The organism is Pseudarthrobacter sp. As-47 (genome assembly GCF_058215595.1).
Window position 1 is genome coordinate 4307114 of sequence record NZ_CM177088.1, and the last position, 112534, is coordinate 4419647.

The 112534-nt window shown below is 67.0% G+C and carries 109 protein-coding genes (2 of these 109 cut by a window edge); 45 read left to right on the forward strand and 64 right to left on the reverse strand.

The features are described from left to right. Positions 1–950 carry the 5' portion of a DUF3375 family protein gene (locus AC4BCK_RS19920; RefSeq protein ID WP_310112924.1) on the reverse strand. The gene continues 508 nt to the left of window position 1, outside the view, so 950 of the gene's 1458 nt are visible here — the first part of the coding sequence; its start codon is at positions 948–950; its stop codon lies beyond the left edge, outside the window. A gap of 239 nt (positions 951–1189) precedes the next feature. On the opposite strand from AC4BCK_RS19920, the gene AC4BCK_RS19925 reads away from it, so the two are divergent. The 3 genes from AC4BCK_RS19925 (at position 1190) to AC4BCK_RS19935 (ending at position 4497) form a co-directional block, all read left to right on the forward strand. After that, positions 1190–1492 (forward strand): hypothetical protein, encoded by a 303-nt coding sequence (locus tag AC4BCK_RS19925; RefSeq protein WP_174181787.1) that lies wholly within the window; start codon positions 1190–1192, stop codon positions 1490–1492. A 61-nt stretch (positions 1493–1553) separates the two neighbouring features. Next, the gene (locus tag AC4BCK_RS19930; RefSeq protein WP_217432776.1) at positions 1554–3596 is read left to right on the forward strand and encodes an acyl-CoA dehydrogenase family protein; all 2043 of its coding nucleotides are present in this window, start codon (positions 1554–1556) and stop codon (positions 3594–3596) included. Between the two features lie 64 nt (positions 3597–3660). Further along, entirely contained in the window at positions 3661–4497 is an 837-nt protein-coding gene (locus AC4BCK_RS19935) for a TIGR04086 family membrane protein (RefSeq protein ID WP_490566389.1), read from the forward strand. On the opposite strand, the gene AC4BCK_RS19940 is transcribed toward AC4BCK_RS19935, so the two are convergent. Beyond that, on the reverse strand, positions 4498–4896 hold the full coding sequence (locus AC4BCK_RS19940) for a YchJ family protein (RefSeq protein ID WP_364409874.1): 399 nt from the start codon (positions 4894–4896) through the stop codon (positions 4498–4500). 164 nt (positions 4897–5060) lie between these two features. Here AC4BCK_RS19940 and AC4BCK_RS19945 point away from each other — a divergent pair, with 164 nt between their 5' ends. The 6 genes from AC4BCK_RS19945 to AC4BCK_RS19970 all read left to right on the forward strand — a co-directional run bounded on the left by AC4BCK_RS19945 (position 5061) and on the right by AC4BCK_RS19970 (position 10897). Continuing rightward, a complete protein-coding gene (locus AC4BCK_RS19945; protein WP_174181781.1) occupies positions 5061–5846 on the forward strand; it encodes a hypothetical protein in 786 nt (261 codons plus the stop codon). 27 nt (positions 5847–5873) lie between these two features. After that, entirely contained in the window at positions 5874–6878 is a 1005-nt protein-coding gene (locus AC4BCK_RS19950) for an aldo/keto reductase family protein (protein ID WP_174181778.1), read from the forward strand. 79 nt (positions 6879–6957) lie between these two features. Further along, positions 6958–7755 (forward strand): SDR family oxidoreductase, encoded by a 798-nt coding sequence (locus tag AC4BCK_RS19955; RefSeq protein ID WP_490566936.1) that lies wholly within the window; start codon positions 6958–6960, stop codon positions 7753–7755. Positions 7756–7846: 91 nt separating this feature from the next. Continuing rightward, positions 7847–8974: a sulfite oxidase gene (locus AC4BCK_RS19960; protein ID WP_251424972.1), complete on the forward strand. Its 1128-nt coding sequence runs from the start codon at positions 7847–7849 to the stop codon at positions 8972–8974. A 79-nt stretch (positions 8975–9053) separates the two neighbouring features. Then, positions 9054–9437 carry an RNA-binding S4 domain-containing protein gene (locus AC4BCK_RS19965; RefSeq protein ID WP_174181774.1) on the forward strand — a complete coding sequence of 128 codons (384 nt, stop codon included), beginning with the start codon at positions 9054–9056 and terminating at the stop codon, positions 9435–9437. After that, complete coding sequence (locus AC4BCK_RS19970; RefSeq protein ID WP_472531161.1) at positions 9434–10897, forward strand: amidohydrolase; 1464 nt, start codon at positions 9434–9436, stop codon at positions 10895–10897. Before AC4BCK_RS19965 ends, AC4BCK_RS19970 begins: the two co-directional genes overlap by 4 nt. 14 nt (positions 10898–10911) lie before the next feature. On the opposite strand, the gene AC4BCK_RS19975 is transcribed toward AC4BCK_RS19970, so the two are convergent. Beyond that, on the reverse strand, positions 10912–11418 hold the full coding sequence (locus AC4BCK_RS19975; RefSeq protein ID WP_251424977.1) for a hypothetical protein: 507 nt from the start codon (positions 11416–11418) through the stop codon (positions 10912–10914). A 286-nt stretch (positions 11419–11704) separates the two neighbouring features. Between AC4BCK_RS19975 and AC4BCK_RS19980 the strand changes: the two genes are divergently transcribed. The 3 genes from AC4BCK_RS19980 (at position 11705) to AC4BCK_RS19990 (ending at position 14884) form a co-directional block, all read left to right on the forward strand. Beyond that, entirely contained in the window at positions 11705–13117 is a 1413-nt protein-coding gene (locus tag AC4BCK_RS19980) for an HNH endonuclease (RefSeq protein WP_490566937.1), read from the forward strand. Between the two features lie 198 nt (positions 13118–13315). Then, positions 13316–13933: a uracil-DNA glycosylase family protein gene (locus AC4BCK_RS19985; RefSeq protein ID WP_066272323.1), complete on the forward strand. Its 618-nt coding sequence runs from the start codon at positions 13316–13318 to the stop codon at positions 13931–13933. A gap of 15 nt (positions 13934–13948) precedes the next feature. After that, positions 13949–14884 carry a prenyltransferase/squalene oxidase repeat-containing protein gene (locus tag AC4BCK_RS19990; protein ID WP_363937293.1) on the forward strand — a complete coding sequence of 312 codons (936 nt, stop codon included), beginning with the start codon at positions 13949–13951 and terminating at the stop codon, positions 14882–14884. A gap of 20 nt (positions 14885–14904) precedes the next feature. On the opposite strand, the gene AC4BCK_RS19995 is transcribed toward AC4BCK_RS19990, so the two are convergent. The 3 genes from AC4BCK_RS19995 to AC4BCK_RS20005 all read right to left on the reverse strand — a co-directional run bounded on the left by AC4BCK_RS19995 (position 14905) and on the right by AC4BCK_RS20005 (position 17270). Then, positions 14905–16155, reverse strand: coding sequence for a type II toxin-antitoxin system HipA family toxin (locus AC4BCK_RS19995; RefSeq protein ID WP_490566390.1), 1251 nt, complete (start codon positions 16153–16155; stop codon positions 14905–14907). After that, complete coding sequence (locus tag AC4BCK_RS20000) at positions 16152–16415, reverse strand: helix-turn-helix transcriptional regulator (protein WP_174182197.1); 264 nt, start codon at positions 16413–16415, stop codon at positions 16152–16154. The genes AC4BCK_RS19995 and AC4BCK_RS20000 overlap by 4 nt, the downstream gene beginning before the upstream one ends. 261 nt (positions 16416–16676) lie before the next feature. After that, complete coding sequence (locus tag AC4BCK_RS20005) at positions 16677–17270, reverse strand: class I SAM-dependent methyltransferase (protein ID WP_490566391.1); 594 nt, start codon at positions 17268–17270, stop codon at positions 16677–16679. Between the two features lie 79 nt (positions 17271–17349). Between AC4BCK_RS20005 and AC4BCK_RS20010 the strand changes: the two genes are divergently transcribed. From AC4BCK_RS20010 to AC4BCK_RS20025, 4 genes are read left to right on the forward strand one after another with little or no spacing between them, the layout of a single operon-like run. Further along, entirely contained in the window at positions 17350–18051 is a 702-nt protein-coding gene (locus AC4BCK_RS20010) for a FadR/GntR family transcriptional regulator (RefSeq protein ID WP_251425017.1), read from the forward strand. Between the two features lie 26 nt (positions 18052–18077). After that, the gene (locus tag AC4BCK_RS20015; RefSeq protein ID WP_174182203.1) at positions 18078–19148 is read left to right on the forward strand and encodes an asparaginase; all 1071 of its coding nucleotides are present in this window, start codon (positions 18078–18080) and stop codon (positions 19146–19148) included. Positions 19149–19154: 6 nt separating this feature from the next. Further along, entirely contained in the window at positions 19155–20594 is a 1440-nt protein-coding gene (locus AC4BCK_RS20020) for an aspartate ammonia-lyase (RefSeq protein WP_490566392.1), read from the forward strand. A 33-nt stretch (positions 20595–20627) separates the two neighbouring features. Beyond that, positions 20628–22142, forward strand: a complete 1515-nt coding sequence (locus tag AC4BCK_RS20025) for an amino acid permease (RefSeq protein WP_310112942.1) — start codon at positions 20628–20630, stop codon at positions 22140–22142. A 94-nt stretch (positions 22143–22236) separates the two neighbouring features. Here the strand turns inward: AC4BCK_RS20025 and ggt are convergent, their stop codons facing one another. Next, positions 22237–24126, reverse strand: a complete 1890-nt coding sequence (ggt, locus tag AC4BCK_RS20030) for a gamma-glutamyltransferase (RefSeq protein WP_490566393.1) — start codon at positions 24124–24126, stop codon at positions 22237–22239. A gap of 166 nt (positions 24127–24292) precedes the next feature. On the opposite strand from ggt, the gene AC4BCK_RS20035 reads away from it, so the two are divergent. From AC4BCK_RS20035 to AC4BCK_RS20045, 3 genes are all read left to right on the forward strand, one after another. Then, positions 24293–25240 carry an L-lactate dehydrogenase gene (locus tag AC4BCK_RS20035; protein ID WP_490566394.1) on the forward strand — a complete coding sequence of 316 codons (948 nt, stop codon included), beginning with the start codon at positions 24293–24295 and terminating at the stop codon, positions 25238–25240. A gap of 138 nt (positions 25241–25378) precedes the next feature. After that, on the forward strand, positions 25379–26704 hold the full coding sequence (locus AC4BCK_RS20040) for an ATP-binding protein (RefSeq protein WP_104187045.1): 1326 nt from the start codon (positions 25379–25381) through the stop codon (positions 26702–26704). Between the two features lie 45 nt (positions 26705–26749). Further along, the gene (locus AC4BCK_RS20045; RefSeq protein WP_490566395.1) at positions 26750–28006 is read left to right on the forward strand and encodes a low temperature requirement protein A; all 1257 of its coding nucleotides are present in this window, start codon (positions 26750–26752) and stop codon (positions 28004–28006) included. Here AC4BCK_RS20045 and AC4BCK_RS20050 read toward each other — a convergent pair. Next, positions 27984–28658, reverse strand: coding sequence for an HD domain-containing protein (locus AC4BCK_RS20050; protein ID WP_490566396.1), 675 nt, complete (start codon positions 28656–28658; stop codon positions 27984–27986). The genes AC4BCK_RS20045 and AC4BCK_RS20050 overlap by 23 nt on opposite strands. A gap of 9 nt (positions 28659–28667) precedes the next feature. After that, entirely contained in the window at positions 28668–29549 is an 882-nt protein-coding gene (gluQRS, locus tag AC4BCK_RS20055) for a tRNA glutamyl-Q(34) synthetase GluQRS (protein WP_251425044.1), read from the reverse strand. A 339-nt stretch (positions 29550–29888) separates the two neighbouring features. Between gluQRS and AC4BCK_RS20060 the strand changes: the two genes are divergently transcribed. After that, on the forward strand, positions 29889–30347 hold the full coding sequence (locus tag AC4BCK_RS20060; RefSeq protein ID WP_174177824.1) for an Lrp/AsnC family transcriptional regulator: 459 nt from the start codon (positions 29889–29891) through the stop codon (positions 30345–30347). A 42-nt stretch (positions 30348–30389) separates the two neighbouring features. On the opposite strand, the gene AC4BCK_RS20065 is transcribed toward AC4BCK_RS20060, so the two are convergent. Beyond that, a complete protein-coding gene (locus AC4BCK_RS20065) occupies positions 30390–30845 on the reverse strand; it encodes an Lrp/AsnC family transcriptional regulator (protein WP_490566397.1) in 456 nt (151 codons plus the stop codon). A gap of 105 nt (positions 30846–30950) precedes the next feature. Between AC4BCK_RS20065 and AC4BCK_RS20070 the strand changes: the two genes are divergently transcribed. After that, the gene (locus AC4BCK_RS20070) at positions 30951–31607 is read left to right on the forward strand and encodes a LysE family translocator (protein WP_174177613.1); all 657 of its coding nucleotides are present in this window, start codon (positions 30951–30953) and stop codon (positions 31605–31607) included. 6 nt (positions 31608–31613) lie between these two features. Here the strand turns inward: AC4BCK_RS20070 and AC4BCK_RS20075 are convergent, their stop codons facing one another. The 6 genes from AC4BCK_RS20075 to AC4BCK_RS20100 all read right to left on the reverse strand — a co-directional run bounded on the left by AC4BCK_RS20075 (position 31614) and on the right by AC4BCK_RS20100 (position 37184). Continuing rightward, positions 31614–32591 carry a hypothetical protein gene (locus AC4BCK_RS20075; protein ID WP_174177615.1) on the reverse strand — a complete coding sequence of 326 codons (978 nt, stop codon included), beginning with the start codon at positions 32589–32591 and terminating at the stop codon, positions 31614–31616. Positions 32592–32662: 71 nt separating this feature from the next. Beyond that, positions 32663–33037, reverse strand: a complete 375-nt coding sequence (locus AC4BCK_RS20080) for a nuclear transport factor 2 family protein (RefSeq protein WP_364409102.1) — start codon at positions 33035–33037, stop codon at positions 32663–32665. A gap of 40 nt (positions 33038–33077) precedes the next feature. Beyond that, complete coding sequence (locus AC4BCK_RS20085) at positions 33078–33581, reverse strand: DUF456 domain-containing protein (protein ID WP_174177619.1); 504 nt, start codon at positions 33579–33581, stop codon at positions 33078–33080. 98 nt (positions 33582–33679) lie between these two features. Beyond that, entirely contained in the window at positions 33680–34879 is a 1200-nt protein-coding gene (locus AC4BCK_RS20090; RefSeq protein WP_174177621.1) for an NAD(P)-dependent malic enzyme, read from the reverse strand. 280 nt (positions 34880–35159) lie between these two features. After that, positions 35160–35768, reverse strand: coding sequence for a TetR/AcrR family transcriptional regulator (locus AC4BCK_RS20095; RefSeq protein ID WP_174177623.1), 609 nt, complete (start codon positions 35766–35768; stop codon positions 35160–35162). Between the two features lie 138 nt (positions 35769–35906). Then, positions 35907–37184, reverse strand: a complete 1278-nt coding sequence (locus AC4BCK_RS20100) for an MFS transporter (RefSeq protein ID WP_174177625.1) — start codon at positions 37182–37184, stop codon at positions 35907–35909. A gap of 120 nt (positions 37185–37304) precedes the next feature. Here AC4BCK_RS20100 and rraA point away from each other — a divergent pair, with 120 nt between their 5' ends. From rraA to AC4BCK_RS20115, 3 genes are all read left to right on the forward strand, one after another. Next, complete coding sequence (gene rraA, locus AC4BCK_RS20105; protein ID WP_310112972.1) at positions 37305–37805, forward strand: ribonuclease E activity regulator RraA; 501 nt, start codon at positions 37305–37307, stop codon at positions 37803–37805. 105 nt (positions 37806–37910) lie between these two features. Beyond that, on the forward strand, positions 37911–39563 hold the full coding sequence (locus AC4BCK_RS20110; RefSeq protein WP_364272505.1) for an MDR family MFS transporter: 1653 nt from the start codon (positions 37911–37913) through the stop codon (positions 39561–39563). A 211-nt stretch (positions 39564–39774) separates the two neighbouring features. Next, complete coding sequence (locus AC4BCK_RS20115; RefSeq protein WP_363937351.1) at positions 39775–41214, forward strand: sugar porter family MFS transporter; 1440 nt, start codon at positions 39775–39777, stop codon at positions 41212–41214. 81 nt (positions 41215–41295) lie between these two features. Here AC4BCK_RS20115 and AC4BCK_RS20120 read toward each other — a convergent pair whose 3' ends face one another. Beyond that, positions 41296–41784: a GNAT family N-acetyltransferase gene (locus tag AC4BCK_RS20120; RefSeq protein ID WP_436054625.1), complete on the reverse strand. Its 489-nt coding sequence runs from the start codon at positions 41782–41784 to the stop codon at positions 41296–41298. A 142-nt stretch (positions 41785–41926) separates the two neighbouring features. Here AC4BCK_RS20120 and AC4BCK_RS20125 point away from each other — a divergent pair, with 142 nt between their 5' ends. Continuing rightward, positions 41927–42211, forward strand: a complete 285-nt coding sequence (locus AC4BCK_RS20125; RefSeq protein ID WP_251425058.1) for a hypothetical protein — start codon at positions 41927–41929, stop codon at positions 42209–42211. Positions 42212–42323: 112 nt separating this feature from the next. On the opposite strand, the gene AC4BCK_RS20130 is transcribed toward AC4BCK_RS20125, so the two are convergent. From AC4BCK_RS20130 to AC4BCK_RS20140, 3 genes are all read right to left on the reverse strand, one after another. Beyond that, positions 42324–43487, reverse strand: a complete 1164-nt coding sequence (locus AC4BCK_RS20130; RefSeq protein WP_490566398.1) for a mannitol-1-phosphate 5-dehydrogenase — start codon at positions 43485–43487, stop codon at positions 42324–42326. After that, positions 43487–45595, reverse strand: coding sequence for a PTS mannitol transporter subunit IICBA (locus AC4BCK_RS20135; RefSeq protein ID WP_400511574.1), 2109 nt, complete (start codon positions 45593–45595; stop codon positions 43487–43489). The genes AC4BCK_RS20130 and AC4BCK_RS20135 overlap by 1 nt, the downstream gene beginning before the upstream one ends. Positions 45596–45674: 79 nt before the next feature. Then, the gene (locus AC4BCK_RS20140) at positions 45675–46403 is read right to left on the reverse strand and encodes a TetR/AcrR family transcriptional regulator (protein WP_174177640.1); all 729 of its coding nucleotides are present in this window, start codon (positions 46401–46403) and stop codon (positions 45675–45677) included. A gap of 161 nt (positions 46404–46564) precedes the next feature. Here AC4BCK_RS20140 and ptsP point away from each other — a divergent pair, with 161 nt between their 5' ends. Beyond that, on the forward strand, positions 46565–48250 hold the full coding sequence (gene ptsP / locus AC4BCK_RS20145) for a phosphoenolpyruvate--protein phosphotransferase (protein WP_174177642.1): 1686 nt from the start codon (positions 46565–46567) through the stop codon (positions 48248–48250). A 33-nt stretch (positions 48251–48283) separates the two neighbouring features. Here ptsP and AC4BCK_RS20150 read toward each other — a convergent pair whose 3' ends face one another. Beyond that, complete coding sequence (locus AC4BCK_RS20150) at positions 48284–49066, reverse strand: alpha/beta fold hydrolase (RefSeq protein WP_363937362.1); 783 nt, start codon at positions 49064–49066, stop codon at positions 48284–48286. A 48-nt stretch (positions 49067–49114) separates the two neighbouring features. Between AC4BCK_RS20150 and AC4BCK_RS20155 the strand changes: the two genes are divergently transcribed. Next, on the forward strand, positions 49115–49522 hold the full coding sequence (locus AC4BCK_RS20155; protein WP_174177646.1) for a helix-turn-helix domain-containing protein: 408 nt from the start codon (positions 49115–49117) through the stop codon (positions 49520–49522). On the opposite strand, the gene AC4BCK_RS20160 is transcribed toward AC4BCK_RS20155, so the two are convergent. Continuing rightward, positions 49519–50739, reverse strand: a complete 1221-nt coding sequence (locus AC4BCK_RS20160) for a PucR family transcriptional regulator (RefSeq protein WP_174177648.1) — start codon at positions 50737–50739, stop codon at positions 49519–49521. The genes AC4BCK_RS20155 and AC4BCK_RS20160 overlap by 4 nt on opposite strands. Before the next feature lie 233 nt (positions 50740–50972). Between AC4BCK_RS20160 and ald the strand changes: the two genes are divergently transcribed. Continuing rightward, positions 50973–52091: an alanine dehydrogenase gene (gene ald, locus AC4BCK_RS20165; RefSeq protein ID WP_400511568.1), complete on the forward strand. Its 1119-nt coding sequence runs from the start codon at positions 50973–50975 to the stop codon at positions 52089–52091. A 24-nt stretch (positions 52092–52115) separates the two neighbouring features. Here the strand turns inward: ald and AC4BCK_RS20170 are convergent, their stop codons facing one another. From AC4BCK_RS20170 to AC4BCK_RS20195, 6 genes are all read right to left on the reverse strand, one after another. Continuing rightward, positions 52116–53189 carry a Gfo/Idh/MocA family protein gene (locus AC4BCK_RS20170; RefSeq protein ID WP_363958717.1) on the reverse strand — a complete coding sequence of 358 codons (1074 nt, stop codon included), beginning with the start codon at positions 53187–53189 and terminating at the stop codon, positions 52116–52118. Positions 53190–53331: 142 nt separating this feature from the next. Further along, complete coding sequence (locus AC4BCK_RS20175) at positions 53332–55050, reverse strand: ABC transporter family substrate-binding protein (protein ID WP_490566399.1); 1719 nt, start codon at positions 55048–55050, stop codon at positions 53332–53334. A 52-nt stretch (positions 55051–55102) separates the two neighbouring features. Continuing rightward, positions 55103–57340 (reverse strand): ABC transporter ATP-binding protein, encoded by a 2238-nt coding sequence (locus AC4BCK_RS20180; RefSeq protein ID WP_251424382.1) that lies wholly within the window; start codon positions 57338–57340, stop codon positions 55103–55105. Beyond that, entirely contained in the window at positions 57337–58326 is a 990-nt protein-coding gene (locus tag AC4BCK_RS20185; RefSeq protein ID WP_188728257.1) for an ABC transporter permease, read from the reverse strand. Before AC4BCK_RS20185 ends, AC4BCK_RS20180 begins: the two co-directional genes overlap by 4 nt. Before the next feature lie 2 nt (positions 58327–58328). Continuing rightward, the gene (locus AC4BCK_RS20190; RefSeq protein ID WP_174177660.1) at positions 58329–59312 is read right to left on the reverse strand and encodes an ABC transporter permease; all 984 of its coding nucleotides are present in this window, start codon (positions 59310–59312) and stop codon (positions 58329–58331) included. Between the two features lie 360 nt (positions 59313–59672). After that, on the reverse strand, positions 59673–60287 hold the full coding sequence (locus AC4BCK_RS20195; RefSeq protein ID WP_435876342.1) for a TetR/AcrR family transcriptional regulator: 615 nt from the start codon (positions 60285–60287) through the stop codon (positions 59673–59675). A gap of 126 nt (positions 60288–60413) precedes the next feature. Here AC4BCK_RS20195 and AC4BCK_RS20200 point away from each other — a divergent pair, with 126 nt between their 5' ends. The 6 genes from AC4BCK_RS20200 (at position 60414) to AC4BCK_RS20225 (ending at position 65667) form a co-directional block, all read left to right on the forward strand. Beyond that, positions 60414–60971, forward strand: a complete 558-nt coding sequence (locus tag AC4BCK_RS20200; RefSeq protein WP_174177664.1) for an NAD(P)H-dependent oxidoreductase — start codon at positions 60414–60416, stop codon at positions 60969–60971. 136 nt (positions 60972–61107) lie between these two features. Next, entirely contained in the window at positions 61108–62352 is a 1245-nt protein-coding gene (gene ligD / locus AC4BCK_RS20205; RefSeq protein ID WP_363937382.1) for a non-homologous end-joining DNA ligase, read from the forward strand. A 150-nt stretch (positions 62353–62502) separates the two neighbouring features. Then, on the forward strand, positions 62503–63330 hold the full coding sequence (locus AC4BCK_RS20210; protein ID WP_246256128.1) for a hypothetical protein: 828 nt from the start codon (positions 62503–62505) through the stop codon (positions 63328–63330). An 84-nt stretch (positions 63331–63414) separates the two neighbouring features. Beyond that, a complete protein-coding gene (locus AC4BCK_RS20215) occupies positions 63415–64707 on the forward strand; it encodes an aminotransferase-like domain-containing protein (protein ID WP_490566400.1) in 1293 nt (430 codons plus the stop codon). A gap of 44 nt (positions 64708–64751) precedes the next feature. After that, positions 64752–65180 (forward strand): universal stress protein, encoded by a 429-nt coding sequence (locus tag AC4BCK_RS20220; RefSeq protein ID WP_104186955.1) that lies wholly within the window; start codon positions 64752–64754, stop codon positions 65178–65180. A gap of 151 nt (positions 65181–65331) precedes the next feature. Further along, on the forward strand, positions 65332–65667 hold the full coding sequence (locus AC4BCK_RS20225) for a hypothetical protein (protein WP_251424392.1): 336 nt from the start codon (positions 65332–65334) through the stop codon (positions 65665–65667). Positions 65668–65674: 7 nt separating this feature from the next. On the opposite strand, the gene AC4BCK_RS20230 is transcribed toward AC4BCK_RS20225, so the two are convergent. From AC4BCK_RS20230 to AC4BCK_RS20260, 7 genes are all read right to left on the reverse strand, one after another. After that, entirely contained in the window at positions 65675–66292 is a 618-nt protein-coding gene (locus AC4BCK_RS20230) for a phosphatase PAP2 family protein (protein WP_174177830.1), read from the reverse strand. Positions 66293–66301: 9 nt separating this feature from the next. Continuing rightward, positions 66302–67789 carry a dihydrolipoamide acetyltransferase family protein gene (locus AC4BCK_RS20235; protein ID WP_400583700.1) on the reverse strand — a complete coding sequence of 496 codons (1488 nt, stop codon included), beginning with the start codon at positions 67787–67789 and terminating at the stop codon, positions 66302–66304. Positions 67790–67810: 21 nt separating this feature from the next. Beyond that, complete coding sequence (locus AC4BCK_RS20240; protein WP_174177685.1) at positions 67811–68791, reverse strand: alpha-ketoacid dehydrogenase subunit beta; 981 nt, start codon at positions 68789–68791, stop codon at positions 67811–67813. Beyond that, positions 68788–70026 (reverse strand): pyruvate dehydrogenase (acetyl-transferring) E1 component subunit alpha, encoded by a 1239-nt coding sequence (pdhA, locus tag AC4BCK_RS20245; protein ID WP_310113001.1) that lies wholly within the window; start codon positions 70024–70026, stop codon positions 68788–68790. Before pdhA ends, AC4BCK_RS20240 begins: the two co-directional genes overlap by 4 nt. 149 nt (positions 70027–70175) lie before the next feature. Continuing rightward, positions 70176–71294, reverse strand: a complete 1119-nt coding sequence (locus AC4BCK_RS20250; protein ID WP_490566401.1) for a histidinol-phosphate transaminase — start codon at positions 71292–71294, stop codon at positions 70176–70178. A gap of 59 nt (positions 71295–71353) precedes the next feature. Then, complete coding sequence (locus AC4BCK_RS20255) at positions 71354–73240, reverse strand: pectinesterase family protein (protein WP_364409138.1); 1887 nt, start codon at positions 73238–73240, stop codon at positions 71354–71356. Next, positions 73240–74613, reverse strand: coding sequence for a pectate lyase family protein (locus AC4BCK_RS20260; protein WP_490566402.1), 1374 nt, complete (start codon positions 74611–74613; stop codon positions 73240–73242). The genes AC4BCK_RS20255 and AC4BCK_RS20260 overlap by 1 nt, the downstream gene beginning before the upstream one ends. A 273-nt stretch (positions 74614–74886) precedes the next feature. On the opposite strand from AC4BCK_RS20260, the gene AC4BCK_RS20265 reads away from it, so the two are divergent. Then, positions 74887–75312 carry a phage holin family protein gene (locus AC4BCK_RS20265; RefSeq protein WP_174177695.1) on the forward strand — a complete coding sequence of 142 codons (426 nt, stop codon included), beginning with the start codon at positions 74887–74889 and terminating at the stop codon, positions 75310–75312. Positions 75313–75321: 9 nt separating this feature from the next. Here AC4BCK_RS20265 and AC4BCK_RS20270 read toward each other — a convergent pair whose 3' ends face one another. Both AC4BCK_RS20270 and AC4BCK_RS20275 read right to left on the reverse strand, forming a co-directional pair. Next, on the reverse strand, positions 75322–76692 hold the full coding sequence (locus tag AC4BCK_RS20270; RefSeq protein WP_174177697.1) for an alpha/beta hydrolase family protein: 1371 nt from the start codon (positions 76690–76692) through the stop codon (positions 75322–75324). Next, positions 76693–76995 (reverse strand): hypothetical protein, encoded by a 303-nt coding sequence (locus tag AC4BCK_RS20275; RefSeq protein WP_490566403.1) that lies wholly within the window; start codon positions 76993–76995, stop codon positions 76693–76695. 239 nt (positions 76996–77234) lie between these two features. On the opposite strand from AC4BCK_RS20275, the gene purB reads away from it, so the two are divergent. Further along, positions 77235–78677, forward strand: a complete 1443-nt coding sequence (gene purB, locus AC4BCK_RS20280) for an adenylosuccinate lyase (protein WP_490566404.1) — start codon at positions 77235–77237, stop codon at positions 78675–78677. Between the two features lie 117 nt (positions 78678–78794). Next, a complete protein-coding gene (locus AC4BCK_RS20285; RefSeq protein ID WP_363937403.1) occupies positions 78795–79472 on the forward strand; it encodes a histidine phosphatase family protein in 678 nt (225 codons plus the stop codon). Here the strand turns inward: AC4BCK_RS20285 and AC4BCK_RS20290 are convergent. The 3 genes from AC4BCK_RS20290 to AC4BCK_RS20300 form a co-directional block, all read right to left on the reverse strand. Further along, positions 79469–80395: a serine/threonine-protein kinase gene (locus AC4BCK_RS20290; protein WP_174177705.1), complete on the reverse strand. Its 927-nt coding sequence runs from the start codon at positions 80393–80395 to the stop codon at positions 79469–79471. The genes AC4BCK_RS20285 and AC4BCK_RS20290 overlap by 4 nt on opposite strands. After that, positions 80392–80673: a hypothetical protein gene (locus AC4BCK_RS20295; protein ID WP_363958691.1), complete on the reverse strand. Its 282-nt coding sequence runs from the start codon at positions 80671–80673 to the stop codon at positions 80392–80394. Before AC4BCK_RS20295 ends, AC4BCK_RS20290 begins: the two co-directional genes overlap by 4 nt. A gap of 116 nt (positions 80674–80789) precedes the next feature. Continuing rightward, positions 80790–81302 (reverse strand): MarR family winged helix-turn-helix transcriptional regulator, encoded by a 513-nt coding sequence (locus tag AC4BCK_RS20300; RefSeq protein ID WP_174177707.1) that lies wholly within the window; start codon positions 81300–81302, stop codon positions 80790–80792. Between the two features lie 154 nt (positions 81303–81456). Between AC4BCK_RS20300 and AC4BCK_RS20305 the strand changes: the two genes are divergently transcribed. The 5 genes from AC4BCK_RS20305 (at position 81457) to AC4BCK_RS20325 (ending at position 86656) form a co-directional block, all read left to right on the forward strand. After that, positions 81457–81960: a GNAT family N-acetyltransferase gene (locus AC4BCK_RS20305; RefSeq protein ID WP_490566405.1), complete on the forward strand. Its 504-nt coding sequence runs from the start codon at positions 81457–81459 to the stop codon at positions 81958–81960. A gap of 73 nt (positions 81961–82033) precedes the next feature. Further along, positions 82034–82474, forward strand: a complete 441-nt coding sequence (locus tag AC4BCK_RS20310) for an acyl-CoA thioesterase (protein ID WP_174177711.1) — start codon at positions 82034–82036, stop codon at positions 82472–82474. A 176-nt stretch (positions 82475–82650) separates the two neighbouring features. After that, complete coding sequence (locus AC4BCK_RS20315) at positions 82651–83727, forward strand: extracellular solute-binding protein (protein WP_490566406.1); 1077 nt, start codon at positions 82651–82653, stop codon at positions 83725–83727. A gap of 44 nt (positions 83728–83771) precedes the next feature. Continuing rightward, positions 83772–84839, forward strand: coding sequence for an ABC transporter ATP-binding protein (locus tag AC4BCK_RS20320; protein ID WP_490566407.1), 1068 nt, complete (start codon positions 83772–83774; stop codon positions 84837–84839). Next, positions 84836–86656: an ABC transporter permease gene (locus AC4BCK_RS20325; RefSeq protein ID WP_490566408.1), complete on the forward strand. Its 1821-nt coding sequence runs from the start codon at positions 84836–84838 to the stop codon at positions 86654–86656. Before AC4BCK_RS20320 ends, AC4BCK_RS20325 begins: the two co-directional genes overlap by 4 nt. Here the strand turns inward: AC4BCK_RS20325 and AC4BCK_RS20330 are convergent, their stop codons facing one another. Continuing rightward, entirely contained in the window at positions 86657–87712 is a 1056-nt protein-coding gene (locus AC4BCK_RS20330; protein ID WP_251424416.1) for an FAD-dependent monooxygenase, read from the reverse strand. It abuts the gene before it with no gap. A gap of 56 nt (positions 87713–87768) precedes the next feature. Between AC4BCK_RS20330 and AC4BCK_RS20335 the strand changes: the two genes are divergently transcribed. Then, positions 87769–88308 carry a TetR/AcrR family transcriptional regulator gene (locus AC4BCK_RS20335; RefSeq protein ID WP_174177721.1) on the forward strand — a complete coding sequence of 180 codons (540 nt, stop codon included), beginning with the start codon at positions 87769–87771 and terminating at the stop codon, positions 88306–88308. A gap of 36 nt (positions 88309–88344) precedes the next feature. Here the strand turns inward: AC4BCK_RS20335 and AC4BCK_RS20340 are convergent, their stop codons facing one another. From AC4BCK_RS20340 to AC4BCK_RS20350, 3 genes are all read right to left on the reverse strand, one after another. Then, positions 88345–89532, reverse strand: coding sequence for a 4-hydroxybenzoate 3-monooxygenase (locus AC4BCK_RS20340; protein WP_366287082.1), 1188 nt, complete (start codon positions 89530–89532; stop codon positions 88345–88347). A gap of 132 nt (positions 89533–89664) precedes the next feature. Further along, on the reverse strand, positions 89665–90408 hold the full coding sequence (locus tag AC4BCK_RS20345) for an IclR family transcriptional regulator (protein ID WP_251424420.1): 744 nt from the start codon (positions 90406–90408) through the stop codon (positions 89665–89667). Positions 90409–90469: 61 nt separating this feature from the next. Then, positions 90470–91549, reverse strand: coding sequence for an FUSC family protein (locus AC4BCK_RS20350; protein WP_490566938.1), 1080 nt, complete (start codon positions 91547–91549; stop codon positions 90470–90472). A gap of 161 nt (positions 91550–91710) precedes the next feature. Between AC4BCK_RS20350 and AC4BCK_RS20355 the strand changes: the two genes are divergently transcribed. Further along, a complete protein-coding gene (locus AC4BCK_RS20355) occupies positions 91711–92553 on the forward strand; it encodes an ACT domain-containing protein (RefSeq protein ID WP_490566409.1) in 843 nt (280 codons plus the stop codon). A gap of 6 nt (positions 92554–92559) precedes the next feature. On the opposite strand, the gene AC4BCK_RS20360 is transcribed toward AC4BCK_RS20355, so the two are convergent. The 9 genes from AC4BCK_RS20360 to AC4BCK_RS20400 form a co-directional block, all read right to left on the reverse strand. Then, positions 92560–93480 carry a diacylglycerol/lipid kinase family protein gene (locus AC4BCK_RS20360; protein ID WP_251424493.1) on the reverse strand — a complete coding sequence of 307 codons (921 nt, stop codon included), beginning with the start codon at positions 93478–93480 and terminating at the stop codon, positions 92560–92562. A gap of 104 nt (positions 93481–93584) precedes the next feature. Next, positions 93585–94958, reverse strand: a complete 1374-nt coding sequence (locus AC4BCK_RS20365; RefSeq protein WP_363958676.1) for an NAD(P)(+) transhydrogenase (Re/Si-specific) subunit beta — start codon at positions 94956–94958, stop codon at positions 93585–93587. Next, the gene (locus AC4BCK_RS20370; protein ID WP_251424426.1) at positions 94955–95275 is read right to left on the reverse strand and encodes an NAD(P) transhydrogenase subunit alpha part 2; all 321 of its coding nucleotides are present in this window, start codon (positions 95273–95275) and stop codon (positions 94955–94957) included. Before AC4BCK_RS20370 ends, AC4BCK_RS20365 begins: the two co-directional genes overlap by 4 nt. Beyond that, a complete protein-coding gene (locus tag AC4BCK_RS20375) occupies positions 95275–96444 on the reverse strand; it encodes a Re/Si-specific NAD(P)(+) transhydrogenase subunit alpha (RefSeq protein ID WP_174177737.1) in 1170 nt (389 codons plus the stop codon). The genes AC4BCK_RS20370 and AC4BCK_RS20375 overlap by 1 nt, the downstream gene beginning before the upstream one ends. Positions 96445–96619: 175 nt before the next feature. Continuing rightward, complete coding sequence (locus AC4BCK_RS20380; RefSeq protein WP_251424495.1) at positions 96620–96943, reverse strand: MmcQ/YjbR family DNA-binding protein; 324 nt, start codon at positions 96941–96943, stop codon at positions 96620–96622. A 119-nt stretch (positions 96944–97062) separates the two neighbouring features. Further along, the gene (locus tag AC4BCK_RS20385) at positions 97063–97890 is read right to left on the reverse strand and encodes an IclR family transcriptional regulator domain-containing protein (RefSeq protein ID WP_251424428.1); all 828 of its coding nucleotides are present in this window, start codon (positions 97888–97890) and stop codon (positions 97063–97065) included. 72 nt (positions 97891–97962) lie between these two features. Further along, the gene (locus tag AC4BCK_RS20390) at positions 97963–99495 is read right to left on the reverse strand and encodes a tripartite tricarboxylate transporter permease (protein WP_490566410.1); all 1533 of its coding nucleotides are present in this window, start codon (positions 99493–99495) and stop codon (positions 97963–97965) included. Next, a complete protein-coding gene (locus tag AC4BCK_RS20395) occupies positions 99492–100046 on the reverse strand; it encodes a tripartite tricarboxylate transporter TctB family protein (RefSeq protein WP_363937432.1) in 555 nt (184 codons plus the stop codon). The genes AC4BCK_RS20390 and AC4BCK_RS20395 overlap by 4 nt, the downstream gene beginning before the upstream one ends. Before the next feature lie 71 nt (positions 100047–100117). Then, the gene (locus AC4BCK_RS20400) at positions 100118–101089 is read right to left on the reverse strand and encodes a Bug family tripartite tricarboxylate transporter substrate binding protein (RefSeq protein ID WP_174177745.1); all 972 of its coding nucleotides are present in this window, start codon (positions 101087–101089) and stop codon (positions 100118–100120) included. Positions 101090–101316: 227 nt separating this feature from the next. Between AC4BCK_RS20400 and AC4BCK_RS20405 the strand changes: the two genes are divergently transcribed. After that, positions 101317–102189, forward strand: coding sequence for a shikimate dehydrogenase (locus tag AC4BCK_RS20405; RefSeq protein ID WP_490566411.1), 873 nt, complete (start codon positions 101317–101319; stop codon positions 102187–102189). A gap of 29 nt (positions 102190–102218) precedes the next feature. Here AC4BCK_RS20405 and AC4BCK_RS20410 read toward each other — a convergent pair whose 3' ends face one another. The 11 genes from AC4BCK_RS20410 to AC4BCK_RS20460 all read right to left on the reverse strand — a co-directional run. Continuing rightward, positions 102219–103022, reverse strand: a complete 804-nt coding sequence (locus AC4BCK_RS20410; RefSeq protein ID WP_363958662.1) for an IclR family transcriptional regulator domain-containing protein — start codon at positions 103020–103022, stop codon at positions 102219–102221. Between the two features lie 22 nt (positions 103023–103044). Further along, positions 103045–103722 (reverse strand): 3-oxoacid CoA-transferase subunit B, encoded by a 678-nt coding sequence (locus AC4BCK_RS20415; protein WP_490566412.1) that lies wholly within the window; start codon positions 103720–103722, stop codon positions 103045–103047. A 1-nt stretch (position 103723) separates the two neighbouring features. Next, on the reverse strand, positions 103724–104425 hold the full coding sequence (locus AC4BCK_RS20420) for a 3-oxoacid CoA-transferase subunit A (RefSeq protein ID WP_490566413.1): 702 nt from the start codon (positions 104423–104425) through the stop codon (positions 103724–103726). Positions 104426–104428: 3 nt separating this feature from the next. Continuing rightward, a complete protein-coding gene (locus tag AC4BCK_RS20425; protein WP_490566414.1) occupies positions 104429–105643 on the reverse strand; it encodes a thiolase family protein in 1215 nt (404 codons plus the stop codon). An 87-nt stretch (positions 105644–105730) separates the two neighbouring features. After that, a complete protein-coding gene (gene pcaC / locus AC4BCK_RS20430; RefSeq protein WP_174177757.1) occupies positions 105731–106180 on the reverse strand; it encodes a 4-carboxymuconolactone decarboxylase in 450 nt (149 codons plus the stop codon). Further along, positions 106177–106995, reverse strand: a complete 819-nt coding sequence (locus AC4BCK_RS20435; protein WP_363937440.1) for an alpha/beta fold hydrolase — start codon at positions 106993–106995, stop codon at positions 106177–106179. The genes pcaC and AC4BCK_RS20435 overlap by 4 nt, the downstream gene beginning before the upstream one ends. After that, positions 106988–108478, reverse strand: coding sequence for a lyase family protein (locus AC4BCK_RS20440; protein WP_490566415.1), 1491 nt, complete (start codon positions 108476–108478; stop codon positions 106988–106990). Before AC4BCK_RS20440 ends, AC4BCK_RS20435 begins: the two co-directional genes overlap by 8 nt. Continuing rightward, a complete protein-coding gene (gene pcaG / locus AC4BCK_RS20445; protein ID WP_174177761.1) occupies positions 108475–109038 on the reverse strand; it encodes a protocatechuate 3,4-dioxygenase subunit alpha in 564 nt (187 codons plus the stop codon). The genes AC4BCK_RS20440 and pcaG overlap by 4 nt, the downstream gene beginning before the upstream one ends. A 16-nt stretch (positions 109039–109054) precedes the next feature. Beyond that, positions 109055–109927, reverse strand: a complete 873-nt coding sequence (pcaH, locus tag AC4BCK_RS20450; protein ID WP_174177763.1) for a protocatechuate 3,4-dioxygenase subunit beta — start codon at positions 109925–109927, stop codon at positions 109055–109057. 62 nt (positions 109928–109989) lie between these two features. After that, positions 109990–111873 carry a bifunctional sugar phosphate isomerase/epimerase/4-hydroxyphenylpyruvate dioxygenase family protein gene (locus tag AC4BCK_RS20455; protein WP_490566416.1) on the reverse strand — a complete coding sequence of 628 codons (1884 nt, stop codon included), beginning with the start codon at positions 111871–111873 and terminating at the stop codon, positions 109990–109992. Then, positions 111873–112534: the 3' portion of a shikimate dehydrogenase gene (locus AC4BCK_RS20460; RefSeq protein WP_174177767.1), read on the reverse strand. The gene runs 220 nt beyond the window's last position; the window shows 662 of its 882 coding nt (coding positions 221–882); its start codon lies off the right edge, out of view; its stop codon occupies positions 111873–111875. Before AC4BCK_RS20460 ends, AC4BCK_RS20455 begins: the two co-directional genes overlap by 1 nt.

Consider the following 112534-nt stretch of genomic DNA (forward strand, 5'->3'; position numbering starts at 1 on the left):
AGGCTCTCGCTGAGCTTGCCGTAGATCCGCTGGATCTGGCTGTGCTGGTGGCGAAGCTCCGCAACCAGGTTCTTCAGGGTTTCCCGGTCCTCCGGCGACAGGTCGTCGGCGAACTGCCGGCCCAGGACCTCCCCGATCGCGGACCGGAAGCGCAGTTGCTGCTGCGGATCCTCGAGGAAGGCGGTGAAGGACCGGAACGTCCTGCCCTCGGGACTTTGCCGGAGGCGTTTGTCCGCCTCCAGCACCTGGGCCATGGTGGCGCCCTTGGTCAGCGACTCCTCGATGATCTGGTTGCGCAGTTCGCCCACCAGTTCCTCGATCCGGTCACGCATCTTCTTGTAGTCGGCGGGCAGGCTTGCCGCCAGGTCCAGGATGTTTCCCGCGGCCTCTACCGCCTCGTCGTCATCCAGGAGGCCGTCGAATTCGCCGCTGCTGATGTCCTGGATCAGTTGCTGGCGTTCTTCGATCTCCTCTTCCAGGGACTCCAGCCGGGCGCTCTGGTCCGGGTTGGTCTCGTTGGCGAGCTTTTCCACGTCGCCCAGCAGCGTGCCCAGGCGGGACCCGTTGAGGGTGGACCGTTCGCTGGAGAGGCTGTCCAGGAAGGCAAGCACGCGCGCCGCGGGTTCCGTCACCTCATAGACGATCTGGCCGGACTGGTTGCGCCGCGTCAGGAACTGGCGGCGCGTCCACTCGTCGCCAAAGGACTTCCCGTTCGCCCCTCCACCCAGCCCGGGGTCCTGGCGGCGGAGCTCCTCAAGGAAGGAGTCGACGTCGGCATGGAACTCCTCCAGCGGCAGCTGCGGCCGGGTGCGGGTAAAGGACGCCTGCAGCACCGCGATCACCCAGGGCGCTGAGCGCGTCAGCGCCCAGGCGGGTCCTTTGGTGAGGAGTTCGAGGTCCCGAAGCCGGGCGCTGATGGCATCAGCGGATGACCTGGCGGAGCGGGGCACACACTCTCCTTGGACTGTTTGCGGGGCGGGGCGGCGGACTGGATCGGAAAACCGCCAACTACAAGGTTAACGCAGGCGCCGCGACCACTCCGTGACCTACCGGGCGGTAGTGTTTCGATCCCATATCAACAGGGGTTTGCGCCCGTTGCGGCTCTGGCTGGAAAGGGAGGCTCCCCCTACGCTCGTGCTACTGGTCTCAACCAACTCCTAACACACGCAACGACGCAGCAGGGGGACTCATGCCGTTCGATCTGACAGCAGTGGACAACGCCACTTTGGTGTTCGTGGGCACGCTGGTATTCGGGTTTATCCTGGCCGCTTTCGTCCTGGCCTCGGGACTGGTGGCACTGATCCTCCTGGGGGCCGGAAAGTTGGGCTGGACGCTAGCGTCCAAAACGCTCCTGGCTGTGGTGCACGGTATTAATACCGGCTGGGAAAGGCTGGTTCACCACGCCGCCACGGTGGACGTTGCAGGCGATTTCCAGGCCCAGGCTTCCCCTAGCACCGGAACCTACCCGCGGGTAATCTTGAGGGACAGCTGAAGGGTTCTCCAACCCGGCGGATCCATGGCTACACCGGCCAATCCGGCCAAGGAGATGACCCATGAGCTCCGCCACTGACAGCCCCGCAACAAGCCCTGCCACCGGCCTCCCCACCTCCACAGGACCGGCAACAGACTCCCCCGCAGAGGACACCCCCGTACCTGCCGGCAAAATCGGCGCCGGCGTCACGGCCGATGAGGCCCGCGCCGTGGCGGAAGCGGCACGGGAGTCCGGCTGGGAGCGGCCCAGCTTCGCCAAAGGCCTCTACCTGGGCAGCTTCGACCTCAGCCTGGTCCATCCCTGGCCCACCCCGGACCCGGCTTCCGTGGAGCGGGGCGAGGCATTCATGGCCCGGCTTCTGGAGTTCGCGGGCACCATGGACGGCCGGGTGATCGAGCGCGATGCCATGATTCCCGACGACTACATCCGGGGCCTGGCGGACCTGGGTGTTTTCGGGATGAAGATCCCCCGGGAATACGGCGGCCTGGGCCTGTCCCTGGTGTACTACGGCCGGGCCCTGGCGCTGCTGGGCAGCGTGCACCCAAGCCTCGGTGCACTCCTCTCGGCCCACCAGTCAATCGGGGTGCCGGAACCGGTGAAGGTTTTTGGCACCCCGGAACAAAAGCGCGAGTACCTGCCACGCTGCGCGGCCGGCGCCATTACTGCCTTCCTGCTGACGGAACCGGATGTGGGCAGCGATCCCGCCCGGCTGGGCAGCACTGCAACGCCCACGGACGACGGCGAGGCGTACCTTTTGGACGGCGTCAAGCTGTGGACCACCAACGGGGTGATTGCGGAACTGGTGGTGGTGATGGCCGTGGTGCCGGCCCACACGGATGCTGACGGCACCCGCCACAAGGGCGGCATCAGCGCCTTCGTGGTGGAAATGGACTCGCCGGGCATCACGGTGGAAAACCGGAATGCGTTCATGGGCCTGCGGGGCATCGAAAACGGCGTGACCCGGTTCCACCAGGTCCGGGTGCCGGCCGCCAACCGGCTGGGGCGCGAGGGGCAGGGACTGAAGATTGCGCTCACCACCCTGAACACTGGACGGCTTTCCATTCCGGCGCTGTGCGTGGCGTCGGGCCGCTGGAGCCTGAAGATCGCCCGGGAATGGTCCAACGCCCGGACCCAGTGGGGCAGGCCGGTGGGCGAGCACGAGGCCGTGGGCAAAAAAATCGCATTCATCGCCGCCTCCGCCTTCGCCCTGGACGCGGTTTTTGAGCTCTCCGCCGAACTCGCCGACGCCGGCCAGAAGGACGTGCGGATCGAGGCTGCCCTGGCCAAGCTCTGGGCCACGGAAATCAGCTGCCGGATTGCCGATGAACTGGTCCAGATCCGGGGCGGCCGCGGCTTTGAGACCGCGGATTCGCTGGCGGCACGCGGCGAGCGCGCCGTTCCTGCGGAGCAGCAGCTGAGGGACCTGAGGATCAACCGGATCTTCGAGGGCTCGTCGGAAATCATGCGGCTGCTGATCGCCCGGGAGGCGGTGGATGCGCACCTGGCCGCCGCCGGTGACCTTGCGTCGCTGGACGCGAGCCTGTCCGACAAGGCGAGGGCCGCCGTCGGGGCTTCCGGCTTCTACGCGCGGTGGCTCCCCAGGCTGGTGGCCGGCGCCGGCATGGACCCGCGCTCCTACAGTGAGTTCGGGCGGCTGGCCAAGCAGCTGCGCTTCGTGGAGCGTTCGTCTCGGCGGCTGGCCCGCCAGACGTTCTACGGGATGGGCCGCTGGCAGGCGAAGCTCGAACGGAAGCAGGCGTTCCTGGGCAGGGTGGTGGACATCGGCGCCGAGCTGTTCGCCATGACCGCGTGCTGCGCCCGGGCGGAGAACCTGTTGCACACCGCACCGGAAAAGGCCGCCAGTGCCTACGAGCTGGCGGAGGCCTACTGCGAGCAGGCCCGGGTTCGTGTGGACGAGTACTTTGACCAGCTGTGGCGGAACACGGACGACGCCGACCACTCCCTCACGCGGAAGGTCCTGGCCGGGGACTACACCTGGCTTGAGGAGGGCATCCTGGACCAGTCCGAAGGGACCGGCCCGTGGATCGCTGATGCCTCCCCCGGAGCCACCCGGCGGGAAAACCTGCACCGCAGGTACCGGTGACGCCACAGGTCACGAAATAGTAAGCATCCTTGCTATGACTGGTGGGTGATGCTTGAGTGGAGCCATGAGTAGCTCAACAGACCCAGAGAACCTGCCTCCGAGGCGTGCCCGCGAGGATGTTGACCGAACCGGGACCCGCGGCGACGATGCCGTTGGCGGCGAGCCCACCCGCTCCTACCCGCAGGTGCCGGCAAGCGATGCCGCGCCGACCTCCACCTTTGACCGGGTGCCGGACCGCACAGGGCCGGCCCGTGCCTCCGCCGAGCGGGAGTACGTTCCCACAGCTTCCGCGCCGGCTGCCGATCCCAACCTGACCGACCGGCAGACCGCCGTGGCCCGGGAAAAGGAACAGTTCGGCGGCATCAAGGTGGGCTCCGCGTTCTTCGGCTGGCTGACTGCCACCGGCATGGCCGTGCTGCTCACCGCCTTTGTGGCGGCGGCGGGAACGGCTGTTGGCCTGGCCACCAATACCGATGTGAATGAAGCTGTCAGCCAGGCAGCCCAGAACCAGGGCACGGTGGGCCTGGTGGGCATCATTGTCCTGCTGGTGATCCTGTTCCTGTCCTATTACTCCGGCGGTTACGTGGCAGGCAGGATGGCGCGCTTCAATGGTGCCAAACAGGGCCTCATGGTGTGGATCTGGGCGCTGATCGTGGCGATCCTTGTGTCCATCCTGGGCCTGGTGGCGGGGCAGCAGTTCAACGTGCTGGCCAACCTCAACAGCTTCCCGCGGATCCCCATTAACGAAGGGCAGCTGACCACCACCAGCATCATCGCCGCCGTCGTGGTGGCCGCTGTTGCCCTGGTTGGCGCCGTCCTCGGCGGACTTGCCGGCATGCGGTTCCACCGCAAGGTGGACCGGGCCGGCTTCACGCCGGACAGTGCCTACGACAACGAGTAGTCAGGCGTGGACGTCCCCGTCCACGTAGAGCCAGCGGCGGTTTTCCCGCACGAACCGGCTGGTCTCGTGGAGGACGCCGCGGCCGCTGCCGTGCCGGTAGTACGCCTTGAACTCCACCACCCCCTCGGTATCCAGCGGTCCGCCGCCGGATGTGGAGAGGATGTCCAGGCGCCGCCACTCCATGCCCGGATCCAGTTCCAGCTCCGCCGGCGCTGTCCGGGGGTGCCAGGTGCGCATCAGGTAGTCCGCGTCCAGCAATGCGAACGCACTGTAGCGGGAGCGCATGAGTTGCTCAGCGGTGGCAGCATCCGCCACTCCCCGGTGGAAGCGTCCGCAGCACTGTCCGTACTGCTCCCCGGACAGGCACAGGCAGTTTTCCTGGTCCATGGATACCGTCATGCAAAAGATGCTGTCACACGCGGTAACAGCTTTGCTACAACCCGGGGCGCGCCCCAGCGTCCGGCGGCACGGCACCCCAAAAATCCGTAAGGTGGAGAAGGAGCGGGCGCCCTGGCGGAGTAGGGCCGGGGTGCGTCCTGCTGCCGGCAGAGAGGAGAGATGACGTGGAGAATCCGGATACGCTCATCCTCAACCTGACGTTCCTGGGAACCGTGGGCGTTGCACTCCTGATGTTCCTGGTCCTCTTCCTGCTGGGGGTCATCACCCTGGTCCTTGCCGGGCTTGGCCGCTTGGCAGCCGCGCTGCTGATGGCCCTGTTCGGCCGGCGCTCCCGAAAAGAATCCCTTCCCCTTGTACGCTTCGCCGGACCTGCCGGGGGCCAGCAGCAGGCGTCCGACGGCGGCGCTGGCGCGGCGTCCGCAGCCGGACCGGCACACGCCGGGCTGCTTGCGCGCGCGTTCCGCAAGCGGGCCGGGAAGCCTCCCCGCGACTGGCGCGCCGCGCTGCAGCCCGCCCACCTGAAAACGACGCTGCGCACCGCCGTCGAACACCACCCCGCGCTGGCCGCCGCCCGCCGCGAGCCGCCGGTCCTCGCGGAGGACTGGGCCGCTGCCGTTGCGGACGCGGACGCCCGGGCAAAGGCCAAGGCACGCGCGGCTTCGCCGGACATCAAGCTTTCAGTGCGGGATTTACCCGATCCCCAGGTGCCGGCAGAAGAGGTTGCGGAAGTGGCCCCGCTGGTGGAATCCGCACTGGATAACAGCCGTCCCTCGCGGGAGCTGCCCCGGTCCTTCAAGAAGCCGCAGGTCCCCCACGTCCTGGCTCCGCTGGACACCGGATCACTGGTGTCCCTGTCCGGCCCGGCGCAGATCAGCAGGGCCGCGGCGGAGGCAGCCAAGGAAACGGGTTCCACAGGGACTGCGTCGAAGGGCAGACAGCCCTTACCCTGAGCAACCATCTGGGTTAGCGTGAAACCCATGGAATTCAGATACCTCGGAAACAGCGGATTCAAAGTCTCGGAAATCACGTTCGGCAACTGGCTGACGCACGGCTCGCAGGTGGAGAACGACGTCGCCACCCAGTGCGTACGCGCAGCGCTCGACGCCGGCATCAGCACATTCGATACAGCCGACGTCTACGCCAACACGGCAGCGGAAACGGTGCTCGGTGCTGCGCTGAAGAACGAACGGCGCGAATCCCTGGAAATCTTCACCAAGGTCTATGGGCCCACCGGCCCCAAGGGCAAGAACGATCTTGGCCTGTCCCGCAAGCACATCATGGAATCCATCAACGGTTCGCTGCGGCGCCTGCAGACGGACTACGTGGACCTCTACCAGGCCCACCGCTACGACTTCGAGACGCCGCTGGAAGAAACCATGCAGGCGTTCGCGGACATCGTCCGGCAGGGCAAGGCGCTGTACATCGGCGTCAGCGAGTGGACGGCCGAACAGCTGCGTGAAGGCCACGCACTGTCCAGGGAGCTCGGTTTCCAGCTGATCTCCAACCAGCCCCAGTACTCCATGCTGTGGCGGGTCATCGAGGCCGAGGTGGTGCCGGCGTCGGAGGAGCTGGGCGTGTCCCAGATTGTCTGGTCCCCCATGGCGCAGGGTGTGCTGAGCGGCAAGTACCTGCCCGGCCAGCCTGCCCCTGAAGGCAGCCGCGCCACGGATGAAAAGGGCGGCGCAAAGATGATCGAGCGCTGGATGCGCGACGACGTCCTGGCCGGCGTGCAGGAGCTCAAGCCCATTGCCGAGGAAGCGGGCCTCTCCATGCCCCAGCTGGCCGTGGCGTGGGTGCTGCAGAACCCGAACGTTGCCTCGGCCATCGTCGGCGCCTCGCGGCCGGAGCAGATCGCGGACAGCGTGGCGGCGGCAGGCGTGAAGCTTGAGCCGGAGGTCCTGAAGAAGATCGACGACGCCATCGGACCGCTGGCCGAGCGCGATCCCGCCCAGACCAAGTCCCCCGCCGCGCGCGAAGCCTAGGGCGCCCGTGACTTCCGCAGCGGAACTGCCTGACTTCCCCGGCCTCGGCGTCACGGGGTCCACCGGCGGGCTGGGCGGCATGGTGGCGCGGGAACTCGCCGCGCTGGGTTCCACCCAGCGCCGGCTGGTCCGCGATCCTGCGCGTGCGCCTGAGCTGGATGGTGCCACGCCCGCCGTGTGCAGCTACACAGACACCGCGGCTGCCCGGCAGGCCCTGGACGGCGTGAAAGTGCTGTTTATGGTGTCCGCCGCGGAAACGCAGGACCGGGTGCAGCAGCACACCGCCTTCATCGACGCCGCGGCAGGCGCCGGGGTGCAGCATGTGGTGTACACGTCCTTCTACGGCGCAGCTCCCGACGCCACCTTCACCCTGGCCCGGGACCATTACGCCACGGAGGAGCACATCCGGGCATCCGGCATGGACTTCACGTTCCTGCGGGACAACCTGTACCTGGACTTCCTGCCGCTCCTGGCCGGGGAGGACGGCGTGATCCGCGGACCCGCCGGCGACGGCGCCTTTTCGGGGGTGGCCCGCGAGGACGTTGCCCGCTGCGCCGTGGCCGTCCTGCGCGACCCCGCCATCCATAAGGGCGCCATCTACAACCTCACGGGCCCCGAGGAACTCACCCTGGCGCAGGCCGCGGACATCATCACGCAGAGTACGGGCCGCACCGTCTCCTACCAGCCGGAGACGCTGGAGGAGGCCTACGCGTCGCGGGCCTCCTATGGCGCACCTCCGTGGCAGGTGGACGCGTGGGTCAGCACGTATACCGCCATCGCGGCCGGGGACATGGCGGGGATATCACCGGATGTCCACGGGCTCACCGGTGAAGACCCCATCAGCCTGCGGGAATTCCTGGCCAGGCCTGTCCTCTGACTCCAACGGGAAGGCCGTTGACGTGCCGGCAGGGCGGGCGTAGACCTGTGGACAGGGGACGTTCAAGCCGGCCGGCAGGAGTGGCACCACCATGAAACAGATCTTCACGCACCAGCAGTCCGCGGGCCCAGCCGCAGCGGCGGAAAGCCCCGCTGCGCACACGGCCGGGCCCACCACCGGCCCGATCACCCGGGAGGAACTCCAGCTGGGGGCCCGCAACCACTCCATGCCGCTGGAGGCCCTCCGCCGTGACATCACCCCACCGGGGCTGCACTACGTCCTGACCCACTTCGACATCCCGGACATTGACGAGTCCTCCTGGCACCTGCGGATCAGCGGTGCGGTGGACATGGCCATGGAGCTGACCATGGCCGCCCTGCGCAGGGACCCCGTCATCACGGTGCCCGTCACCCTGGAGTGCGCCGGGAACGGACGGTCGCTCCTGGATCCGCGGCCGGTCAGCCAGCCGTGGATCCTGGAAGGCGTGGGCACCGCGCACTGGACGGGCGTACCCCTGGCCTACCTCCTGGGAAAGGCGGGCGTCCACCCGCACGCTGTCGAAGTGGTGTTCACCGGGGTGGACGAGGGCGTCCAGGGCGGCGTCCCCCACCGCTACGCACGCAGCCTGCCGATCCATGAGGCGCTGCGTCCCGACGTCGTCCTTGCCTATGCGATGAATGGCACTGAGCTGCCGCCCCAGCACGGCTACCCGCTGCGGCTGGTGGTGCCCGGCTGGTACGGCATGGCCAGCGTGAAATGGCTGCAATCCATCGAAGTGGTGACCACCCCGTTCAAAGGCTTCCAGCAGGAGGTCGCCTACCGCTACCAGGAATCAGCGGACGACGCCGGCACGCCGGTTTCGCGGATCAGGGTGCGTTCGCTGATGGTTCCGCCGGGCATCCCGGACTTCCTGACCCGCAACCGGATGCTGAAACCCGGGCCGGTGCTGCTGCAGGGCAGGGCGTGGTCCGGCGGGGGTGCCGTCACGTCGGTGGAGGTGGGCATCGACGGCGCGTGGCTGCCGGCCCAGCTCGACAAGCCTGCGGGCGGATACGCGTGGCGGAAGTGGACCATGCCGTGGGTGGCGGACCTGGGCGGGCACGTGCTGTCCTGCCGTGCCACGGACTCAACCGGAGCCACCCAGCCCCTGGAGCAGAACTGGAACTACCAGGGGATGGGCAACAACGTGGTGCAGCGCATCAGCGTAACGGTTGGTTAGCCGGGCGGCCCGGCTGGTGCTGGAGCCGCCGACAGGTCCGGCGCCGGGAAAGCGGGCCGGGCTATACTCGGTGCCAGCCATGACCAGCCTTCCTTCCTCCCCCGCCAGTGTCCGCATCGACGCGTGGCTGTGGGCCGTCCGCGCCTACAAGACCCGCTCCGCGGCGACGGCTGCCTGCCGGGCAGGCCACATCCGGCTCAACGGCAGCCCTGCAAAGGCATCCGCGACGCTGGTCACGGGCGACACAGTCACCGTTCGGATGTCCGGGTACGAACGCATCCTCGAGGTGCGCCGGCTGATCAACAAGCGCGTTGGGGCTGAACCGGCCTCGCACTGCTTCACCGACCACACACCTCCGCGCCCGGTCGCCCCCGCCCTCGGCCTGCCGCAGCGCGATCGGGGCGCCGGCCGGCCCACCAAGAAGGACCGCCGCGAGATGGAACGGCTCCGCGGTTCGGCGTGACGGGCCTGGTCCTTGCAAACGTGCGGATACCCGGGGACGCCGCACTGTACAGCGTGCACATCAGCGACGGCCGGGTGGCCGGGTTTGGCGCAGATGCTGACTCTCCGGTAGCCGCGCGCGTCATCGACGCCGGCGGGCGCTGCCTGCTACCTGGGCTCTGGGACGAGCACGTCCACATGACCCAGTGGGCGCTGCACGCCAACCGCATTGACCTCTCCGGTGCCGTCAGCGCCCAGGATGCGGCCGCCGTCGTACGTTCTTCGATGCCCGGCGCCGATCCGGCGGTGACCGCCGTCGGCGTCGGCTTCCGTGACGCCCTGTGGCCGGACACGCCCTCCCTGGCGCTGCTGGATGAGGCAACCGGCAGCCAGCCCACCGCACTGGTCAGCCACGACCTGCACAGCGTGTGGCTCAATACCGCTGCGGCCAGGCGGTATGCGGTACAGGTGGACGCCTCCGGGCTGCTGCGCGAGGACCCGGCCTTTGCCCTGACACGGGAGCTGGGCCGCCTGCCCGACGCCGTGGTGGATGCCTGGGTGGCCGGAGCCGCCAGGGCGGCTGCTGCCCGTGGCGTGGTGGGCGTGGTGGATTTCGAGATGACCTGGAACCGGGACCCGTGGCTTCGGCGCATTGCCGGCGGCTTCGATGCCCTCCGGGTGGACGCCGGTGTCTACCCTGCCGACCTTGAGCGCGCTGCGGCCGAAGGCATGAGGACCGGACAGGAGGTCGACGGCGGCAAGGGGCTGCTGCGGGTGGGACCGCTCAAGGTGCTTATTGATGGGGCGTTGAACACCCGCACCGCCTATTGCGTGGATCCCTACCCCTTTGGCGGGCGCGGGCTCCTGACGGTGGAGCCGGAGGAGCTCCTGGCCCTGCTGGAGCGGGCAAGGGCCACCGGATTCCTTCCCGCCGTCCACGCAATCGGGGATGCGGCCAACCAGGTGGCCCTCGACGCTTTCGAACGGGCGGGGATTGGCGGGCGGATCGAGCACGCCCAGTTTGTCCGCCGGGAGGACCTGGCGCGTTTCGGTTCGTTGGGCGTGCTGGCCAGCGTCCAGCCTGTCCATGCACTCGACGATCGCGATGCCGCGGAGACCAACTGGCCAGGGCGGACTGACCGCGCTTTCCCGCTGCGTTCCCTGCTCGACGCCGGGGCATCGCTGCTGCTGGGCTCGGATGCCCCGGTGGCCTCACTGGATCCTTGGGCTGCCATGGCGGCGGCCACGGCGCGGGCCCGCGATGACGGGCGCGGGCCGTGGCATCCCCAGGAAGCCATTACCCGCGGGCAGGCGCTCCTGGCGTCGAGCCGGGGGCGTTCGCAGGTGCGCGTGGGTGATCCCGCCGACCTGGTACTTCTTGATGCCGATCCGTTGGCTGCGCCGGACGCGGTGTTCGCGGCTATGCCGGTGGCCGCCACGCTCGTCGCCGGGCGTTTTACGTACGACGGCGGCCTGGCGTAGGTCAGGCTGCGGTCTCACCCCTTTGTGCGTGCCCTCACGAGGTTGGCAAACGGGAGCCTTCCGTGTTCCTCGACGAAGGCCGCGTGGTAGCCCGCTTCTGCCTTGGCGAGGTGTTCCGCCGGCAGTTCCTTCCAGGCGATCAGCAACTGGTCCGCATCCGCGAGCTGCCAGACCAGCCGGCCGTCCCAGTGCCCCGGCGGCTTGCCCTGGCCGAAATCCAGGAACTCCTGGACCTGCCGCCGGAGGCCGCGGTTGCCCTTGCTGCCCGGGCCTGCCTTGCCCAGGTAAAGAACGACGGTGGCGTCCACCCATTCGGCGGCGAGGGCGGGCTCGGGCAGGGACGGGTCCTTCTTCTTGAAGACGCCTGCGGTGCTTTTTTTGAGGAAGCGGGGCTGGAACCCTTCCGGTGCCAGGACGGCGAAGACGCCTGTACCCTGCGGGATCCGCATGGCCTCGAGCGAACCGATGGGACGGAAGCCCGCGAACCCCTCGGCTTTCAGGCCCTTTCTGGAGAACTGCATTCCCTCATTCAACAGCACGCCTCACGGCCACTTGGCTTATCCCGGTTTATCCACATACCGCCCTTAGCAGCCGGTTGTTGTCAGACCCTGCTGGAAGACTTTGTTTATGGAAGCGGTTCAGGTGCTGGGAGGGGCACTGCCACCAGCGCAGGTGGCGGGAAAACCCGCTGCGCCTGCGGACGCCACGCGCCTTGTCTCCTGGGTGGCGCCGGTTCCCGAGGTCCTGTCCGTTGCTGACATCTCGCGTTCCCTGTTGTCGGTTCCGGTCGCGGCTGACGGCCCCGGGATGATTGATCAGGTGCGGGAGCTTGAAGACCTGAAATCGCTGGCGGCTGCGAAACAGGCCCGGATCGCTGTGGCTTTCGATCTCTCCCAGCGGAGGGAGCAGGCCGCGGCCGGTGTCCCGGCCAAGGAACAGGGCGCCGGTGTTGCCGCGCAGGTCGCGTTGGCGCGCCGGGAGTCCCCGGCCCGCGGCGGCCGGCTCCTGGGCCTGGCCAAAGCCCTCACCACCGAGATGCCCCACACCCTGGCCGCCCTGCAGTCCGGGCAGCTGAACGAATGGCGCGCCACCCTCATCGTGAAGGAAACAGCATGCCTGTCCGCCGAAGACCGGTGCGCGGTGGATGAGGAACTCGCCGCCGACACCGGCACCCTCTCCGGTACAGGTTCACTGGCCGGCGCCGGGGACCGGGCCATCCTTGCCGCGGTCCGGGCCGCCGCGTACCGGCGCGACCCGCACTCCGTAGCCAGACGAGCCAATCAGGCGGTGAACGACCGGACCGTGACGCTCCGCCCGGCGCCGGACACCATGGCCCGCCTGAGCGCCCTGCTCCCGGTCGCGCAGGGCGTCGCCGTGTACGCCGCCCTCACCCGCCACGCCGACACCGCCCGATCAAACGGTGATGACCGTTCCAGGGGCGCGGCCATGGCCGATGAACTGGTGCAGCGCATCACTGGCACCCCGGCCGGGATCAGCAGCATCGAAGTCCAGCTCGTCATGACCGACCGCACCCTCTTCCAGGCCGACAGCGAACCCGCCCGCCTGGCAGGCTACGGCATCGTCCCCGCCCACTGGGCACGGCAAACCATCCTCGGGCAGCAAGAACGACCCGGCCCGGGACCAGCGGACAGCGCCGGTGCTCCGGAGACGGACGTCAGGGCTGGCAGCGGTACTGATGTTTGGCTCCGCCGGGTCTTCACAGCCCCCGGCACCGGCGAACTCCTCGCCATGGATTCGAAAGCCCGGCTCTTCCCTCCCGGGCTCCGCCGGTTCCTCCAGGTCCGCGACGACACCTGCCGCATCCCCTACTGCGATGCACCCATCCGCCACCACGACCACATCATCCCCTGGCACCAGGACGGGCCCACCACCAGCACCAACGGCCAAGGCCTCTGCGAAGCCTGCAACCACACCAAAGAAACACCCGGATTCTCAGCCAGACCGGTCCCTGGACCACGACACACGGTGGAACTGAAAACCCCCACCGGCCACGCCTACCACTCCACAGCGCCTCCACTACCCGGCACCGGTCTCGATGGCGCTGGAGCGGGCGCTCCAGCCGCTATTGCTGCTGTCCTCGCTACGGGTCCCCCATATGAGCTCGCTCCCCGGGCAGCGCGAGCCGCGCCGTCGCAGCGGGCCCGCCGTCCCGCCGTCGTGGGAAACGCCCAAAGCGCCTACAGCAGGCCAAAGCACTAAAACGCCCGCCTCCGGCATTCGCTCGCGGCCAAAGGACGGAACACGTTGTTCGAAGCACCGGCCGCCCGGGTTCCGGCTGACCCAATCAGCCGATCTCACAGAAGGGAGAGAGAACTTCACCTGCCCACCCATCAGCGTGGAAGCGTAGAGTGGCCTAAGACGCCTGATTCTGGACGCCTTGCTGCTGAGGGAGAAATCGTGACGATTGATTGGGACGAGAAAAAGGCCCTGCTACAGGAACCGAACATTGCGAAGGTAACCCAGCTTTGCGACGAACTGATGGAAAAGAAGCCAGGGTCCGTCGTCCCTTATATCGACCCTGTGCACGACGAGGATGAGTGCCGCATCGTCAGCCTGCAGGTCAGCCCCGGCAAGGGCACCGAGTCCGGCTTTGTCTCGCACTACAACGACGATGAGGCCGCCCGCCGCGCCACCCAGATCTACGAGTTGGCAGAACTTGATCCCCGCTATGTGATGCCGTGGCACGCCTACCCCTGGGTCCGCGATGCGGATATGCCGTCCGCCCTGAATGTGCAGGAGAAAACTGACGGCCTCCGCCCGTTCCGGCAGTTCCTGAAGATCAACTCCCGGGTGTCTGCGGTCATCGCCCACGGCACCGATGCCTCCACTTTCCTCACCCTCTTCGAGAAGACCTACCACCAGTCGCTGAAGAACAGCGGCATCAAGGTATACAAGGCCACCGCGCTCGGAGGCCGGGCCTTCGCCGTCTCGGAAGCGAAGCAGGAAGAGCTTCTGGCCAAGAACGTGGACATCTATAAGGACGCCATGCAACGGGCAGGAATCCAGCACCTCTAACATTCCGTCTAGGGCATGGATGTCATCGCCTGGCTGCTCGAGTCCGATCCAGCCCTCCGCTGGCAGGTCCTGCGCGACCTGACCGGCGCGGCGCCTGGGACAGTGATTGCCGAACGGAACCTGGTTGCCACCAGCGGCTGGGGCGCCCGCCTTCTAGCGCTGCAAGGAGCAGACGGACAATGGGACGGCGGCACCTACTGGCCGGACCATGACGACGACCCCCACGGCCAGCCCTGGACCGCGACCACCTACAGCCTGCTGCTCCTGCGCGATTTCGGCCTGAACCCCGCCGCCCAGGAAGCCAGGCATGCGGTCAGCTTGGTGAGGGACAACAGCCGTTGGGAGGAAGGCAACCAGCCTTTCTTCGACGGCGAAACCGAGCCCTGCATCAACGGCATGGTGGTGGGGCTGGGCGCCTACTTCGGGGAGAACGTCGACGCTGTGGTGGACCGGCTGGTCGGTGAACAGCTTCCGGACGGCGGATGGAACTGCGAAGCAGAACGGGGATCTGTCCGCTCTTCATTCCACACCACCATCTGCGTGCTGGAAGGGCTGCTGGAGTACGAACAGGCCACCGGGGGGACCGGCGCATCACGGCAGGCGCGGCACCGCGGCGGGGAATACCTGCTGGAACGCAGGCTGCACCGGCGGAAAAGCACGGGCGCCGAGGTCAGTCCCGAATGGCTGCAGTTCTCCTACCCCACGCGCTGGTTCTACGACGTTCTCCGCGGGCTGGACTACTTCCGCTCCGCCGGCGGCACGCCCGACGAACGGCTGGGAGAAGCCGTGGAGGCCGTCCGCTCCAGGCAGCAGCCGGACGGCTCGTGGCTGCTGGAGAACACCCATCCCGGCAAGGTGCACTTCACGCTGGAGGACGGCGACGGGCAACCCAGCCGGTGGAACACCCTCCGCGCCCTGCGGGTCCTCAGCTGGTACGGGGGACGCCAGTAGGGACCGGGCGCTGAACCGGCCTAGCCCTCAAGCAGCCGCCGCCGGTGCTTCAACTCCTTGACCCAAGCCCTGGTGACCATGTCCGGAAACGGGGAGCCGCCGTCGTCGTCAGTCCTTTGCCCGGACCCGCCCAGGCCGCGGAAGGCGGTCCCGGACTCCAGGTCCGCCAGCAGCGGGCCCGCCGCTTTCAGGGCAACATCCACCACCTGGGCGGCCGCGCGCTCCGGCAGCCCGAGCTCCGTGGCCCAGCCCAGGAAATGACGCCGTGAGACACCCGCCCGTTTGCCGTTCATGCTCAGCGCAAGCGTCTTGTCTCCGTACACCACTGTGGAGGGAATGTCGTAGACCGGCGCAATGGTCCACTCCCCGGAAGGCTGCTGGACCATGGACACATTCTTGGCGTGCAGATCCCCGTTGCCGGTAAGCCATGCGTACGCTCCCTGGATGGCCAGGTTCCTCAGTGCGGGAAGGGGTGCGGCGCAGTGGTCCGCCAGCGCATGGCAGACCTGCCCGTAACCCACGTTGTACTTGTCCGCCGGATACAGCTTCAGCACCTGCGCCCCGTCCTCGACCGCCAGCCGCCGCACCCCGCCCGGTTGGCCCGCAGGCCTGGGAACCCGGTCGAAACGCTCAACCAGCAACCCGGGCCTGCCGGCAACGTCCCGGATCAACCGGACCTTGCCCAGCGGGATCCTGAGCTTGGCCGCGTAACGGAACATCACCATCTCGTTCTCCACCACATGCGGAAATTCGGGCGCGTTGAGTTTGAGGATGAACTGCCGCCCGGCGCCTGTCACCGGGACAGAGATCATGCCGGCGGAGAGCTTGTCCTGCACGCCGGCCAGTGCCACCGGGTCGATCAGGTCGGGATCCCCCAGCAGCTGGTCGAAGTCCACTGGCTGTTTCGGATCGAGCCGGACCGCGTGGTCATCCGGGTCCAAGGGCTCCCCGTGGCCCACGATCTGCACGTCGCCCACAGGATTCGCGCCGGCGGCGATGAGCAGGGACAAGTCGTCATCAGCGCTGGTCTTGATGGAACGCCGCAGCGCATTAAGCCGGCGGCCCTCAGGCAGCAGCCCGGTGAAATAGGGCGGCGCGGCCCCCGCGGCGGACAGCACCGGTTCGCCGCTGAGCGGCAGGGAAGTCGCGACTGCCGGCCCGGCCGCCTGGAGGTAGGCGGGCAGGTAGCTGAAGCGGGTACCGCCGTCGTGCCGTTCCAACCGTGCTGCCAGAACACCCGCTTTGTAGATGTCCGCGATGCGGTGCCTCATTGTCCAGGGCTGTTCTCAGCTGCCGGTCCGGCCGCGCGGGCCGCCTGGCTGTTCCGGGCGGTGACCTTCAGTTCCAGACCCAGGGTTTCAAGGACGGCGACCAGGGAGTCCAGCTGGACGCTCGGCTTGCCCTGCTCGACGAAGCGGACAAAGCGCTCGGAGACGCCGGCCAGCTGGGCGAGATCGTGCTGCGTCAGGCGGAGGACTGCGCGGCGGGCGCGCACTTCTCCCGCTATCACCGCCGCAAAGCTCTGGGGCATGGGACTCCCATTAGGTACGATCGTTCCGCTCTAGCACTGCAAAGCCAGCCTACTGCTGACCGCGGTCAATCAAAAGAGGGAGATCGGCACGATCATGCCGGTCATTGAGTCAGGCCGAGTTGGCAGCGCTGCGGGCAGTTCCCTGATTCAGCTCCCGTGGAAGTTCAGGCAGTAGCCTCCGCCTTGCAGCATCAGCCAGACATTCCGCCAGTGCGGCGCAGCCGCGACTGAATCCTGCGCGCCATCGAAGACAACGAGCGTTTAGGCCGTACTCACAACCACATAGCGTTCGTCCGCGATCTCCCGGCCCCACAGTGCAGGGTCCGTCAACATTGTCACTGTGGCACTCTTGCGGTGTGCGCGGAGCATTTCGTGGCAGCGTTCCGCGGAAATTCCCGCACCAGTTCCCCAGAGCCCCTCCACCAGAATCATGGTGCCCGAACCACGCAGCAGTCCGGTCCATCGACCCAAAGCAGCATCAGGGTCCGGGAGAGCCCACAAGACATGGCGGACAAGGACAACATCAACAGAGCCACGAGCGCGCGGCGGTACCGACGCGTCACCCACGACGAACTCAGCGGACACGCCCGCATCAGCCACCTTCGTCCGAGCCCTTGCCACCATCTGCTCGGACAAGTCCACGCCCCAGACCCTGTGGCCAGCTTTACCCAGCAGTAAGGAAAGACTGCCGGTCCCGCAGCCAAGGTCCGCAACATCGCACTCTGGCATTGGCATTAGCGGCAGCAGCAACTCCGCCCATGCCTGTCGGATGGCAGGGTCAGCTAATCCATGGTCTGGCTCAACATCGAACTTTGCAGCCTGGCCGTTCCAGTACTCGCGCACTGCATCAGTCATGCGGGCCAGTCTGGCACATACCGCGCTCGCTAAGGAGAACAATATTGACACCGCGTGTGACCCCTGCCATATTTAAAGCGTGAACCTGTCAGACAGCCGGACAGCAGGACAGCCTGCACCCCTCGCCCGGCTCAGCGCCGCCGAAGCGGTCTTCAATGCGATCCGACAGGACATCGAGTCCGGCGCCGTTCCCGTTGGCAGCAAGCTCAGCTCCGAGTCCACGCTCTCCCAGCAGTACGGGGTAAGCCGCTCGGTGATCCGCGAGGCCCTCCGCTCCTGCACGGCCCTGGGCCTGACCGTCACCAAAACGGGCAAAGGCACGTTCGTCGTGGCGGATAAGGTGGCCAACGACCTCGCCCTCGGCCAGTACTCAGCACGGGACCTCACGGAAGCGCGGCCCCACATCGAGGTTCCCGCAGCCGGCCTGGCTGCGGAGCGGCGCAGTGACGGGGAGCTGGAAACTCTCCGCCACCTCGTTGCCGCCATGCGCACCGAAACCGATCCCGAATCCTGGGTTGCCCTGGATTCCAGCTTCCATGCAGCGATCGCCCGGGCCAGCGGCAACCGGGTGTTTGCCAGCGTGGTGGCGGACATCCGCGGCGCCCTGGCCCACCAGTCCGAAACCCTGAACATGGTGGCGGACAGGCAGCACGCCTCGGACACCGAACACCGGGACATCCTCGCCGCCATCGAGGCCGGCTCCCCCGAGGATGCGCGCGCCGCGATGGCCCACCACCTGCACGCCGTGGGCCTGGCCCTCGATTCCATCCTCAATACCTAGCCCGCCCCCACCCAGCCAAGGAACCCATGCTTTCCCCTGCCCTTTCGCCTGCCCTCAGCGCTGCCGCCCTCCCGCAGCACACGCCCCTGGTCGCCGCCACCCGCGACGGGGTTGTAGAAAGCATCCACTACGGGTCGGCCATCGCGCTGGATGCTGACGGCACCACAGTGGCCGCCGCGGGCGATCCGCTTGCACCGTTCTATCCCCGGTCCTCGCTCAAGCCGCTGCAGGCCGTGGCCATGGTCCGGGCCGGACTCGAACTTCCCGCGGACCTCCTGGCCCTGGCTGCCGCGAGCCACTCCGGCGGCGCAAAGCACCGCCAGGGAGCCCTGCGGATCCTGGAACTGCACGGACTCAGCGTCAGCGATTTCGAGAACAGCAGGGACCTCCCCTACGGCCCGGCCGAACAGGAGGAATGGCTGCGCAACGGGGGCCGTTCCACCCAGCTCACCCAGAACTGCTCGGGCAAACACGCCGCCATGGTTGCCACCTGCACCATCAACGGCTGGCCGGTCAAGGGCTACCTGGATCCCTCGCACCCGCTGCAGCGGCTCGTGGCCGCCACCGTCACCGAGCTCACCGGCGACGAACCCCTCGCCCTCAGCACCGACGGCTGCGGCACTCCCCTGTATGCCCTGACCCTGCCGGGCATGGCCCGCGCCTTCGGTGCGATTGCCCGCGCCGCCGCGGACAGCAGCGGCGGTAACGATGACGGCGGCCCGGCCCCGCTGGGTGCGGAAGCCGCCGTCGGCCTGGCCATGCAGCAGCACCCGGACATGGTGGCGGGGGAAGGCCGTGACGTCACCGAGCTGATGCGCCTGCTCCCGGGCGCGGTGGCGAAGGACGGCTTTGAAGGCGTCCAGCTGGTTGGTCTTGCGGACGGCCGCTCGGCAGCCGTGAAGATTTCCGACGGCGGCGACCGCGCCCGCATGCCCGCCACCGTCAAGCTGCTGGAGGCGCTGGGCGTGGACACCGCTCCGCTCGCCGGCATTGGAACGGCGCCCGTCCTGGGCGGCGGCCAGCACGTGGGCCTGCTGCAGGCCACCGATTTCCTGACCCACATTTTCCCGTCCGCACCCGTCAACGAAGCCCCGTAAGGACACATGACCATCATCGATACACCAGCCTCCGCAGCAGGAACCGCTCCTGCGCACACCCGGTCCGAGCACGACCTGCTCGGCGACCGCGACATCCCCGCCGGCGCCTACTGGGGCGTGCACACGCTCCGGGCCGTGGAAAACTTCCCCATCACCGGCCAGAAGCTGTCCTCCAACATGCACCTTGTCCGTGGCCTCGCTGCGGTCAAGCTGGCCGCCGCCCGCACCAACCGGGAACTGGGCCTGCTGGACGCGGAACGCTCGGACGCCATTGAGCAGGCCTGCCAGGACGTGCTGGACGGCCAACTCGCCGACCAGTTCGTGGTGGACGTCATCCAGGGCGGCGCCGGGACGTCGTCGAACATGAACGCCAACGAGGTCATTGCCAACCGCGCCCTCGAAATCCTTGGCCACCCCAAGGGCGACTACGCCCGCCTGCACCCCAACGACCATGTGAACCTCAGCCAGTCCACCAACGACGTCTACCCCACCGCGGTAAAGCTGGGCACCATCTTCGCCGCGCGTGAACTGCTGGATGCCCTGGCTGAACTGGAGGAAGCCTGCGCAGCCAAGGCGCTGGAATTCCGCACGGTGGTGAAGATGGGCCGCACCCAACTGCAGGACGCGGTGCCCATGACCCTGGGGCAGGAGTTCGGCAGCTACGCCATCACCATCGGCGAGGACCGCCTCCGCCTGGCTGAAGCCGATCTGCTCATCCACGAGATCAACCTCGGCGCCACCGCCATCGGCACCGGCCTGAACGCACCCGCAGGCTATGCGGAAGCTGCCTGCCGGCACCTCGCCGAAGTGTGCGGCCTGCCGCTGGTGACCGCGCCCGACCTGATCGAGGCCACCCAGGACGTTGGCGCCTTCGTGCACCTCTCCGGCGTGCTCAAGCGGGTGGCCGTGAAGCTCTCCAAGATCTGCAACGACCTGCGCCTGCTCTCCTCCGGACCGCGCGCCGGCTTCGGCGAAATCAACCTGCCGGCCGTCCAGTCCGGCTCGTCCATCATGCCCGGCAAGATCAACCCGGTGATCCCGGAAGTGGTCAGCCAGGTGGCCTACGAGGTCATCGGAAACGACGTCACCATCACCATGGCGGCCGAAGCCGGGCAGCTCCAGCTGAACGCGTTCGAGCCGGTCATCGTCCACAGCCTCCACAAGAGCATCTCCCACCTGGAAGCCGCCTGCCGCACCCTGACGGCGCGCTGCATCCGGGGCATCACCGCGAACACCGAGCACCTCCGCCGCACGGTGGAGCAGTCAATCGGCCTGGTCACAGCCCTCAATCCCCATCTGGGCTATGCCACCGCCACCGCCATCGCCAAGGAAGCACTGGCAACCGGCAAGGGCGTGGCCGAACTCGTCCTGGAACACGGACTCCTCACCAACACGCAGCTCCAGGAACTCCTCAGCCCTGAGCGCCTGGCCAACCTGAGCAAGTAATCCCCCATGCCAACGGATACCCCTAGGACCCCCATGTCTAATCCCACGCTCCCGGACCACGTTATTGACGGTGGTCATGCCCATGCTTCTGAGTCGGCGCTGCATGCCGAGGACAAGGGCTACCACAAGAATCTGAAGCCCCGGCAGATCCAGATGATCGCGATCGGCGGCGCGATCGGCACCGGCCTGTTCCTCGGCGCCGGCGGCCGGCTGAACGCCGCGGGCCCGTCCCTGGTGATCGCCTACGCCGTGTGCGGGTTCTTCGCGTTCCTGATCCTCCGCGCCCTGGGCGAACTGGTCCTGCACCGGCCCTCCTCAGGCTCGTTCGTCTCCTACGCCCGTGAATTCTTCGGAGAAAAAGCCGCGTTCGTCTCCGGCTGGTTCTACTGGATCAACTGGGCCACCACCACCATCGTGGACATCACCGCCGCCGCGCTCTACATGAACTTTTTCGGCAACTACATCCCCTGGATGGCAGCGGTCCCGCAATGGGCCTGGGCCCTGACCGCCCTCGTCGTCGTCCTCGCCCTGAACCTCGTCTCGGTCAAGGTCTTCGGCGAAATGGAATTCTGGTTCGCCCTGATCAAAGTCGCCGCCCTGGTCATCTTCCTCGTCGTCGGCACCTACTTCGTCATCTTCGGCACCCCCGTGGACGGCCAACAGGTCGGCCTGAGCCTGCTCTCAGACAACGGCGGGATCTTCCCCAACGGCCTGCTGCCCATGATCATCCTCATGCAGGGCGTCCTGTTCGCCTACGCCTCGATTGAACTCGTCGGCACCGCCGCGGGCGAAACCGAGAACCCGGAAAAGATCATGCCCAAAGCCATCAACTCCGTGGTGTTCCGCATCGCCGTGTTCTACGTCGGCTCCGTGATCCTCCTGGCCCTGCTGCTGCCCTACACCTCCTACGAAAAAGGCGTCAGCCCCTTCGTGACGTTCTTCGGCTCCATCGGCATCCAGGGCGTGGACGTCATCATGAACCTCGTCGTCCTCACCGCCGCCCTGTCCTCCCTCAACGCCGGGCTCTACTCCACCGGCCGGATCCTGCGCTCCATGTCCGTCAACGGCTCAGCCCCCAAGTTCGCCTCCCGCATGAACAAAGCCGGCGTCCCCTACGGCGGGATCGCCATCACCGCCGGAGTCTCCCTCCTCGGCGTCCCGCTGAACTACCTCGTCCCCGCCCAGGCCTTCGAAATCGTCCTCAACGTCGCCTCCGTGGGCATCATCATGACCTGGGCCACCATCGTCCTGTGCCAGCTCCAACTCAAACGCTGGGCAGACAAAGGCTGGCTGGAACGCCCCTCCTTCCGCATGATCGGCGCCCCCTACACCGGCTACCTCTCCCTGCTCTTCCTCGCCGGCGTCCTCACCATGGTCTTCATCGACTCCCCCCTCACCATGCTCGTCACCGCCATCGCCTCCGCCCTCATGATCGCCGGCTGGTACGCCTGCCGCACCCGCATCCGCGAAATCGCCCAAACCCGCGAAGGCCACACCGGACTCTCCCCCGTCATCGCCAACCCGCCCGCGGCAACCTTCAAGAAGTAACACCTCTCCCTAACGCCCGACGGCGGCACCGAAGGTTCTGAAGCTGCAGAACCCGGGTGCCGCCGTCGGGGTTTTACGAAAGATCCGGCGTTGGCTACTTGTGCGAAGGTTTGACCACCAGGGCCGAGCCCCCGCCGCGGCGCGTCGGTTCGGCCACGGCAGTGGCCTTCTTCCCGTCGTCGCTGAACTCGATGGCCGTAGCGGCGCCGATCTCAGACGCGGACGTACCGGGCGCACCTGCCGCGGAGAAGTTGTGGCCGTACCGTGTGGCAAGGTCCTTTCCATACGGCGTGTCAATGAACGCCTGCTCAGCGGTCACACTTGCCGTGTTGCGCTGCGAGGCACGCGGCGCGGCCAAGGCGTCCTGGATGTTCATGCCCAGGTCAATCCGATTAATGAGCATCTGCAGGACGGTGGTGATGATGGTGGAGCCGCCCGGAGAGCCAAGTGCCAGGAACGGTTCGCCGTCCTTGAGCACAATGGTGGGTGACATGGACGAGCGCGGCCGCTTCCCCGGCTCGATGCGGTTCGGGTCCGTAGCGCTGTAGACGGGCGAGAAGTCCGTAAGCTCGTTGTTCAGGATGAACCCGCGGCCGGGAACTGTTATACCGGAGCCGCCCGTCTGCTCGATGGTGAGGGTGTATTCGACCACGTTGCCCCACTTGTCCGAGACGGTGAGGTTGGTGGTGTTGATGTTCTCCGTATCCGGTGCGTCGTTCAGTGCCATCGGCTTGGCCGGGCACACGCCGTCGTACGACCCTACGTCCCCTGCAGCCACGGGCTTGGTGGCGGCACGATGGGGGTCAATGGCGCAGGACCTCTCCTTCCCGAATTTAGAGTCAAGGACTTCTTCGGTGGGGACATCCACAAAGGCAGGGTCCCCCACGTACTTTCCACGGTCGGCAAAAGCGAGCGCGCTGGCCTCGAGGTAGTAATGCAGAGCCCGCGCGGTATTGTCGTTGCCCCTGCCCTCGCCTTTGGCCAGATCGGCAAGGTTGAAAACGTCCAGGATGTTGAGGGCCTCACCCACGGTCGTACCACCACTGCTGGAAGGCGCCATGCCGTACACGTCGTAATCGCGGTACTCAACGTGAGTGGGGTCTTGGTCAAGGGCCTCGTAGTCATCCAGGTCTTCGGTTGTCATCACGCCTGCCGGACCAGGAACCGGAACTTTGGCGTCCACGGATGAGGGGGCGTTCCGGACAGTGGACACAATCTCTTCGGCAAGCGGGCCCTCATAGAACTCATCCACGCCCTTGTGTCCCAAAATCCGATAGGTCTCGGCAAGGTCCGGATTTGTAAAAACAGTTCCAACCGCGGGAGGAGCACCTCCAGGCAAGAACAGCTCCCTCGTAGCGGCAAACGGAGCAAAGCGGTCCTGGTTGTCCGCAGTCTGCAGCCGGAAGGTTTCGTCCACCACAAAACCATCTTCGGCAACGTCGATGGCAGGTTCCAGCGCTTCTGCAAGGTTCATGCTGCCCCAGCGATCCAGCGCGCGTTCCCAAGTTGCCGGAGTCCCTGGGACACCAACAGACATTCCACTTGTAGCCTGCTTGCGGAACGGGTAGGCAACAGGTTTGTCCGCGGGACTGGCTGGGTCGATGAACGCATCTCTGGGCATGGCGGCAGGCGCAGTCTCACGTCCGTCGATAGTGCTGATCTTTTCCTTCTCGGCGTCGTAGTACACGAAGTAGCCGCCGCCCCCGATCCCGGCGCTGTACGGCTCGGTAACGCCCAGCGTTGCCGCGGCGGCGACGGCTGCGTCCACGGCGTTGCCTCCCTTGCGCAGGATTTTGATGGCAGCCTCAGATGCGTCCAGGTCGACGGTACTGACGGCGCCGCCATAGCCGGTGGCTACAGGGGTCTTTTTGGATTTATCATCCTGCCCCGAATCGGCAGATGCCGGGCTGGTTAAGGCACCGGTTGTCACGCTCATCGCCAGCGCTGCAGTGACCGCAGCGAACCGGCGTCCCAGATATGGCATGGTTGCTCCTGAAAGGGGTGCGGGTGAGGTGGATCACACGCTACTCCTCCCGGAATGGACACTCAACGCTCCCGCCTACCCTTGCTGCCTCGGTAGCATGAAAGCCACTGCCGGGAGTTGCACCACCAACACGGGCCCCGTTCGGGCCGGGGAATCGAGGTACCTCATGTCAGGATCCAAACTCGCAGTTGTGGGAGCCGGGAGTGTGGGAAGTTCCCTTGCGTACGCTGCCCTGATCCGTGGTTCGGCCAGCAACATCGCCCTGTTCGACGTCAATGCCGCCAAGGCTGACGCCGAAGTGCTGGACCTCGCCCACGGCACCCAGTTCGCTGCCGCCGCTGCGTCCATGACCGGCGGCGGCGACATCGCCGTGACGGAGGGCGCCGACGTCGTGGTCATCACGGCCGGAGCCAAGCAGGCGCCCGGCCAGACCCGGCTGGACCTCGCCGGAACCAACGTGCGGATCCTGGAAGAGCTTATGCCCCGGCTCCTCAAGCACGCCCCGGACGCGGTCTACGTCCTGGTCACCAACCCCTGCGACGTGCTCACCGTGGCAGCGCAGAAGATCTCCGGGCTCCCGGCGGGGCGTATCTTTTCCTCCGGCACGGTCCTTGACACCTCCCGGCTGCGCTGGCTGCTGGCCCGCCGGGCGGGAGTGGCCGTGCCCAGCGTCCACGCCAGCATCGTGGGCGAGCACGGGGACACGGAGTTCCCCGTGTGGTCCACGGCAACCATCGGACCCATCCCGGTCCGCGACTGGAGGGTGGACGGGGAGCACGTCTTCACCCCCGAATACCTGGCCGAGACGGCACGCGAAGTGACGCAGGCGGCGTACAAAGTCATCGCCGGCAAGGGTGCAACCAATTACGCAATCGGCCTCTCCGGCGCGCGCACCGTGGAAGCCCTGCTCCGCGATGAAAAAGCGGTGCTGCCGGTGTCCACGGTGCTGGACGGACAGCACGGAATCGCCGGAGTGGCCCTGTCCCTGCCGAGCGTCGTGGGGCGCGGCGGCGTCCACACCGTCCTGGAAATGCCCATGGACGACGGCGAGCTGGCAGCCCTGCAGCATTCCGCCGACACCCTGCGGCACACGCTGGGCACCCTGGGCATCTGAGAGCCTTCGCCGGCGCGCGGCCGGCCGTCATGCAACGCCCCCGCAACCCCCGGGCCGCCGCGGTTCGCATATGCTCAGCAGAGCGCTGCACACCGCTGCTCTAACTGTTCAACGAAGAACCACCACAGGAGTAGACCCATGACCAACTGGCGCATCAGGGATTTCCACTCGGCGGACCTGGACGGCATCCTGCACCTCTGGGAAAGCCTCAAGGCAAGCAACGTGGAACCCGTCTACGCCCTCTCCGAAGTACTGGCTTCCTGCGAGAAGGACCACGCCGTGGTGGCGGTGCAGGGCGAGCAGGTGGTGGGGGCCGCCGTCGGACGCGCCGCCCACGACCAGGGCTGGATCGTCTTCCTGGCCACGCTGCCCGAATACCGTGGCCGCGGGATCGGCACCTCACTGCTCGCCGCCGTCGAAAACCGCATGGCACCCCACGGCCTCAACAAGCTCTCAGCCCTCATGCCGGAGTCCGAAACCCGCGTGGAGGCGTTCCTCAGCCGGGGATTCGCCCTGAAGAAGAACCTGCGCTACTTCGAGCGCACCATCCCCGTCCAGCGGCAGGAGCTCGGCGCGCTCGGACAGCTCGGCGGACGCGTCCTGGCCCGGGACCTCTGGGAAAACGTGGCAGGCATGCGCAAGGAAAAGGAACTGCTGGAACGCCGCCTGGTCCTTCCGCTCGCCGAAGCGGACCTCGCTGACGAGTTCGGCGTGGTGCCGCCGCGCGCCGTCGTCCTTTTCGGCCCGCCCGGCACCGGCAAGACCACCTTCGCCAAAGCCATCGCGTCCAGGCTGGAATGGCCGTTTGTGGAGGTATTCCCGTCCCGGCTCGCGGCCGACCCGCAGGGCCTGGCCGGGGCACTGCGGGAGACGTTCCTGGAGATCGCCGAACTTGAGCACGCCGTGGTGTTCATCGATGAGGTGGAGGAGATCGCGTCCCAGCGCTCCGGTGAGCCGCCGTCCCCGCTGCAGGGCGTCACCAACGAGCTGCTCAAGATCATCCCGGCCTTCCGCGAGCAGCCCGGCCGCCTGCTGGTCTGCGCCACCAACTTCATCCGCGCCCTGGACTCGGCCTTCCTGCGCCATGGCCGGTTCGACTACGTCATCCCGATCGGACTGCCGGACCGGCAGGCCCGCGAAGCCATGTGGCAGCGTTTCATTCCCGCGCCCGTGGTGGACACCGTGGACGTGGAACTGCTCGTGGAGCGGACCGAGGGATTTTCCCCGGCAGACATTGAGTATGCAGCCCGTAGTGCCTCCCAGCGGGCTCTGGAGAACGTGGTCTACGGCAAGGACGACGACGGCGGGCTGGGCTCCGGAGGCGCGCTTTCCGTCCGCGGGGCGGTGCGGAAGGGCCCGTCCACCGAGGACTACCTGGACGCCATCGCCGACACCCGGACAACCGTCAGTGCCGAAGTACACCAGGAGTTCCTGGAGGACATCGACGCCCTGGGCCGCGTCTAGGACATAACTTTCGGGGCGGGATCGGCGGGGCGTAATCTTTGACCCATGTCCTCCAATCCCCTCCGCCATGCCATGGCGCGCATGGGCGGCCGAGACCCGCACGAGGCACACCGGGCCGCCACTCCGCTTGAACTCTTCTTCGACCTGACCTTCGTCATCGCCTTTGGGGTTGCCGGCAGCCAGTTCGCCCACGAAATCGCGGAAGCCCACGTCCTGGCCGGGCTGCTGGGCTTCTCCTTCGCGATGTTCGCCGTGATCTGGGCATGGATCAACTTCACCTGGTTCGCCAGCGCCTATGACACGGACGACTGGATCTTCCGCGTGGTCACCATGATCCAGATCTTGGGGGTCCTGGTCCTGGCAATGGGGATTGAGCCCATGTTCCACTCGCTGGTGGAGGGCGACCATGTGGACAACGCGGTGATGGTGGGCGGCTACGTGGTGATGCGGCTCGCCCTGGTATCCCAGTGGCTCAGGGCAGCCCGGCAGGACCCGGCCCGCCGTGAAACGTGCCTCCGCTACGCGCGGTATCTCGCGCTGGTGCAGCTGGGGTGGATCGCGGTGGCTGTGATCGAGGCTGACGTGCCCACCACGCTCATCATGATTGCGCCGCTGATCGTCCTCGAAATGGCCACCCCCTTCGCCGCCGAACGGAAAACCAGGACACCATGGCACGCGCACCACATCGCTGAACGGTACGGCCTGCTGGCCATCATTGCCCTCGGTGAATGCCTGATCGGCGCCATCGAGACACTCCGGGCCATCGTGGCCAACCACGGCTGGAGCGTCGACGCGGCGCTGGTGGGTTTCGGCGGGACGGCTCTGGCATTTGCCATGTGGTGGATCTACTTCATGCTGCCGGCCGGACGGGCCCTGCACCTGCGCCGGCACCGGTCCTTCCTCTTTGGCTACGGCCATATCCCCATCTTCGCCGCCATTGCGGCCACCGGCGCGGGCCTGCACGTGGCCGCGTACTACATTGACCACGAAGCCCACATCAGCGCAGCCGCGGCGGTGGCCAGCATCGCCATTCCGGTAGCACTGTTCAAGGGCTCCGTGACGTGGCTGTACAGCATCATGGTGGGCCCGGACCGCACGGTGATCACGGTCGCCGGCGGCGTGCTGGCCGCCATGGCCGCTTCAGTCGGCCTGGCTGCGGCGGGCGCATCGGTCCCCGTCTGCCTTCTGGTCATTGTGCTGGCGCTCGGTGCCTCCATCGTGATCGATGAACGCCGCGGGTCCGGCCGGCTGCATCTTGCGCTGCAGAAGCTGGAAGCAGCTACCGCTCCCCGGACGAGGTAGCTCCGGGAGCCTCACGGCCGGCAGCATCCCCCTCCGGGGCGGCAGGAACGCCGTCGTCGTAGGACAGGTTCTCGTAGTCCGTGGTGTCCTCCTCGTCCAACCGGTCATCCAGTTCTTCCAGCAGCCACGGATTCACGCGGGCCAGGATCTTCCGGATCTCCTCAACCTCGACGGCGGCGTACAGCACCGGGCGGGCGTCCCGGTACTTGGTGACAGGCGGCCTGTCCGGCCACTTGTCCGCCAGAGCCTGGACGCGCTCAGGCAGCGAGTTGTGCGCGTTGTCCGCGATCTTGACCAGGGCGGCGTCATGGTCCTCGGCGATCTCGCGGATCCCTGCCGGGTAATCGTCCGGGTTGCTGTGCAGCCGGTTGGTGACCCGTTCGATGATTTCCACGGCCCGCTCCGATACACCCATGTCCAGCAGGGCCTGCCGGGTCATGGGGGTGTCCTCGGCAATGTCGTGCAGATAGCCGGCGATCCGGATGTCGTCGTCAAAGTCGGCCAGCGCGTCCCCCACGGCGAGGACGTGGTCCTTGTAGGGCCTTTTCAGCTTGTCCTTCTGGCGGTTGTGGGCCACCTCGGCAAGGACCTTTGCGGTCTCTACGGTGAATGAGGGCGCCGGGGTCTGCTCCGCAGCATGCTGGTCTGACATGCCCTAAGCCTACGGGCCGCCCCACACCCAGGGCTCCCTCGGCAGGGCATCCGGCTCGAACGCAGCCAGGGCGTTCCCTAGCGGCCCTGCCGGCAGCCCCAGCGATTCCAGCAGCCGGTCCCGTACGGCAGCGGGGGGACTCCCCGCGTCCGCGAGGTCCCGGAGCGTCACCGCTCCGTCGCGCTTTGCCAGGCGGGCGCCGTCGCTGTTCACCACCAGGGGAACATGCGCATATTCCGGAGAAGGAATACCCAGCAGGGATGCCAGGTAGGCCTGCCGCGGGGTGGACGGCAGGAGATCGTCGCCGCGCACCACCTGGTCGATGCCTTGCTCGGCGTCGTCAACGACCACTGCAAGGTTGTAGGCGGTGACACCGTCATTGCGGCGCAGCACGAAGTCGTCCACCACGCCGGTGAATCTTCCGTGCAGGAGGTCCCGCACGGTGTACTCGGCCGTGTCAGCGCGGAGCCGGATGGCGGCCGGCCTGGTGGAACGCTTGAACTCCAGTTCAGCGGTATCGAGGTTCCGGCACGTTCCGGGGTAGGCACCCTGCGGCGCGTGCGGGGCGGACGGAGCCTCCTGGATTTCGCGCCTGGTACAGAAGCACTCATAGGTGAGGCCTGCCGCCTCCAGCCGCGAGATCGCCCCGGCATACAGTGGACCGCGGGCGGTCTGGCGCACCACGTCGCCGTCCCAGGTGACCCCTACGGCCTGCAGGTCCCTCAGCTGCCCGGCCTCTGCGCCGGACCGGGCACGGTCAAGGTCCTCCACGCGGAGCAGGAACGTCCGGCCGGTGGAGCGGGCAAACAGCCACGCGAGGATTGCCGTGCGCAGGTTTCCTACATGGAGCTCCCCGGAAGGACTCGGGGCGAAGCGGCCGGCGGAATTCATGGTTCAACACTATGCGCGGGACGCGGCGCCCGGGGACAACACAAGGGCCCCTCAGCTACCGATGACTTCGGACATCCGACGCCGGTAGTTCAGGGGCCCTTGCCGTGTTTACAGAAAGACCATGGTGTGAACAAGAGTCAATCAGGGCAGCCTCCTTGCGGGAAGCGGTGTCCAGTTTCCGGGTGGTGTGCCGGTAGCCTGTGAGCCTGCGGGATCAGCGGTAGCTTTTCCCTCATTGCCAACATTTCACCAGTATCCGTACAGTTGGCGCAACAGGCGCAGCCGCCGTTGATCAGTCTGACTACTATCAGCGGCGCAGAACGGCAGGAAGTGATCAGATTGCAGGAACTGGACTCCACCGACAAGCGGATCCTCGGGGCGCTGGACGAGGATCCACGGGTTCCCATCATGGTGCTGGCCCAGCGGCTGGGCCTGGCCCGCGGCACGGTCCAGTCCCGGCTGGAACGCATGACGGCGTCGGGCGCCCTTCGCCCCAACAGCAGCAGGGTGCTGCCTGCCGCGCTCGGACGCGGGGTAGCCGCTTCGGTCAGCGCCGAACTAGACCAGAGCCACCTCAACGAGGCCATCGCCGCCCTCCGGGAGATCCCGGAGGTCCTGGAATGCCACGCCCCCGCCGGCGACACGGACCTGCTGATCCGCGTGGTGGCCACCAGCCCTGACGACCTCTACCGGGTGTCAGAGGAAATCAGGCTCTGCCCGGGCATCGTGCGCACCTCCACCAGCATGTTCCTGCGCGAGGTCATTCCGTACCGCACCACGGGACTGCTCAAGGAGTAGGGCGCAGGAGCATCAAGTGCCTGGCAGCATCCGGGCCAGGGCCTAGACGGGAGGTCCAGCATTGGACTTCAGGTTCTTCATCACCAGCGTGGACGTCAGCCGCTCCACGCCGGGCAGGGACGTAAGTTCGGCGTCGTAGAACCGCTGGTACGCGGGCAGGTCCTCGGCGATGACCTTCAGCAGGTAGTCGGGGGAACCGAAAAGCCGCTGGGCCTCCACAATGTTGGGGTTGTCCGCCACGCGGTTCTCGAAGATCTCCATGGTTGCCTGGTCCACCTGGCGGAGCGTGACAAAAACAATCGCCTCGAAGCCTAGGCCCACGGCAGCGGGGTCGATGTCCGCTTTGTAGCCCCGGATGACGCCTGCCCGTTCCAGGTCGCGCAGCCGCCGGTGGCAGGGAGCAACCGTCAGGCCCACTTTTCCGGCGAGCGCCGTGGCAGTCATGCGGCCGTCCTCTTTGAGGTGCCGCAATATATTCCTGTCCATATGATCAATCACGCAAGAATCTTACCGCTTACCTCTCTATGCCAGCGAAAAAGGACAGCACTTCCGCCCCCAAAGTATCTAGGGTTTCTCCTGTTGGATCACGCCGCAGGAGAAACCATGAACCCCGAGCTCTTTTTGGCCTTCGTACTGGTGGCCGCAGCCCTTGCCTGCACCCCCGGCGTGGACTGGGCCTACTCCATCGCCGCCGGCCTCAGGCAGCGCAGCTTTGTGCCCGCGGTGGCGGGACTCTGCGGCGGATACGTCCTTCATACCGTCCTGCTGGTGGCGGGTCTGGCGGCGGTCCTCACGGGCGCGCCGGGGGTTCTCGGCTGGATCACCCTCGCCGGCGCCGGGTACCTGATGTGGCTCGGTATCAGCACCCTCCGCTCCTGGCGGGCGGCGAGCTTCACGGCCGGGGACGGCAGCGGGGGCAGCACGGGGCTTCGCACCTTCCTGCAGGGAATGGGCACCAGCGGCATCAACCCCAAGGGGCTGCTGTTCTACGTGGCGCTCGTTCCCCAGTTCGTCAGCGCGGAGGCGTCCCTGCCGGTCCCGGTGCAGTCCGGCCTGCTGGGCCTGACGTTCGTGCTGCTCGCGGGACTCGTGTACACCGCCGTCGCCCTGCTGTCCCGCACCCTGCTGCAGACCCGCCCCGGCGCCGCCCGGACCGTGACCCTGGCCAGCGGCATCATCATGGTGGTCCTGGCGCTGGCGCTGCTGGCCGAGCAGCTGCTTCCGTTCCTGACGGCCGGCACCTTCGCCACGGCCGGGTAGGCCGCCCTAGTCGCCGCTGAGCTTCTTCCAGTCCTGTTCCCAGATCCGGCGCATCTCCTCGTCCTTGCGGATGGGCACCGGCGCGGCGATCTCCCTCTGCGGCACCGGGTCCTCGTGCCGCCGCCCCCAGTCCCGCGGGTTAAGCGACCTCCGGCTGGATTCAAGGAGCAGCAGCGCCCTGTCCGTGAGGGCGTCGTTACGCAGCGTCAGGTGCGTCTTCCGCCGGCGCAGGACCTCGGCAAGGGTCTGGTTCGCGGCCTCCAGGCGCCCTTCCCGCCGCAGTGCCCGGGCCCTGACCAGCAGCAGCGCGGCGGAGAGGTCATCAGCGTTGAGCAGCCCGTCTGTCCAGTCGATCACCGTCCGGCTCCTGCCCAAGGCCAGCGCCAGGGAACAGCGTGCCAGTGCCATGGGAAGCGACGGCGGCAGTCCCGAGAGGGCGTCCAGCGCAGCTTCCGTGCGCCCCGTCTCCCGCAGCGAGTGCGCCAGTGCCAGGAAGACCGACTCCTCGCTGAACAGGACCGGAACTTCAACCCGCTCGGCCAGCTCGATGCGGGTAACGATCCTGGTGAGGTACGTGGACGAGTAGCGGTTGGCTTCATCCTCATTCCTGGTGGTGAGGCCGCGCTGGAGAAGCTCCGACGCCCGCAGGTAGCCGCCCTGCTTGTAGACCAGCAGGCCGGACATGAGGTAGCAGAGGCCGGCCCATCCCGGGTAGGCCCTGGCGAGCGTGATCAGCTGTTCAGGCTGCCGGCTGGTGAACACGGCGTCGTGCACGGCCTTGGCCGGCTTGGGCGTCATGCGCTTCAGGCGGGGGATCTCGCCGTCCACCGAGAGCAGCGCCGGGTGGCGTCCGCCAAGCACGCCGGTGAGCAGTTCGCCCACTCCCCCGGCAAGGTCATGGACGGGGGTACGCAGCTGCGGCCGGCCGAAAGGTGTGAGGTCGCGGCTGTCCCAATAGATCGGTGCAGTGTCCCCGGCGGTCATCTTTCCATGCTAACCGTGCACCGCCGCCCACGCCGAGGCCCGGCTGCCGGTTGGACGGTACGGAGGCAGGCCTAGGCCCGTTCCATGAACCATTCAGTGAATGCGGCTGCACGGCCTGCCCCGTCGAACCGGATAACCCACAGGTTGTCGTAGGAAGGCCGCCCGGCGGAGTAGGTGGTCACGCCCTGGATGAAGGCGGTGTCCGCGTCCGCTCCGAGGAGCTTCCACGTGAAGGTCCAGTCGGCCGGTTCGTCCCGGGCCGCAAGCCAGCCGTCCACAATGCCGTCCCGGCCAAGCCACGGCTCCGGATCGCCCGGCCGGGTCTCGTACCGCGCGTCCTCCGCGAAGAGGTCCCGGATGTCCTGTGGCTCGTTGCTGGCCCAGGCGGCCTGGTACTTTTCCATCCAGGCGTGCACGTGGTCCCGGGCTGAAGGCTGGTCCGTCATGGTGCCGTTGTACGCCCTGAACCGTGCAGGCGCAAGACTTTCAGCCGTTGGCGGCGGCCACCCAGACGCCGATCACCCAGGTGCTGGCGGCGAGGCAGGCCAGGCCGAACTCCGCAAGCATGCCCAGTCCGGTGGCTTTGAGGGCGGCCCAGCTGGAGGTTGTTGCGGAGCCGATGTTCCGCGTGCGCAGGAATTCACTCAGCAGCAGGCCCGCGGCAAAGCCCACAAAGAGCCCCACCACGGGAATGATGAACATGCCCACCACGCCCGCAACCAGGGCAACGGCGATGCTCCGGCTCGGAATGGCGTGCTCCTTGAGCTTCCTGCCGGTGAGGACGGCACTGGCGGCCATGCCTGCCACCACGAACACCATCGCAACCGCGAACACCACCCACCCCGCCGTGCCGGCCCCGCCCCAGATGGCCCAGGCGAGCAGGCCCGCGCCGATGAGGATGCTGCCCGGCAGGACCGGAATGACCGTGCCCGCCACGCCCACAAGGATTGCCAGGCCGGACAGGACGGTCACCACGGTTTCCGAGTTCATGGGTCCCAGTCTATGGTTGGCGCCCCCTTAACCCCCGACGGCGGCGCCTCCCGCGCAGGGGAGGCACCGCCGTCGTACGTTCCCTGAGGGAAGGGGCGCTACCCGGCTACCACCGCAGCCGCCACTGCCGCCGTCACGGCGGGGGCGACCCGCGGATCCAGGGGGCTGGGCACGATGTAGTCGGCCGACAGGTCCTCCGCCGCAAGATCGGCGATGGCATAGGCTGCGGCGAGCTTCATGGCCGGGGTGATGCGGCGGGCTCCGGCGTCCAGGGCACCACGGAAGATCCCGGGGAAGGCCAGGACATTGTTGATCTGATTGGGGAAGTCGCTGCGCCCGGTGGCAACCACGGCGGCGTGCTTCACGGCGACCTCGGGCAGCACCTCCGGGTCCGGGTTGGAGAGGGCGAACACAATGGCGTCCCGGTTCATCAGCTTCAGGTGCTCCTCGTCCAGCTTGGAGGAGGAGACGCCGATGAAGACGTCGGCGCCGTCGAGGGCCTCGGCCGGTCCGCCTTCCACGCCGCGGGGGTTGCTGCGCCCCGCGATGTCCGCCTTCTTGCTGGCGGTGTCCGTGGCAAGATCGGCGCGGCTGCTGTTGATGACGCCCCGGGAATCCAGCAGGACGACGTCGGTGATGCCGGCCGCGAGCAGGATCTCGGCGACGGCGATCCCGGCCGCCCCTGCTCCGGAAACCACCACGCGCAGGCCTTCCAGGTTGCGGCCGGTCACCTTGGCGGCGTTGGTCAGGGCGGCGAGGGCAACGACGGCGGTGCCGTGCTGGTCATCGTGCATGACGGGGCAGTCCAGCGCCTCGATCAACTTTTCCTCCAGCTCGAAGCAGCGGGGCGCGGAAATGTCCTCAAGGTTGACGGCGCCGAAGCTGGGGCGCAGGCGGACCAGGGTCTCCACGATTTCATCCACGTCGGTGGTGTTGAGGACCAGGGGGATCGAGTCGAGGTCGCCGAAGGTCTTGAACAGGGCGGACTTGCCCTCCATGACGGGGAGCGAGGCGCTGGCTCCGATATTGCCCAGGCCCAGGACGGCCGTCCCGTCACTGACCACGACGACGAGCCGCTCGGCCCAGGTGAGCGTACGGGCGAGTTCGGGTTTGGCGTGGATGGCCCGGCTGACCTCTGCTACACCCGGGGTGTAGGCGATGGACAGGTCCCGCTTGTTGGACAGCGGAACGGTGCTGGTGATGGAGAGTTTGCCGCCCTGGTGGGCGTCAAAGATCTCGGCTTCCGTCAGCGCGGTGGCTGCGGAATTGTCAGTTGCTGCAAGTGCGTCAATGGACACGTCGTTGTCTCCTGGTGCTGGCCGTGGGCGCACGGCTCGTGAGGCAAGAGCCAATGGCTCGGGCGGTGGCTGGGGTGCGGCAGGATGCCCAGGGGTGGCGGGCCCGTGGGAGCTTGGGGGATTAGTCCCTGCTGCTCCGTTTCGACAATCGTAGGGGCCGCCACGAGGGGCAGCGTCCGGTTTGACATGGCCGGCCCGCTGCCTAAGCGTTTTACCGCACTCAAATGTGATTCACGTCACTGCATTATGGCTGATTTAAGGCCGGATTGGTCTAGACCTGTTACGCGCCCTGGTGGAGTGTGTAGCCGGGCTCGCTGGCCGGCGAGAGGCGCGCGCACGCCTTTTTGAGGTCTTCCTCCGCCTCGAAGAGGGACAGCCGGCGGTTCCGGACGGACTGGACCAGACCAGTGATCGCCAGCAGCAGCACACGGGCAGCGATAGCGTCACCGGAGGCTGAAGCAACCGCTTTTTCACTCAGGGCGTCGACTTCGCGCAGGAGTCCGGTGGTGTCCCGGTCCGGCAGGTAGACACCGCGGCTGAGGCACTGTTCGACAGCAGGCTGCATCACCCGCATATGGAAAATCTCCATCACCAGGTTCCCGAGGGCCCTGCCTCGGAAGCGGGCAGCCGTGGTCCGCCCGGTTCCCTGGAGTTCCTCCAGCTGGTGGCGGTAGAGCGCGAGCATCAGGTGCACCGGGGAAGGAAAATACCGGTAGAGGGTCCCCAAAGGCACGTCCGCCCTCGCCGCCACTTCGGCCATGTCCACGGATTCCAGTCCCTTGCGCGCAAACCCTCCTGCAGCTTCCAGGATCTTGGTATAGCGGTGCCGCTGGCGCGGCGCGGACGGCCTCGGGGCCATGGGCGGATGGTCTGGAATGGTGTCGGGCATCAGCGTTCCGGGGTTGGGTTCCTATGGTGCAGCAGCCACGATCCTCCCCTGCCGGACCGCCGCCAAATCCGGATCAACTATACGGCACGGCAGTGTGGCGTCATTAGTCAGAGGCCTTAGTTCCGTGCCCCCGGCAGGTCAGCGGACGCTCTTGATTTTCACCACAAAAACGGCGCCCAGCAGGCCGATGACGGCCGCCGTGGTGAAGAGGGTGCCGTACCCGCCGAACTGCGTCACCGCGAGGTAAGCGAGGCCCGTCGCGAATACCTGCGGCAGCGAGGCGGCCACGTTAATGACCCCCATATCCTTGCCACGGTCCGCGGCCTGCGGGAGCACCTGCGTCAGCAGGGCGAAATCAACGGCCTGGTAGGCGCCGAAGCCGATGCCAAGGATGGCGGCTCCAATCAGGGCGCCGGTCCACACGGGGAAGAACGCCATGGTGAGGCCTGCCAAAGCGATCATGGCGGAGGAGGCGATCACGAACGGCTTGCGCTTGCCCACCCTGTCGCTCCACGGCCCCGCGATCACCGCAGTAATCATCACCAGCACCGCATAGATGCCGGTAAGGGTCAGGACCCCCAGCGCAGGGTTCTCATGCTTGATGACGTCCGTGAGGAAAAAGATCAGGTAGACGATGGTGAGCTGGTTGCAGACGTTGACCAGGAAGCGGGTGAGCCACGCCCACGCGAAGTCCGGGTGGCGGGCCGGGCTGATCCAGAAGCCGCGGAGGAAATTGCCCCACGAGAACGGCGGGCGCAGCTCCCTGGGCAGCGTCGGGTCATTCCGGTGGAACAGGTAGGGCAGCACGGAGAGCAGCAGGGCGGCCGCGCACAGCCAGTAACCCACCATGAAGTTGCCGGAAACCACCGCCCCGAAGACTGCGCCGAGGAGGATCCCCGCCGTTTGGCCCAGGGCGGCCAGTCCCCCCACGCCGCCGCGCTGCAGCACCGGCACGCGGTCGGGGATGGCGGCGGTGATGGCCGCGTAGGCCGCGTTGGCGCCCAGCTGGACCAGGCACCAGAACAGGACCAGCAGGGCGACAGCCGTGGCCCCTGACATTGCCAGCAACGCTGCCGCGGCCAGGATGGCACCAGAAAGAACCCAGGGGGAACGCCGGCCGTAACCTGAGACCGTCCGGTCGGACAGCGCGCCGAAGAGCGGATTGGCAACCAGGGATACGGCGGCCCCGCACCCAAGGACGAGGGAGGCGATGGCTTCCTTGTTGGCTTCGTCGATGCCAGTGGCCTGCTGGGCGATAAAGACGTTGATGGGTCCGAAGAATGCAGCATTGATGCCCACGTTGACCAGCACAAGCCCGGTGACCCAGCGCGCGGTGACCCGCTGCGTGGGTTCGGCGAGCGCCGCGGCCGTGGTCCGTGGAACGTCCGGCGGGACCGGTGTGTTGGACTGGCTCATGACGTGTTCCCCCGGCTGCGGCTAAATGGCGACGGAGTCAGACTATCGTGGGCGGTACCGTGCCGCCTCGCAAGACGGCACCGGTCACCAGGACGGCCCACGAGCACCGAGGAGAACACCATGAGCGCAGCGCCAACGCCGGCGGAGGGCACCGCCGCCGTCAACACCGCGGACCTGTACGACGAACGCGGAGACGAGCTGGCGTCCGTATCGCTGCAGTTCCAGTCCCTGGGCGGCCGCTCCCACTTCAGCGGACATGCGCGGACCATCCGCTGCTTCCAGGACAACGCCCTGGTGAAGTCCACGCTGGCCACGCCCGGCAACGGCAACGTGCTGGTGGTGGACGGCGCAGGCTCGCTGGGCACCGCCCTGATGGGGGACATGATCGCCGAAAGCGCCGTGGCCAACGGCTGGGCCGGCGTCGTCATCAACGGCGCAATCCGCGACCGTGAGGCAATCGCCGCACTGGACCTCGGCGTGAAGGCCCTGGGCAGCAACCCCCGCAAGAGCGCCAAGGCCGGCGCCGGCGAGGTGGATGTTGACGTGGAGATCGACGGCGTGACCATCCGCCCCGGGTCCATGATCTGGTGCGACCCGGACGGGATCCTCGTGGAGCGGTAATCCCCGGCCCGGAAGAATTCTCCGTAGGGAGGAATAGGACTGCACCTAGGATAGTTACTGAAAGCAACTATCCTCGCGTGATCCCTTTCCTTCCTTGGAGTACCCATGTCCACAGCACCTGCCGCGCGCGCCGCCGGAGAAAACCTGACACAGCGCCAGATTGTCACCGTGATGGTGGGCCTGATGCTGGGCATGTTCCTGGCATCGCTGGACCAGACCATCGTGTCCACGTCCATCTACACCATCGCCAACGACCTGGACGGGCTCTCGCTCCAGGCCTGGGCAACCACCGCCTACCTGATCACGTCCACGGTCAGCACCCCGCTGTACGGCAAGCTGAGCGACATTTTCGGCCGCCGCCCGCTGTACCTGACCGCCATCGTGATCTTCCTGGCGGGCTCGCTGTACGCAGGGTCGGTGCATTCCATGACCGAACTGGCGCTGGCCCGCGGTGTCCAGGGGCTCGGGGCGGGCGGCCTGCTGGCCCTCGCGCTGACCATCATCGGCGACATTGTCTCGCTCAAGGACCGGGCAAAGTACCAGGGCTACTTCATGTCCGTTTTCGGCATCTCCTCCGTGCTGGGGCCGGTGGTGGGCGGCGCGTTTGCCGGTTCCGCCACCATCCTCGGTGTTGAGGGCTGGAGGTGGGTGTTCTTCATCAACCTGCCCATCGGCCTGGCCGCGCTCACGGTGGTGTTCCTGTTCCTGCACCTGCCGGCAAAGCACGTGAAGCAGAAGATCGACTACTTTGGCGCGGCGGCCATCACGCTTGCCATCGTGCCGCTGCTGCTGGTGGCGGAGCAGGGCCGCAGTTGGGGCTGGGCGTCCTTCAACTCCTTCCTCTGCTACGGCCTGGGCGTGGTGGGCATCGCCTGGTTCCTGCTGGCCGAGAAACGTGCCGGCGACTACGCCCTCATTCCCCTGCGCCTCTTCCGGAACGTTACGTTCGGCCTGTCCTCGCTGCTGAACTTCATCATCGGCATCGGCATGTTCGGGGCCATCGCCATGCTCCCGCTGTACCTGCAGCTGGTGAAGGGCCTCACGCCCACCGAAGCGGGCCTGATGATGATCACCTTTACCGTGGGCATCCTCACCGGCTCCATCACGGCGGGCCGCACCATCTCGGCGTCCGGCACGTACCGGATCTTCCCCATCCTGGGCACGGCCATCCTCACGGCGGCCGCCACCGCCATGGGGCTGTCCCTGGGCGTGGACACAGGCCTCTGGGTTCCCGGCGTGATCGCGGTGTTCTTCGGAATGGGCCTGGGCTTCTGCATGCAGCCGCTCACCCTGGCCATGCAGGTGTCCGTGCCGCGCCGCGACATGGGCGTGGGCACCTCCTCGGCTGCGTTCTTCCGCTCCATGGGCGGCGCCGTAGGCACGGCCGTGTTCATCTCCATGCTGTTCAGCCTGGCGGCGGCCCGGATCGCCGACACCATGAAGTCGGCGATGGGAAGCCCGGAGTACCAGGCAGTCCTGCAGGACCCGGCCGTCGCCACGGATCCCGCCAACGCCAAGCTGTACGAGTTCTTCCAGAACGGCGCCTCCAACGAATCCCTTAATGACACCAGCTGGCTCCACACCGCCAACAGCACCCTGACGCGCCCCATCACGGAAGGCTTCGCGTACGCCATCGACGCCGTCATGCTCACGGCGGCCGTGCTCACCGGCGTCGCGTTCCTGATCAGTTTCGCGCTGCCCAACAAGAAGCTCACGGATTCCAAGGCAGCCTCCCAGGAGTCGGTGCCGGCCCACTAAGCCAGCCGGCCCCCCAAGACGGACGACGACGGCGGCGGCGCCTCCCGCCGTCGTCGTTCGTTTAAGCGCCGCGAGGCCCTGCTGTGCCCTCAACTGGAACGGCGCTCCGTGGCATGGAACACTGTGTAACGCGTGTGCGCCGGCCCAGGGCCGGTTCCGCAGCCGACGACGTCCGCACCGCATCCACCAAAACCCAGACCTAGGGAGACCCATGCCCACTGCACAGGAGCAGACAACCGCCCAAATACCGCAGCGGGTGATCTGGCTGGCGCTTGCGGGCGCGGTGGGCGGATTCCTGTTTGGCTTTGACTCGTCGGTGGTCAACGGCGCCGTGGATGCCATGAAGGACGAGTTTGCGCTGTCAGAGGCCGTGACCGGCTTCGCGGTGGCCGTTGCGCTGCTTGGCTGCGCTGCCGGCGCCTATCTCGCCGGCAAGGTGGCGGACCACTACGGGCGCATCCCTGCCATGAAGCTGGGCGCGCTGCTCTTCCTGGTCAGCGCCCTGGGCACGGGGTTCGCCTTCGGCGTCTGGGACCTGGTCTTCTGGCGCCTGGTGGGCGGTCTGGGAATCGGCCTCGCCTCGGTCATCGCCCCCGCCTACATCTCCGAGATTTCGCCGCGGCACGTCCGCGGCCGGCTGGCCTCGCTGCAGCAGCTGGCCATCACCACGGGCATCTTTGCCGCGCTGCTGTCCGACGCGCTCCTGGCAACCAGCGCCGGCGGCGCCGACCAGGCCTACTGGCTGGGGATCGAGGCGTGGCGCTGGATGTTCCTGGCCGCGGCCCTGCCCGCGGTGGTGTACGGCTGGATCGCCTTTACCCTTCCCGAATCGCCGCGCTTCCTGGTGTTCCAGGGCAAGCAAGACGAAGCCCGCAGGGTCTTCGATGCCATCGTCCCCGCCGGAGAAACCGACCGCCACATCCGCGAGATCCAGGATGCCATCGAGGAGGACAAGCTGGCCGGCCAAAAGGGCTCGGTGCGCGGCAAGACGTTCGGCCTGCAGGCAGTGGTGTGGGTGGGCATTATCCTGTCCGTCCTGCAGCAGTTCGTGGGCATCAACGTGATCTTCTACTACTCCACCACCCTCTGGAAGGCCGTGGGCTTCCAGGAGAAGGACTCGCTCACCATCTCCGTGGCCACGTCCGTCACCAACATCCTGGTCACGCTCGTGGCGATCGCCCTGGTGGACCGCATCGGGCGCCGGCCCATCCTGCTGGCCGGCTCCGTGGGCATGGCCGTGTCCCTGGGTGCCATGGCTGTGGCCTTCTCCACCGCCGTTGGGTCCGGCGAGGAGATTTCCCTTCCCGGTGCCTGGGGTCCGGTGGCGCTGGTGGCGGCCAACGTCTTTGTGGTCAGCTTCGGCGCATCGTGGGGTCCGCTGGTGTGGGTCCTGCTGGGTGAGATCTTCCCGTCCCGGATCCGTGCCCGGGCCCTGGGCCTGGCCGCGGCAGCCCAGTGGGTGGCCAACTTTGTGATCACGCTCAGCTTCCCGGTAATGGCGGCCGGCTCGCTGCCGCTCACTTACGCCATGTACGCCCTGTTTGCCGCCGCGTCCTTCTTCTTCGTGATGTTCAAGGTGCCGGAGACCAACGGGATGTCCCTGGAGCAGGCCGAAACGCTGTTCGTGGCCAAGGGTTCGAAGAAGGCATAGCGCCCGCTTTCGTTCTGCACCCTTCAACGGGCATTGCACCCCGGAACTCCCGGGTGCGGTGCCCGTTTGTGGGTGCAGCGATCAGAGCGGAAGCTTCATACCTTCGTGGTCAGCCGTGAAGCCAAGGCGCCCGTAAAAACGCTGCGCCGCCGTCCGTGATTTGTGGGTAGTCAGCTGCATCAGTGAGCACCCGCGGCGCCGGGACTCGTCGATGGCCCACTGCACCATGAGGTTTCCGAGCCCCTGGCCCCGGACGCCGGCCGCCACTCGCACGCCCTCGATCTGCGAGCGCCAGGCGCCCCGCCGCGACATGCCGGGCAGGAAGCTGATCTGGAAGGTGCTCACCACGGGAGTGTCAGCTGACCCCGGACGCAACAATTCCCCCACGACGAGCAGGTGGCGGGGGTCGGCGTCGATCGCTTCGAAGGCCCGCTCATACGGTTCCATATCCCCGTCGCTTTCGCGCGCGGCGCCCATGGAATCGTCCGCAAGGAGCTGGACGATGGCAGGCAGGTCTCCGCGCAAGGCGTGGCGGAGACGGAAAGTCCCGCTGCCGACGTCGGCCGTCATCAAAAAGGTATCCGAAGAATCACGTTTCGTTGTCACTGAACCAGCATTCCACGGCCTCTCCAGCATCCTTGCCCTCAGCCGCGCCCCATGTTTGGCTGGGGAACCAGCGTTGGAGTGAATTACCTTATTGGGGGAGTCCGTCATGGATCAGAAAACTTTGTCAGCCCTGCCGAAAACAACCCTGCGGGCAGGAATCATCATTGGTGCAGCCGGCGCGATGGCTGTCATCCTCGCTCCCCAGATCCTCCAGTCGCTGCAGTTGGGGCCGTCCTACTCGCAGGCAGTGGGGGCGCTCCTCAGCGTGGTCTTCCAGCTCGTCACCCTGTTCTTCCTGCCGTTCTCCGCGGCCCTGATAGCCGGATCCCTGGTGATGCGGTACGTGGGCCGGGTGCTCACCGGGGCCGCAGCGCCTGGCCAGGCGAAGTAGCACGACGCCGGCACTGGGTGAGTGCCGGCGTCGTGCGTTGTTGGAGGGTTGGGGAAAAGCTGCAGGATCTGCGAGAGGGTTCCTGAAAAGGCTGCAGCAAGTGCGAGAGGGTTTAGGCCGGGGCCTTGGCCGCCTCCGCCTGCCGCTCCTCCACCAGGGTTGCCACCGCGTTGAACAGCGGATGGTCGGGCTCCAGCCCGGTGATGCGGGCCGTGGCGTCCGCCGGGCTGGAAGAGGCCAGGATGCCTGCCAGCTCCGTTGCCTCGGCGTCGGCCGGATCGGTGAAGCGCAGGGCCGCGGCAATGGCGCCCAGGAGCGCCTCCGGCACAATGCCCCGCTCCGCCAACTCGGCGGCCGGACCGATGAACCGTTCGTGCCGGCTCAGCTTCCGCAGCGGCGCGCGGCCCACCCGGTTCACCGTGTCAGGCAGGTACGGGTTGGAGAACCGTACCAGGATCTTCTGGACATAGGCCTCCTGCTCGTCGTTGCTGAAGCCGTGCTTCGAGACCAGCAGCTGCTTGGTCTCCTCCAGCACCGCCCGCACGTCCTCGGCCACGTCCTGGTCGGCCATGGCCTCGGGGATCTTCTCCAGGCCCGCCTCGAACCCGAAGTAGGCCGCCGAGGCGTGGCCGGTGTTCACCGTGAACAGCTTCCGCTCGATGTACGGCGAGAGATCGTCCACGAACGTGGCACCCGGAATGGCCGGCGCCGCCCCTGCAAAGGCCGTGCGGTCGATGACCCACTCGTAGAACGTCTCCACGGTGACGTCCAGGCCCTGTCCCGCTTCCTGGTTGGGAACGATCCGGTCCACGGCGGTGTTGGCAAATACAGCCTTCCCGTCCAGCGCGCCGGCGGCAGCCCCCGGCTGGGAGGCCACCTCCTTGGCGAGGATGTCCGTGGCATTGATGGCGTTCTCGCAGGCCATGACCTGCAGCGGAGCCAGGCCCGCATCCCTCGCCGCGATGCCCTTGGCAATGGCAGGGGCCACGAACTTCAGGATGTGGGGGCCCACGGCGGTGGTGACGATGTCCGCCGTCGCTATCTCCCCGATCAGTTCCGCTTCCTGCGTGGTGGAGTTCAGCGCCCGGAAGTTGTTGACCGTCCGCACTGCGGGGTTCTCCCCCACCTCGTGCACGGAGTAGCTGTCCGCCGCTGCCAGCTGGGCGATGAGTTCCTCCGCCACGTCGGCGAACACCACCTCGTAGCCGGCGTCATGCAGGAGCAGGCCCACAAAGCCACGGCCGATGTTCCCGGCCCCGAAATGAACAGCCTTCACTATGCGTTGACCTTTCCGAAGAGTTCCAGGACTTCATCCACCGAGGTGGCCGCCTCCAGCCGGGCAACCTGCTCCTTGCTGGTGAAGACCTTCGCGATGGAGGACAGGATGTGCAGGTGCTCGTTATTGACTCCTGCCACCCCCACCACGAACTTGACCTGCTTGCCGTTCCAGTCGATGCCCTGCGGGTAGCGGATCACGGACACCGCGGACTTCCGGATGTGGTCCTTGGCGGCGTTGGTGCCGTGGGGGATGGCCAGGAAGCTGCCCATGTAGGTGGACACTGATTCCTCGCGCTCGTGCATGGCGGCAATATATCCCTCATCCACGGCGCCGCGGGCCAGCAGCAGCCTGCCGGCTTCGTCGATTGCGGCGTCGCGGGTTGTGGCTGAACCGTCCAGCACCACGCTCTCACGGGCCAGGATCTCCGGCGCACCGGCGGTTCCGGCGGCGGGAGCCGCGTCCACGGGGGCGTCGGCCGCGTGGGCGCCGTGGCTGGCGGCGGCAGCCCCTGCCCCTGCCCCTGCTGCAGCGGCAGTTGCGGGGCCGGAAGCGGATGCTCCGCCGGGCGATCCGGCACCGGCGTCCGGACCTTCCGCTGTCACAGCACCCTCGCTGTTGCTCTCCTTGACCAGCTCCACGATTTCGTCGTAGCGCGGGCTGCTCATGAAGTTGTCAACGGAGTAGTGGACGGCACTGGACGTGGCGGGCTTGGCCCGTTCCGTCAGGTCCTGGTGGGTGATCACGACGTCGTAGTCGTCGCGAAGGTTGGCGATGGCCGCGTTGGTGACCTTGACGTCCGGGAAGCCGGCCGCCTTGATCTTGTTGCGCAGCACCGAGGCACCCATGGCACTGGAGCCCATGCCGGCGTCGCACGCAAACACGATGTTGCGCACCGGGCCCGCCAGGACACCAACACCGCCGCCCGCGGCAGCACCTGCCCCGGCGCCCGTCAGGGTGGAGGCCACGGAGCTCTTCTTGCCCTTCATCTGCTCCATCCGTGAGGTGGCATCGTTGAGGTCCACCTCATCGCTGTGCTTGGTGGTCTTCATGATGACGGAGGCCACCAGGAAGGAGGCGGCCGTCGCCAGCAGGACGGCGAGGATCACGCCGATGTAGCTATCCCGGGAGGTCTGGGCGAGCACGGCGAAAATGGAGCCGGGGGCGGCCGGCGCCACCAGGCCCGAGCCGGTGATGGCCAGGGTGGCGATGCCAGTCATTCCGCCGGCGATGGCAGCGAGGATGAGCAGCGGGCGCATCAAAACGTAGGGGAAGTAGATCTCGTGGATGCCGCCCAGGAAGTGGATGATGGCTGCACCCGGGGCGGAAGCCTTTGCGGCGCCACGGCCGAAGAACATGTAGGCGAGCAGGATGCCCAGGCCCGGACCGGGGTTGGCTTCAAGCAGGAACAGAATGGACTTGCCCTGCTCCAGCGACTGCTGGACACCCAGCGGGGTGAGCACGCCGTGGTTGATGGCGTTATTCAGGAAGAGCACCTTGGCCGGTTCAATAAAGATGCTGGTCAGGGGCAGCAGTCCGTTGTCCACCAGGAACTGGACCACCCTGCCGGCGCCCTCACTGAAGGCCGTAACTACCGGGGCGATGCCGAAGAAGCCCAGCATGGCCAACAGGGCACCCCAGATGCCGGCGGAGAAGTTGTTGACCAGCATCTCAAAGCCGGGACGGATCTTGCCGTCCCAGATCGAGTCGATCTTCTTCATGGTCCAGCCGCCGAGCGGGCCCATGATCATGGCACCGATGAACATCGGGATGCCGGCACCCACAATCACGCCCATGGTGCCGATGGCACCGACAACGCCGCCGCGGACGTCATAGACCATCCGGCCGCCGGTGTAGGCGATCAGGAGCGGCAGCAGGTAGGTGATCATCGGCCCCACCAGGCCGGTGTTCGCCACCCCGTCCGTCTCCCCAAAGCCGCCAAGCTGGGGAACGGGGAACCATCCCTTTTCAATGAAGAGTGCGGTGATGAGGCCCCAGGCAATGAAGGCGCCGATGTTGGGCATGATCATGCCGGACAGGAACGTCCCGAACTTCTGGACATGCACGCGTGCGCTGGTGCGGGGTTTTGCAACTGTCTCTGTTGCCATGTGATTTCCTAACCGTCATTCCTGCGGCTCCGCAGGATGGTCCGATACTTACGACGACGTACTGCCGGAATGTGCGGGTTCAGCCCGCCGGGCTGGTGGAGATGCGGTGAAGCCATTCGAGGAAAAGCTTGAGTTCCGAGCTTGAAAGCTGGTCAGAGTGCGAGGCCTGAAGTGCGGCGTTCAGGGCGATCGCGGCCACCACCACCGAGGACTTCCCGGCGTCGCCCGGAGCCGCGCCGCTGGCGGGCTCGGCGGACACCGCAAAGATCATGGCGTCCCGGGTCATGGTGGACAGTTCGAGGTTCCGTTCGGAGGCGGGCTCCGCAATCAGCATGAGGGTCACGCCCACGTTGGCCGCCAGGATGGACCTGGCTGCTTCCCGGGGCTGGACGTTCAGCTGGCCCGCCACCGCTGCCTTGTTCAGCATCTCCTCCATGAGCGCCTCGGCATCTGCGACGATTGCCGGGCGGCTTTCCGGGCGGATATTGCCGAACATCACCAGGTACAGCTCCGGCTGGTTAAGCCCGAACTGGACGTGGTTGTCCCACATTCTCCGGATATCCTCGAGCGGCTGTCCGGAGGGGGCGAAATCCCTTTCGCCCGCAACATACTCTTCAAACCCTGCGGCGACGACGGCGTCGAACAAACCTTCCTTGTCACCGAAGTGGTGGTACAGCGTGGGGGCTGTGACCCCCGCCAGCTGGGTGATCTGGCGGGTGGAGACGGGAGCTCCCCCGGAGTTTGCCAGCAGCTCCGCGGCAGCACGAAGCAGCCGCATTTTGGGGGGAAGCTGGCCATCCAAACTCATAACCGCTACCCTAGCACCTATAGCATTGCTATATGAACTGAATCACATACAATTTTTTTCAGGCACGTTCACGCCTCCGGACGCAGCAGTCTTCCGGCGGACCGGCATGGCGCCGGACATATCGGGCGGGCCTGGCAACCGGCAGAGAATGAGGACCTTCAGTGCAGAACTTCCCAGGAGTAGGCGTCAGCCCAGGCCGCGTCATCGGCACCGTCCGGCAGATGCCCAAACCCATCAGCGAACCTCCCGCCGGGGAGCAGCTGGCACCAGGGACCACCGCCGAGGAAGCAACCGCAGCGCTGAAGGCAGCATCCCAGGCGGTGCACGATGAACTGAAGGCCCGCGCCGCCCACGCCACCGGAGACGGCAAGGCTGTCCTGGAAGCCACAGCACTGATGGCCAAGGACACCATGCTCATCAAGGGCGCGGCCAAGCTTGTGGCACGCGGCATGTCCGGCGAGCGCGCCATCTGGGAGTCCGGCTCCTCAGTGTCAGAGATGCTCCACAACCTGGGCGGCTACATGGCCGAACGCGCCACCGACGTCCTGGACGTCCGCGCCCGGATCGTGGCCGAACTGCGGGGCGTGCCCGCCCCCGGCATCCCCGCCTCCAGCACCCCGTTCGTCCTGGTGGCCGAGGACCTGGCCCCCGCCGACACCGCCACACTGGACCCCAACAAGGTCCTGGCACTGGTCACGGCCGGCGGAGGTCCGCAGTCCCACACCGCCATCATCGCCCGGTCCCTGGGCCTTCCCGCCGTTGTGGCCGCAGTGGGCGTGGACGAGCTCCCCGACGGCACCGAAGTCTATGTGGACGGCGCCGCCGGCAGCATCACCTCCGAACCCGACGAGTCTCTTCGCGCAGCAGCGGAAGCATGGGCTGCCACGGCGTCCCTCCTGGCCGAGTTCAGCGGAACGGGCGCGACGGCGGACGGCCACCTGGTGCCTTTGCTTGCCAATGTTGGCGGCGGCAAGGATGCCGAGGCGGCCGCCAAGCTGGGCGCCCAGGGCGTGGGCCTGTTCCGCACCGAGTTCTGCTTCCTTGAGCGGGACACCGAGCCCAGCGTTGAAGAGCAGGCCGCAGCCTACAAGAGTGTTTTTGATGCTTTCCCGGGCAAGAAAGTGGTCCTGCGAACGCTCGATGCCGGCGCGGACAAGCCGCTTCCCTTCCTGACTGACTCCACCGAGCCCAATCCGGCCCTTGGCGTCCGCGGCTATCGCACCGACTTCACCACCCCCGGGGTCCTGGACCGCCAGCTGGAGGCCATCGCCCTGGCGGAAAAGCAGTCCGAGGCGGACGTCTGGGTCATGGCGCCCATGATCTCCACGGCGGAAGAAGCCGCACGCTTTGCCTCGATGTGCGCCGATGCGGGCATCAAGACCCCCGGTGTCATGGTTGAGGTTCCCTCCGCCGCCCTGACCGCGGAAGCCATCCTTCGGGAGGTGGCCTTCGCCAGCCTCGGCACTAACGACCTCACCCAGTACGCCATGGCCGCGGACCGCCAGCTCGGCCCGCTCGCCAACCTCAACACCCCGTGGCAGCCTGCCGTCCTGCGCCTCGTGGGGCTGACAGTGGAAGGCTCCCGGGCGGAAGGCAACAACAAACCCGTGGGCGTCTGCGGGGAGGCAGCCGCCGACCCCGCCCTCGCCGTCGTCCTGACCGGCCTTGGCGTCAGCACCCTGTCCATGACGGCCCGCTCCCTCGCTGCCGTGGCCGCCGTCCTGAAGACCGTCACGCTCGAGGAAGCACAGCAGCTGGCCAAGCTGGCACTGTCCGCTCCCAGTGCCACGGAAGCGCGGGCGTGGGTTCGGGAGAAGCTGCCCGTGCTGGACGAACTCGGACTCTAGGGACGAGGCCCGCCTGGGATGGCGGCGCCCGGCTTAGGCGGTGACGCCGAAGCCGTCCAGGGCGCGGACCCAGCCGCTGATGGCCTCGGCCGATGCGCCCGGGGCGGTGTGCTGCAGGACGTGGCCCTGCCCCGGGATTTCAGCCATGGTGCCCTGGCGGGCGACTGCGGCCAGGTGTTCGCACCAGGGGCGGCGCGCGATGGGGTCCCTGGCGCCGCGAAGGACGAGGACGGACTGGCTGAGGGCGGCCACCTTTTCCTCCATGGGGTAGTCCATCATCACGGGCAGCTCGGTCAGGTACCAGCGCGGGCCGGCCCTGAAGTAGTCGCTGAACACGAGGGCGTTCGAGGTCAGGCTCTCCCTGAACAGGGCATCGCGCGTGAGTGCCAGCGCCTGCCTGGTGACTGTCTTCCGGGGGGAGTCCACCACGGGTCCCATCAGCACGGCACCCGCCACCCGGCCGGGCTCCTGGAGGGCGAGCTCCACCGCGGACTGCGTCCCCATGGAGTGGCCCACCACCACGTAGCTGGAAACTCCTTCCTCCGCCAGGACAGCGCCCACGAACGCCGCAAAGTCCCCGATCTGCAGCTGGCGCGGGGGCCGCGAAGCCTTGCCGAAGCCCGGGAGGTCGAAGGTGTAGACGTCCGCATCCCGGGCCAGTTCGAGATGCAGCCGGGCCAGGTACCGGTGGGACACTCCGATGCCGTGCAGCAGGACGTAGGCGGGCCTGGGCGCGGAGCCCGCGGGTTTTGCCGAGGCGTACAGCCTGCCCCTGAATCCGCCCGCCTCGACGTCCCGGCCGCCACTAAGTTCCATCAGCCGAGCATACGCCTGGTGCGGGATGGCCGCCGGTAGGCTGGGTGCATGGCACTGATAGCTCCCCGGATCACTGGCGCGCTCCCGTCGGAGGATGCCGAAAAGCTGGGCCGGGCACTGGCTGGCAGCGACGACATCACCGTCTTCGTGGACGGCACCGTCCACCGGCTGCCGCCCCAGGCGAGGGACGCCGTCGTCGATCTCCTGCACCGGCTCAGCCGCAGCGAAGCGGTGACGGTCAGCAGCGTGGAGGACATGCTCACCACCTCCAAGGCAGCGGAACTGGCCGGCATCTCGCACACCTACCTGCGGAACATGACGGACCGCGGCGAGATCCCGGTGGAGTACCGCGGAACCCACCGGCGGATTCCGCGGGCCGCCATCATGGCCTGGCTGGAGCAGCAGAAAAAGGCGGAGCTGCGCGAGGCTGGGAAGGACCCCGGGGCGGGCGCCTAGATCCTGGGCCTGGCTGCCCAGCGGCGCATCTTCAGCGCGGCGTGGAGCTCCAGGCGGGGCATCCCCTTGAGCGGATCCACGCCAAGCAGCTGCCGGATGCGGCCCAGCCTGTTGTAGATGCTGCTGCGGTGCAGGTGGAGTTTGGTGGCCACGTCCTGGACGGAGCCGTCATTGTCGTAGAGAAGTTCCAGGACCGGCAGAAGCTCCCCGTTGCGGTCGTGGTCCTCAAGCATGCGGAAGTAGACCGAACCCGAGTCAGCCCAGGCACTGGCCCCGCCCCCTGCGGACGCGAGGAGCTGATAGACCCCCGCGGCCCGGCAGTCAACGAGTTCGCCCAGCTGCGGGTCCACGGCTGCGGCCTGGGCCGCCACCTTCGATTGCCGGTACGCGGCGGCGAGCTCCCGCGGCCGGGCAAAGCCCTCACTGAGGCCCAGGATGATGCGGTGGACCGGACGGCCGGAGCGCTTGGCGAGTTCCAGCTGGTAGTGCACCAGGACCTGCGCGTGGTTCGCCCTGCCGGACAACTCGCGGAACAGGACCACCGAATGCGTCTCCGTCCCCGCGCTGAACAGTGCGGAGTCCACACCAATGGTCGCCTGCAGCGCGGCAGACCGGTGGATCAGGGTGGACGCGATGGGGTCCGGCCCGCCGGACCACCCGTCGGCGTCGAGCACCGTCACTACCTGCCAGGGGCCGCGGCCCTGGACTTCCTTCCAGCCCGCGACGGCGGCCACCGCATTGGGTTCGCCGGCGCAGGCGGCCAGGAACTCCCGCTCACGCCCACGCCGGAACTCCGATTCCGCAGTGTTCGAGTCCAGCAGGAGCCCCGACAGCATCTCGAGCTCGTGGTTGACGGCCGGCAACTGGGTGAGGATCGCCGTCGGGCTTTCATCCGCCGAGTCCTGCTGCACCCACAGGTATCCCACCCGGAAGCCGCGCACCATCAGCGGAACACAGACGCGGCCCAGCATGCCCAGGTCCTGGTTGGCGGGGACCACCACGGGCCGCACCGCCGTGGCAATGCCGTGCGAGAGCTGCCAGGCGCTGACGTCCGCGGGGACTTTCTTGCTCAGCAGGAAGTTCACCCGGACCCGGTCGGCGTGTGACTGGTTGGAGCTGTAGGCAAGCAGCACACCGTCCAGGTCCTCGAGCGACAGGCCACGGCCCAGCTTCTGCGCCACCTGCTCAACCAGTTGTTCCACACCCTGCAGCTGCATGCGCCAACACTACTGCCCGGAAGGTCCCGTGGACGAACGGACATGAGGCGACACCTGCCGCCCCGCGGCTCGACAAACGTCGAGCTACTGATGCCAGAATTCCCGGAATGGCACGGATCCGCTTCAGCCCTCGCCTTGCCTTCATGTCAGCTGGCTCACAACCGGATTTATCGTTGATACACGAAATCCTTCCGCACTTTCCGGCTGACCAGGCCGAAGATATGGAGCCCACGATGATCATCGGCGTCCCCAAAGAAATCAAGAACAACGAGTTCCGGGTGGCCATCACCGCCGCCGGCGTCCACGAGTTCCGCAGCAACGGCCACACCGTGCTGGTGGAGCGGGGCGCGGGGCTGGGCTCGGGCATCACCGATGAGGAATACGCCATCGCCGGTGCCGAGATCGTCAACGAGGCGGACGACGTCTGGGCTCGCGGGGACATGGTCATGAAGGTCAAGGAGCCGGTCAAGGCCGAGTACCACCGCTTCCGCAAGGGCCTCATTCTCTTCACCTACCTCCACCTGGCCGCCGAGCCCGAACTCACCCGCGAGCTCATCAACTCCGGCGTCACCGCCATCGCCTATGAAACCGTCCAGGAGGGCCGCACCCTTCCGCTGCTCGCCCCCATGTCCGAGGTGGCGGGCCGGCTTTCCGTGCAGGTGGGCGCATCCTCGCTCATGGCCCCCGCAGGCGGCAAGGGCGTGCTGCTCGGCGGCGTTCCCGGCGTCCGGCCGGCCAAGGTCGTTGTCCTCGGCGCCGGCGTGGCCGGCACCAACGCCGCCGCCATGGCGCTGGGCCTGGGCGCCGACGTCACCATCCTGGACATCAACATCAACCGGCTGCGTGAACTGGACGCCCAGTACCAGGGCCGGCTCAAGACCGTGGCCTCCAACAAGTACGAGATCGAAAAGTCCGTGGTGGATGCGGACCTGGTGATCGGTTCCGTCCTCATCCCCGGCGCCAAGGCCCCCAAGCTGGTCACCAACGACCTCGTGGCCCGCATGAAGCCCGGTTCCGTCCTGGTGGACATCGCCGTGGACCAGGGCGGCTGCTTCGAGGACACCCACCCCACCACGCACCAGGAGCCCACGTACAAGGTGCACAACACCATCTTCTACTGCGTGGCCAACATGCCCGGCGCCGTGCCCAACACCTCAACCTACGCGCTGACCAACGTCACCCTGCGGCACGCGGTGGCCCTCGCCAACCTGGGCGTCCGGGCAGCATTCGACCGCGACCCCGCCCTCGCAGCCGGCCTCAACATTGCCGCCGGCCACGTGGCGCACCACTCCGTGTCCGAGGCCCACAACCTGCCCCTCGTAGCGGACTGGCACGAACTGGTCTCGGCGTAGGTCTCACCCGTCCCGCGATGGGATCTAAGGCCTGCCGCCGGCCAGTTCCCGTGCTTGTTCAATGATTTTCAAGGACTCGACGGCGTCTGTTGGGTCTACGGGGAGGGGCAGGTCTGACGCCGTGCCGCCGTCGAGGATTTTGTCTGCCAGGAGCCGGTAGAACTCCGGGTAGGCGCCGCGCTCGGTGGGCAGGGCGTCCAGGTGTCCATCGCGGCCCAGGAGGCCCGCCCACTCGGGTGCCTCCTGGCCGTATTCCGCGTCCAGGGGGCTGCCGCCGGCTGCAATGTACGGCTCCTGTGGGTCCACCCCGTTCTTGGTGAAACCGCCCACGGAACCCAGCACGCGGAACCGCGGGGCCTGCTGCGCGCAGAGCATGTTCATGGTGAGGTGGCTGATCACACCGGACTCATGCCGCAGGACCAGGAAAACGTCGTCGTCCGCCCGTTCGTCCGAGCGGCGCGCCTTCAGTTCCGCGTGGACCACGGCGGCCGGCCCGAAGAGCTGGAGGGCCTGGTCGATCAGATGGCTGCCGAGGTCGAACAGCGTTCCGCCCCCATCGGCCGCGGTGGCGCGGGCCTTCCAGGCCTTGGCGATGGCGGGCGACCACCGCTCAAAACGTGATTCAAACCGTGTCACCTTGCCCAGGGCATCAGCTGCCAGGAGCTTCCGCAGGGTCAGGAAGTCGCCGTCCCAGCGCCGGTTTTGGAATACGGTCAGCACCCGGCCAAGTTGCCGGGCCAGCGTGACGAGCTCCTGCCCCTGCCCGCTGGTCACGGCGAAAGGCTTGTCCACCACCACATCAAGGCCCTCTTCCAGGGCCGCCTTGGCCAGCGGGTAGTGGGTGGCGGGCGGGGTCCCCAACACCACCAGGTCCACATCGTTGGCGTGTTCAAGGACTGCCTGGCCGTCCGGCACGGTCTTCACATCCTGGTACTGCGCGGTCGCCGCAGCCTCCCTGCCGGCGTTGGACGTGGCAATCATGCTGAGTGTGTACCGGGGGTCCGCTGCTATCAGGGGCGCGTGGAACACACTCCCGGACAACCCGAAACCCACGACGGCGGTGCGAATGGTGCGTGCTGAAGCTTCAGTCCCGGTCATAGGGCTACCGTACTCCGGACGCTCTCTCACTTCCTGCCCCAAAAACACAAGCGCTCTCTCACTTTCCGGCAAGGATCACCGGAAAGTGAGAGAGCGTGGCAGGAAAACCTGCAGGGAGTGAGAGAGCGTTACAAGGTGGGGGTTACTTCTTTTCCCAGCCGAGGGTGGTCCAATCCGGAACCTGGGAGAGGCTCTGGAACAGGGACGGGCCGTAGTTGGCCAGGCCCGTGCGGACGAAGGAGATCTGCGGGCCGTTCATGACCACACCCATGGAGAAGTACTTCGCCATGTGCTCCTTCTCCACTTCCATGGCCGCCTTGTTACGCTCGGCGTTGTCCTCGATGGAGGCCAGATCCGCGATCTTCTTGTCCAGCTCGGCGTCGCCCAGCTGGTTCTCGTTGGTCTTGGAGTCGTAGTACTGCTTGACGGCGGACGTGGCGTCCGCGCCAACGGTGTAGCCGGAAACGCTCATGTCGAACTCGCGTGAACCCAGGACCTTGCCGAAGTCGGCCGAGGCCCGCTGGTCAATTCCAACATCCATGCCGCCGGCCTGGAGCTGCTGCTGCAGGGTCTGGGTGAAGGCGAGGGTGGTGGGATCGTCACCGAAGTTGCTGATCTTGAAGGCTGCGGGCTTGCCGTCCTTCTCCATGATGCCGTTCGCGTTCTCGGTGTAGCCGGCGTCCGTCAGCACCTTCTTGGCGGCTTCCGGTCCGGTTTCCTTCACGGGGTAGTTGTCCTGGTAGTACTCGGAGAACGGCAGGAGCATCATGGACCCGGAGCTGGGCTCTTCCCAGTTCAGGCCGTTGAAGCGCACCTTGCGGAGGGCTTCACGGTCAACCGCCGCGAAGATGGCCTCGCGGACGGCGACGTCGGTGATGCGCTGGGCGTTAAGGTTCATGCCGCCGGCAAACAGGCGCTGGCCGCGGCGGACCTCGGAGTTGCTGGTGCCCTCAAGCTGCTTGTAGAGGGAGATGGTGTTGGCGGACATGGCGTCGATCTCGCCGTTCTTGAAAGCAGCGATCTGGGCGCTGGTCTCCAGCTGGCGGAACACCACATTTTCCAGGACCGGCTTGTTGCCCCACCACTTCTCGTTGGGCACCAGCGTGACGGTCTTGGCGGCGGTGTCGTACTGGTCCAGCTTGAACGGACCGGCCATCCATTCCGGGTGCAGCTCGCCGTTGAAGCCCTCGTTGAAGATCTCGGGGCTGTTCACGGCGGGGTGGATCAGTCCAAAGAACAGGTCCTCCAGCGGATAAACCGGCTGGCTGGTCTTGACGATAATTTCCTTGTCGCTGCTGCCTGCCTCGACGGATTCCACGAATTCATAGGCGCCCGAGCTGACGATGTCGTAGCCCGCATCCGGGCTCTTGAGGATGTTCCAGGTGTTCTGGAAGGCCTTGACGTCGATCGGAGTGCCGTCGTTGTAGGTGGCCTTCTCGTTGACCTTGATGGTGATGGTCTGCTTGCCGTCCTGTACTTCGTTTTCCACGGTCTCGCAGAAGTCCTTGTTGGGGGACGCCTTGCCCTCGAAGTCGAGCTTCCAGCAGCCCCCGATGCCGCCGCTGTTCACAGCGACCGGGTTCATTGGGATTTGTAGCGCGGAGTTGTCCGCGCTGTTGCCGTTGTTGGAGAACCCGTTGAAGTCGGGGCCGATGTTGCCCAGCGGAAGGGTGACCTTGCCGCCCTGTTCAAGATCGGCTGCCGGCTTCTCGTTGACGCTGATGAGCTTGGACAGGTCGCTGCCTGCCTCCTGTCCCTTGGCCGTTTCCGGGCCAGTGGACCCGCCACCGCCGCCGCAGGCCGTCAGCGCCAGAGCTGCGGTGATGGCCGCCGCTCCGCCGATCCTGTTCAGATTCCTCATGGTGTTCCCTTCGTTGGTGCGAGTGGTGGTGCTTGTGATGGGTCGAAGAAACCTAGGGCGCATGATGGTCCGCCGATTCGTGGACTACCAGCATGTCCTCGTCCAGCTCTCCGTCAGGGAAGAAGCAGGCGAAGCGTTGGTCCGGGGCGGGCAGTGGTTCCGCCGCCAGTGTTTGGGCCGCCGGGGAGGGTGCTACCTGCTCCAGCGGCGGTTCCAGGGTCAGGCACTTTTCCTGCTTCGCTGCCGGCAGCGCAGCAAAGACCGGGCAGCGGGTGGCGAAGTTGCAGCCCTTGGGGGTGCCCAGTGGAGACGGCAGGTCGCCCTGGAGGATGATGCGTTCCCGGGTGCGCTCCAGCTGGGGGTCCGGCACGGGGATGGCGGAGAGCAGGGCTCGGGTGTAGGGGTGGCGTGGGTTGTCGAACACGCGGTCCACTTCGCCGATTTCCACGATTTTCCCCAGGTACATCACCGCCACCCGGTTGGAGATGTGCCGGACCACTGACAGATCGTGCGCCACCAGCAGGTAGCTGAGGCCCAGCTCGGCCCGGAGCTTGTCCAGGAGGTTGATGACGCCGGCCTGCACCGAGACGTCCAGCGCCGAAACAGGCTCGTCCAGGACCACAAGCTTCGGGTTCACGGCCAGTGCGCGGGCTATGCCGATGCGCTGGCGCTGCCCGCCGGAGAACTGGTTGGGGAAGCGGTTCACATGGTCAGGCTGCAGGCCCACCAGCTTCATCAGTTCCATGATCCGCTTCTTGGTGTCGGCCTTGTTCATGCCCGCGTTCTGCAGCGGTTCAGCAAGGACTTCATAGACCGTGAACCGGGGATCAAGCGCGCCGGTCGGGTCCTGGAACACCATCTGGAGCTCCCGGCGCATGGCGCTCCTGGTCTTGCCGTCGGCGGCCTGCTTGTTGCTGATCCCGCCGATCACCACCTCGCCGTCCTGGTCCTTGTGGAACTCCATGATTTCCAGCAGGGTGGTGGTCTTCCCTGAGCCCGACTCGCCCACGATGGAGAAGCATTCCCCTTCGCGGATATCGAAGCTCAGTCCGTCCACGGCCTTGACGGTACCGATGCGGCGTTTCAGCAGTGCGCCCTTGGTGAGCGGGAAGTGCTTCCGGACGTCCTTCAGCTGCAGGACGGTGGAGCGCTCCTCCCTCGGGATGGCGTCGAAGCGGGATACCGGCACCGGCGGAGCGGCGAAGACGTCATGGACATCAACGTCGCCGCCCAGCGAACCGGATTTGATGCAGGCGGCGCGGTGGGCGGCCGGCCCCGGAACCGGCGCCAGCGCCGGTTCACCCTCCAGGCACGCGTCCGTGGCGAGCGGGCAACGGGGCGCGAAAGAGCAGCCGGTGGGCGCGTGGATCAGGTTCGGCGGCATGCCCTCGATGGGCACCAGCGATGACTTCTCCGCAACGTCAACGCGCGGAACGGCCCCGAGCAGGCCCATGGTGTACGGCATCCGAGGGTTGTAGTAGATGTCATCCACCGCTCCGGTCTCCACCGGCCTGCCTGCGTACATCACCATGATGTCGTCCGCCATGCCCGCCACAACGCCGAGGTCGTGCGTGATCATCACGACGGCGGCTCCGGTCTCCTCCTGCGCCGTATGCAGCACCTCCAGCACCTGCGCCTGGATGGTGACGTCCAGCGCCGTCGTCGGCTCATCTGCGATGAGGACCCGCGGGTTGTTGGCGATGGCAATGGCAATCATCACGCGCTGGCGCATGCCGCCGGAGAACTCGTGCGGGAAGGCCCTGAGGCGTTCCTTGGGGCTGGGAATGCCCACCATGGCAAGAAGTTCGACGGCGCGGGCTTCTTTCGCCTGCTTGCTCATGGCGGGGTTGTGGATGGTCAGCGCTTCGATGATCTGGTTGCCCACCGTGTAGACGGGCGTCAGCGAGGACAGCGGATCCTGGAAGACCATGGCAAGCTCATTGCCGCGGAACTCGCACATGGCCTTGTCGCTGAGGCCCAGCAGTTCCCTGCCCTTCAGCCGTACCGAGCCGGTGACCTCCGCCGTGGTGGGCAGGAGGCCCATGATGGCCAGGGACGTGACCGATTTGCCGGAGCCGGATTCGCCCACGATGCCGAGCGTTTTTCCAGGCATGAGGTCAAAGTCGACACCCCGGACTGCATGAACCACACCGTTTTCGGTGTTGAAGCGTACGTTCAGGTCCCTGACGGACAGGATTGCGTCCGCCGGCGCGTGAAGGCCGGCCACGTGCAGCCGTTCCACAGCTGACTGGGGCTGGTCAACCGGTCCGGCGGCAATTTCGCTGCTCATGAGGCGTTCCCCTTAACACGGGCTTTCAGGGCGGTACGCTTTTTGGCGCTGCCGGACGAGCTTGAGCTTGGATCGAAGGCGTCGCGCAGTCCGTCGTTCATCATGGCGAGCGAGCCCGTGAGCAGGAACATGACGGTCAACGGCACCCAGAACATCCAGGGAAAGGTCTGCACCTGGGATGTCGCGCCGCCGATCAGGACGCCGAGGCTCACATCCGGAACCTTGATGCCAATGCCGATGAAGGAGAAGGCAACTTCCGCGAGGATGGCACCGGTGACTCCACGCGTGATGTCCAGGACCAGCAGCGACCCGATGTTGGGCACGAGGTGGCGCCACACGATCCGGCGCGCCGGAACACCCATGTACTGGGCGGCCTTGACGAAGTCCCGCTGCATGAGTGACATGGAGAGGGACCGGATGAGCCTCGCTGTTCCCATCCAGCTGAAGACGAGCAGCACAATGATCAGCAGCAGCCAGGACGGCAGGTCCCGCCTGAGCCCTTCGCCTCCGCCGCTGGTGGCCACAGCCACCACCAGGAGGGCCGGCATCATGATGAGCGCTTCGAGGATGAAGAGCATCACCTTGTCCACCTTGCCGCCGAAGTAGGCCATGGTGCACCCGTAGACGGCGGCGACGAGGACGGACACGAGCCCGACGATCAGTCCGATCAGGATGGAGATCCTGGTGCCTTCCACCGTCATTGCGTAGAGGTCGATCCCGGCCTGGGAGGTGCCCAGGTAGTGTTCGGCCGACGGCGGCATGCCGATGTTGAAGGGGTCGATGGTTTGCTTGTCCCACTGGGTGAAGTACCCGCCCACGAAGGAGAAAACGGTCAGGGCGAGGAAGATGGCAAGCCCTGCCACGGCTGTCTTGTTCCGCATGAAGCGGCGGAAGATGATGGTGTTCTTGCCGATGACGACGTCGGCGCTCTCCAGGTGGGCGTCCTGCGCGACGGCGGCGGGGTCTACTGCATTGAGGTTGGTCACGGTTACTGCACCCGCACTCTCGGGTCAACAAGGGTGGTGGCGAAATCCGCCAGAATGGCTCCCAGGGCGAAGATCACGGAACCATAGGCCAGGGTGGCCGTGGCGGCGTTGACGTCCTGGAGTGAGATGGCGTCGATGCTCCAGGAACCCACGCCGGGCCAGGCGAAGATTTTCTCCGCGAAGAAGCCGCCGGCAAAGATGGCCGGGATGGTGAAGGCGATGCTCTGGGCCACGGGTATGAACGAGACCCGCAGCGCGTGCCGCGAGATGGCCTGGTTCCTGGTGAGTCCCTTGGCGCGGGCGGTCCGGACAAAGTCGGCATTGACGTTGTCCAGGAGGTACTGGCGCTGGGCAATCTGGTAGGACCCCCAGCCCACCAGTGTGATGGCAACAGTGGGCACGGCGTAGTGCGCGAGCATGTCGATGAACTGGGCCCAGCCCGGTTCCATCCCCGGGGTGGAGATGCCGGTGACAAAAAAGATGCGTTCGCCCACGGTCTCGTTGATGTTGATGGCACCCAGCTGCACCAGGAAGTAGGCAATGGGGGCCGGCACGATGTACGCGAGGTAGCTGTACGAGGTGATGACGCGGTCCTGGAACCGGTACTGCCGTGCGGCCGAATAGACGCCGAGGGCAACCCCAATCACCAGGGTGAGGATGATGGAGGCCAGGAAAAGGCGGGTGGAGATCCAGACCCGGTCCCCGAACTCGGCGTTGATGAAGGCGCCGTTGGGGCTGCGGCCCCAGTCCCAGCGCGTGACAATCGCCGTAAGCCATTCGACATAGCGTTCCCAGGGGCTGAGGTCGGGGTCGAGGCCCTTCAGGCGCATGGAGTTCGCCACCTGTTCAGGGGTGGGACGGGGTATCCGTTCCTGTTCAAGCAGCGCGGGCTTGAGGGAACTGACGGCGAGGAAATATCCCGCCGACGTTGTCAGGAAGATCATGAAGACATACGTGATGCCCCGCTTGGCGAGATACCTGAGCATGCGGCAGCTACTTCTGGATCGTCGCCGCCGGCAGCCAGACGGTCAGACACCGCGTCATCCGCAGGCGGGCCAGGCTGTTGGGCAAATCAACAATCACGTGCTGGATCCTTCCGTTTTCCCGTGATCAGCGGGGGTTGCGCCGCCTTACCGGGTCCTTGCCAGCGGGTAGCTGGCGTCCCGCAGCCTGTCAGGGCTTAGTCCTTGTGGACTATGTCGCGGGTCACATTCCAGAGGAAACTATCACAAGCCGGAACCGAAAATGCGGGCGAATGCCCGGAAAGCTACCCGCCCGTATCAGATCGTTATGAATAGTTCTGTGAAGTTGGTGTGACTGGACGCGTATCCGAACTGTGGCGTAACCTACGCGCCGCGGACCACGCGTGTGACAAGATCCCGCCAGGAGGCGGTGAGCCTCTCGGGACTGACTCCGTGAACCTTGACAAGGCTTAACAGGCGCTCCGGATCCAGGGTCGCCGCCAGGGAGCCGGCCATCAGCCAGGGGTCGGGCCCGAAACCCTCTTCCCGCAGGAGGATCTCGATGTGGCGGTGCCACAGGACGGCGGCGGGGGCTTCAAAGCGCCCGCGCGAGGCATGCTCGGAGGCGAGCACCAGGTCCCCGAACTCCATGACGTAGGAGATCCGTTCCGCCCCAAAGGAGATGAGGCGTTCCATCCCGGGCGCACCCGGGCCCAGCGGCGGCGGCCCGAACATGAACCGGGCCTGGAAATCGGCCTCGGACTCGCTCAGCAGGGTCAGCATCAGTCCCGCACGGCTGCCGAACCGCCGGAAGACCGTGCCTTTGCCCACCCCGGCGTGTTCGGCCAGCCGATCCATGGTCAGCCCCTCTGCCCCGCAGTCAGCAATCAGCTCCCGGGCAGCCGCAAGCAGGCGTTCCCGGTTCCTTGCGGCGTCCCGGCGTTCCGCCGCCGCCCCCGCCCCCGCAGGGAGGCCGGGCCGCGGTGGGATGGAACTCACATCCGACATTCCACACCTCGGGAATAATAAGCGGACCGTAGTCCGTTTAGATGGGTGAAGGCACTGACAAGCCTCAGCTTAGACCGGCCCGCGGCCCTCCCGCGGACCCAGACTCCAGGAGTTCCCATGACCAAGAGCACCGTCCTTACCCTCGTCGGCAGCCTCCGCGCCGAGTCCACCAACCAGAAGCTGGCCGAAGCCATCCAGCTGAACGCACCGGAGCAGGTCGACGTGGTGATCCACGGGAACCTGGGCAACATCCCGTTCTACAACGAAGACATCGACGTCGAAGGCCAGGTCCCCGAGGCGGCGGCAGCCCTGCGCGCCGCGGCGAATGAGGCAGACACGCTGCTGCTCGTCACCCCGGAGCACAACGGCACCGTGCCTGCCGCACTGAAGAACGCCATCGACTGGCTGTCCCGCCCCTTCGGTGCCGGCGCCCTCGCCGGCAAGCCCACCGCCGTCGTCGGCACCGCGTTCGGCCAGTACGGCGGGGTCTGGGCCCAGGATGAGGCACGCAAGGCAGCAGGCATTGCCGGCGCGCAGATCCTTGAGGACGTCAAGCTTGCCGTGCCGGGATCCATGGTCCGCTTCGCTGAGGTCCACCCGAAAGACGACGCAGAGGTCGTGGAGCAGATCAAGGGCGTGTTCGACGCACTCACCGCCTCCCGGCCCGCGGCTTAACCAAAATGCCTCCAGTACCCGGCGCAGCCAATGCGCCGGGTACAGCCTTTTTAAACCCGCCCGGCACCTGACCCCGGCGCCCGGCCGCGCCGGCGCTGCTCTGGCTGCCGCACCTGATCGTTGCTACCGTGACCGCATGAGTCCCTCAAAGACCCCGGCCGAGATCCTCACCATCGCCGGGACCGAGGTCCGCATCTCAAGCCCGGACAAGGTGCTGTTCCCCGAACCCGGGCTGACGAAGCTCGACCTGGTGGAGTACTACCACGCCGTCGCCGACGGGGCCCTCCGCGGGGCCGGGGGACGGCCGATGGTCCTCAAGCGCTTCCCCAAAGGCATCGACGCCGAGCCGTTTTTCCAGAAACGCGTGCCCGAAAACCACCCGGACTTCATCGACACCGCCACCCTGCACTACGCCTCGGGGACGTCAGCGGAGGAAGCCGTCATCCGGGACGCCGCCGGACTGGCCTGGGTGGTTAATCTCGGCTGCCTCGACCTGAACCCCCACCCCGTGCGCGCAGAGGACCTGGAACACCCCGACGAACTCCGGGTGGACCTCGATCCGATGCCGGGCGTGGACTGGTCCCAGATCGTGGACGCCGCCTTCGTGGCCCGGGACGTGCTCGACGACGCCGGCCTGGCGGGGTGGCCGAAGACCAGCGGCTCGCGCGGGCTGCACATCCTGGTGCGCATCGCGCCGCGGTGGACCTACCGGGAGGTCCGGCTCGCCGCCGAGACCCTTGCCCGCGAGGTGGAGAACCGCGCTCCCGGCCTCGCCACCGCGCGGTGGTGGAAGGAGGAGCGCGGCGAGAGTGTGTTCGTTGACTTCAACCAGAACGCCAAGGACCGCACCGTGGCGTCCGCCTACTCGGTGCGGCCACTGCCCGACGCCCGGGTCTCCACCCCCCTGACCTGGGACGAGGTCCGGACCGCCAGGCCGGACCAGTTCACGGTGCTCACGGTGCCCCGGCGTTTCGCGGACCTGGGCGACCCGCACGCCGGTATCGATGACGCCGCGGGCAGCCTGGATGGGCTCCTGGCACTGGCCGAGGAGCTCGGCCCTGCGGAAAAGCCACCGCGCAGCGGCGACGGCTCCGGCCGCCGGCAGTCGGCGATGCCGCTCATTGAAGTTGCCCGGACCAGGACAAAGCCCGAAGCGCAGGCCGCCCTCGACGAATGGAAATCCCGCCACGCGGACCTTGTTCCGGCCCTGCATCCGGCCGACGTGCTGGTGGACGGGATGCGCGGATCGAGCTCGCTCTGGTACCGGGTGCGGGTGAACCTGCAGCACGTCCCAGAGGGCGAGCGTCCGCCGCAGGAAGACCTGATAGCCGATTACGACCCCTGGGCGGGCAAAGAGTGGCCGGGCCGGCCGGCGTCCTGACGGCGGCTCCGTCCGCGAACTTGGCGCGGGTCCGGGCTGGCGCTGCCCCGTGATCAACTCTTGTCCCAACCGGTACCTTCCCGGCATTCCCGGGCCGGGGCGCCAGCCGTAACGTTAATCCACCAAACCGGACGGGATTGCGGTGGAGGCATGCGGGCACGGAGTGCAGGAAGGCGCAGGGCAGGGCTGCGGACGGCAGCAGCAGCCAGCCTGGCGCTTCCGCTGTGGCTCGGCGCCTGCGCGGCAGGAGCACCCCTGGAACCCACCCCCGCGCCGCCCGCTCCGCTCGCCATCAGCAGCAGTACACAGGCCGCCCCGCCACCCGTTGCTCCCTCCCCGCAGCCGCAGGATGCTGCCCGGACGGAGACGGCCGCTCCCCCTGCCCGATCACTGAACCAGGCATCGGCCGGTTTCTCCGCCGGGGCCGGCGGGCCCAGCGCCCCGGCACCGGATGTTTCCACGCCAAGTACCCCCGCTCCCGGCACCGAAGCCCCGCAGGACCTTGGCGGTGCTGCAGTGCTGCGGGCTTCCGGCAAGCCCGGGCCCACCGGCACTCCGGCCGCGCCGCACACGGTGACGGCGTACTACGTGCTCCTGGACGACGGCGGCCGGAACGGTGTGCGTTTTGGCTGCAACGACAGCCTGGTGGGCGTCCCCCATGAAACTTCCGCTGCCGGGGAAGCCCTTCCTGCGGCGGTCGGCGCGCTGATTGACCCGCCAGGCAACGCAACTGCAGGAGGTCCGGAAGCGGATCTTTACAACGCCCTTGCCAGCTCACGCCTGAAGTTCCTCTCTGGCAGCTTTGACGGGACCACCGTGACGGTTTACCTGGCCGGAAGCCTCCGCCCCGGCGGAGCGTGCGATCTCCCCCGGCTGGAAGCGCAGCTCACGCAGACAGCGGTGGCTGCCGTCGGCGCCATCAGGGCAGAGATCTACGTCAATGGCCTCACCCTTGAGGAAGTGCTGAGCCTCGAATAACGGGCGTGGGCGTCAGCCTCAACCTGTGGCGTATATATAAACAGGTGTTGCTTTTAGGGCAACACCTCGCTGTATCCTGATGATGTGAGCCACGAAACACTCGACGCCGCAGCAGGGACGCTGCCAGCAGAAGCCATTGATGCCATCGAGCGGGCGGCGACCTCCGCGCACCGCCACGAAGAACTCTTTTCGGAACGCGCCGCGAATATCCGGCAGTCAGCAGTGCGGGACGTCTTCGATATCTCCATGCGGCCCGGGCTCGTCTCGCTCGCCGGCGGAAGCCCCTATCTGCAGTCCCTCCCGCTGGACCGCCTTGCCGCAACAGCCGCCAAGATCATTGCCGAGGACGGACTGACCGCCCTGCAGTACGGAAGCGGGCAGGGATCGGAGGAACTCCGCACGCAAATCTGCGAAGTGATGGCCGCAGAAGGCATCACGGACGCGCTGCCGCAGAACGTGGTGATCACCGCCGGTTCGCAGTCCGCCCAGGACGTGGCCACGAAGGTCTTCTGCAACCCCGGCGACGTGGTCCTGGTGGAGGATCCCACCTATGTGGGCGCCCTCAACACCTTCGAGGCATACCAGGTCCAGGTGGAAACCGTGGAGATGGACGACGAAGGCCTGGTTCCGGAGCAGCTGGAGGCACGGATTGCCGCCCTTCAACTGGCCGGCAAGAACATCAAGTTCCTGTACACCATCCCCAACTTCAACAACCCTTCGGGCATCACGTTGGCGGCGGGCAGGCGCCAACGGATCGTCGATATATGCCGCAGTGCGAATATTCTCGTGGTGGAGGACAACCCGTACGGACTGCTCCGCTTCAGCGGCGAGCCGCTGGCACCGCTGCGGGCGGCGAATCCGGATGACGTCATCTACATGGGGTCCTTTTCCAAGATCTTCGCCCCGGGCCTCAGGATCGGCTGGGCGCTTGTCCCGGAACACCTCCAGCGCCGCTACTACCTGGCAGCCGAGGCCGTAACGCTCTGCCCGCCCGCCTTCAACCAGATGCTGGTCTCGGCCTACCTCCGCGACTACGACTGGGGGGGCCAGATCGAGACATACCGCGGGCTGTACGCCGAGCGCTGCGCCGCACTGCTGGCAGCCCTTGAGGAACACATGCCGCCGGGCACCACATGGACCCGTCCGGAAGGCGGCTTTTTCGTGTGGGTGACCCTCCCCGAGGGTGTGGACACCTACCCCCTGCTGCGCAAGGCGATCGACGCCGGGGTCGTGTTTATCCCGGGAGCCGCCTTCACGCCGTCGGACGACCCTTCCAACAAGCTGCGCCTCGCCTTCAGCGCCGTCCCGCCCGAGGCCATCGCCGAAGGGGTACGCCGCCTGGCGCCGGTGCTTCAGCAAGCCATCGCCGCGCTGTAGCCTTGGCCTGACCAGCGCTACTGAAACCAAGCAAAGGAGCACACATGAGCGGAATCATCGTTGTAGGGGTTGACGGCAGCGCAACTGCCAAGAAGGCGGCCGAATCGGCCCGCGACCTCGCAGCAGCCCTTGGCGCCTCGCTCCACGTGGTATCCGCCTTCGACAGCGACCGAACCGAGGTGTTCGGCAGTGGCAGTGACCGCTGGATCGTGTCCGACGCCGATGCCGCCGAGCATGTGGCGCGGACAGTTGCGGAGTCGCTGGGCAGGGATATCAAGGTCACGTACTCCGCCGCCCGCGGCAGGCCGGCCGACGCCCTCATCAAGGAAGCCCTGCGGATGGACGCACGGATCATCGTGGTGGGAAACCGCAGGATGCACGGCATCGGGCGCGTGCTTGGCAGCGTTGCCAACAGCGTGGCCCACAACGCGCCCTGCGACGTCTACATCGCCAATACGTACGACGCCGAATAGCAGAGTTTAACGGACACCATGCGGTCAGCGCGTCCCGCATGGTGTCCGTTCTCACGCCCGAAAGCGCGTTCCCGGCTCTACCCCGGCGATAAAATTGGAGGAGCCCCCAACGGTGCGGACACCCAGCATCCACCACCATCAAGGGGCCCCATTGATCACCCTCCAGCGCCGCCAGCTTGCCGGCCACGACATCCTCCTCGCCCGCCATGGCAACCACATCTGCTCCATGCGCGTTGACCGCAGCAACGACCGCGTCGTGGCTTTACTGGATGATGGCAGCGTGGACAGCGCCCCCAACCTCATCGCGCCGGGGATCAAGCTCCCCGAGACGGTGGGCAGCGTGCTCCGGGAGGACTGGAAGCTCCTGACGGCCTGGGGCGGGATGGCAGCGGCCATGGCTGTCCTCATGACGGGTGCTGCCGTGGCCCTGGGTACCACCGCGGACCCGGCCACCCTTGAGATGCTGACCGCCTACACCGCCTACTGAGGCCGGGCTAAGCCACCATCCGGCCCTGGAGGGCGAACCAGATCCCGGCCATCACCACGCCGCCGAAGAGCGAACCGGCGACCACCTGCGCAACGGTGTGGGCGCGCAGCACCACCCTGGACCAGCCGACGGCAGGCACCAGGAGCAGCAGCGGGAGCCACGCCGGACCAAGCATGAGCACGCTGATCACTGCCGCCGAGGACATCGCCGCCGCATGCCCGCTGATCTTCCAGAACGGGCTGACTGCCGCCAGCACCACCACCCCTGCCACCACGGCGAGGACCATCACCACCACACTTTGCGGGGCGCCCGCTGCCGCCAGCACCAGGAGCCCGGCCAGGATGGAAGCCAGCGCCATCAGCAGCACGGGGGCACGCTGACGACGGTCGCTGACATGGTGGTCAGTGACTTTCCCCAGCCGGACGAGCATCAGCAGCAGGAACAGCGGAAGCACGCAGACGAACAGGGCTGCCAGCGCACCGTACCCCACTGTTCCGGGAAAGCCCGGCTGCGTTATGGGACTGATCAGCAGCTGGATGCTGACCACCACGGGCGGCTGGAAGGCCTCCGTCACCCATCGCGCGGCCCTGTTCTTCGCGCGGAGGGTGCTGCCGCTGATTGCCAGTGTCCTGTCCTAGTCGAGGAGGAGCGCGGGCTCCTCTAGGATGGCGGCGACGTCGGCCATGAAGCGGGCGGACAGGTCGCCGTCCACCACCCGGTGGTCGAACGATCCGCCCAGCGTGGTGATCCAGCGCGGGATCACTTCCCCGTCAAGGACCCACGGCTTCTGCTTGATGGTTCCGAAGGCCACGATGGCAACCTCGCCGGGGTTGATGATGGGTGTGCCGGTATCGATCCCCAGGGCTCCGATGTTGGTGATGGTCAGCGTGCCGCCCTGCATCTCGGCGGGCTTCGTCTTTCCGGACCGGGCCGTAACGGCCAGGTTGTTGAGCGCCAGTGCCAGTTCCTTCAGGGAAAGGTCCTGGGCGTTCTTGATGTTCGGCACCATCAGCCCCCGCGGCGTGGCTGCCGCAATGCCCAGGTTCATGTAGTGCTTGACCTGGATTTCCGCGCCGTCGGTTCCGTCGGCGTTGTCCACCCACGTGGCATTGACGCTGGGGTTCCGGGCAGCGGCCCAGATGACTGCCTTGGCGAGGATGAGCAGAGGTGAAACCTTGATGCCCTCGAAGTCCCGGGACGCCTTGAGCCTTTTGACGAACTCCATGGTGCGGCTGGCGTCCACGTCCACGAAGATGCTGACGTGCGGTGCCGCGAACGCGGAATCCACCATGGCCTTTGCGGTGGCTTTCCGGACGCCCTTGACGGGAATGCGCTCGATGCGCTGGTCCTGCGGCTTGCCCGCCTTGCCCCAGAACCCGTCCGCCTTGTCCAGTTCCGCGTCCCGCTGGGCCTGGTAGCTCACCAGGTCCTCGCGGGTCACCTCGCCGCGGGATCCGGTGGCCACCACGTCTGCCAGGTCGATGCCCAGGTCGCGGGCGATCTTGCGGACGGGGGGCTTTGCGAGCACGCGGCTGACCAGCCCGGTGATGGTGCCTCCCAGGGTGGGACGGTTGTCGACGTCGGCGCCCGGGCTTGTTGCCGGGCCCGGGTCCTGGGTCACTTCGGCCGGCGAATGGGGCTGGACGGGCTCCACCTCCGGAGCGTTGCGCGAAAGGGAGGAGGAGGGGGACGTCTTCCGCGGCCGGCGCTTGACGGCGTCAGCCTTGGGGCCGGAGCCCACCAGGGGCCCGCCTGCCAGGGCACTTTCCGCGGCCTGCGCACTGTCTGCCGTGCCGCCGTCGGACGCTGGAAGCTTGCCGTAGAGCGGCTGCGCAGGAGCCTCAGGCGCGCGGACATCCGCCGGGGTGGGGTCTCCGGACACGTTGTCGCTGACGCTGATGATGGCGGTGCCCACGTCGATGGTCACCCCTTCCGGGACCAGCAGTTCAGTGACGGTCCCGGCGAAGGGCGAGGGAAGTTCCACGAGGGACTTGGCCGTCTCGATCTCGCAGAGGACGTCGTTGATGGCGACGGCGTCGCCCGGCTTGACCTTCCAGGAGACGATCTCGGCCTCGGTGAGCCCTTCGCCGACGTCAGGCAGGTTGAACTTGTTGAGAGTCATGGTGTCCTCGGTTGGGAAGCCTCAGTAGGAAAGGGCGCGGTCCAGCGCCTCCAGGATGCGGTCGATGTCCGGAAGGTAGTCTTCCTCCACCTTGGCAACGGGGTAGGGCATGTGGAAGCCGCCTACCCGGATGACCGGCGCCTCGAGCGAGTGGAAGGCCCGCTCGCTGATCCGGGCGGCGATTTCACCGCCGATTCCGCCGAAGGTGGGCGCCTCGTGGGCCACCACCAGCCGCCCGGTTTTCTGCACGGAGGCTGCGACAGTGTCGAAGTCCAGCGGGGAAATGGACCGCAGGTCGATCACCTCCACGCTGCGGCCGTCCTCTTCCGCGGCGTTCGCGGCCGCCAGCGCGACCGGCACCAAGGGGCCGTATGCCACGACGGTGGCGTCCGTCCCCTCGCGGAGGACGTGGGCCTTGAATGGATCCTCTGCCCGGCCCGGCGCGGCGGTGTCCACCTCGCCCTTGAGCCAGTAGCGGCGCTTGGGCTCGAAAATGATGACGGGATCCTGGCACTCCACGGCCTGCTGGACCATCCAGTAGGCGTCATGCGCGTTGGAGGGGGTGATGATGCGCAGGCCGGCAGTGTGGGCGAACAGTGCCTCCGGCGATTCGGAGTGGTGCTCAACGGAACCGATGCCGCCACCGTAGGGGATGCGGATGACTACCGGGACGGTGAGGTTGCCATTGCTGCGCGCGTGCATCTTGGCCAGCTGCGTGGTGATCTGGTTGAAGCCGGGGAAGACAAACCCGTCGAACTGGATTTCGCAAACCGGCCGGTACCCCCGGAGCGCAAGGCCGATGGCAGTTCCGATGATTCCCGATTCAGCCAGCGGCGTGTCCACCACCCGGTCGGGGCCGAACTCGCCGATCAGGCCGTCCGTGACGCGGTAGACCCCGCCCAGCGGACCAATGTCCTCCCCCATCAGCAGGGACTTTGGATTGCTGGCGAGTGTCTCGCGAAGGCCCTCGTTGATGGCCTTGGCAATGGTCATGGTTGTCATTCGTGGCCTGCCTTTGCTGCGGGCTGTCCGGAAGGTTCGGCCGGCAGGTCTCCGCCTTCGAATCCTGCCGTGTATTCCTCAAACCATGCGAGCTCCTCCGCCACCAGGGGATGCGCCTCGGCGTAGGTGTTGGCGAAGGCGGAGCGGATGTCCGGGGTTTCAAGGTCATGGGTGGTGCGGCGGACGTACGCGGCGAGTTCGTCGCCGTCGGCCTTCACTTTCGCGAAGAACGCGTCGTCGGCCAGGCCTTCGGCGCGCAGGTACTTTTCAACTCGGGCCAGGGGATCCTTTGCCCGCCACGCGTCTTCCTCTGCGGAGTGGCGGTACTTTGTGGGGTCGTCCGCGGTGGTGTGGGCGCCCACCCGGTAGGTGAAGGCCTCGATCAGGACAGGGCCCTTGCCCTGGCGGGCGTGTTCCAGGGCCCATTCGGTGACGGCGTGGACCGCGATGACGTCGTTGCCGTCCACCCTGATCCCCGGGAAGCCGTAGCCCTTGGCGCGGTTGGACAGCGGCACGCGGGTCTGGACATTGGTGGGGACGGAGATGGCCCAGTGGTTGTTCTGGCAGAAGAACACCACGGGCGCGTTGTAGGAGGAGGCGAAGACCATTGACTCGTGGACGTCCCCCTCGGAGCTGGCCCCGTCACCGAAGTAGGCGATGACCGCGGCTTCCTCCCCGCTGCCCTGCGCTGCCGCCAATTTCTGGTCGCGCTGGATGCCCATCGCATAGCCGACGGCGTGGAGCGTCTGGGCGGCCAGGACCAGGGTGTAGAGGTGGAAGTTCGTGTCCTTGGGGTTCCAGCCGCCGTTCGACACTCCGCGGAACTGCCGGAGGAGTTCGGCGAGGTCCACGTTGCGGGTGTAGGCGACGCCGTGCTCACGGTAGGTGGGGAAGATGTAGTCCTGGGGCCGGCTGGCCCTGCCGGAGCCGATCTGTGCGGCCTCCTGGCCGGTCAGCGGGACCCAAAGCGCGAGCTGTCCCTGCCGCTGCAGCGCAGTGGCTTCCACGTCGAAGCGCCGGATGGCCGCCATGTCCGCGTAAAGGCCTCGAAGAACCTCCGGGGTAACCTTCTCCGCGTACCCGGTGAAGACGGGGTCGAAGCCCAGCTTCCCGTCGGGGCCCAGGAGCTGGACCATCTGCGCGGGGGGCTCGCCCATGACCGCCTCGGCATCAGCCTCACGCTGGTCGTCTACCGCTGTTCCGTCGAACTCGGTGGAAGGCAGATGTGTGCCCATACCGTCTCCTCGCTTGCCGCATGCGGATGCAGTGCAATGTCGCTGGGATATATGCCTCAAGAGGAATAGATTCCCGGCGCGGCATATATATTGCTTTACTGATCCTAACTTTATCTTCAGTAGGTACGCGCCGAGCTACTTGTTAAGCGCTAGGAACCCCGTGGCGCGTTTGTATATTTCGCACACAGCTGGAGGAACCTGGTGTTGGCGTCCACCTCGCCGATGCTCACCCGCACCCCTTCGCCGGGGAACGCCCGCACTGACAGCGCCTGGGTGCCCGCAAGTTCAGCAAATCCGGCACTGTGTTCGCCCAGGTCCAGCCATACGAAGTTCCCCTGCGCGTCAGGAACAGCCCAGCCAAGGCTCCGCAGCCCCGCCGTGACACGCTCGCGTTCCTCCACCAGGCTTTGTACCCTTTCTACAACCTGGGGGTAGTTCTGCAGCGAAACAATCGCGGCCGTCTCGGCAATCTGGGACACGGCAAAGGGGGTGGCTGCCACCCTGATGTGCTGCGTCAGGACGGGGCTGGACACGCTGTAGCCGACCCTGAGCCCGGCCAGGCCGTGTGCCTTCGAGAACGTCCGGAGCACCACCACATTGGGAAATTTGCGGTACATGGCAAGCCCGTCCACGGCATCTTCAGACCTGACGAATTCCTGGTAGGCCTCATCGATTACCACCACCACGTGCGGTGGGACGCGCCTGATGAATTCCTCTGTTTCGGCAGTGCCCAGGACGGGTCCGGTGGGATTGTTGGGCGTGCACAGGAGGACCATTCTGGTCCGGGCGGTCACGGCTGCCGCCATGGCCCGGAGGTCATGCCTGCCATCGGCAGTAACGGGAACGCGCACGCTTTCGGCCCCGGAGAGTCCCACGCTGATGGGGTACGCCTCGAAGGAGCGCCAGGCGTAGACCACTTCGTCCGGCGTGCCGTCGTCGTTCCGTCCGGCAAACGTGGCGAGCAGCTGGTTCAGTGCGCCCAGGCTGCCCGCGCCAGTGACAATATCCTCGGCGGGCACGCCCAGAAAGCCGGACAACTCCGCGCGCAGCCTCCTGCTGAGCGGATCAGGGTACCGGTTGAAGTCGGTCTGGTGCGCTATGGCATCAAGGACGGAAGGAAGCGGGGGCAGCGGGTTTTCATTGGAGGACAGCTTGTAGCTGGCCATCCCGTCAACGGCGGCGGGCGGCTTCCCAGCGGCATAGCGGGGCAGGCGGGCCACCACGGGACGGGGCTGGACACCACCCGTGAGGGTCTCAGAAGACGTCATGCAGACCAGCCTACTTCCCGTGCTGCAGGAGGGAAGCAGGCTGGTCGCACACTGTTGGCCTAGGTGCCGGACGGTGCCGCGGCGCTGTCCGCCCTGGTGCCCGCCAGCTGCGGCGCCCAGCCGTCCGTGCCGCGCAGGTAGGCCTCCAGCGTGTACTCCCCGGCCACGGCCGGGTCGAGCTGGGGCCGCGTGGGGGTGACCCGGGATCCCGGACCGTTGTTGTTGAGTTCGTGGAAGCGCGCTTCCTGCCAGGAGAATCCGCTCATGTCCGTCCAGGGCTGACCGGAGATGTGGGCGCCCAGCCAGGAGTCCCTGATGAGCACCTGGGCAACCGCCTCCACGTCGCCGCTCGGGTGCCAGGGACGGCCCAGGTGGACGGTGCCTGCCGCGGCATCCGAGACGAACCGGCAGCCCGTGAACAGGTAGCCGTGTTTGATCTGGATGTTGAGGCTGCCGGCCGACACGTAGCCGTTGTTGCTGTCAGATCCCCGGTCCAGGGACCGGATCTCGCAGCCGGAAAACACCGCCGTACCCCGGCCGAAGATGAAGTCCACGTCCCCTTCTACGTAGCAGTCGCTGAAGAAGAACCGTGACTGCACTCCCCGGGCAAGCGAATCAACCAGCAGGGTGTCCTGGTTTCCCAGGCACCGGACATTGCGCAGGACCGCCCGATCGCCCGTCAGGAAGAGCGCCACCGCCTGCCGGTTCTTCATCTCCTGGTTGGCGGCTTCGTCGAAGTCGTTGCTGAACGTGAGGTTCGCCGCCGTGAAATCCGCCCCGTCAATCCGCACGCTGGCGCTTCCGCCCGTGCCATAAGGTCCGGTGCCGTCAGGCTTTGCGGTGCCAGAGGCATTGTTGTAAGCCAGCACAACATCCTCTGCCCTCTCGCCCAAACCGATGAACGAGATCCTGGGTTTGTTGGCCGGCACCCTGATGAGTTCCCGGTAGGTTCCGGGAGCGATGCGTATCTGGGTGCGGTGGGTGCTTCCGGCCGGTACGGCGTCCACGGCTGCCTGCACGGTCCGGAACACGGATGCTGCCCCGACCTCCAGGACCACGGGCTTGTCGACGGGACGTTCGCTGGGCCAGTGGATTCCGCCGAGGGGGTCCAGTTGGGCATCAACATGCTGGAAGTATCCCGGCGGGACTGCCTGCAGCGCCTGCAGCTCCGAGGCCACCAGCCGGGCCACGGCAAGGGCGCCTTCCGCCTGGAAGTGGGTGTTGTCCGCCACGCCCTCCGGGTACTGCGGAAATTGGCCGGGCGACGCGTAGAGGAAGCGCGACTTTGTCCCTTCTGGGCCGAGCTTCTGCCACAGGTCCTTGGAGGAAGCGGTGAGATCCACGAGGGGCGTCCCCGTCGCGGCGGCAAGCTCCCGGACAGCCTGGGGGTAGGCGCCGTGCGAATCCTGGGCAACGCCGAGGGCGCTGAACCGGCGGCGCTCCACAGGCGTGACCAGCACGGCTTTCGCGCCGCGGACCCTGGCACTGTCGATGTACTTCTGCAGGTATTCCTTGAACGTGGTCTGGGGGTCGGTGCCTCTGGCCGGATCCTGGACCTTCTCGTCATTGTGTCCGAAGGAAATCAGCAGGTAATCCCCTGGCTGGAGCATTGCCGCCACCTCATCGAGGAGGCCGGCGTCGGCGAAACTCTTGGACGACGCGCCCGACCATGCGTAGTCGAACACCCCTGCCTGCGGCCCCAGCAGCAGGGGGAGCGCCTGGCCCCAGCCTGCGCGGGGCCGTTCCGACTGCTGGTAGGCCGACGAGGTTGAGTCCCCCACCACGAAGATCACCGGACGGGTCCGGCCCTGCGGGGACGCATTGGCGGGGCGGACGGCGGCCTGCGAGCGCGCAGCGCCCGGTCCGGAGATTACCGCCGCGGCCGTCGCTGCTCCTGCCGCAACAGCAGCCAGGATTGAACGGCGGCTGGGCTTGAGGCGTCGCATCAGTTGGCCTCCCCAGCCGTAAAGACGGGCCCGACGGCGTCCGCGAGAAGGGCGGGAACGGCCTGGGCGGCGTTCACATGGGTCCGCAGCACCGGCGTCCAGCTGTCATCGGCACCCAGCTGACGGTCCGCCGGAGCAGCTGCGTTGTAGGCTGCCCGCAGATCGACGATTTTGCCGTTGACCGCGTTTCCGGTGGTGGCGATGGCCTTGCCCTTGAAATAGGCGATAAGCGAGGCGACGGGGGTACCTGCGGGAAGGGTAAAGGCGTTGGCCTCAGCGTAGAGGTGCGATTCCACCCCTGCCCCGAAGGTATATCCGTAGGGGACCTCAGAGTCAGCGGAGGCCTTGAAGTGGTTGTTGTAGACGTCCACCTGGCCGTAGCGGACCCGCGGTGCCCGCTGGCCCACGTTCTCAAACACGTTGTGGTGGATTGTTACGCGCAGCTTGCCGGCGTCACCCCGGTTGGTGGAATCCGTGGATCCGATGAGCAGGAGCTTGTCATGGTCGGAGAACCGGTTGTAGGACATGGTGACGAGGTCCGAGCCGTTGGTGACGTCAACCGCTCCGTCATGGACCTGGTAGGGCCGGCCGAAGTAGCTGGGCTGGGCGCTGTCCAGGTTGGGGGCGTCGGTGAAGTGGGAATGGTCAACCCAGACGTTGGTGGAACCGTTGATGATCTGCAGCAGGTCATACTCACTGTTCCAGTTGCCGGTGGCGCCGTCGGTCGGATCCCAGGCCGGAAAGCAGTCTGCCGCATCGCGCACGGTGAGGTTCCGGAAAATCACGTTCCCGGCGCGGTTGATCCGCAGTGCTGCACCCGTGATGCTGCTGTCCGGGCCAGCGCCCACAATGGTGGTGTTGCTCGGGATGTCCCAGCGGATGGTGGCGGCCTGCTTGGCCGCTGCTGCGCGCCGCGCAGTTTCCTGGGCGCCCTCAGGTTCCCTGGTTGTCCCATACCGGGCGGGATCGAAATCATAAAGGTACTGCGCCAGGGAATAGCCGGTGCCGCTGGCATAGTCTTCACAGCTGAGCGGAGAGCCGCTCGCGTCCACGTTGGCCGCGATGTCCCCGTGGACCCGGATGACCTTCGGGTCCGTGCCGCCACTTGCGAAGGCGGCCAGGAGTTCGGTTTTGCTGGAAACGTCGTACACGCGGTCCGCGCCGGCGGCGGACCCGCCGGTGGTGCCGGCACCCGCCGCCGCCCAACCGTCGTTTTCCGGCAGTACTTGGCGTTCGAGCGGCTGCCGGGCGGTCTGGGCTGTTGGGTCCGCCTGCGGCGCGGGCGATGCCAACGCGGGGGCTGGTGCTGCGAGCAGTGAAACGGCAAGGGCCGCCACCACGGACACGGGTGTTAGGGGCTTCTTGTGACGCATGATCTCTCTTCCTCCATTGGAATGAACCACGCTTCGGCACAGGCGACGGCCTGCACGTCGGAAAGCGATTTCTCTACTATGAGAAACCGCTTTCTGAATGTCAAGGCCTTAGTTGATCCTTGACAAAATGAATTGCAGCGTTGTCACAGTGGCATGCAAGCGTGTGACAGTCGCTGCGGGAGGGTGCGTGCGCAGGGCCGACTCCAGCCGACGCCCCGAGGGGACAGCCGTCTCCTGCACCTGGCTCACAGGCAGGTGTGAAAACATGGGCGCATGCTCTCTTTCATTGGCCGCGTCCTCATCAACGGGTTGGCACTGTGGATTGCAAGCTGGATCCTTCCCGGGTTGGAAATCTCCACAGCGGCAACAACAGACGCGGTAGCCCAGACGGGTGTCTCGCAGGGAACGGACGTGGCCGGAACGGCTTTGGCGTATGTGTTCATCGGCCTGATTTTTGGCTTGGTGAATGCGTTCATCCGCCCGCTGGTGAGCTTCCTGTCCCTTCCGATCACCATCCTCACGCTGGGCCTCTTCACCATCGTCATCAGTGCCGCCATGCTGTACCTGACCTCCTGGATCAGCAGTTTCACACCGGTGCACTTCACCATCGATTCGTTCTTCTGGACGGCCGTGTTCGCTGCCATCATCATCACCCTGATCTCGCTGGTGGCCGGCCGGATTACCGGAGTGCGCCGCTAACAGGCCTGCCTACCGCCCGCCATGCCCGCGTTCCCGCCGGCGGAGGTCCGCGGCGTGGAGATGTGACGCAGGCGCCGGTGTCCGTGCCAGGGAAAACCGCATGGCCGTTGCCGCGCCCCCGGCGCCGAGGACAGCACCCAGCGCGGCAGTGGACTGCACCAGCGACGGATCGGAGCTTGCTGACACCAGCCGGGCGCCGTCCTGGTAAGTAGTGAGGGTGTGGCCGGTGCCGAGGCCGCCCTCCCCGTCCACTGCCCTGGGGGCATGGCCCATGGACACGGTCACACGGCCCTTCGTGTCCGGATTGGGTGCACCGTCGGAGCCCGGCACCCAGTCTGCGCGATGCTCGAGGTGAAGAGACTGCACTCCCGGCGCGGCGTTGATCCCGGCGACAGGGGAACCCGCCGTCAGGACGTACCGCAGGTCGTATTGCCGGAGAAACCGGGGATCTGCAGCCAAATTCATGGCGTGAATCCCACCTTGGCTGTATCCCACGGCAACCACCGGGTCTCCCTGCCCGGCACCTGCGGCATTCAAAGCCTGCAGGGCCGCAATGTTCATTTCGTCCGAGCCGTAGAGCATCGCCTCACCCACCCCCACCTCGTCAAGGGGATTGGCACCGCCGGCGCCCAATAGTTCGGGCTGCGTGCCTGGAATCACCACAACATAGGCACTTTCTCCTCCCACCTGGACCTGGATGACCTCGATGAATCCCGGGCCACGGGCATCGATGAGGCGGATGCGCTCCAGCAGGCCGGCCGGGGAGGAGTCGAGATCAACGGAAACCGTCTCTTGGCGGTCCAGGACGAGGGGACGGTTGAACGCGCCTGCGTCCTCCAGCACCTCCCACGGCCAGGGTTCCCTTTCAATGCGCATCTTCACTCCCTGGGCGTCGAGTCCGAGGGACGCGACGAGTGTTTCCATCGTCCTCTCGTCAGCGGCGCCTGTGATTGACGCATTCACAAGGGCATTGCCGAGGTCTCCAATACTCATCATCCCCAAGGACCGCTCCATGGCTGCCCTCGCCTCCGCCATTTCGTACTCCTGCCTGCACGCCCGGACCTGGCTGCTGATGCGCTGGAGTTCGGTCCGCACGGCCTGGAGGCTCCGTTCTGACTCGCCCACCGCGCTCAGGGCCATGGTCCCGGTCCACCGGGGCTGGTCCTGGAACGGAATGAGCTCTTCCCAAATGCGGCGGGCCTCGGCCTCCACCCCAGCAAGCCGTCCCGCCAGGGCATCCACTTTTTCCGCGCCCGCGGCCAGCTCCTCCAGCTGGAAGCTGATGCCGCCCACCCCGCCCCGGATTGTGAGGGGGCCGTCCTGTTCCGGGCCGGTGACCCGGACAGGGCCGCCGGTGCCGGACGGCGTCGCCTCGGCCATCTAGAACCTGCCGCCGTATGAGCAGCCGGCAACCAGGGTCTCGCGGCTGTGCCGTTCCACGGCCGCCTTTGCTTCCATCAATGATTCGAGGGAGCGCCGCAGGGCCGCCGCCTGCAGAGCCACGGTGTCCCGGTAGGCCCGCCCTGCCGGCGACTCCCACTGCAGGAGCTGGATGTCCCTGAATCCCGCAAGCACTTCCTCTCCCCGAACCACGCAGGCCGCCACACGGGCAGCCAGCTGGTCCATCTGGGAAACCCGGTGCAAGTCGGCCTGCAGGTCCGCCCCTGCCAGCTCACTGCTCACCCTTCCGCCCCACGGACGCCCCGCACCGCCCCCACAATTCGAGTTCCCATCCCGCAACCGTCCCTTCCATGCCGCCCCACTTCCGTAGCGCCCGCCAGGACACACCGCCCGGCCCTCTTCCCTGCCCCGACGCTACGGAAGGACTGTCCCGGGCTGTAGGGCCGCCGTCGGCTATGTGGACAAGTAACGTGGATGGCCGCCGCTTAAGGGGCCGCCGGAGTTCGTGAAAGAATCAGCACATGCCTGAAACTGCCGCCACAGCTGACACCCGTACGCCCTCAGGACGCCTGGCCCTTGCCGCGTCCCCGGAAAAGATCGCGCTCGGCCCGCTGGACGGCCGCTACCAGTCAGCCGTCGCGCCCCTGGTGGACTACCTGTCCGAGGCGGCCCTCAACCGTGACCGTGTTGCTGTGGAAGTTGAATGGCTGATCCACCTCACCAGCAACAACGTCCTTCCAGGCGCCGGGCCGCTGACCGCCGCACAGCAGGACCAGCTGCGGGCCATCGTGACCGAATTCGACGCCGGCTCAGTGGCCGAACTCGCGGACATCGAAGCCGTCACGGTCCACGACGTCAAGGCTGTGGAGTACTACATCGGCCGCCGCCTGCCGGCTATCGGCATCGAAAACCTGACCGCGATGGTCCACTTCGGCTGCACCTCCGAGGACATCAACAACCTGTCCTATGCGCTGGGCGTCAAGGGCGCCGTGGAGGACGTGTGGCTGCCGGCCGCACGCTCGCTGGTAGCCCAGATCAGCGCAATGGCCGAGGAAAACCGCGCGGTCCCCATGCTGTCCCGCACGCACGGCCAGCCCGCCACGCCCACCACGCTGGGCAAGGAACTTGCGGTCATCGCGCACCGGCTCACCCGCCAGCTGGACCGGATCGAGAAGACTGAATACCTGGGCAAGATCAACGGCGCCACCGGCACCTACGCCGCCCACGTGGCGTCCGTGCCCGGCGCTGACTGGCAGCAGGTCTCCAAGTCCTTCGTGGAGGGACTGGGCCTGACCTGGAACCCGCTCACCACCCAGATCGAGAGCCACGACTGGCAGGCGGAACTGTACGCCGACGTCGCCCGCTTCAACCGGATCCTGCACAACGTCTGCACGGATATCTGGAGCTACATCTCGATCGGCTACTTCGCCCAGATCCCGGTTGCGGGCGCCACCGGCTCCTCCACCATGCCGCACAAGGTGAACCCGATCCGCTTCGAGAACGCGGAGGCCAACCTCGAAATCTCGTGCGGACTGCTGGACGTCCTGGGGTCCACGCTGGTGACTTCCCGCTGGCAGCGGGACCTCACCGACTCCTCCAGCCAGCGCAATATCGGCGTGGCATTCGGCCACTCACTGCTGGCAATCTCGAACGTTGCCAAGGGCCTGGAGCGCCTGGACGTGGCTGAGGATGTGCTGGCCGGAGACCTGGACACCAACTGGGAAGTCCTGGGTGAAGCCATCCAGATGGTCATGCGCGCAGAGGCGATCGCCGGCGTCGAAGGCATGGAAAACCCCTACGAACGCCTCAAGGACCTCACCCGCGGCCAGCGGGTGGACGCCGCCCGCATGCAGGAATTCGTACAGAGCCTCGGCCTGTCACCAGAAGCCGAGGCCCGGCTTCTGGCGCTGACGCCCGGCAAGTACACCGGCATCGCGGACCAGCTGGTGGACCACCTCAAGTAGCTCCCGCTGCAGTACCGCGGATGGCAGTAGAGTACGACGGCGGCGCCGGGCTCCCAAGGGGCCCGGCGCCTTCCGGTGCGGGTCATCCAACCGTGCCGGAAGTGCGAGACTGGAAGCATGAAGTTGCTGCTCATCCGCCACGGACAAACCCCCGGTAACGTGCTCGGCCAGCTGGACACTGAGCACCCGGGGCCCGGCCTCACAGAACTGGGCGAACGCCAGGCCGAGGCGATGGCCCGCTCGCTGGCGAACGAACCCATCGGCGCCCTGTATGCGTCCACACTGATCAGGACCCAGATCACCGCTGCACCGCTGGGCCGGTTGCATAGCCTGGAGGTCGAGGTGCTGGACGGCCTGCACGAGATCGAAGCCGGGTCCCTGGAGAAGCTCACGGACGAGGAGTCCCACAAGCGATACATGGGAACTGTCTTCTCCTGGGCGGCGGGGGACCTGGACCGGAGGATGCCTGCCGGCCCTGACGGCCATACCTTCTTTGACCGCTTTGACGCCGCCATCCGCCGGGTGGTGGAGCGGGCGCTCGACCAGCGGCACGAGGCGGCGGCCGTCGTGAGCCATGGCGCTGCCATCCGGACCTGGGCGGGGCGCCGGGCGGAGGACGCGGACCATGAGTTCGCGGCACGGCATGTGCTGGCCAATACCGGGATCGTGGCGCTGGAAGGCGACCCGGACCGCGGCTGGAAACTGCTCCACTGGGACGGCAGCCCGGTGGGCGGTCTCGCCCTGGCCGATCCCACCGCGGAAGACCCCACCGGGCAGGACACCGCCGGGTCTTAGGTCAGCTGCCGGATCCGGCGGGCGGGAAAAACCGCCATTCTGCGGCAGGGACTGCTGGCCTGATCGACGGGTACGGGCATGAGCCGCGCGGCCATGCCCGCGGCCTCCGCCGCCGTCGGCCTTCCCGCACTGTCCATAGCGGTCAGAGACCGGATGAAGGAAGACCAGCCGGGACCCAAGGAATCCGGCACCTGGGGACTGCGGAGGGTCCTGGCCACGAGCGACTCGATGGCCGTCCCGGGAAACGCCTTGGATCCGGTGAGGAGCTCCAGGAGCACCAGACCCATAGCGTAGACGTCCCAGGAAGGACGAACGGGTCCTCCCGAGGCCTGCTCGGGGCTCATGTAGTGCACAGTTCCTGATGAGACACCCGGTTCCGCAGGTGAGCCTGCGGCCGCGACGATGCCGAAGTCGACAATGCGCACCGGGCTCCGCCGCAGGCCGCTCAGCATCAGGTTGGCGGGTTTGATGTCCCGGTGGACCAGCCCTTCTCCGTGAAGGTGGGCCAGGGCTTCGAAGAGCCCGCGCGCCCAGCCGGCGACGGCGTCGGGATGGTGCCGGCTGTTGCGGACCGCCTCCGAAAGGCTCGGGCCCAGGGCGAGCTCCTCCACCAGGAACGGCCGCCCCGCCAGCGGTGTTCCGGCGGGGACAACACCCAGTCCGATAAACCTGACAATCGAAGGGTGGCTGAGGGCGGCCAGGACCGCGGCCTCATTGCTGATCCTCTCGAAATGCTTCGCGGAGTCGTCAACTGCCACTTTGACGGCCACATCCGGGCCGCCGTCAAGGTCGGCGGCCCGGAAAACCTGGGCCAGCGTGCCGCGGCCCAGGAGGTCCCTGAGCTGGTAGCGGCCCGCCACCACGGGCCCGCCCAGGGCGTGCTCGCCTGGTGGCTGCCTGTGCGCCGGGGAGGGGGCGCTCATGCGGAGAGGGCCGCGGTGTTCGGCAGGTCCACAGCGGTTCCGGCCTGGAATGCGCGGGCATAAGGGGAGCGGATCCACGCGTCCAGCTGGAAGCCGCAACCGCAGCGCCACACGGGCGGGAGCTGGACGGGACCGCCATCCTCAGGTTCGAACGAGTAGACGACGGCGGCTGGCCCCACAGCGGGAGTAACCAGGTCCATAGCGGTTCCGCAATGGAAGGCGGCGCCGCTGCCCGCGCCGTCCGACGGCCACTGCGTGCTGGACGCAGGGCTCGTCACAGAAGACTCCAAGGGCAAAAGCTCAGTAAAGGTAACCAACACGCTCACGACTCCGGAGGTAAATGTTCGGGATTATTCGTAAGCATACATATTGCTAGTCAATCTAGCTAGTCAGGCTAGATACTTTTTTCGTCCGGGTGTGATTTCTGGAGCGCTTCGGTCATCCGGCCCAGGAACTCCACCACAACCCGCGCCTCGTCCGCCGAGAGGCCCTCGGCTACCGCCATCATTTCGCGGTGCATATTGCCAAGGGTCAGGCGCACCTCCCTGTCGGACTCGACGGTGGGGACCACAATGACGGAACGCCTGTCGGTGGGGTGGGCCTCGCGGCGGACATGCCCGCTGGCCACGAGCCGGTCGATAAGGGATGTGGTGGAAGCGCTGGTGATGCCGAGGAACTGGCTGATGTCCTTGGGCACGACGGACTTTCCGGAGGCCTGCACCCGCAGCAGGTAGCGAAGGGCCAGAATATCCGTCTCCCCCATTCCCATGGAGTCACGGGTGGAGCGGCGGACCGCCGTTTCAGCGGTCCGGTAGTCCCGCAGGGACTTCAACACCGCGGCGCTGTAATCCAACTGACCGTCGGGCCCGTACCAATACCCGGAACCCTCATTACCCGTAGAACGCATGCAATCATATTAGACCAGCTGATAACTAGGCAGCCAAGTAACTTGCAGGAGGCGGGTCGCGATGCGTTCTCCGGGAACTAACCGGCAGGAAACACCGGCGTAACCGCCCCCTCCTAGCCTAGGTTTGCATAACCCTTCGGCGAAGCGAGGCAGAATGCAGACCAACCCGCGGTTGAACATCAGGCAGGTGCCCTGGCCAAACCCCGTAGGCGCTGACCTGAGGCGCGCGCAGCAGGCCGAACTCGACGCCCGCTTCGGTACCCCTGACCACGAACCCGGCCCGCCGCCGTCGAGCGCGGACTGTGCCGTCTTCCTGGTGGCCTACGACAAAGGCTCGGGCCAGCCCGTGGGGTGCGGCGGGCTGCGGATGATCGACGCCACCACCGCGGAGATCAAGCGCCTGTACGTCCTCCCCTACACCCGCGGCTCAGGCGTGGCCAGCTCGATACTGGCGTCCCTCGAGGCAGAAGCGTTCAAGCTTGGTTACACGCGCATCAAGGCCGAAGCGGGATCTGCCCAGCCGGACGGCCGGAACTTCTACGAAAACTCGGGATTTGAGGCCGTTCCCAACTTTGGGCCCTACATTGGGGTGGCGCACTCGTACTGCTACGCCAAGAGCATCAATGCCCGCAGCGCCGCCCAGACCGCCATGGCCTAGGCCGGCGTCCCGTCACCCGGGGCGGACGTCGTCACAGTGGGTGCCGCTGCAGCGCCTCGGCTAACCTCGCCCTATGGAAACAGCAGACATCACCTTCCGCACCCGCAAGTGGGTCCGGCCCGAGGACCTGAACGCAAACGGGACGCTGTTCGGCGGCAGCCTGCTGAAGTGGATCGACGAGGAAGCGGCCATCTACGCGATCCTCCAGCTGGGTAACGGGCGCGCCGTCACGAAGTACATCTCGGAGATTAACTTTGTCAGCTCCGCGGTGCAGGGCGACCTGATCGAAATGGGGCTGACTGCCACGCGCTTCGGCCGGACATCCCTGACCATGCGCGCCGAGGTCCGCAACATGATTACCCGCCAGAGCATCCTCACCATCGAGGAAATCGTCTTCGTGAACCTCAGCCCGTCAGGGAGGCCGGAGCCGCACGGCTACACGGAAATCACCTACGACCGGGACAGGATCCCCACCCACCACCTGACGGAGACACTCACTGGAGACGCACAGTAACCGCTGACGCTTCACCGCCTGTTTACCCGCACGCCCCCGGCCGTTCCCTTGACTGGACCAGAGTAACCAGCCGGGCTGTTTATCGAATCGATAGCCATAACAGCCGTGAATTCCGCCTGCCCGGCGTTAGGCTTGCCGGACATGCTCCGATTCCAGTCCAGAAATGAGTCCAGATCGTGCGTACATTGAAGACTTTGGTTGCCGCCGCCGTCGCCGTCACCCTTCTTGCCGGATGCGGAGGAGGTGACGCATCGCCCGCGGCGTCAGGTGACGCCTCCTCAGCCCCGGCTGGCGGATCCGGGGACACCCTGGTGGTTTACACCAACTCCAACGGCGAGGGCCGCGGGGAATGGTGGACCGCCAAGGCCGCCGAGGCCGGCTTCAAGATCGAGATCGTCGGCGCGGGCGGTGCTGATGCCACCAACAAGCTGATCGCGGAGAAGAACAACCCGATCGCCGACGTCGCGTTCGGGCTCAACAACATGTACTTCTCGCAGATCCAGGCCGAGGACGCCCTGGAGGCCTACGAACCGTCGTGGGCGGGCGAGGTGGACAGGGAACTGGGCGACGGTGAAACATACTGGCCGCTGGTCAAGCAGGCCATCCTCCTCGGCTACAACTCGGACAAGATCCCGGCGGACAAAGCGCCGCAGGACTGGACCGACCTGTGGACCAAGGACGAGTTCAAGGACCGCTACGAGCGGGTAACCGGCCTGGGCACCGCCACGGCACAACTGGTCTTCGCCGGCATCCTCAGCCGCTACCAGGACGACTCCGGCGACCTTGGCGTCTCGGACGAAGGCTGGAAGCAGGTGGAGCAGTACTTCCAGAACGGCAGCCCCGCCGTTGCGAAGACCGACCTCTTTGCCCGGATCGCGTCCGGTGAAGTGGACATGGGCCAGATGCCGTCCTCGATCATCGCCGAGCGCGAAAAGTCCTTCAACGTCAACGTGGAAACAGTGGTCCCGTCCGTTGGCGTCCCGCTGGCCGTGGAACAGATCGCCCTGGTGAAGGGCACGGAAAAGAAGGAACAGGCCCAGAAGTTCATCGACTGGTTCGGCAGCGCCGAAGTGCAGGGCGAGTTTGCCCAGCAGTTCAACGCGATGCCGGTGAACAAGGAAGCCGAGGCCCAGGCCAATCCCGAGGTGGTGGACTTCTTCGCGGACCTCAAGCAGCAGGACATCGACTGGGAATTCGTGCAGGAAAACATGGGCGCCTGGGTGGAAAAGATCGAACTCGAGTACATGACGTAACCCGGCTCCGTCCACCCCGTTTCGATTCACCAGACAGGTTTGCCATGATCCGCTTGGACAACATCGAAGTTTCCTTTGGTGATTTCACCGCCATCCCGAGCCTTGACCTGCACGTACTCCCGGGGGAGTTCTTCACCCTCCTGGGGCCGTCCGGCTGCGGGAAGACGACGGCGCTGCGCACGCTGGCGGGCTTCATCCAGCCCTCCAGCGGCACAGTGCACGTTGACGGCAAGGACGTCACCCGGCTTCCCAGCGACAAGAGGCAGGTGGGCATGGTGTTCCAAAACTATGCCCTCTTCCCCAGCATGAGCGTGTGGGAAAACATCGCCTTCGGGCTGCGGGTCCGGAAGGAAAAACCTGCGGACAGCGACCGCCTGGTCCGGGACATTGCCCGGCGGGTGGAACTCAGCGATGAACAGCTGTCCAAGAACGTCGCTGAGCTGTCCGGCGGGCAGCAGCAGCGCGTGGCGGTGGCGAGGGCCCTGGTGCTGCGGCCCAAGATCCTCCTGCTGGACGAGCCGCTGTCCAACCTGGATGCCAAGCTGCGCCACCAGCTCCGCCGGCAGCTCAAGGACTTGCAGAGCGAGTTCGGGATCACCACGGTGTACGTCACCCACGACCAGGACGAGGCCCTGGCCATGAGCGACCGGGTAGCCGTGTTCAACAAGGGCGTGGTGGAGCAGGTGGGGACGCCGCAGGAGATCTACGACCATTCGGCCACGGAGTTCGTCTGCAACTTCATCGGGGACAGCTCGGCCCTAACGCCGGAGTTCGTAGCGGAGCTGAACCGGCTCTCAGGGGCGGGGCTCAGCCCGGACGCCAACTCCTACCTGCGGGTGGAAAAGGCGTCCTTGAGCCCCGCGCCTGAAGGAGGGGCCGCCGTCGGACTTCCCGGCACGGTGGTGTCCCGCACCTACCACGGCCTGCACAGCCGGTACGTGGTGCGCAGCCACGGCGCCGACATCCGCCTCCTGGTGAGGGAAGAAGGCGGCGCCCACCACGAACCCGGCACCGAAACCACTGTGTACCTGCAGCCTGCCCACGTTCTGCAGTACCACCCGGACACAGGCGCCGCCCTTCGGCAGCGGGACCCGGCAGCAGTCCTGCCATGAGCAGCACGGCGGTTCGCGCCATGGTCCGCTCCCCCTTCGTACTGATCGTGGGGGCCGTCCTGACCTGGTTCATCGCGGCATTCCTGGTCTGGCCCAACATCAACGTCCTGATCGCGACGTTCTTCCCGGACGGCAGCTTTTCCGGACGGGCCGCGGAAAAGCTCTTTTCGTCCCAGCGCGCCATGAAGGCGCTGGGCAACAGCTTCCTGCTGGCGGTGGCCTTGTCCATCACGGTGAACCTGGTGGGCGTGTTCATAGTCCTGGTGACGCACTACTTCCGGATCCGCGGTTCCGGGATCCTTTTCCTGGGGTATGCGTCCACCTTCATCTACGGTGGCATCGTCCTGGCTGCCGGATACAAGTTCATCTACGGGGACAAGGGAATTGTCACGTCCCTGCTGGTCAAGGTTTTTCCCGGCATGGACCCCGCGTGGTTCTCCGGTTTCTTCGCCGTCCTGGTAGTGATGACGTTCGCCACCACCACCAACCACATGCTGTTCGTGGCCAACGCCCTGAAAGGCGTTGACTACCAGACCATTGAAGCGGCCCGGAACCTGGGGGCGTCCACCTGGACCATCCTGCGGCGGATCGTGCTGCCGATGCTTAAGCCGACCCTGTTCGCCGTCACCATCCTGTCCTTCCTGACCGGGCTCGGCGCCCTGAGCGCTCCGCAGGTGCTCGGCGGACGCGACTTCCAGACCATCACCCCGATGATCCTGACGTTCACCAACAGCCCCACCTCGCGGGACCTTGCGGCGCTGCTGGCCGTGATCCTGGGCCTGGCCACCATCCTGATGCTCGCCGTGATGTCCCGGCTGGAAAAGGGCGGCACGTACTTTTCGGTGTCCAAGGTGTCCTCGGCGCTGCAGAAGCAGGACATCACCAACCCTGTGGCCAACGTGGTGGTCCACGCGGTGGCCTACCTGCTGTTTGCGGTGTACACGCTGCCGGTGGTGCTGATTGTGCTGTACTCCTTTGCCGACGGCGCCGCGATCCAGACGGGCGAGCTGGCGTTCGGCAGCCTTACGCTGGAGAACTACCAGCGGGTCCTGACCCAGCAGTCCGGGCTGCGGCCGTTCATCGTGAGCGTGGTGTACAGCGCCCTGGCGGCATTGATCGCCGTGGGCGGGCTCCTGTTTGTGGCCCGGCTGCTGCAGAAGTACAAGAACTGGGTTGCCTCGGTCTTCGAATACCTGCTCCACATTCCGTGGATCCTGCCGTCCGCGCTCCTGGCCCTGGGCCTCATCATCAGCTACGACCACCCCAATCCCCTGGTGGGCGGGGCAGTCCTCACCGGGACCACCGTGATCCTGCTGATCGCTTTTGTCACAGTCAAGATCCCGTTCACGCTGCGCATGCTCAAAGCGTCCTTCGCCTCGGTCAACTCCTCCTTGGAGGAGGCTGCGGCCATCATGGGCGCCAAGACCCTGTACGTCTTCCGGCGGATCCTCCTGCCGCTTGTGCTCCCGGCGGCCGCCGCCATCACGGCGCTGAACTTCAACAGCCTGCTGGACGACTACGACACCGCGATCTTCCTGGCCCACCCCCTGGTCCAGCCGCTGGGCCTGGTCATCAAGGCCAATACCGACGGCGCGGAGGGCGTTGACGGAGTCGCCAACACGTTCGTCTACACGGTGCTGCTGATGGTCATCACCGGTGTGACCATGTATCTCGTCTATGGCCGCTCCAGCCGGGAGCGGTCCCGGAAGAAGAAGCTGCCAGCCGTCCCGCCGGCCTCCCAGGTTCCCGGTCCGGGGCTTCCCGGAACGCCGGTGGCCGGGGAGGACGCCGCGCAGCCTGCAGCTCCCGTGCGCTGATCAGCCGGCGGAACCGCTGACGACGGCGGCGCGGGCGTTCCGCCGTCGGGCCAGCTTGAGGAGGCCGTCACGCAGCGGCTGGGCACCGTCCGCAAAGGCGACGCGCCCCATGGCAGAGGACGCCAGGCTGAGGGCGCGGGTCCTTGGCCGACGCTGCCGGTCGTAGGCACGCAGTGCGTGGCCTTCGGGCAGCGTGTTGAGGAGGTCAGCCAGTGTTACGGCATCCACCAGCGACTCGCAGGCGCCGCGCCCCAGGGTGGGCAGCATGGCGTGGGCGGCATCGCCGATGAGCACGTTCCGCCCGCGGACGTAGGAGCCAAGATGCGGAACTGTCCAGATCCGCTGGACCAGGCATGCTTCGGGCGTGGCTGCGGCCAGCGTGCGGCGGATGGCGGGCGCGTGGCTGGAATAGCGCTCCCGGGCGTATTCCAGGGCTGATGCTGCGTCAATTCCGTACGGGCCCATCGCGGACCGGTAGCTGGCCCACCAGAAGGACCCTCCCCGGGCGGCAGCCATGCCGAACAGGTCGCCGCGGCCCCAGTATTCGCCCACCTCGTCCTGGCTGACCGGAGCAGGCAGGGTCCCGCGGAGGGCGAGGTAGGGGGTGAGGCGGGCCTCCGTTCCGGCGCCCCAGACCTCCCGCCGGACTGCGCTGTGCACGCCGTCAGCACCGACCACCAGGCTGCCGTCGTCGGGAAGTGACCTGACGGTGCTGGTGATCCGGCGGACGGTTCCCGGGACGGCACCGTCCAGCAACCGCAGCAGGTCAGCCCGGGAAATGCCGAACATCTCCCCCGCGTTGACGGTGATCCAGGGCTCTCCCTGGGCGTCACGGACCGATCCGCTGCCGAGCACCGGGCTGACCGCCCGCGCCTCTTCAAGGACTCCCAGCCGCGCAAGGGCACGTTGGGCGTTGGGCCACATCCCCAGCGCGTGGCCCACGGCCGGCAGCCCAGGCCGTTTCTCGTACAGCGTCACCTGGAACCGGCTGTGGTCCAGGGCGGCGGCCAGCGCCAGGCCGGCAATGCCGCCGCCAACAATCGAGATTGTGTCCATGCACGTAATTTTACTACTTTTGTAGTGATGCGGAAAGGGTCAATTACACTGGGCGCATGCCTGACCGCCGGACCCATCTCCTTGATGCCGCCCTGGCCGTCGTGGCTGACAAAGGAATGAAGGGCCTTACCCACCGGGCCGTGGACGCCGCCGCGCAGGTGGCGGAAGGGACCACCTCCAACTATTTCCGCAACCGAACCGCCCTGGTGGAAGCGGTGCTGGACCGCCTGGAGCACCTGGACACCCAGCTGCTCCGGGACCAGGGAGCGGCTGGTCCGCCGCGGAACCTCGAGGAACTTGCGGGCCAACTGGCTTCCATGCTGCTGGCGCTGGCCGGCGAGCACGCGGGCCTGACCCGCGCCCGGCTGGCCCTTTCGCTGGACCGGCCGGAAGCGGTGACTGCCGGGCATTTCCGGCTGGTGGGCGGCCTGGTCCCGGCCCTCACCGCGCTGGGGGTGCCCGATGCAGCCGCCCGGGCACGGGACCTGGCGGATTACGGCGACGGCGTCCTGCTCCACCTGCTCACGGTCAGGCGGGACGAGCGGCCTGATGCCGCGTCCATCGCAGCCGCAGTCCGCCGGCTGCTCGCCCCCTAAGGCGCCTCCCGCCGTCGCCCCTTTCCCCGGAGCGTGTCAGGCGTGGCCGGGCCAGCCGGTGTAGGCCTCCGCCAGGTAGGCCATGCCGTGCCTGGACGACACCACGGAGTTGAGCTCGCCGAGCTGGCGTGCCCGGGAGAAGTCGTCCGCATCGGCGGGGGTGTGCAGCATGGTGGTCATCCAGTAGGAGAACTGCTGCGCCTTCCACACCCGCTCCAGGGCGCGGTCGCTGAAGGAGTCCAGCAGGTGGTCAGAGCCAGAGTTGTAATGGGTATCCAGACCCTCGAAGAGCATCTTGACGTCGTGGATGGCGAGGTTGAGGCCTTTGGCGCCAGTGGGCGGGACCGTGTGGGCGGCGTCGCCGGCGAGGAACAGGTTGCCGTGGCGCATGGGCGTATGAACGAAGCTGCGGAAGGGCAGGACCATCTTGTCGATGACCGGGCCCTCCTTGAGCTCAAAACCGTTGCCGTTGACCCTGCTGCGGAACTCCGCCCAGATCCGGTCGTCATCCCACTCCGCCACGTTCTCCCTGGGATCGCACTGGAAGTACATGCGCTGGACGGTCTCGGTCCGCTGGCTGATCAGGGCAAAACCGTTGGCGGAGTTGGCGTAGATCAACTCGTCAGCGCTGCGCGGAGCCTCGGCCAGGATGCCGAACCAGGCAAACGGGTACTCGTGGAAGTACCACTTGCGGCTGGCCTCGGGTATCTGGAAGCGGCAGTGGCTGCGGGACCCGTCGGCACCCACCAGGAAGTCGGCCTGGATCTCAAACTCCACCCCTTCGGCGTCCGTGAACCAGGCCCTTGGCTTCCCTTCCAGGTCATGCACGGTGGTGTCCGTGACGCTGTAGCGGACGTCGCCGCCGTCGGCCTTCCTGCGGGCGGCGAGGTCCAGGAACACGTCGGTCTGCGGGTAGAGCCAGACGGACTCCCCCACCAGGTCCTTGAAGTCCACGCGGTGGCTCTCGCCGTTGAACCGCAGTTCGATGCCGTCGTGCCGGTCGCCGTCGCGCAGCACCCGGTCCGAGACGCCGCTGTCCACGAGCATGTTGACGGTGCCGTGCTCCAGGATGCCCGCCCGGACGGTCTCCGAGATGTCCTTGTGGCTGCGGACTTCAATGACGGTGGACTCGATGCCGGCCTTGGCCAGCAAGTGGGACAGCATCAGGCCGGCAGGGCCTGCGCCCATGATGGCCACCTGGGTGGTGATGATGGTGCGGGGCATGGTTTTCTCGCTTCGTTGCGGGGCCGCTGCTGCGCGGCCGTGTGGTGCTTCTGCCAACAGTGTGCGCTCCGGCAGGTGAGCGGCGTTACATGAATTCCGTTCAACAGAAGGAGCCGGACGCTGGGCGGCGGACTACGCGTCGTTCAGCCTGCGCGCAATACCCCTGGCTGCTGTCTGCAGTGCGGGCACCAGTGCCTGCAGGCGCATCTCGCGCAAAGGGACCACGACGCCGAGCGAGGCCACCGCGCGCTGGCGGGGGTCCAGCACGGGGACGGCGATCCCCCACGTGTCTGGGTCCACCACGCCCTTCAGCTGGGCAAAGCCCTGGTGGAACGTTTCGCTGAGCAACACCCGGACAGCATCGGTGGCGACCTTCCCGTCCGGGTCCGCGAACTGGTCCAGGTACTGGCTTTGCAGCAGCCTGTCCTGGTGGGCCATCAGCGCCAGTCCCGCGGACGAGGTATGGACGGGCATCCGGCCGGCCACCCTGGCCCGGTTGGCCACGGACCCGCGGCGGGACAACCGTTCAACAAAAAGCGCATCCCAGCCGTCCAGCACGGCCAGGTTCACATTCTGGTTGAGGACCTGCTGGATGTCCTCCATGAACGGCATGGCCGCCTGCCGCAGGGCAAGGGTGGGTGCAGTGCGGTTGACCAGTTCCCAGAGCCGCAGGCCGGGGCGCACCAGGCCGCCGGGGCCGGCGTCCAGGAGGCCGTGGGCCGCGAGCTGGCGGACCAGTCGGTGGGCAGTGGTGAGCGGCAGGCCCGAGCGTTCGGCCAGTTCGGACAGCTGCAGGGCGCTGACATCCTCCGGGAAGGCGGAAAGCAGGCGGACAATGCGGTCCACCACCGAATCACCCGAGGCAGAATTCGCCACCGCACGCACCGCTTCCGTTGAATGGGACGATTCCAGCCTACCTTCGTGGCAGGTGAGGCGGCTATGGCACGTTGGCCGGTGCCGCCGTCGTGCGTCCACGGAGGCGGCGCCACCCGCCCGGGGCCAGGACCACGGCGATGCCGACGGCGGCGCCGATCACCGTTTCAATGATGCGGTCCCGGAGCAGGATGGTTGGCGATGCGGGGACCACGAGGAGGGTGGACACCAGCGCCAGGGGCGTGACGAAGATCTGGGCCAGCAGGTACTGCCGGATGATGAACATCTCGGCGCCGAACTGGCACAGCGCCATGACCAGGACGGTCTGCCACGGCTGCAGGCCCAGCAGCAGGATGCCCGCCATCACCACAAGCCCCAGCACGGTGCCGATGATCCTTTGCACCCCGCGGCGGACCCGGTGGCGGGTCGTGTGGCCCACCAGCGGAACGACGGCGGCCACCATGGCCCAGTAGTTGTGGCCGAACCCAAGGCGGCTGCCGGCCCAGGTGGCCAGCGCACCGGCCAGCCCGGCAGCCACCAGGTAGCCCAAGCCCTCAAGCAGGGCAGCGCGCTTCTCGTCGGGCGTGCGGCGGATGGGGCGCGGCCGGGACCATGCTGTCCGGCGGCTGGGCAGGATCCGGGAGGAGAACCCGATCAGCAGGCAGAAGGCGGTGGTGAGGGCGGCTACCAGAATGCCCTCCCACAGCGGCGGCTGGTTGGGGATGGAGGCAATGGCCGCGAACGCAAAGATATGGAAGAGGGACCCGGCAGGGCGCAGGCGGAACCACGAGATAGCCACCGAACAGCCGCCTGCCACCAGCGTGGTGGCCAGGACCAGGAGCCACGTGGTCCCGGCGGGGTCCAGCCCCCAGGCTCCGCCGGCCCGGGCAGCGAGCGCTGCGAGGAGAATGACCAGCAGCATCAGCAGGCCGGCCCTCAGCTGCAGCGCGAAACGGATGCCGTGGGGTTCGCCGCGGCCGTAGATGCCGGTGAAAGCCCCGAACGACGCGAAGATGGCAAGGTCCAGCCGGCCCAGCAGCACCAGCGTGAAGAGCGGCACGAAGACACCCACCGCGCACCTGAGGGCCGGGTGATGGTCCTTGTTGGCGGGGGCAATGCTGAACATCTCGGCGAGCATCTTCACGTGGAGCGGGGCCTTCCTGCGGTGCCGGGCGTCTGGGATCTGTTTTTGGTGAGACGGGCGGCCGCGCTGACGTTCCATCAAAAATCCTACGCCCGCCATGCTTCGCACGATCGGAACGGCCGGGCAACACCGCCGAAACAGCACCACGCGATCCTTGGACCATGAAGCCCGGTGCAAGCAAGACCCCCGCGTCTGAACTGAGCTGCGAAGTCTGCGGCCTGATGCCCGAACCAACAAGGACCCGGCTGACCCTGGCCAACGTGGCCGTGATGCTGCCGATCGAGCTCCTGGTCCACGCCCTGGTGGTGGACACCCCGCTTCCCTACCTGGCCAAGGTCCTTGTGCTGACCGTTACCGCCACTGTCCTGGTCATCTGGGTGGCTGAGCCCTCCGCGGCGCGGGTGCTTCGCGGATGGCTGCACGCACCGGCGCTGCGGCACCGGCGCCGGCTTACCGGGGCGCCGGCGTTGTGGCGGGCACGCACCGTCCTGCAGGATGAACCGGGGGCGCTGCAGAAAGTCACCAAGGCCCTGGCCCGGCTGGACACCAATATCCTGAGCATCCACGTCCATCCGGTGGCCGGCGGCGTGCTGGACGAGTTTGTGCTGTCCACGCCCGGCGATGTGGACGAATACCAGCTGCTGGAGGCACTGCACCTGGCTGGCGGCACACACTCCCACGTGTGGCCAACCACCGCGCTGGCGATGACGGACGGGCAGACAAAGGCGCTGAGCCTGGCGGCGCGGATCGCTGATGCGCCGGACGAGCTTCCGCTGGCCGTGGCTGAGCTCCTGCGGGCACGGATCCTTTCCCCTGCCGAGGCGCTGCTGGAAAGGCACGACGCCGGCACCCGGCTTAAGATCCCGACGGCCTGGCACGGCCCCATCACTTTTGTGCGGCCGGGGGAACCGTTCACTCCCGCTGAATCAGCCCGGGCCCACCGCCTCGCGGAGCTCGCCGAGATCCTGGCGCACCGGCCTGCTCCGTCCCGGCCAAGCAGGTAGGAAGCCCTACATCCGGAGGGTCAGGGCGGCCGGGTCCATGGTCATGACCACGTGCTTGCTCTGGCCTTCGTGGTCGCCGTCCAGCTGGTAGTCGTCCTTGTTTTCCAGGGTGATCTCCACTGTTTTGCCCTGGAAGTACTCCACGGCTGTGTCCTTCCCCCGGCCCTTGCCGATCATCCCGGCAACCACCGAGAGCCAGCCCAGCTTGCCGTGGTGGGGCGCCAGCACGGCAACGTCCAGCAGGCCGTCGTCCACCTTTGCCTCGGGGAAGATCTCCAGGCCGCCCTGGACCTTGCCGCAGTTGCCCACCATGACGCTGCGGACGCCGCGGCGGACAGCCGGCTTCCCGTCGATCACAATGGTGGCTTTGACCGGTTTGCCGGGCAGGTTCCGGATACCGGCGTCCACGTACGCCAGCCAGCCCACCTTGTCCTTCAGTTCCTCGTTGGTGTCGGCCATGATGGTGGCGTCGTAGCCCACCCCGGCCATCACCAGGAACAGCTGCTCCATGTCCGGGTCGCTGCGGCGGGCACGGACCACGTCGATCTTCCGCTCGGTGCCGATCAGGGCCCCGGCCATGGCGCCGTCGTAATCAGTGACGTCCATGCCGAGGTTGCGGGCCAGGAGGTTGCCGGTACCCAGCGGGAGCAGCCCCATGGGCACATCCCCACCGGACAGCACCTCGGCCACGCACCGGACGGTGCCATCGCCGCCGGCGGCGATCACGATGTCCGCCCCCTGCGCGAGCGCTTCCTTGGCCTGGCCGACGCCGGGATCCTCCTTGGTGGTTTCGAACCAGAGCGGCTCGCCCCAGCCGTTCTCCACGCAGTGCTTTGCCACCAGGCCGCGCACATCGATATCCACCGGCTTGGCCGGATTGACGATGATTGCGGCGCGCTGGGGTGAGGTGGAGCTGTTGGCAGTCATGGTGTCCTCTGGTGGCAAGTGAAAAGGCTACGTCTGAGAGAAGACTAGCCTGCCCCGCCCGGGGTTCGGCGCAGGCCGGCAGCAGCCCCGCACTGGGTACGCGGCTACAGTGCTTTGACGGCCCCGAGCACCTGGGCCAGCGAGTCCTTGGCGTCGCCGAAAAGCAGCGACGTCTGCGGCTCGTACAGCAGGTCATTCTCGATCCCGGCGAACCCGGGACGCATGGAACGCTTGAGGAACACCACCTGCCGGGCCTCCGCCACTTCCAGGATGGGCATGCCGTAAATGGGTGAGCCCGCGGACGTCTTGGCGGCCGGGTTCACGACGTCGTTCGCGCCCACCACCAGCGCCACATCGGCCGTCTTGAACTCCGGGTTGATCTCCCCCATTTCCTTGAGCGACTCGTACGGCACGTTGGCCTCGGCCAGCAGCACGTTCATGTGCCCGGGCATCCGGCCCGCAACGGGATGGATGGCAAAGTCCACCTCAATGCCGCGGCTTTCCAGGGCCAGCGCGAGCTCGGCCGCGGTGTGCTGGCCCTGGGCCACGGCCAGTCCATAGCCGGGAACAATGATGACGCGCTGCGCGTAGCCGAGCAGGACCGCAACGTCCTCCGCGCTGGAGGAACGGACGGGACGCTCGCTCACGGCGGTGGATCCCGCCGTCGAACCTCCCCTGAACGCTCCGAACAGGATGCCCGCCACGCTGCGGCCCATAGCCGCCGCCATGGCCCGGGTGAGGATGGTGCCCGAGGCGCCCACCAGGGTGCCGGCCACCACCAGCAGCACGTTGCCCAGCACCAGGCCGGAGGCTGCCACGGCAAGGCCGGTGAAGGCGTTCAGCAGCGAGATGACGATGGGGACGTCGGCACCGCCCACCGGCAGCACCAGCAGGATGCCGGCGGCCAGTCCCAGCACCAGCAGCAGCGACGCGAGCGGAAGGGAGCCGGTAAAAACGACGACGGCGGCCGCCGCCACGGCGGCGAGCAGCACCGCGGCCATCACCGCCGGCAGTCCGGGAAACACCACCGGCCGGGTGGTCATCAGTTCCTGGAGCTTCGCGAACGTAACCCCCGAACCGGCGAAGGACACGGCACCCACCAGGAGGGTGAAAACGATGGCCAGGCGCACCCAGGGATCGCCGGCATGGCTGAGTTCCAGGAGCGCCACCAGTGCTGCCGCGCCGCCGCCCACGCCGTTGAAGAGGGCCACCAGCTGCGGCATCTGCGTCATCTTGACCCGCCGGGCCACCGGGGCGGCCACGGCCGACCCCACGGCAATGGCCGCCAGGATCCACGGGATGTTCTCCAGCCGGGAGGACAGGAACACGGTGACGACGGCGATCAGCGCCCCTGCGGCGCCGATCAGGTTTCCGCGGCGGGCGGTCCGCGGGGAGCTGAGCCCGCGCAGCGCCAGAATGAAGAAGACGGCGGCGACCAGGTACAGCAGCGACGTCCACACAGGATCCAGGAGGCTCATTTGCCGTCCGCCTTCCGGGCGGCCTGACTGGTGCCGGCCTCTTTGCGCGCATGGAACATGTGCAGCATCCGGTCGGTCACCACAAAGCCGCCCACCAGGTTGGCCGTGGCAAGGACGACGGCGAGGAGCGCCACCGCGAGCACCCAGGGGTCTGCAGCCTGGCCGGCGACGATGATGGCGCCCACCAGGATGATGCCGTGGATGGCATTGGCGCCGGACATCAGCGGGGTGTGCAGGGTGCTGGAGACCTTGGACACCACCTCGAAGCCGACAAAGACGGCCAGGACCGTAATGGTCAGCAGGCTCATACCGTCCATCAGAGCGCCCCTTCCCGCCGGGAGCCGGCCCGCTCGGCCAGCAGGTCCGCCGTCGGCTGGTGCCGCACCGTGCCGTCGTGGGTGAGGCAGGCCCCGGCGATGACCTCGTCACTGAAATCGGGAGCGAGCGCACCGTCCCTGACCATCAGCACCAGCAGGTTGGCGACATTCTTCGCGTACAGGCGCGAAGCATCCGACGCCATGGCGGAGGGTGCGTCCTTCAGGCCGACCAGCAAGACGTTGCCGGAGCCGTCAGCGGTGGGTATGGGAACGTCCTGGCCCGCCACGACGCCTTCCACGTTGCCGCCCGACTCGGCCGCGAGGTCCACAACCACCGACCCTGCCCGCATGCCCTGCACCATCTCCCGTGTGACCAGGAGCGGTGCCCGCCTGCCGGGGACGGCCGCCGTCGTAATCAGCACGTCGGCCTGCGCCACATGCGGTGCCAGCAGCTGGCGCTGCCGGGTGCCGGCGTCGGAACTGAGCTGGCGGGCGTAGCCGCCGGCGGCCTCCGCCGTTTCGAGGTCCAGCCGGATGAAGGTGCCGCCCATGGAGGCTACCTCGTCCGCGGAGGCGGGGCGGATGTCGTTGGCGAAGACCCGCGCGCCGAGGCGCTTTGCGGTGCCGATGGCCTGCAGGCCCGCCACCCCGGCCCCCAGCACCAGCACCCGGGCGGGCGGGACGGTGCCGGCGGCGGTCATGTACAGCGGAAAGAACCGGGGCAGCCGGATCGCCGCCTCAAGGACGCAGCGGTACCCGGCCACGAGGGCCTGGGAGCTGAGGGCGTCCATGGACTGGGCCCGGGAGATGCGGGGCACGAGTTCCAGGGCGAAGGATGTGACGCCGGCGTCGGCGAGCGCCTGGACGGTTGGCAGTTCGGACGACGGCGATGCGAGCCCCACGGTGGCGGCTCCCCTTTTCAGGGACCGGGCTGTGTCCGGGTCGAGGGGCCGGACGTGGGCAAGGACGTCCAGCTGGGCGGGATCGAGCTCGGAGACAATGCGTGCACCCGCCTGGCTGTACGCGAGGTCCGGGTACCCGGCCGCCGCGCCGGCGTCTTCCTCGAGGAGTATCTCGACGCCGAGCGCCGCCAACTGCTTGACCGTTTCCGGCGTGGCGGCCACCCGCCGTTCACCCTCCCGGCGTTCCCGCGGTATGCCCAGTTTCACCCGCTGACTCCCCTCGCTGCATGGATGCGCGAGCGCCGCCCTGCCGGGCCGTTCCTGGTTGACCTGGACCAGCCGGCTTCGCGGAGCGGCGCTGCTGCACGTAGTTGGCTTGAGTCTATGGCCCGCACCGGTGCCGCGGGAGTAGTGCGGCCTGCTTGGGTGGCAAACAGTTACCTTACGGCCGCTTGCGCCTGCTCTGTTCCCCGCCCGCCAGCCGGTAGGAATCCTGCAGCAGTTCCGCCAGCAGCTCCCCGCCGATCCCGTCCAGCCGCACCAGCACCAACTGGGGGGAACGCTCGTGATGCGGGGTCCAGAAGTATGTTTCCGGCTCCGTTCCCGCCAGGGCCTCGCGTTCGCCAGTCTTGACGGTGAGGACTCCGGGTTCCCAGATGCGGGCCATCAGGGTCCTAGCGAACCATGCGGGCTGGCCCCAGCTGGGCCGCTCCGTGACGCCCGTCATCGCCAGGGCAATCCTGCGGACGTCGGCTTCGGTGGCCATAAGCCACAGTGGCACTGCTGCCGCTCCGGGGCAAGGGCTGCCGGTTCGCCGGCGCCGCGGGCGTGCGTGGCGCCGCGGGCGTGCGTGGCGCCGCGGGCGTGCGTACCGCCCGGGCCGCGTCAGCCTGGCGTGTCCGCCATCGCGGGCCGAAGCATATCCACGCCGCCGAGGCGTTTTGCCGGCCGGCCCTGGTAGTCCAGCCCTATCTCACGTGCTGTTTCCTGCAGGAGCGGGACAACTGTCTGTTCGATCACGTCCTGGGCGGCGCGGTGTGTCTGCAATGAGACGTTGACAGCGCCGACAGCCTCGTCTCCGCACCAGATGGGAACGGCAACGCCGCGGAGGCCGTTCTCTAGTTCCTGGGACACCATGGACCACCCCTGGCTCCGGGCAAGGCTGACCTCGTCCTTGAGGGCCTCGAGGCTGCCGACGGAGTGCTCGGTAAACCGCTGCAGGTGGACCGATTCGTAGTACGCCTCCAGCCTGCCGGCCGGCAGTGCGGCGAGGAGCACCCGGCCCATGGACGTTGCCCACGCCGGAAACCTGGTGCCCACGCTGATGGATACGTTGAGGAGCCGTGGGGAGGGGACACAGGCGACATACGCGACGTCCGCCCCATCAAGCACGCAAAGGGACGCCGTCTCGCCGAGCTCGGACGCCAGCAGTTTGAGGTGCGGCTCGGCCACCCGGGGAAGGGACAGGATGGAGAGGAAGGACGAACCCAGCTCCAGGGAACGGGCGGTCAGTTCAAAAGTCTGTCCATCCGTCCGCAGGTACCCCAGGTCCGCCAGCGTCAGCAGGAACCGCCGGGCAGAGGCACGCGTTATGTCCGTCGCCGCCGCGATTTGGGAGACGGTCAGGCGGGGGGTTTCCGAAGTGAACGCCCTGAGGACGTCAAAGGCCTTCCCGACCGACTTCACAAAGTACGCCGGATGTTCTTCTTCCATGGACTTCCTGCCCTTCCGAAAAAATACAGGACACCGGGCCCGCCTCGGTGGGCCCGGTGTCCCTGAGCGTAGCTAGCTCGAAACCTTCGCCTGGTCCGCTCCGGCGCCCACTGCCTTGCGCCGCTTCAGCTGCGCGCGGAGGGGAGGGACCACCAGTGCGGCGGCAGAGATGGCAAGGAGCACCAGCGCAATGGGACTGGTGAAGACGGATGCCCACCCGTCGGTGATGAGCGCGCGGCGCAGGTTTGCCTCGGCCAGGGGGCCGAGGATCAGGCCCAGAACAGCAGGTCCTGCAGGGAAACCGAACCGCAGCATGAACAGCCCCACGGCCCCGAAGATCATCATCATGAACACATCGAAGACGCTGTTGTTGATGGAATACGTCCCCACCATGCAGAAAATCAGGATGATGACCCACAGGTAGTGGCTGGGCAGTTCCAGCAGTTTGACCATGCCGCGCATGCGCAGGAGGCTCAGCCCGAGGGTCAGGGTGGTGGCGATCAGCATGATCGTGACCAGCGAGGAGACAAGGTCCGGCCGGCTGCTGAAGAGGCTGGGCCCCGGCTGGATGCCCCAGATCATCATGGATCCGATCATGACGGCCATGACGGAATCACCGGGGACGCCGAGCGCCATGGTGGTGGTCACGCTGCCGCCCAGGGTTGCCGTGCTGGAGGTATCGCCGGCAGTCAGGCCCTCAAGGGAGCCCTTGCCGAACTCCTCCGGGTGCTTGGAGACTTTCCTGGCGTTGTCCCACGCGATGATGCCTGCGATGTCGCCGCCCACGGCCGGGACAAGGCCGACGACGGATCCGGTCACCGCACCGATTCCCATTGGCTTGAGCAGCCGCTGCATCAGTTTCCGTCCCGGCATCCACTGGCCCAGCTGGGTGACGGGCTTGACCTGGTGCAGGTGCCTGCGCCTGGTGAGAATCTGGTTGAGGACTTCCGCCACGCCGAAGAACCCGATGATGACCGGGATGAAGGGCACGCCGCCGTTCAGTTCCAGGACATTGAGGGTGAAGCGGGCGTCACCGGTGATGGGATCACGGCCCACGGTGGCCAGCAGGAGACCGAAGGCTCCGGCGGCAAGGCCCTTGAGGATCCGTCCCGAGGAGACACCCACCATCATGGTCAGGCCAAAAACCACCAGCGCGAACATTTCCGGCGGCCCGAACTGGCGGGCGAATTCCGAAAGGGGCACCGCCGCGACCGCCAGGATGAGGATGCCAAAAAGCATGCCGAAGGCCGAGCCGAAGGCGGACGTCGTCAGGGCCAGGCCCGCCTGTCCCTTCAGGGCAAGCGGATAGCCGTCAAAGGTTGTGGAAATGGAGGCAGGGGTGCCCGGGGTGTTGATGAGGATGGCCGGCACCCGGTCCCCGAACTGGGCGGCCACGTAGATGGTCAGCAGCACGGCGAGGCCCTGGATGGGTTCCAGCGTCAGCGTGAAACCGCTGGCCAGAGCCACGGCCATGGTGGCAGTCACACCCGGGAAGGCACCCACGAGCATGCCCACCAGGATGCCCAGGCCTATGTAGAGAAGGGTATCCACCTGGAGGACGGTCATGATGCCGTCCGTGACGGGCGAGGCAGCGATCTGGATCATAGGTTCACCCGCAATGCGACGACAAAAAGGAAATGGAGGACGGCCGTAACGATGGCCGGGAACACGAGCAGCGGCCTCCAGCCCCGGCCGCCGTAGAGGGCCGTCAGCGCGACGCACGTTGCGAACGTAATCAACCAGAACTGGAGGACGTTCCATAGCAGGAGGTAGCCCACCAGGATCACGGCCGTCAGCAGCATCCGGCCGATGCCCCAGCCGCTGAGCGGATCAGGGAGGTTTGCCCGGCTGACCCCGCGCAGCACGTTGACCACCACCTGCAGGACGCCGAGGACGATAAGGCTCCATGCGAGCATGGTGGGCCAGAAGGGAGGCCCGAGTTCCACCCGGACCCCCGAACGGATGCCCTGGGCGAGCACCAGGATGAGAACGCCGAGGCCTATGGTGACGGCGGCCGGAACCAGTTCCCTGAGCCGGTGCGCGCGGTCCGTGACCAGCACCTCGGACACAGGGTGGATATGGGCTTCGGCGTGGTCCTGCTCAGGGTCTGTTGGGTTGAGGCCTGCCGGTGGCCCTGTTGCTGTGTGATCGTTCATTGCGGTTCCTCAGTAGGGGCCGGCCAGCGGAAGGCCGGCCGGCCCGTCTGCCTCGAAGTGTGTGCCCTGCGCTACTTGCCCTGCGCGAGCTTGATCCACGGTCCGTAACGGTCGGCTTCCTCGTCAAGGAACGCCTTCATCTCCTCCGCGTCCTTGAAGGTAGGCACGAGGTTGGACCCTTCGATGACCTTCTTGTATTCCGGGTCCTCAACAGCCTTGCCCATGGCGGTGGAGAGCTTGCTGACCACTTCCTCGGGTGTACCGGCCGGAGCCATGATTCCCACCCATGAAGCGTTCTGCAGGTCGATTCCTTCTTCCTTGGCGGTGGGGACATCCGGGTTCTTTGGATCCCGTTCCTCGGTCAGCATGGCCAGGTAACGGAGCTTGCCTGCGTCCACCTGGTTCTTCTGCGTGCCGATCGCATCGATCGAGAAATCGACGTCACCGGCCGCCGCAGCAGCAACTGCCGGGGCTGAGCCGTCAAACGGGACAGATGTGAGTTCGATTCCGGCCAGTTCCTGGAGGCCCTGGGCGGGGGAATCCCAGACCGAGCCGACGCCCGGGCTGGAGTAGGTGACCTTGCCGGGGTTGGCCTTGGCGTCCGCGACGAGGTCCTTGAGCGACTTGTAGGGGCTGTCCACCGGGACAGCGATGGCACCGGGTCCGGCCAGGCCCTGGCCAATCGGCGCGTAGTTGGACGGGTCGATGTCGTAATCCTGGAACTGCAGGGTGGCCACCTCTACGCCCATCATCGAGAGGTTGTATCCGTCCGGCTTTTGGTCCTTCAGCCAGTTGTAGGCCACCGATCCGTTGGCTCCCGGCTTGTTTTCGACGATGACTTCGACGCCCAGCTCTTTTTCCAGCAGCGGTGCGATGGTACGGGCCGTCAGGTCCCCCGAGCCGCCTGCGGCCCACGGAACGGTCAGCCGGATGTCCTGTGCAGGGAAGTCGGCTTCCGAACTGCTGTTGCTGCCCGAGGCGCAGCCGGTCAGCGCAAGCAACCCCGCCGTGCCCACTGCGAGTGATTTTAGAAGGGTTTTCACTACGGTTTTCTCCTTTGATACCCGTACTCCGACAAGGCTGCCGGCTGTCTTCTCCGACAGTGCGCCTCGCCTGGGACTTTGTGCGCATTACGAACATGTGTGCATAAAACGTACAGTAGTTGTAATCTAGTTCACATCGAGGTCCGGAACAAGGCCGCGGCCGAAATTGTGACCAGGCAATCCGACCCAAGGACGCTTCGCACTGGCGGGGCCGGAAGGTGGACAGAATGAGTACTCCGGCGGAGTCGTACCTGGTGGGGTTGATCGGCGAAGGAACCACGCACTCCCTGACCCCCGCCCTCCACGAGCGGGAAGCCGACCATCACGGGCTGCGGTACATCTACCGGACCGTCGACCTGACCGTCCTGGCACGTCCGGCGGACGACGTGGGCACCCTGCTCTCGGCCGGACGCGACCTGGGCTTCAATGCTTTCAACATCACCGTTCCCGCCAAACAGGTTGTCCTTGGGTACCTTGATGATCTTTCGGACGATGCGGCGCGGCTGGAAGCGGTCAACACCGTCCTTGTCCGTGATGGCAAGTTCATCGGCCACAACACCGATTACTCCGGATTTGGCTCCGCCCTCGAGGAAGGCCTCCCCGGAGCATCCCTTGGACATGTTGTGCAGCTGGGCGCGGGCGGCGCCGGGGCCGCTACGGCCTATGCGCTCCTGGCGGCAGGAGCGCAGCACCTGTGCGTCCTGGACCTGGATCCCGCCCGGTCCCGGGAGCGGGCCGAGGCCCTCGCGCAGATCTTTCCGGACAGGAACATCGAGTGGCGGCCGATCGGCGAGATAGGGGATCTGATGTCCGAGGCTGACGGCCTGGTGCATGCCACTCCCGTGGGCATGCACGCCCATCCGGGCATGCCCCTGGACGGGGACCTGCTCCAGTCCCGGCACTGGGTGGCCGATATCGTCTACCGTCCGATCGAAACCGAACTGGTCAAGGCCGCCGGCGCCAAAGGGTGCCGTGTGCTGGACGGCGGCCACATGGCCGTGGGCCAGGCGGTGGACGCCTTCCGCCTCATCACGGGCGTGGAACCGGACCGCGCACGCATGAGGCAGCATTTCCTGTCCTTGCTCCGGCAGGGGACCTAGGCACGGGCGGTGTCCATCCCCTTGGGCGGCTAACCCCGGGCGCTGAGATCGGCGGAGATGAGTTTCGCCGTCGCAATGATCTCCTGTGCCACCGAGGCCAGGAAGGCGTCCGGGTCCGGCTTGGCGGCGACGGACTGGGCCTGCAGGGACACGTTGACGGCTGCCACTACCCGGGACCTGTCGTACACAGGGGCCGCCACGGACATCAGGCCCAGCTCCAGCTCCTGGTCCAGCAGGCACCAGCCCTGCGCCCGGACCGTCTCAAGGACTGGCAGAAGGTCCTTGGCGGTGCCCAGGGCGCGCGGGGTCAGCGGCTTGATCTCGGCCGTGGCCAGGTAGGCCTTCAGGTCCGCCGGAGGCAGCCCGGCGAGCAGCACGCGGCCCATTGACGTTGCGTACGCCGGGAAGCGGGTGCCCACGGTAATGCCCACGTTCATGATCCGGCGTGTGGTCACCCGGGCGATGTAGGCGATGTCCGTCCCGTCGAGCACCGCCGCAGAGGTGGACTCCCCCAGTTTCAAGGACAGTTCCTCAAGGTGCGGCTGCGCCATCTGCGGCAGCGACAGCCCGGACAGGTACGAGTAGCCCAACTGGAGCACTTTGGCCGTCAGCGCGAAGGTTTTGCCGTCCGTCCGCACGTAACCCAGTTCCACCAGGGTGTGCAGGAACCGCCGGGCAGTGGCGCGCGTCAGCCCGGTGCGGGCTGCCACCTCCGTCAGGGTCATCATCGGGTGGTCCGTATCGAATGCACGGATGACGGCGAGCCCGCGGGCCAGGGACTGGACGTACTGGTCACTGGCCTGCGGGGCACCCGCTGATGCTGCGTCGGTCATGGTTACCAATCCTAGGGCCGCCTCAGGCCGCGGCGGCCGCCTTGAGCGGAACCGGCACCAGTTCCTGGAGTTCCTCCAAAGTGCAGCCGAACGTTTCGCGGACGGTGATGCCGCCGGGCCCGGTGAGGAAGACGGCTTTGTCCGTGTACACGCGGGTGACGCAGCCGACGCCGGTGAGCGGGTAGGTGCAGGACTCCACAATCTTGGACGCGCCTTCGCGGGTGAGCAGGGTCATCATCACGAACACGTCCTTGGCGCCGGTGGCCAGGTCCATGGCGCCTCCGACGGCGGGAATCGCGCCGGGTGCCCCGGTGTGCCAGTTGGCGAGGTCGCCGGTGACTGATACCTGGAACGCGCCGAGCACGCAGATGTCCAGGTGCCCGCCGCGCATCATCGCGAAGGAGTCGGCATGGTGGAAGTAGGAGGCGCCGGGGAGTTCGGTGACGGGGATCTTGCCCGCGTTGATGAGGTCCTCGTCAACCTCGTCCCCCTTGGCTTCCGGGCCCATGCCCAGCATCCCGTTCTCCGTATGGAGCGTGATGTCCTGGTCCTCGGTGAGGTAGTTGGACACCAGGGTGGGCTGGCCGATGCCGAGGTTCACGAACGAGCCGGGGGCGATGTCCCTGGCCACCAGGCGGGCGAGGTCGTCCCGGCTCAGCGGGGCCTCGGAGGTCTTGATGCTCGATTCCATGACGCCCATCTCAGGCCACCTTCTCTTCAGTGCCAGTGGTGCTGCCGGCTGCCGCGGGAACGCGGACCACAGTATTGACGTAAATTCCGGGAGTCACCACGTTCTCCGGATCCAGAGCCCCGACAGGCACGATCTCAGAGACCTGGACAATGGAGTGCCTGGCCGCCGCGGCCATGATCGGCCCGAAGTTCCGGGCGGTCTTGCGGTACACCAGGTTGCCCTTCCCGTCCGACTTGAGCGCCTTGATGAGTGCGACGTCGGCGTGGATGGGGGTCTCGAACACCTGGCCGCGGCCATCAATGATCCGGGTTTCCTTGCCCTCGGCGAGCATGGTGCCGTACCCGGTGGGGGTGAAGAACCCGCCGATCCCGGCCCCGGCGGCCCGGATCCGCTCGGCCAGGTTGCCCTGCGGCACGAGCTCCAGCTCGATCTGCCCGGCCTTGTACTTGGCGTCAAAATGCCAGGAGTCTGACTGGCGCGGGAAGGAACAGATCATCTTCCGCACCCGGCCTTCCTTGATGAGCAGGGCCAGGCCCTGGTCACCCTGGCCGGCGTTGTTGTTCACCACCGTCAGGTCCGTGGCGCCGCAGTCCAGCAGCGCGTCGATCAGCTCGAACGGCTGCCCGGCGTTGCCGAACCCGCCGATCATCACGGTGGAACCGTCCTTGATTCCGGAGACGGCCTCCTGGACCGACTCTACGAATTTCAGCATTGCCTAGGCCTTTCCTGTGCTGGTGCCTGCGGAGGCGGTGACGTTTTCGAGGACGACGGCGAGGCCCTGGCCCACGCCGATGCAGATCGCGGCCACGCCCCAGCGCTCCCCGGACGCCTGCAGGGACCGGGCCAGGGTGCCCAGGATGCGGGTTCCGGAAGCCCCCAGCGGGTGGCCCATGGCGATCGCGCCGCCGTGCCGGTTCACAATGGAGTGGTCGATGCCCCAGGCGTTGATGCACGCCAGGGACTGCGCGGCGAACGCCTCGTTAAGTTCGACGGCGCCCACCTGGTCCCAGCCGATGCCCGCCTTCGCGAGTGCCTTGTTCGCCGCCTCCACCGGGGCGTAACCGAAGAACTGCGGATCATTGCCGTGCGCGCCGCGCCCGGCGATCCGGGCCAGCGGGTCCAGGCCCAGCAGCCCGGCGGCAGCCTCGGACCCCACCCAGGCCGCGGAGGCGCCGTCGGACAACGGCGAAGCATTCCCCGCGGTGACCGTGCCGTCCTCGGTCCGGAACACGGTCTTCAGCCCGGCGAGCTTCTCCGCCGAGGAACCGGCACGGATGCCCTCGTCCCGGACCAGGTCCGTGCCCGGCACCGGGGCCACCAGGTTGTCGTAAAACCCCTCGTCCCACGCCGCGGCGGAGAGGTTGTGCGAGGCCGCCGCGAACTCGTCCTGCGCTTCGCGGCTCACGCCGTACTTCTCGCGCAGCCGCTCAGTGGCCTCGCCCAGGGAAATCGTCCATTCCTTCGGCATGGCCTTGTTCACCAGCCGCCACCCCAGCGTGGTGGAGGCCAGGGTCATGTCCCCGGCCGGGTAAGGCTTCTCCGTCTTCGGCAACACCCAGGGGGCCCGGGACATCGATTCCGCACCGCCCACCAGCACCAGCTCGGCGTCACCGGCGTTGATCTGCCGGGACGCGATGATCGCCGCGTCCAGCGAAGACCCGCACAGCCGGTTGACCGTGGTGCCCGGAATCGAGACCGGCAAACCGGCCAGCAACGTGCCCATCCGGGCGATGTTCCGGTTCTCCTCGCCGGCACCGTTCGCGTTGCCGAACACCACCTCGTCGATCCGCTCCGGGTCCAGCCCGGGGGCCCGCTGCACGGACTCCTTGATCACATGCGCGGCAAGGTCATCCGGACGGACCCCGGCGAGGCCGGAGCCGAACTTCCCGAACGGGGTGCGCACGGCGTCGTACACAAAAGCCTGGTTCATCACTGTTCCTCTACATTCTTGACTGGTCTGCCCAACCAGGTAGCAGTTGATGTCGTTTTGGGGGCCCAGAGCGACATCTGCTGCTACCTAGTTGGGTGGGGTGTCCGCGTCCATGTCCTTGAACACCTGCTGGGCGGTCTTGAAAGCCGTATTCGCGGAGGGCACTCCGCAGTAGATGGCGGTCTGCAGCAGGATTTCCTTGATCTCGTCCCTGCTGAGTCCGTTGGTGAGGGCAGCCCGGATGTGCATGGCCAGCTCCTCCCAGTGCCCGTGCGCCACCATGGCGGTAATGGTGACGGCGGAGCGCATCTGCCGGGTGAGGCCGGGCCGGGTCCAGATCCCGCCCCACGCGATCCGCGTGATCATGTCCTGGAAGTCGTCCGTGAATTCGTCTTTGGCGGCGTTGGCCCGGTCCACGTGCGCATCGCCCAGCACTTCGCGCCGCACCTTCATGCCGCCGTCGTAAATGTCCTGGCTGGTGGCGCCGGGCTGGACGGCGCCGTTGCGTTCGGGGTTCTTCGCGCCGGTGCCGTTCACTTGGCTGCCCCCCGCGATTCGGTCCAGCTGATGAGGCTGCGCATCAGCTCGGCCACGTGGGCGGGAGCTTCTGCCGGGGCAAGGTGCGCCACGCCCTCCAGGGTGACAGCGGTGGCCGTCCCGCCGCCGGCCGTGATGCCGGCCGCCACTTCTTCAGCGAACGACGGCGGCGCCACCCCGTCCAGCGCCCCTGCGATGACCTGGGTGGGCACCCGGATGCTGCCGAGGTCCTCCCGGACATCGAACGCGGCCAGTGCCTCGCAGCAGAAGGCGTAGCTGAACCGGTCGGCATCGCGCAGGGCATGCAGGAGCAAGCTGCTGAGCTCCGGTTCGCGCTCCATGAAACCGGGGGCGAACCAGCGTTCCGCCGAGCCCTGGATCATCACCGGGGTGCCCTGGCTGCGGACCGTCTCAGCCCGTTCCAGCCACCCTTCGGGCGTTCCCAGCTTGGCACCGCTGCACTGGACGGACAGGCTCTTGAGGCGTTCCCCGTGCTTGATGCCCAGCTGCAGGCCGGTGGCGCCGCCCAGGGAGACGCCCGCGTAGTGGAAGGCCTCTCCGGGGGCGATGGAGTCCACAAGGTCAACCACGGCATCAGCCAGGGCGGCAACATCGAAGGTCCCGGTGGCTGCCGGTGAGACCCCGTGGCCGGGCAGGTCCCAGGCCACGACGTCGACATCGTTGCCGAGCACCGAGGCGGTGCGGTTCCACAGGATGGTGGAGGTGCCCAGGGAGGGTCCCACCACCAGCAGCGGATGGTCACCCAGCGGGCGCTGGGGCGAGAGCAGGGCTGCTTTCAGGGCAGGTTTAGCCACGGGGGTCTCCGTTCGCGTCGGTAAGGGATGGTTCGGGGGGCGCCGCGTATTCCGGGAAAGCGGCCAGGATACGGCGGGAAATATTTGCCGCCTCGCCCAGGTAGCTGGCGGGGTTGAGGAGTTCCTCGAGCCGGAGGTCGGTGAGAACCCCGGCCGGCACGGCGTCGCGGAGCAGCTTGCGGTAGGTGGCAGCCTGCTCCCCGGAGGGTGCCTGCAGGGTCTGGTCCACCACGGCCTGCAGCTGTTCCTTCCCGGTGAGGCCGTCCTTTGCCCCCAGCAGGGGCGCTATCGCCGCGCCCACCCCCTCGGCCAGGAGCAGCGGACCGGCGAGGTCCAGGTTGCGGCGCATCTCGTCCGGGAAGGCCTGAAGGCCGCCGGCGAGTTCTCGGATGTGTCCGGCCGCCCCGAGTGCCAGGGCCAGGAGCTGCCGGAGCGCCGGCCACTCGGTGTGCCACGCGGCGTCCGGGCGCTCATCGTTGAAGTTGGCTGCCGCCAGGTGCAGCTGGGCCACGAGCTGGGGTGCCTGCAGCGCCGCGCTGCGGACCAGGACAGACAGTACGGGATTCTGTTTCTGCGGCATGGCAGAGGAGACTCCGCGGCCGGCGGCGCGCGGTTCGGCCAGCTCGCCCACCTCGGGCCTGCTCAGGAACAGCACATCGGCGGCGATCTTGCCGAACGCGTCCAGCACGGCGGCGAGGGCGTTGCCCAGCGACGTCACCACCAGCCGGTTGGTGTGCCAGGGCGCCGGGGCGGCGGCGAGGCCCAGCTGTGCCGCCAGGGCATCCGCCAGGCTGAAGGGGGTGCTTGATGAGCCGGAGGCCAGGACGGTTCCGGCGGCCAGGGTTCCCGCAGCGCCGCCGAACTGGACCGGATAGGCCAGGACCTCCAGCTGGCGTCCCGCGGCGGCGACGCCATGGAACCATTGCGCAGCCCGGAGCCCGAACGTGAAGGGGAGCGAATACTGGGTGAGGCTCCTGCCCACGCACAGCGTGTCCGCATGCTCTTCGGCCAAACTGGCAAGTGCCGCCGAGGTGCGCTTCAGGTCGCCGAGCAGCGCTTCAACGGTGTTGCGGGCCAGCAGCATCAGGGCCGTGTCCAGCACGTCCTGGCTGGTCAGGGACGTGTGGACTGCCCTTCCGGCGCCAATGCCGGTGCCGTCCAGCGCCTGGACGTTTTTCCGAAGGTCCGCCAGCAGCGGGATCACCGGGTTGCCCCCGCCCTGGGCGCGTCGGGCTATGCCTGCCACGCTGTACCTGCCAGGCTCGGCCGCTACGGAGACGACGGCGGCGGAACCGGCGGGCGCCAGGCCCGCCTTCTCGAGCACGGCGGCCCAGCCGGACTCGACGGCGAGGATCGCCGCCAGCACGGCCCGGTCGCCCGTCAGCGCACCCACAAGGGGTGACGCCGAGACGGGACTGAGCAGGCCGGCGTCGCCCTCCTCCCCGAAGGCGCCCGCATCTCCCAGGCCGGCGGACCCGGTCACTGGAAGTCCAGGAAGACTGTCTCGCCCTCGCCCTGAAGGCGGACGTCCCAGGTGAGGCCGCCGTCGGCGTCGCGGCGGGCGATCAGCGTCTTGCGGCGCTCGGGGTCCAGGGAGCTCAGCAGGGGGTCGTTGGCCAGGGCCTCGGTGTCCTCCGGGAGGTAGATGCGGGTGAAGAGCCGGTTGGTGAGTCCGCGGGCGAAGATGGCCACGGAGATGAAGGGCGCCGAACCCGGCGACGTCGGGCCCGGGTTCACGGTGGTGAAAGTGAAGACTCCCGAGTTCCCCACGGCGCCGCGGCCCCAGCCGGTGAAGGTGTAGCCGTCGCGGACCAGGGAGCCGGTCTTCTGGACGACGTTGCCCTCGGCGTCGGGCTGCCAGATTTCCAGGATGGCGTCCGGGATGGTGTGGCCGGCGCCGTCATACACCGTGCCTTGCAGGCGGATGGAGCCCGGTGAGCCGGGGGCCAGGAGTTCGTTGTCCTTGTCGAACGGAAGCGCGTAGCCGTAGAACGGGCCCACGGTCTGGCCGGGAGTGGGGACGAGTTTGGTCTGGTTGTTCATCTGACTGGTCCTCTGCCTATTCCTCGTCGCCTGCGGCACCAAGTGCCTCGTTTTCGGTCCAGGTCCGCTTGGGCCCGGTCAGGACAATGTCCCAGTTGTACCCAAGGGCCCACTCGGGCTCGGTGAGGCTGTGGTCGTAGGTGGCCACCAGCCGGTCGCGGGCGTCCTGGTCCACGATGGTCTGGTAGATCGGGTCCAGCGGGAACAGCTGGTCGCCCGGGAAATACATCTGGGTGATGATCCGTTGGGTGAACTCGGTTCCGAACAGGGAGAAATGGATGTGCGCCGGGCGCCAGGCATTCAGGTGGTTCTTCCACGGGTACGCCCCGGGCTTGATGGTGGTGAACCGGTAGGACCCGTCCGGGCCGGTGATGCAGCGGCCGATGCCCGTAAAGTTCGGGTCGATCGGCGCCGGGTGCTGGTCGCGCTTGTGGATGTACCGGCCGGAGGAATTGGCCTGCCAGATCTCCACCAACTGACCGGCAACGGGGCGGCCGTCGCCGTCCAGGACCCGGCCTGCCACGATGATCCGCTCGCCCTGGGGCTCGCCGTTGTGCTGGATGGTCAGGTCCGACTCAAGGGCGTGCACGTCCTGGTGGCCGAAGGCCGGCGAGTACAGCTCGATGGTTTCCGGGTCCGCGTGGTGCAGGCTTTTGGTGGGGTGCCGCAGGATGCTGGAGCGGTAGGGCGGGTAGTCCAGCCGCGGCTGGGTTTCGGCGGGGGAACCCTCTTTGAGGGCCCGTGCGTAGGCTTCGCCCAGGGCGTTGATCTCTGCACTGAGGTCAGCCTGGGTTTCAATGGCGCGGTCAAGGGGCATGTGTGCGGCCTTCGGCTCGGCGGGCGGCACAGACTCGTCGGTATCAAGCTGGGCGTTGGTTTCTTCCGGCACGGCTGGCTCCTTTCTGGTTTTCGTTGTGATTCGTAGGGCAGTTGGTCAGTTCGGCGGCCGGCTCAGGTCCGGTGCAGCGAGTCGTACTGGACCGCGTGCCGGACCGGGGCGTTGGGCGCCCCGTACCCGTCGTAGCCGCCGCGGCGTTCCACCATCTCGAAGAACACACTGCCCACCGTGGCGGTGTAGAAGTGGAGGAATTCGCCGTCCGCATCGCGGTCGTAGAGGAGGTTGAGCTCCTGCAGGGTGGCCAGGAACCCGGGGTCAAGGTCGAACCGGGCGTCCAGGTCCTCGTAGTAGTTCGCGGGGATCTGCAGGAATTCGAGGCCCCGGTCCCGGGCGGCCCGGGCAGTGGCCACGAGGTCCTTCACGGCGAACGCGATGTGCTCCTGGTAGGTCTTGCGGACTTCGCTGCGGGCCTGCTGCACCGGCGCCAGGTTCAGCACCAGCCGGACGGCGGCGTCGGAGGTGGTCATCACCTGCGAGCGCACCAGCCCGCTGGGGCTGGGCACTTCGGCGAAGGGCTGCGGTTCCAGGGCCAGGGCGCTGGTGTAGAACAGGACGGCCTCGTCGAAGTGCTGCCACGGCTGGGCGAGGTTGACGTGGTCGATGACCGCAGCCGCACCCGGCCCGCCGGAAGGAGTGCGGTGTTCCAGGCCTTCCCCGAATTCACGGGTCCAGGCTGCCGTGCCGTCCGGGCTGCCCTGGCACAGGAAGATTTCCGTTGAGTCGGGCGCGGAGATGCCCTGGAAGACTTCCTCGTCGGCCTGGACCTTGCGGGCCACCACGGGAGCCTTGAGCTGCTGCGCCCGGGCCGAGGCAATCACGGGTGAATCGACGTCGAACCCCAAGGCGGCGATCGACGGTTCGGCGTGCGATGCCGCCTGCTCGTTGATGATCACGCGCGCCTGGCCCATGGTCCACAGCTGCACGTCCTTGGTGCGGTGCCTGCCCTCGAACCCGAAGCCAAGCTGGCCCAGGAGCTTCTCCAGCTGTGCGGTATCGTCCGCTTTGACCTCGGCGAAGTTGAAGCCCGCCGGTTCGCTGACCTTGGGCAGCGTGGCGAGTTCCATAGGATAACGACGGCGGGAGGCAGCACTGCCGCCCTCTGCGGCTTCCGCGCTGCCTGCCAGCCATTTGGCGCTCTGTTCCTCCAGCCAGATGAGCGAGCGCATGGCGTCCACGGCTGTGCGGTCCACATCCGACTGGCGGAAGACATCGTTGAAGACCTCCAGGGAGACCGGGCCGGAGTAGCCGGCCCGGACCACGTGGCCCATGAACTTGGCCAGCTCGAACTGCCCCTCGCCCGGGAACACGCGGTAGTGGCGGCTCCAGGACAGCACATCCATGGTGAGTTTCGGGGCGTCCGCAACCTGGACGAAGAAGATCTTCTCGGGGTCGAGCCTTTCTATTGGCGCGGTGTCCCAGTCGCGGGACAGGATGTGGAAGGAGTCCAGGCAGGTTCCCAGGTTGGGGTGGTCCACCATCTCCACCAGGCGGTAGGCGTGCTCGTAGTCGTTCACGTGCTTGCCCCAGGCCAGGGCCTCGTAGGCCACCTTGATGCCGTGGTCGCCGGCAAGTCCGGCCAGCTGGGCGAGCTGTTCGGCGCGGACGGCGTCGTCGTCGATCGTGGCCGTGGCAACGTTGGAGCAGACCAGGATGGTGTCCATGCCCAGGCGGGACATCAGGTTGAACTTCGCCTCCGCCCGCCGGAGGTTCGCCTTCAGCAGGTCCGGGGCCACGCCGTCGAAATCCCGGAACGGCTGGTAGAGGTCCAGCCCCAGGCCAAGGTCTGCTGCCATGGACCGGACGTCCCCGGGGCTCAGCGGCGAGGTGACCAGGTCCTGTTCAAAGATCTCGATGCCGTCGAACCCGGCGATGGCACAGGCCTGCATCTTCTCCTTCAGGGTGCCGGAGAGGCAGACGGTGGCGATACCGGTGCGCATCAGGCAGCCACCTCTTCTGCGGCCACGAGCTCCAGGAAGTGCGAGCGCATGCGGTCCGGATCGGGTTCCAGGCCCGTGAAGATGCGGAAGGCATCTGCGGCCTGGCCCACTGCCATCCGGCCGCCGTCCAGGACCTCGCAGCCCTTGGCGCGGGCGCCCCGGACGAGCTCGGTGTCGATGGGGCGGTAGACAATGTCCGCCACCCAGTGCCGGGACTCCAGCAGCTCCAGGTCCAGCGGAACGCCGGGGTGGGCGGCCATCCCCACGGGGGTGCAGTGCACCAGGCCGTCGGCCAGCGGCATCAGCTGCGGCAGCTCCGCCGTCGTGCGCGCCACAACGGTGCTGTCCGGGAAGAAGCCGGCCAGTTCGGCTGCCCGGGCGGCGCTGCGGGCGGCGTCCATGTCCACGAGGTCCAGGTGGCGGACCCCGGCGGTGAGGAGGGCGTAGGCCACGGCGGAACCTGCCCCGCCGGCGCCCAGCTGGACCACCCGGTCCAGCCTGGCGCCGGGAAGTCCTGAGGAGAGGGCTGCGGCAAAGCCGGAAAAGTCTGTGTTGTGGCCTATGAACCGGCCGCCGTCGATCACCACGGTATTGACCGCACCGAGCCGCACGGCGTCCGGCGTCACCTCGTCCAGGTGCTGCAGGACCAGCTGCTTGCAGG

Coding starts and splice junctions, on each gene's coding strand:
- AC4BCK_RS20095 (WP_174177623.1), bottom strand. CDS start 35,768: ATGCCCGACACCATTCCAGACCATCCGCCCATGGCCCCGAGGCCGTCC.
- AC4BCK_RS20015 (WP_174182203.1), top strand. CDS start 18,078: ATGCTTTCCCCTGCCCTTTCGCCTGCCCTCAGCGCTGCCGCCCTCCCG.
- AC4BCK_RS19980 (WP_490566937.1), top strand. CDS start 11,705: ATGATTGATCAGGTGCGGGAGCTTGAAGACCTGAAATCGCTGGCGGCT.
- AC4BCK_RS20455 (WP_490566416.1), bottom strand. CDS start 111,873: ATGCGCACCGGTATCGCCACCGTCTGCCTCTCCGGCACCCTGAAGGAG.
- AC4BCK_RS20025 (WP_310112942.1), top strand. CDS start 20,628: ATGTCTAATCCCACGCTCCCGGACCACGTTATTGACGGTGGTCATGCC.
- AC4BCK_RS19935 (WP_490566389.1), top strand. CDS start 3,661: ATGAGTAGCTCAACAGACCCAGAGAACCTGCCTCCGAGGCGTGCCCGC.
- AC4BCK_RS20070 (WP_174177613.1), top strand. CDS start 30,951: ATGAACCCCGAGCTCTTTTTGGCCTTCGTACTGGTGGCCGCAGCCCTT.
- gluQRS (WP_251425044.1), bottom strand. CDS start 29,549: ATGAATTCCGCCGGCCGCTTCGCCCCGAGTCCTTCCGGGGAGCTCCAT.
- AC4BCK_RS20250 (WP_490566401.1), bottom strand. CDS start 71,294: ATGACGTCTTCTGAGACCCTCACGGGTGGTGTCCAGCCCCGTCCCGTG.
- AC4BCK_RS20140 (WP_174177640.1), bottom strand. CDS start 46,403: ATGAGTTTGGATGGCCAGCTTCCCCCCAAAATGCGGCTGCTTCGTGCT.
- AC4BCK_RS20040 (WP_104187045.1), top strand. CDS start 25,379: ATGACCAACTGGCGCATCAGGGATTTCCACTCGGCGGACCTGGACGGC.
- AC4BCK_RS20135 (WP_400511574.1), bottom strand. CDS start 45,595: ATGGCAACAGAGACAGTTGCAAAACCCCGCACCAGCGCACGCGTGCAT.
- AC4BCK_RS19990 (WP_363937293.1), top strand. CDS start 13,949: ATGGATGTCATCGCCTGGCTGCTCGAGTCCGATCCAGCCCTCCGCTGG.
- AC4BCK_RS20150 (WP_363937362.1), bottom strand. CDS start 49,066: ATGGAACTTAGTGGCGGCCGGGACGTCGAGGCGGGCGGATTCAGGGGC.
- AC4BCK_RS20080 (WP_364409102.1), bottom strand. CDS start 33,037: ATGACGGACCAGCCTTCAGCCCGGGACCACGTGCACGCCTGGATGGAA.
- AC4BCK_RS19950 (WP_174181778.1), top strand. CDS start 5,874: ATGGAATTCAGATACCTCGGAAACAGCGGATTCAAAGTCTCGGAAATC.
- purB (WP_490566404.1), top strand. CDS start 77,235: ATGCCTGAAACTGCCGCCACAGCTGACACCCGTACGCCCTCAGGACGC.
- AC4BCK_RS20170 (WP_363958717.1), bottom strand. CDS start 53,189: ATGACCGGGACTGAAGCTTCAGCACGCACCATTCGCACCGCCGTCGTG.
- AC4BCK_RS20000 (WP_174182197.1), bottom strand. CDS start 16,415: ATGCCCCAGAGCTTTGCGGCGGTGATAGCGGGAGAAGTGCGCGCCCGC.
- AC4BCK_RS20340 (WP_366287082.1), bottom strand. CDS start 89,532: ATGCCCCGCACCATCATCACCACCCAGGTGGCCATCATGGGCGCAGGC.
- AC4BCK_RS20255 (WP_364409138.1), bottom strand. CDS start 73,240: ATGCGACGCCTCAAGCCCAGCCGCCGTTCAATCCTGGCTGCTGTTGCG.
- AC4BCK_RS20200 (WP_174177664.1), top strand. CDS start 60,414: ATGACCAAGAGCACCGTCCTTACCCTCGTCGGCAGCCTCCGCGCCGAG.
- AC4BCK_RS20385 (WP_251424428.1), bottom strand. CDS start 97,890: ATGGAAGAAGAACATCCGGCGTACTTTGTGAAGTCGGTCGGGAAGGCC.
- AC4BCK_RS20160 (WP_174177648.1), bottom strand. CDS start 50,739: ATGCAGCTGCAGGGTGTGGAACAACTGGTTGAGCAGGTGGCGCAGAAG.
- AC4BCK_RS20260 (WP_490566402.1), bottom strand. CDS start 74,613: ATGCGTCACAAGAAGCCCCTAACACCCGTGTCCGTGGTGGCGGCCCTT.
- AC4BCK_RS20120 (WP_436054625.1), bottom strand. CDS start 41,784: ATGACGGCCGACGTCGGCAGCGGGACTTTCCGTCTCCGCCACGCCTTG.
- ald (WP_400511568.1), top strand. CDS start 50,973: ATGATCATCGGCGTCCCCAAAGAAATCAAGAACAACGAGTTCCGGGTG.
- AC4BCK_RS20425 (WP_490566414.1), bottom strand. CDS start 105,643: ATGAACCAGGCTTTTGTGTACGACGCCGTGCGCACCCCGTTCGGGAAG.
- AC4BCK_RS20420 (WP_490566413.1), bottom strand. CDS start 104,425: ATGCTGAAATTCGTAGAGTCGGTCCAGGAGGCCGTCTCCGGAATCAAG.
- AC4BCK_RS19975 (WP_251424977.1), bottom strand. CDS start 11,418: ATGCAGTTCTCCAGAAAGGGCCTGAAAGCCGAGGGGTTCGCGGGCTTC.
- AC4BCK_RS20050 (WP_490566396.1), bottom strand. CDS start 28,658: ATGTCAGACCAGCATGCTGCGGAGCAGACCCCGGCGCCCTCATTCACC.
- AC4BCK_RS20330 (WP_251424416.1), bottom strand. CDS start 87,712: ATGGACACAATCTCGATTGTTGGCGGCGGCATTGCCGGCCTGGCGCTG.
- AC4BCK_RS19955 (WP_490566936.1), top strand. CDS start 6,958: ATGGTGGCGCGGGAACTCGCCGCGCTGGGTTCCACCCAGCGCCGGCTG.
- AC4BCK_RS20020 (WP_490566392.1), top strand. CDS start 19,155: ATGACCATCATCGATACACCAGCCTCCGCAGCAGGAACCGCTCCTGCG.
- rraA (WP_310112972.1), top strand. CDS start 37,305: ATGAGCGCAGCGCCAACGCCGGCGGAGGGCACCGCCGCCGTCAACACC.
- AC4BCK_RS20365 (WP_363958676.1), bottom strand. CDS start 94,958: ATGAGCCTCCTGGATCCTGTGTGGACGTCGCTGCTGTACCTGGTCGCC.
- AC4BCK_RS20155 (WP_174177646.1), top strand. CDS start 49,115: ATGGCACTGATAGCTCCCCGGATCACTGGCGCGCTCCCGTCGGAGGAT.
- AC4BCK_RS19995 (WP_490566390.1), bottom strand. CDS start 16,155: ATGAGGCACCGCATCGCGGACATCTACAAAGCGGGTGTTCTGGCAGCA.
- AC4BCK_RS20370 (WP_251424426.1), bottom strand. CDS start 95,275: ATGGACGGTATGAGCCTGCTGACCATTACGGTCCTGGCCGTCTTTGTC.
- AC4BCK_RS20395 (WP_363937432.1), bottom strand. CDS start 100,046: ATGAACGATCACACAGCAACAGGGCCACCGGCAGGCCTCAACCCAACA.
- AC4BCK_RS20285 (WP_363937403.1), top strand. CDS start 78,795: ATGAAGTTGCTGCTCATCCGCCACGGACAAACCCCCGGTAACGTGCTC.
- AC4BCK_RS20380 (WP_251424495.1), bottom strand. CDS start 96,943: ATGGCCACCGAAGCCGACGTCCGCAGGATTGCCCTGGCGATGACGGGC.
- AC4BCK_RS20085 (WP_174177619.1), bottom strand. CDS start 33,581: ATGAACTCGGAAACCGTGGTGACCGTCCTGTCCGGCCTGGCAATCCTT.
- ligD (WP_363937382.1), top strand. CDS start 61,108: ATGAGTCCCTCAAAGACCCCGGCCGAGATCCTCACCATCGCCGGGACC.
- AC4BCK_RS20175 (WP_490566399.1), bottom strand. CDS start 55,050: ATGAGGAATCTGAACAGGATCGGCGGAGCGGCGGCCATCACCGCAGCT.
- AC4BCK_RS20265 (WP_174177695.1), top strand. CDS start 74,887: ATGCTCTCTTTCATTGGCCGCGTCCTCATCAACGGGTTGGCACTGTGG.
- AC4BCK_RS20335 (WP_174177721.1), top strand. CDS start 87,769: ATGCCTGACCGCCGGACCCATCTCCTTGATGCCGCCCTGGCCGTCGTG.
- AC4BCK_RS19925 (WP_174181787.1), top strand. CDS start 1,190: ATGCCGTTCGATCTGACAGCAGTGGACAACGCCACTTTGGTGTTCGTG.
- AC4BCK_RS20300 (WP_174177707.1), bottom strand. CDS start 81,302: ATGCGTTCTACGGGTAATGAGGGTTCCGGGTATTGGTACGGGCCCGAC.
- AC4BCK_RS20125 (WP_251425058.1), top strand. CDS start 41,927: ATGGATCAGAAAACTTTGTCAGCCCTGCCGAAAACAACCCTGCGGGCA.
- AC4BCK_RS19965 (WP_174181774.1), top strand. CDS start 9,054: ATGACCAGCCTTCCTTCCTCCCCCGCCAGTGTCCGCATCGACGCGTGG.
- AC4BCK_RS20240 (WP_174177685.1), bottom strand. CDS start 68,791: ATGACAACCATGACCATTGCCAAGGCCATCAACGAGGGCCTTCGCGAG.
- AC4BCK_RS19940 (WP_364409874.1), bottom strand. CDS start 4,896: ATGACGGTATCCATGGACCAGGAAAACTGCCTGTGCCTGTCCGGGGAG.
- AC4BCK_RS20290 (WP_174177705.1), bottom strand. CDS start 80,395: ATGAGCGCCCCCTCCCCGGCGCACAGGCAGCCACCAGGCGAGCACGCC.
- AC4BCK_RS20325 (WP_490566408.1), top strand. CDS start 84,836: ATGAGCAGCACGGCGGTTCGCGCCATGGTCCGCTCCCCCTTCGTACTG.
- AC4BCK_RS20045 (WP_490566395.1), top strand. CDS start 26,750: ATGTCCTCCAATCCCCTCCGCCATGCCATGGCGCGCATGGGCGGCCGA.
- AC4BCK_RS20190 (WP_174177660.1), bottom strand. CDS start 59,312: ATGCTCAGGTATCTCGCCAAGCGGGGCATCACGTATGTCTTCATGATC.
- AC4BCK_RS20415 (WP_490566412.1), bottom strand. CDS start 103,722: ATGGGCGTCATGGAATCGAGCATCAAGACCTCCGAGGCCCCGCTGAGC.
- AC4BCK_RS20390 (WP_490566410.1), bottom strand. CDS start 99,495: ATGATCCAGATCGCTGCCTCGCCCGTCACGGACGGCATCATGACCGTC.
- AC4BCK_RS20035 (WP_490566394.1), top strand. CDS start 24,293: ATGTCAGGATCCAAACTCGCAGTTGTGGGAGCCGGGAGTGTGGGAAGT.
- AC4BCK_RS20220 (WP_104186955.1), top strand. CDS start 64,752: ATGAGCGGAATCATCGTTGTAGGGGTTGACGGCAGCGCAACTGCCAAG.
- ggt (WP_490566393.1), bottom strand. CDS start 24,126: ATGCCATATCTGGGACGCCGGTTCGCTGCGGTCACTGCAGCGCTGGCG.
- AC4BCK_RS20235 (WP_400583700.1), bottom strand. CDS start 67,789: ATGACTCTCAACAAGTTCAACCTGCCTGACGTCGGCGAAGGGCTCACC.
- AC4BCK_RS20360 (WP_251424493.1), bottom strand. CDS start 93,480: ATGACTGCCAACAGCTCCACCTCACCCCAGCGCGCCGCAATCATCGTC.
- AC4BCK_RS20355 (WP_490566409.1), top strand. CDS start 91,711: ATGAAGCCCGGTGCAAGCAAGACCCCCGCGTCTGAACTGAGCTGCGAA.
- AC4BCK_RS20310 (WP_174177711.1), top strand. CDS start 82,034: ATGGAAACAGCAGACATCACCTTCCGCACCCGCAAGTGGGTCCGGCCC.
- AC4BCK_RS20110 (WP_364272505.1), top strand. CDS start 37,911: ATGTCCACAGCACCTGCCGCGCGCGCCGCCGGAGAAAACCTGACACAG.
- pcaG (WP_174177761.1), bottom strand. CDS start 109,038: ATGAACAACCAGACCAAACTCGTCCCCACTCCCGGCCAGACCGTGGGC.
- AC4BCK_RS19930 (WP_217432776.1), top strand. CDS start 1,554: ATGAGCTCCGCCACTGACAGCCCCGCAACAAGCCCTGCCACCGGCCTC.
- AC4BCK_RS20305 (WP_490566405.1), top strand. CDS start 81,457: ATGCAGACCAACCCGCGGTTGAACATCAGGCAGGTGCCCTGGCCAAAC.
- AC4BCK_RS19960 (WP_251424972.1), top strand. CDS start 7,847: ATGAAACAGATCTTCACGCACCAGCAGTCCGCGGGCCCAGCCGCAGCG.
- AC4BCK_RS20075 (WP_174177615.1), bottom strand. CDS start 32,591: ATGACCGCCGGGGACACTGCACCGATCTATTGGGACAGCCGCGACCTC.
- AC4BCK_RS20405 (WP_490566411.1), top strand. CDS start 101,317: ATGAGTACTCCGGCGGAGTCGTACCTGGTGGGGTTGATCGGCGAAGGA.
- AC4BCK_RS20320 (WP_490566407.1), top strand. CDS start 83,772: ATGATCCGCTTGGACAACATCGAAGTTTCCTTTGGTGATTTCACCGCC.
- AC4BCK_RS20100 (WP_174177625.1), bottom strand. CDS start 37,184: ATGAGCCAGTCCAACACACCGGTCCCGCCGGACGTTCCACGGACCACG.
- pdhA (WP_310113001.1), bottom strand. CDS start 70,026: ATGGGCACACATCTGCCTTCCACCGAGTTCGACGGAACAGCGGTAGAC.
- AC4BCK_RS20270 (WP_174177697.1), bottom strand. CDS start 76,692: ATGGCCGAGGCGACGCCGTCCGGCACCGGCGGCCCTGTCCGGGTCACC.
- AC4BCK_RS20180 (WP_251424382.1), bottom strand. CDS start 57,340: ATGAGCAGCGAAATTGCCGCCGGACCGGTTGACCAGCCCCAGTCAGCT.
- AC4BCK_RS20005 (WP_490566391.1), bottom strand. CDS start 17,270: ATGACTGATGCAGTGCGCGAGTACTGGAACGGCCAGGCTGCAAAGTTC.
- AC4BCK_RS20410 (WP_363958662.1), bottom strand. CDS start 103,022: ATGACCGACGCAGCATCAGCGGGTGCCCCGCAGGCCAGTGACCAGTAC.
- AC4BCK_RS20115 (WP_363937351.1), top strand. CDS start 39,775: ATGCCCACTGCACAGGAGCAGACAACCGCCCAAATACCGCAGCGGGTG.
- AC4BCK_RS20210 (WP_246256128.1), top strand. CDS start 62,503: ATGCGGGCACGGAGTGCAGGAAGGCGCAGGGCAGGGCTGCGGACGGCA.